Origin of the sequence: Methylobacterium sp. UNC300MFChir4.1 (genome assembly GCF_900110155.1) — a bacterium.
Taxonomy (GTDB): Bacteria; Pseudomonadota; Alphaproteobacteria; order Rhizobiales; family Beijerinckiaceae; genus Methylobacterium.
This window is the reverse complement of sequence record NZ_FOCS01000003.1, coordinates 111,195-223,580: the sequence shown is the minus strand read 5'-3', so window position 1 is coordinate 223,580 and position 112,386 is coordinate 111,195. Positions and strand designations below refer to the sequence as shown.

The window sequence follows — 112,386 nt, the reverse complement described above, 5'->3', positions numbered from 1 at the left end:
GTGAGCAGCGGACCGTTGTGCTTGACGAGGCCCTCCAGCGTCTCCCAGGCGAGGTTCAGCCCGTCGAAGCCGGCGTAGCGCCGCTCCAGCCGGGTGACGATCCGCAGCGCCTGGGCGTTGTGGTCGAAGCCGCCGTGGCGCGCCATGCAGGTGTCGAGGGCGTCCTCGCCGGTATGGCCGAAGCAGGTGTGGCCGAGGTCGTGGCTGAGGGCCAGAGCTTCCGCGAGGTCCTCGTCGAGCCCGAGGGCGCGCGCGAGCGCCCGGCCGATCTGGCTCACCTCCAGCGTGTGGGTCAGGCGGGTGCGGTAGTGGTCGCCCTCGTGATGCACGAAGACCTGCGTCTTGTGCTTCAGCCGCCGGAACGCCGTCGAGTGGATGATCCGGTCCCGGTCGCGCTGGAAGTCGCTGCGGGTCGGCGAGCCGGCCTCCGGGATCAGGCGGCCCCGGGTGCGGGCCGGGTCGGTGGCGTAGGGCGCGCGCCAGCGCTCACCGTTCGGTCGCACGGCATCCGCTCTGTAACTCACGCACCCTGCTCATGACGGCTCCCCGCCCGGCGCGTTGCGGCGCGGGCTTGCGGCTCATATCTTGTGGGTCGAGGCGCCCTCGGCAACGGGCCGGGCGCGCCGTCCACCGAACGAATGCGTGGCCAGAGACCGATGGCTGAGATCACCCTGACCGCCCGCGCGGCCAAGCGCATCAACGAGATCATGGTGTCGGAGCCGGCCGGCTCGTCGCTGCGGATCAGCGTCAACGGCGGCGGCTGCTCGGGCTTCTCCTACGCCTTCGACATCACCCGCGCCCGCGAGGCGCAGGATGTCGCGATCGAGCGCGACGGCGCCACCGTGATCGTCGATCCGGTCTCGCTCGAGTACATGAGCGGCTCGACCATCGATTTCGTGAACGACCTGATCGGGCAGTCCTTCAAGATCGAGAACCCGCTCGCCACCGCCTCCTGCGGCTGCGGCACCTCCTTCTCGTTGTAGCGCCCGGCCCGACGCCGCCGCGCCGTTGCGTCCGTACGACACCTTTCCCGGCTCGATCGCCCGGGCCGGCGCGCGCGATTGCCTCGCCCGGCAAAACACGGCACGGCTAGGGCATCCCCGCGAGAGCCCTGGTCCGGACGCTGCCATGAACCACCCGAAGGCCCGTCTCCGCCTCCGGTCGGCCTGGGCGGCGGCCGTCACGCTGGCCCTTCTCGGCCTCGCGCCCGCGCCGCTCGCCGCGCAGGAGGGCGCCGCCGCCGTCCAGGACGTGACGGTCAACGACGTGGTGATCCCGCTGGGCGGCACGCTGCTGAAGGCTCCGAAGCTGACGGCCAGCGGCACCCGCCTCTCCAAGGAGGATCTCGCGGCGATCCTGCGCCCGGACTCCAACGTGCCCTGGGAGCAGCGCCTCGCCCGGCTCGACGCCGGCAGCCTGACCGTCCCGGTCCTCGTCTCCGAGAACGCGGGTCCCGGCGAGAACCGGCAGACCGTCACCTACCGCGACGTGGTCGCCCGCGACATCCGGGCCGGCCGCGTCGGCGAGCTGACGGCGGCCGGCGCGACGGTCAGCTCCGTCGCGGGGCCGAACCGCGGGTCCGGGACCTACGGTCAGGTGCGCGCCACGGACCTGGATCTCGCCGCGCTCAGCCGGCTCTACACGGTGCCCGGCGACGGCAAGGGACCGGTCCAGCGCGTCTACGGCACCATCCAGGTCTCGGACGTCACCTACTCGGACGCGCGCGGCACCACCGTGAAGATCGCCCGCCTCGACGGCCGCGACCTCGGCGGCCGGCAGGTCCCGGACGGCTGGAGCGGCGCCTTCGCCATCGTGGCGAACGGCTTCGACGGCGCCAGCGACCGCCGACCGCTGGCGGCCGCCGCCGCCGATCTCATCGACGCCACTTCGGTCGGCAGCCTGGAGATGCAGGGCCTGAGCGTCAGCGACACCGATCCGAAGGGGCCGGTGCTGTTCGAGATCGGCCGGGCCGCCTACACCTCCTCGGGCTCCGAGGGCGGTACCACCCTCGACAACCTGTCGATGACCCGCGGCGCGCTGCGGATCCATGTCGGCCGCGTGGCCGCGCTGGGGACCTCCCTGGCGCCGACCGTCGCGACCCTCCAGGGCATTGCCGCCGAGCCGACGGGCGGCGCCGGCTTCTCCGACGTCGAGATGCGTCGCCTGACGCCGAAGCTCGGCACGCTCACCCTCACCGACCTGTCGATCGACCTGCCGCCCGAGGCCGAGGCCGAGCGGGCGCCCCCCCGCGACGTCCGGCCCCCGGCTCGCGGCACCCTGCCCGAGCCGGGCCGGTCGGCGCGGACACCCGAGCCCGGGCCGGCCGACAGGACCGCGGATCCCCTGGCGGTCACGGTGTCGCCGCGGCCGTCCCCCCGCGTCGCGCTGCGCGAGGCGGCCCTGGCCTTCGGCCCGCTGACCGATGGCGTGCCCAGCGCGACCCGCATCAGCCTCACCGGCCTGAGCCTGCCCGCCGACCTGCTCGCGGGCGCGCCGCTCCTCGGCCTGCTGCCGGCCTACGGCTACCGAGACCTCGATCTCGACCTCGTGGCCGACGCGAGCCTGGACGAGAAGGCCCGCGACCTCGCCCTGCGCGAGGTCACGATCTCCGGGCGGGACATCGGCACCGTCCGCCTGTCCGGCACGCTCGGAGGCATCGGGCCCGAACTGTTCTCCGGTACCCTGCCGGCGGCGACCATGGTGATGTTCTCGGGCAGCGCCAAGACCATGAACCTGACGGTCGAGAATGCCGGCCTGTTCGAGCGCTTCCTGGCCGCGCAGTCGAAGGATCTCAGCCTCAAGCCGGACGAGCTGCGCAAGGAATACGTCACCGCCAGCCTGCTCGGCGTGCCGATCATCCTGGGCAACAGCGCGGCCGCCAAGGGGATCGGCGCTGCCATGGGCCAGTTCGTGATGAAACCCGGCAAGCTCGTGGTGCACGCCAAGTCCAAGGAGCCGGCGGGGATCGGCTTCATCGACCTGGGCGCGGCGCGCTCACCGGCCGCCGTCCTCGACCGGCTCGAGGTCGAGGCGAAAGCGAACTGAGGGACGCCGCGATCGGCCGAGGCCGTGGCCCGGCTCCGAAGGCGACGCCCGCATATCTGGAAGGGCCGCCCATGCTCGCCGTCCGCCTCTCGAAGGCCGCCCTCGTCGGCGCCCTGGCCCTGACCTGCACGCTGGTCGTGTACGGCAACGTCACGGAGCCGGCTGTGAACCTCGCCTTCGTGCAGCACGTGCTGTCGATGGACACGATCCTGCCGGATTCGGGCATCGCCGACCGCGCGATCACCGATCCGACACTGCAGCGCGGCGCCTTCGCGATGATCGTCGCCGGGGAGGCTGTCACGGCGCTCCTGCTCTGGATCGGCGTCGCGCTGATGCTCGCGCGGCTGCGGGCCCCGCGCGGCGACTTCGACCGGGCCAAGACCTGGGCGATCGCCGGCCTGAGCGTCGGCTTCCTGGTCTGGCAGGCGGGCTTCCTGGGCATCGGCGCCGAGTGGTTCGGCATGTGGATGTCGAAGGTCTGGAACGGCCAGCAATCCGCCTTCCGCTTCGCCATGACGGTCCTCGGCGTGATGATCTACGTCGCCCTGCCCGAGGCCGAGGATCCGGAGGCGGGCCGCAGAGGCTGAGATCGCGCGGCCAGCGCTGCCCCGACGCGGGGGCTGTCGTGCCGACCGCGTTCTCGGAGTTCGCCGCACCGCCACCCGGAGCGATCGGGAATCGCGATCAGTTCGTTCCATAAATTCTGTTGGATTGAACGCTTGGCGAGAGGGATGGTGGCTCCCTGTTCCGGAGCCGAGCCGTGTCGCGCAGGACCAACCCTCTTTCGATCGCGTGCCGCATCCGCGGTTCCGTAGCCAGGCTTGGCTCCCGCCTCGCGGTCAGCCTCGGAGCCGTCGGCCCGAGGCGGTCGAGGTCGCGATCGTCGGCCGGGTCCTGGACCTGCACCCTCGCTCGCCGCGCCCACCGCCGTCAGCCTCCACCTGATCCGCCTTCTCGGCATCGCGTGATGCCCGGGCCCGGTTCGAGGAGCGTCAGGAGAGAGATCGGACCGCGGAACCGCGATCTGCAAACCGCAGAGCAACGGTCATCGAGTTACCCCACGCCGTTGAGGAGACATTGCCGTGAGCCAATCCGCCCTTCCCCGCCGTGCCGTGCTGGCCGGCCTCGGCCTCGGAGGCCTCGCTGCGGCCGCCCCGGCTTGGGCCGCCGGCACGGTCAGACTCCCCCTGCCCGGCGGTCCCGACCAGCGCGCGGTCACGACCGCCTTCCCCGGGAAGGGCGCGATGATCCTGCAGCGCACCCGGCCGCCACTGCTGGAGACACCCTTCGCGGTGTTCGACGAGGGCGTGTTCACCCCCAACGACCGCTTCTACGTGCGCTGGCACTGGGCCGAGATCCCGACCGCGATCGACGTGCCGTCCTTCCGTCTGACAGTGCGCGGCCACGTCGAGACGGCCCTGTCGCTGTCCCTCGACGCACTCGCCGGCATGCCGCGATTCGAGATCGCGGCGGTCAACCAGTGCTCGGGCAATTCGCGGGGCCTGTTCGTGCCGCGGGTCCCCGGCGCGCAGTGGGCCAACGGCGCGATGGGGAACGCCCTCTGGACCGGCGTGCGCCTGAAGGACGTGCTCGACCGCGCGGGCGTGAGGGCCGGGGCCGTACAGGTGCGCTTCGCCGGCCTCGACGAGCCGGTCGTGAGCGACGCGCCGCACTTCCGGAAATCCCTCGCCCTTGACCATGCCCGCGACGGCGAGGTGATGATCGCCTACGCGATGAATGGCGCGCAGTTGCCGCTGCTGAACGGCTTCCCGCTGCGCCTCGTCGTTCCGGGCCGGTACTCGACCTACTGGGTCAAGATGCTGTCGGACATCGAGGTTCTGGACAGGCCCGACGATCAGTACTGGATGGAGACGGCCTACCGCATCCCGGACGTGCCGGGAGCCAACGTCCGGCCCGGCCAGACCGGCTTCAAGACGGTGCCGATCGACCGCATGGTGCCGCGCGCCTTCGTGACGAACCTGCAGGACGGCGCCCGGGTCGCGGCCGGCGCGCCGGTGGCCGTGCGCGGCATCGCCTTCGGGGGCGATTGCGGGGTCAGGTCTGTGGAGATCTCGACCGACGGCGGCGCGTCTTGGGCGCCGACGCGGCTCGGGGCCGACGCGGGCGCCTACAGTTTCCGCCGCTTCGACGTCGGCTTGCCGGCCCTCGCGACCGGCACCCGCGCCGTCAAGGTCCGCTGCACCAACACGAACGGACTCGCGCAGCCGATGGACCCCGTCTGGAACGGCGCGGGCTTCATGCAGAACGGCGTCGAGACCGTGACGCTCCAGGTCGCCTGAGGAGGAGTTTCATGTCCCTGACGCCAATAGTGCGCTGCCTGGCCGCGCTCGCCCTGATCCCCGTCTCCGCGGCCGCCGCGCCGGAGCCGATGCGCTTCACGTCGCAGCAGGTCGAATGGCCCACGTCCGATCAGGTCTTCCCGGCGGGACCGGGCGCCGAGGCGATCAGCAACACCTGCCTCGCCTGTCACTCGGCCGGGATGATCCTCACGCAGCCCGCCCTGTCGAAGGCGCAGTGGAGCGGGATCGTCGACAAGATGATTCACAGCTACAAGGCCAGCGTGGATCCCGCCGACCGGCAGGCCATCATCGACTATCTCGCCGCGCTGAAGCCGCGGCCCTGACTGCGCCGCTCACGGCGCCCCGTCTCGGATCAGGCCGAGCAGGGCGTCCGCGGCGCGGCTCCTGTACCGCTCCCTATGGCGCAGCATCCGGAAGGTCCGTGCCGGCAAAGGGAACGGCGGCGCGACGAGCGCGCCGGCGGCCAGCTTGCTCGCCACGACCGCCTCCGACAGGACGCTCGCACCGGCCCCGGCCTCGATCGCGGCGAGCACGGCCTCGTTGGAGGGCAGCTCGAGCGACACCGCCACATCCGCGAGCGCCAGCCCCGCCACCGCGAGCGCCGCCTCGAAGGCGGAGCGCGTTCCGGAACCCGCCTCGCGCAGCACCCACGGGTGGCCCGCGAGATCGGCGGCCGTCAGGGTCTCCCGGGCCGAGAAGGGGTGGCCGGCCGGCACGACGAGCACGAGCCGATCCTGCGCGACCGCCGCGCTCGCCAGGACCGGATCCTCGACCTCGCCCTCGACGAAGCCGAGTTCGGCCGAACCATCGGCGACCGCCCGCGCCACCTCCGCGGTGTTGCCCACGGCGAGCCGGATCGTGATGTCCGGATGGGCGGCCCGGAACGCGACGAGATGGCGGGGCAGCCAGTGGCTGGCGATGGTCTGGCTCGCGTGAACGCGCAGGCTTCCCCGCCGCAGGCCGCTCAGGTCGGCCAAGACCCGCTCGGCCGCCTCGGCGCGGGCGAGGACCGCGCGGGCCTCTTCGAGGAAGACGCGACCGGCATCGGTCAGCTCGATCCCGCGGCCGACCCTGTGGAACAGCTTCACCGCGTGGCGCTCTTCCAGCCCGGACACCGCGGCGCTGACCGCGGACTGCACGATGTTCAAGGCCTCGGCCGCGCGGGTGACGTGCTGACGCTCTGCGACCGCCACGAAGATGCGCAACTGATCGAGGGTCATCGACGGGCTCTGCGACCGCGAGGGACGATCCAGGCTACCACGCCTTCGCGCTGCGCCCTGTCGTGAGCGCGAGCGCCGTCGCGGCCAGCGCCAAGGGTGCGAAGGACACCCAGAGAACCGTGTCCCAGCCGTAGCTCGTCAGCAGGCCCCCGGACGAGAACGAACCGAGCGCCACCATTCCGAACACGATGAAGTCGTTGATCGACTGCACCCGCGTCCGCTCCTCCGGGCGATGACAGTCCAGCACCATCGCGGAGGCGCCGACGAAGCCGAAGTTCCATCCGACGCCGAGGAGGATGAGGGACAGCCAGAAATGCCCGACGTCCGCGCCCGCGAGTCCGACGAGCGCGGCCGCCCCCGTCAAGGTGAGGCCGGTCGCCACCACGCGGGACGCGCCGAAGCGCGTGATCAACCGCCCGGTGAAGAAGCTCGGGCCGTACATGGCGATGACGTGCCACTGCAGGCCCAGATTAGCATCCTCCTGCGCGTGGCCGCACAGGCGCATGGCCAGCGGGGCGGCCGTCATGACGAAGTTCATCAGGAGGTAGGACACGGCCCCGCAGATCACCGCGATCACGAAGCGCGGCTGCGCGAGGATGACGGCCAGCGGTCGTCCGCCCGAGACGGACCCGGCGGCCGGCCGCGGCAGGCGAACGCCCGCCAGGATCAGGGCGGCCGCGGCGGCGACGGCGGCCTGGGCCAGGAAGGTGGCGGCGAACAGGTAGGGAGGCCACAGGTCCATGGTGTGGGTGACGAGCTGCGGCCCTATCACCCCGCCGAAGACGCCGCCGGCCATGACGGCCGACAGCGCCCGCGGGCGGCGATCGGCCGGAACGCAGTCCGCGGCGGCGAAGCGGAACGAGAAGACCACGGCCGCGTAGGCGCCCCCGAGGAACATCGCCCCGCAGAACAGCCAGAAACTGGCCGCGACGATCGCCCAGGCCGAGAGCAGGCCGACGAGCACGCCGCACCCGGTGCCGACCATGAAGGCGGTGCGGCGCCCGTGGCGCCTGGCGATGCTGCCGGTCGGAAGGGCGCAGGCGGCCATCCCGACCACGAAGATCGAGATCGGCAATGTGGCCAGGACCTTGCTGGGCGCGAGCATGTTGCCGACGACCGCGCCCGTCGCGAACACGACGGTCGAGTTCGCGCCGGCGAGGGCCTGCGCGACGGCTAGCCTGACCACATTGCCGGTGCCCGACCGGTCGGCGACGGGCGCGCGGTCGATGGCCGAGGGGGACGTGCGGGACATCGGGACGCTCTGGATTCGACAAGGCTCCGCGGCCGGCCGGTGCGACGAGGGCACCGGTATAGCGGCGGCGTTCCCGTCCGTATCGCGATGCGATGACAAACCGTGCCGCCCGGTCCTTCGCCGCGACTCGCGTATCCGGGCCGATCGGCGCCCGCTCGCCGCAGGATCGCCCGCCGTGCGGCAGCGATCCCGAGCGGTCGCGCCTGCCGCGGCTCTTCAGCCCTGTAGGCTTTCGCCCCACCGCCCGACACGGCCTCCGCCGCGTCGCTGAAGGTGCCGCGTTCCAGCACCTCCCGCGCCGCGTGCGCGAGACCGCCGAGGACCGCCCGCGCGAACCACCCGCCGATACTGATCCGCACCTCCCTCGGGCGCCCCTACGCCAATCGGGTCCCGCGGGGGGATGGCCTGCCTGGCCGGGGATCGTCCGAGGTTGAGATGGAGGGAGGTTCAACGATCCGTTCTGGAGGCGCGCTGAACGCAGTGGCCGATCTGGACCGATGGCATCGGCCGAACGGCCGGCGCGACACGCGTCACTGCGCGATGATCTCCGGATGCTGCGCGGCGAGGTTCGCCCGCGTCGCCTCGGCCCAGGCGCGGTCGCGTTCCCGGCGCGGCCGGTCGAGGCGGACGTCGGCGATGAGACTGGCCGGGCGCCGCGACACGAGGAGCAGCCGGTCTGCGATCCCGATCGCCTCGGCGACGTTGTGCGTCACCATCAGCACGCTCATGCCGGCCCGGTCCACCGTGTCCACCACGAGGCCGCGCAGCTCCGCGGCGGCGGCGTCGTCGAGGGACACGAACGGTTCGTCGAGGACGAGGACGCGCGGGCCGTCGGCCAGGGCGCGCGCCAGCGCCACGCGCCGCTGCATGCCCAGCGACAGGGCCTTCGGGTAGCGCGTCCGCCACGCCGTCAGGCCGAGCCGCGCGAACAGATCGTCGAGATCGCGCCCGCGTCGTGCCCGGGGCAGGCCGAGGCGGACGTTGTGCTCGACGCTGCGCCAGGGCAGCAGCCGCGGCTCCTGGAACACGATGCCCGCCCGGTCCGCGCCGGAGACGCGGCCCTCGAAGGCGGTGTCGAGGCCGAGCAGGATCCGCAGGGTGGTGGTCTTGCCGGCGCCCGACGGCCCGATCAGGCAGACGATCTCCCCGGCGCCGACGCCGAAGGTCAGGTTCCGGACGGCCTCGACCGCCTCGGCCCGGGCGGGCCGGTACCATTTCGACGCGATCGCGACCTTGAGGACGGGCTCAGCGCCAGCGACGGACATAGGCTTCGAGCCGCTGGAGGAGGAGGACGTCGATGCCGATCATCACGGCCATGAAGACGAGGCTGTAGCCGATGATGGCCGCCACGTCGGTGCTCTGGACGAAGTAGTAGTTGATCGCGAAGCCGACCCCGTCCGGGCGCCCGAGCAGCTCCACGACCAGCACGATCTTCCAGGCGAGCGAGAGGCCCGACCGCGCCGCCGTGACCATGTAGGGCTGGAGCTGCGGGATCAGGATGTCGCGGGCCCAGCTGCGCCGGTCGAGCCGGTAGGCGCGGGCCATCTCGTCGAGCCCGGGATCGAGATTCCGCGCGCCCTCGCGCACGATCACCGCGACGTTCGGCAGCTTGTTGAGCACCACCGCCAGGATCGCGGCGGTCTCGGTGAGGCCGACCCAGACATAGGCCAGGACCGTGATCACCAGGGCAGGCGTGTTCAGGAGGACTAGCAGCGGCGTGTCGAGGGTGAGGTCGGCGGCCTTGGACCGTCCGAGCGCGACGCCGAGGAGGACGCCGAGGACCATCGCCACGGTGAAGGAGATCGCCACGCGGAGCAGCGTCATGCCCACGTTGTGCGCGAGGTCGCCGCGCTCCGCCTCCTGAACGATGAAGCGCAGCACCGCGAGGGGCGCCGGCAGCAGGCGGGAGCCCGCCTCCATCGCGGCGAACTGCCAGGCGGCGAGGAGCACGGCCAGGGACGCGATACGGGTCAGCGCGCCCATGCGGTCCCGATGATCCTGATAGTCTTGACGGTCGACACGCGCGCCCGCCGGGCGGCCGCCTCAACCATTGCGGCCGGTGTAGTAGAGGTCCGGCGGGAGCGCGTTGCCCTTTCCGACGAGGCGGGCGCCGCCGAGCCGCGCCATCACCGCGTAGAGCTTCTCGGCGTCGGCGCGCTCCTCCGCGATGGAGCGGCGCGGTATGCCGGCCAGGAAATCGTGCTTCAGGGCCTCGAAGGTCGCCTCGTCCTCCGCCGCCATCAGCGGGCGTACGATCTCCCACGTGCTCGGGTCGGAGGCGAGCATGTCCTTGGCGGCGCGCGAGGCTCGGGCGAAGGCCGCCACGGCCGCGGGCTTCTCCTTCACGGTGGCGTCCTGGAACAGGTAGCCGATCAGCGCCACGTCGCCCGGGACCCCGAGGGCGTGCATGATGTCCTCGGCCCCGACCAGCTGCCGATAGCCCTTGGCCTTGAGGCGGGCGCAGTAGGTCCAGTAGGTCAGCGCCGCGTCGAGGGCGCCCTGCTCCAGCTTCAGCGTGATCAGCGGCGGGGCGCCGTAGGCGATCTCGGCGGCCTGCTCGAGGTCGATGCCGGCCGCGTCCTTGGCCTGTGCCCGGAGGAGGAGCCAGTTCTTGTCCAGGGGGCCGCCCGCCACCCCGAGGCGCTTGCCCGCGAGATCCTTGAGGCTCTTCACCGGGCTGCCGCCCGGTACCATCACGCCGCCCTCGGAGGTCGAGTACGGGATGAAGCGGACCGCTTGGCCGTCGTTGCCGAGGCGGGCAGCCCAGAGCAGGTCGCCGATGATCGTGTCGACCTGCCCGCCGATGAAGCTGATCCGGGCCGCGTCGTTGCCGGCGAGCTTGACCGCGTCGAGCTCGAAGCCGTTGGCCGTGTCGAGGCCGCGGGCCTTGATCACCGCCGCCTCCCAGGTGGACGTGCCGAAGGGCAGGCTGCCGAGGCGGATCGTCGGCACGTCGGCGCGCGCCGCCCGCAGGCCGAGGCCGCCGAGCAGGCCCCCGGCGAGCATCGCGCGCCGTGACAGCATCACGCCTTCTCCCATCGTATTGCGCAGTCTTCAGCGGCGGCAGACTGGAGTGCCGATCGAGCCGGACGCCATTGCCAAAAGGTCATAGGGCTCACACCGGTTTCCGTCCACCGTGGCAAACACGCTTGCGCGCAACCGGCCGCGGCGGCACCCTCGGCCGCGACGGTTTCATCGGAGATGGATCATGAGCGAGCGACGCGAGGGCGCACTGGACGACGCGACCGTGGAGGCGCGGCTGAAGGCCGAGCTGCCCGCATGGCGCCTGGAAGACGGGTGGATCCGGCGCACCTACAAGACATCCGGCTGGAAGAGCACACTGATGGTGATCAACACCGTCGGGCACCTGGCCGAGGCGGCCTGGCACCATCCCGACATCACGGCGTCCTACGCCTGGGTCGAGGTCCGGCTGATGAACCACGCGGCCAAGGGCATCACCGACAAGGATTTCGCCCTCGCCCGGAAGATCGAGGAGGTCGTCTCCTGGCAGCCGGGCCTGGAGGGACAGGGGCTCGAGGGCACCCCGACCGATCCGCGCTTCGCCTACATCAAGTACGAGAAGTAGCGGCCGCCGTGGGCGTCACCGCGGCTCCTTCACTCGGCGGCACTCCGTCTTCAGGTAGGCGGTCTTGCCGATCTCCTCGCGCAGCTCGGTGCGGGCGATGATCTCCTGCCAGCCGGTGGCGCAGCCGAGTTCGTTGGCGACCCGGACCTTGCGGACCTCGAGCGCCTGGGCGTCCGTGCAGGACTCCTGCGCGATCCCGTTGGCGCAGACCAGGACGACGGCGATGAAGGCGTTCATGGGCAAGACGGTCCTCGGTTCCGTCGCACCCTACGCGCGGGAGTACGGCCGGGTTTCCGGCGGTGCGGTCCAACCCGCGTGAAACTTGGTCACGGTCGGCCCGCCCTGAGGGGGCGGAGGGGCGGGCCGACCGTTCCTCGCGGCGCCCGCGGGCGCCGCGATCGCGTGATCCGGCCGATCAGCCGGCGTGGGGCGCCGGCGCGCCGCCCGTCTCCGGGCGGATGCGGTAGCAGCCGATGTAGAGGGCGGGCAGGAACAGGAGCGTCAGGAAGGTCGCCGCCAGGATCCCGCCGATCATCGCGAAGGCCATCGGCCCCCAGAACACCTCGCGGGCGATGGGGATCAGGCCCAGGCTCGCCGCGGCGGCGGTCAGGAGGATCGGCCGCATACGGTGGTGGGTCGCCTCGAAGACCGCCTGCCAGGGCGCCATCCCCTCGGCCCGGAACTCCTCGATCTGGCTCACCAGGATCACCGCGTTGCGGATGATGATCCCGATGAGCGCCAGGATGCCCAGGATGGCGACGAAGCCCATCGGCTTGTCGAACAGGAGCAGCGCCGGCACCACGCCGATCAGGCCGAGCGGTGCCACGGTGAAGACGAGGAGCATCCGGCCGAAGCTCTGGAGCTGCATCATCAGCAGGAACGCCATGGCCAGCAGCATGACCGGGACCACGGCCGCGATCGGGCCCTGGCCCTTGGCGGATTCCTCGACGGCGCCGCCGGTCTGGACCGTGTAGCCCTCCGGGAGCGCCTTGATGAAGGCGTCGAGACCGGGCTGCAGGGCGGCCACGATGGTGGCCGGCTGGGTCGCGTCGTGGATCGTGGCGCGCACCGTCACGGTCGGGAGGCGGTCCCGGCGCCAGACGATCGGCTGCTCGAGATCGTAGCCGATCCGCGCGAAGGCGAGCACCGGCACCACCGTGCCGTTTGCGAGACCGACCTGCAGCGACTGCAGGGTGTCCAGCGACGACCGCTCGGCGGCGCGGGCGCGGCCGACGACGTTGACGAGGTAGATCGAGTCCCGGACCTGCGTGATCGCCTGGCCGCCCTCGATCCCGTTCAGGATGCCGGCGACGTCCTGGCTGGTCACGCCGAGCTGGCGCGCCTTGTCCTGGAGGATCTCGACGCGCAGCACCTTGCCGGGCTCGTTCCAGTCGAAGGTCGGCACGTCGAGGCGCTTGTCGGCCGCCACCACGTTGGCGAGGTCGAGCGACAGGCGGCGCACCGTCTCCATGTTCGGGCCGCTGAGGCGGTACTGCACCGGCCGGCCCACGGGCGGCCCGAGGCTCAGGGGCTGCACCAGCACGTCGGTGCCGACGAAGTCGTGCAGGCCGATCGTCTGCAGGCGCGCCATCACGCGGTCGCGCACCTCCAGCGACTTCGTGACGATGACGATCTGGCCGAAGAACGCGTTGGCGAGCTGCTGATCGAGCGGGAGGTAGAAGCGGACCGCGCCCTCGCCGACGTAGGACGACCAGCTCGTCACGTCCGGATCGTCCTTCAGGTTCGCCTCGAACCGGTCCATCTGCGCCCGGGTCTCGGCGATGGTGGCGTTCTGCGGAAGGGTCAGGTCCACCAGCACCTCGGACCGGTCCGAGGACGGGAAGAACTGCTGCTGCACGTGCCCCATCCCGACGATGGCCGCCGCCATCAGCCCGAGACAGACCACCACCGTCGTCCAGTGCCAGCGCATGGCGAGCCGCAGCGCCCAGACGAACAGGCGCGTGAAGATCCCCTCCTTCTCCGTGTGGTGCTTCATGGTCTTCGGCAGGAGCGTGACGCCGACGAGCGGCGCGAACAGGACCGCCACGACCCAGGAGACCAGCAGCGAGGCCGCGATCACCACGAACAGCGAGTAGGTGTACTCGCCGGCGCCGGAGCCGTTGAAGCCGATCGGCAGGAAGCCCGCCACCGTCACGAGCGTCCCGGTCAGCATCGGGAACGCCGTCGACGTGTAGGCGAAGGTGGCGGCCTTCCGCAGCGTGTCGCCCCGCTCCAGGCGGGCCACCATCATCTCGACGGTGATCATGGCGTCGTCGACGAGGAGGCCGAGCGCGATGATCAGCGCGCCGAGGGAGATGCGCTGGAGGGTGACGTCCATGATCTGCATGACGACGAAGACGATCGCCAGCACCAGCGGGATCGACACGGAGACGACGAGGCCGGCCCGGACGCCGAGGCTCACGAAGCTCACCCCCAGCACGATGATGACGGCCTCGACCAGCGCCTGGGTGAAGCCGCCGACCGCGTGCTCGACCTGCTTGGGCTGGTCCGACACGAGATGGACGCCGACACCGAGCGGCAGGGTGGCCTCGATGGCGCGCATGCGCTCCTTCAGCGCCTCTCCGAAATGCAGCAGGTTGGCGCCCGGACGCATCGCGATGGCGAGGCCGATCGCGGGCTTGCCGTCCACCCGGAACAGCGGTGCGGGCGGATCCTCGTAGCCGCGGCTGATCTCGGCGATGTCGGCGAGGCGAAAGAAGCGGTCATTGACCCGCAGGTTGAAATCCTGGAGCGAGGCCTCGGAGGCGAAGGAGCCGCTGACCCGCAGCGAGATGCGCTCCGGCCCGGCCTGCACCACGCCGGAGGCCGAGACCGCGTTCTGCGCCTGCAGGGCCTTGATCAGGGCCTGGAAATCGATGCCGTAGCCGGCGAGCTTCCGGGTGGAGAAGTCGAGGTAGATCGTCTCGTCCTGCGTGCCGATCAGCTGGGTCTTGCCGATATTGGGCACCCGCAGGACCTCGGTGCGGATGCCCTCGACGTAGTCGCGCAGCTGCCGGTGCGTCAGGCCGTCGGCCGTGAACGCGTAGATATTGCCGTAGACGTCGCCGAACTCGTCGTTGAAGAACGGACCCTGCACGCCCTCCGGGAACTGACCCTTGATGTCCCCGAGCCGCTTGCGGACCTGGTAGAAGGCCGGCTGGATCTCGTTCTTCTTGAGCGTGTCGCGGAACTGGACGAAGACTGTCGACGATCCGGGCGTCGTGTAGCTGCGGACGAAGTCGAGGCCGTTGAGCTGCTGGAGCTCCTTCTCGACCCGGTCGGTGACCTGATCGAGGGTGTCCTTGATGGTCGCGCCCGGCCACGTGGTCTGCACCACCATGGTCTTGATGGTGAAGGGCGGATCCTCCTCACGGCCGAGGCGGGTGTAGGCCATCAGGCCCGCGATCAGCGAGACCAGCATGAGGAACCAGACGAACGAGCGGTGCCCGAGCGCCCAGTCGGAAAGGTTGAAGTCCTTCACGCGAAAACCCCGTGCGGCCGGATCAGACGGCGCCGTCGGTCAGGCGCACGGCCTGGCCTTCCTTGATGACGTGGACGCCCGCGACCACGACGCGCTCGCCGGCCTTCAGGCCGGCGACGACCGCGACGCGGCCGTCCTCGGCGTTGTCCCGCGCCGCCACGGTGACGTCGCGGCGCGCTACCGACTTCCCGTCGGGCGAGACGACCCAGACCGAGCGGCGGTCACCGTCCTCAAGCAGCGCCGAGGCGGGCAGAAGGACGGTGGGCGCGACCTTGCGCATGAGCGACACGTTGATGGTCGCGCCGAGCCGGAAGGCCGGGCCGGGATCGTCCAGGGTGATCCGGATGCGCTTGGACCGCGTCCCCGACTCGGCGAGGGGCGCGATCTCGCGGACGCGCCCGCGCGCCGTCAGCTCCGGCGCGCTCTGGAGCGCGACGGTGAACACGCCGTCCGACGGCAGAGCCCCGACATGGGCCTCGGGAATGTCGACCACCGCCTCGCGGACGTCGGGCCGCGCCACGGTCACGACGCCCTGGCCGGCGCTGAGCACTTGGCCGACCTCGGCGAGGCGCTGGGTCACGACACCGTCGAACTCGGCCTTCAGCTCAGTGTAGCCCATCTGGTCGCGGGCCTTCTGGAGGCTCGCCATCGCCTGATCCACCCGGGCCCGGGCGGTCTCGCGCTTGGCGACAGCCTGGTCGAGCGTCGCCTGGGAGACGGCGTTGCCGGTCATCAGGCGCCGGGTCCGCGACTCCGCGGCCTCTGCGTTCTCGGCCTGCGCCTTCGCGTCGGCCAGGTCGGCCTCGGCGCGGGTCAGGTCGAAACGGGTCACGATGGTGTCGAGGGCCGCGAGGCGCTGGCCGCGGGTGACGAGGTCGCCGATCGTCACGTCCCGCGCGACCATGCGCCCAGGGATCTGGAAGCCGAGCTGCGCCTGGTAGCGCGGCTCGATCGTGCCGGCGAACGGCCCGAACGTGACGGTGTCGCTCGGTACGACAACCTGCGTCAGCACCGGACGGACCGGGGCCGCCGCGGCCTCGCCCCCCTCCTCGCCGTGACCGTTGCACCCGGCCAGTGCCGTCGCGAGGAGGCCCAGGACGAGATGCGCGCGCGCCGTCATGGGCGGTCTCCGATCTCGGCGGCCGCGACCGTCTGGCCGGGACGCAGGAACTGGATGCCGGCGACGACCACGCGCTCGCCCGGCTCGACGCCGCGCTTCAGCGCGATGATATCGGGGCCGAAGCGATCGATCTCCACCGCGCGGACCGAGACGGTCTTCCGGTCCGGATCGTAGACCCACACCGAGGGCTTCCCGTCGTAGCGGTAGAGCGCCGACCAGGGCAGGATCACCGATTCGTGCGGCGCGAAGCGCCCGCGGCCGATCACGACGGCGCCGAGCCCCATGGCGGCGGGCGTCGACTTAAGGCCGATCTTGACCCGCACCGTGCCGCTGGCGGCATCCACGGTGGGAGAGATCTCCCGCACGGTCCCGACCGCGGTGACGGACGGGTCCGACTGCAGCGCCACCGCGACGGTGTCGCCGGCCGGCGGCTGGGCCAGCAGCGATTCGTAGACGTTGAAGACCGCGTCGCGGGGCCCGTCCTGCGCGACGACCAGCACGGTCTGGCCCGACTGGACCACTTGGCCGACCTCGAAGCTGCGGCTCGTCACCACGCCGGACACGCCCGCGCGCAGCTCGGTATAGGAGAACTGCTCCTGCGCGGTTCCCAGCGCCGCCTTGGCCGAGTCGACCGCCGCCTGCGTGGTGCGCAGTTCCTGCTCGGCGTTGTCGTAGGTCGAGCGGGTCGTGAAGCCGCCGGCCAGGAGCTGCTTCTGGCGCTCGTACGACATCTTCGCCTGCGTCAGCAGCGCCTCGGCCGAAGCCAGGGCGGCCTTGGCGTTGTCGAGATTCGCCTGCTGCGTCAGGGGTTCGAGGACGGCGAGGACCTGATTGGCCGTGACGTGGTCGCCGACCTCGACGCGCCGCTCGGCGACCTTCCCGTTCGTCCGGAACGAGACGTTGACCTGCGCCTGGGCCTGGACGTCGCCGGTCACCACCACGTCGAGCGCCATCGGTGTGCGACGCGCCTGCACGACCCGCACGCGCGCCACGGCGGAGTCGAGCGCCGTCTCGGGCGCGGCCTGGGCGCACCCGATCGACGCGAGCGCGGTTAACATCAGCAGCGCAGATGCGGATGGAAGGAAGGCGATGCGGTTCATGCGATCGACCGTGTCGGCGCGACTCGTGCGAATTGCGTGGCGCGTTCCTACGCCATCCGTTACATACCGTCCAGACGGTTTTTAGTGCAGGTCCGTGATGCAGGCGAAGCGACAGCGACTGGCGGCGCGCCCCGAGATCATCCTGGAGGCGGCCGCGGCCGTTCTCCTGAAGGGAGGCGTCCGCGGGCTGACCATCGACGCGGTCGCGGCCGAGGCCGGTCTGAGCAAAGGCGGCGTCCTGCACCATTACGCGTCGAAGGACGCCCTGGTGGGCGCGCTGGTCGCCCGCAAGCTCGCGGACGTGCGCGCCGAGATCGACGCCTGCGCGCGGGAGATACCGGCCGGCCCGTCGCAGCTTCCCAGGGCGATGGTGGCGCATATCCGCGGGCATTACTGCGACGACAACGAAGCGGCGCGCGCACTCCTGCTGGCATCGATGGAGTCACCGGAGGCGCAGAAAGACTTCCAGGCGTTCGTCGCGGATCAGCTGGACCAGCTCGGACGGATCGAGGGCGCTCCCCCGGGCGAGGGCTCGGTCCTGTACTTCGCCATCCTCGGTCTGTTCATGAGTCGGGCGCTGGGCTTCCAGCAACTCGACGAGGACGCCCTGGCGCCGATGCTCGAGGCCCTCGACCGCATCGCCGGGCGAGCCGGCGGCTAGATCCGGACGCTCAGGCCTGGAACGCGAGGACGGCGCGCGTCCCGGCGCTTCGGGGGGCATACGACAGGGCCGAGCGCAGGTTCGACGCCATGGCGCGCACGATGCGCGACCCGAGACCGGTGCCGCGGACCTCGCCCTCCCCGGTCCAGCCGATACCGTCATCCTCGACGGCGAGCAGCACGGTGTCGGCGGCGTCCCGCTCGACCGCGACGCGGATCTCGCCCGACGTGCCGACCGGGTAGGCGTACTTGTAGGCGTTGGTCACGAGTTCGGTCACGACCACGCCGACCGACACGGCCTTGTCGGTCGAGAGCCGCACCGGCGCGGCACGAAGGCGGATCGCGTGGTCGCGCCCGCTCGCCCGCATGGCGGCCTGCAACTCCTCGACCAAGCTCTGCAGGTAGGCGTCGAGCTCGACGGATTCGACGTCGTCGGACGTGTAGAGGCGGCGGTGGATGCCGGCGATCGCCGAGATCCGGGCCTGCATCTCGTCGAGCGCCGCCTTGGCGGCCGGGTCGGTGACGGCGTTGCGCTGCATGTGCGCCAGGGCGGCGACGAGGGCCAGGGAGTTGGCCACGCGGTGGTTGACCTCGCGCAGCAGCAGCTCGGCGCGGTCGCGCGCCTCGCGCATCTCGGCCTCGGCCCGCTCCTTGTCGCGCCGCAGGCTCTCCTGCCGGAGGGCGGTGGCGACGGCCTCGCCGAGCAGCTCGCGGAACTGACCCTGGACGTCCTTCCAGACGTAGTCCACCGCTCCGGCCTTCAGGGCCGCCACGGCGACGCGGCTGTCCTCGGAGCCGGTCACGTAGATGACCGGCGGCGCCTCGGGCAGCGCGCGGATCTCGGGCAGCAGGTGGAGGCCCGTCTGTCCCGGCATGTGGTGGTCGAGGGCGACGGCGTCGATCCCGCCCTGGGCGAGCCGCGCCAGCCCCGCCGCGCCGTCGGGACAGAGTTCGACCGCGTAGCCGCGCGCCTCGAGGGCGCGCCGGACCAGGCGGCCGAGGCCGGGATCGTCGTCGATGTAGAGGATGCGTGCCGCCGCGGCGGTGCCGTCCCCGCTGGCACGCCGAGCGGTCATGGGTTCTGCGGAACCTGCATGACCGAGAAGAACAGCCCGAGCTGGCGGATCGCGTTCGCGAAGCCGTCGTAGCTCACCGGCTTGGTGATGTAGACGTTGGCCCCGAGGTCGTAGCAGCGCTGGATCTCGCGGCTGTCGTCCGTCGTGGTCAGGACCACCACCGGGGACCGACGCGTGTGCGGGTTCGCCTTCACCTTCTCGAGGATGTCGAGGCCGGTCATGTCCGGCAGGTTGAGGTCGAGCAGGATCAGCAGGTGCCGTCGGGCGCTCGCCTCGCCGGAGCCGTCCGGCCCGAGCAGATAGTCCAGCGCCGAAGTGCCGTTGCGGAACGGCACGATGTCGTTGTTGACGCCGGCGCGTCGGATGTTGCGCTCGATCAGGCGCGCATGGCCCTCGTCATCCTCGATCATCACGATGCTGACGGGGTGCACGGGCCGCTCCACGCTCATTAGGCGGCGATGGGCGCCGGTTCGGGGTCAATCCGGACCGCTGTAGCTGTCCCGTGCGGCAAGGTCACGTCGAACGTTGTGCCCACACCGAGTTCTGAACGGATCTCGATCCGGCCCCCGAACGAGCGCACCAGCGCCTTCACGTGGGCGAGACCGATCCCCTCGCCCGGGCGGTCCTGGGCGCCTGATCGGCGGAAGAGTTCGAAGACGCGGGCATGGTCCCGCGCGGCGATCCCCCGGCCGTTGTCGGCGACGGAGAAGCAGACGCCGCGTTCGCCCACGGCCTTGGCCGTGACGGTGATCCGTCCGGGCCGGTTCGGGTCGAGGTACTTCACGGCGTTGTCCAGCAGGTTGCCGAAGACCTGCTCGATCGCGAGCCGGTCGGCGACGATCTCGGGCAGGTCGCGGGCGATCGTCACCGTGGCCCCGACCGCCTCCGCCTGATGCCGCTGGGCGTCGGCCACGCCGCGGAGCACGCTCGTCATGTCGAGGGCCTCTGGCGAGAATTGTCGCCGGCCCTCTCGCGAGAGCTTCAGGATGGCGGCGATCAGCCCCTCCATCCGGTTCACCGCCGCCTTGATGAAGCCGAGCGCCTCGCCGAAATCGGCGTCGAGCCGCTCTGCAGCCGGGTGATCCCGGAGGGCCGCGGCGACCTCGGTCCGGGTCGCCTCCAGCTCGCTCGTGAATCCCATCACGTTGACCAGCGGCGCGCGCAGGTCGTGGCTGACGATGTAGGCGTAGCGCTGGATCTCCTCGTTGGACTCGCGCAGGTCGGCTTCGGCCTGACGCTGCTCGGTGATGTCCGTGTGGACGCCGACCCACTCGCGGATCTCGCCCCGCGCGTCGAGGACCGGGATGGCGCGGATCGCGAAGTGTCGCCACGTCCCGTCGCGCACCCGGACCCGGTGCTCGTGGACGTAGGTGCGCCGCGCCCGGACGGTCGCGTTCCACGTCTCGACGGAGGCCTCCATGTCGTCGGGATGGACTGCGTCGGCCCAGCCGTAGCCCTGATACTCCGCCCGCGTCTGACCGGTGATCGCGCTCCAGCCCGGCTGCTCGCCGAGCATCCGGCCCGCCGCATCGTTGGTCCAGAGCACGCCGCGCACGGCTTGCACGGCGGCCCGGAACCGCGCCTCGCTCGCCTGGAGCTCGCGCTGCACGCGCTGCTGGTCCAGCGACGAGGCGAGCATCGCCAGGAACAGGATGAGGAACGTGGCACCGGCGACGTAGAGGGCGAGGTTCTGCTGGGCCGGGGCGCCGGTCACCGCGTGGGCGGCGTGGGCGCCGCCCGCCTCGGCGGTGATCGTCGCCGCCGCCATGCCGGTGTAGTGCATGCCCGCCACCGCGAGGCCCATCACGCAGGCCGCGACGAGCTTCTGCCAGACGCCGTGTTGCCGGAAGGAGAGCCACAGGGCGGCGGTCGCCGCGGTCACGGCGATCGCCACCGAGAGCGCGATGATCGCCGGGCTATAGGCGAGGTCGCCGGGGATCCGCAGCGCCGCCATGCCGGTGTAGTGCATGCCTGCGACGCCCAGGCCCATCAGCGGGCCGGCGACGAGAAGGCTGCCGGTCCCCTCGCCGACGCGCGCCACCCACAGGAAGGCGGCGCCGGTCGCCGCGACGGCGATCGCGAGGGACAGGAGCGTGAGCCCGGTATCGTAGGCGGCCGGCAGGCCCATCTCGAAGGCCAGCATGCCGATGAAGTGCATCGACCAGATGCCCCCGCCCATGGCGAGGGCGGCGCCGGCGATCCACGGCCAGCGCGGTCCCGCGACGGGCCCGCGGATCCGCGCGCCCAGGTCCAGGGCGGTGTAGGACGCGAAGATCGCGAGGCCGATCGACAGGGCGACCAGCGCCGGATTGTAGCCAGTATGGACCATCGACTGCGATCGACGCGTGAAGGAGCCTTCTCGCGATGTATCCCGGGTGATCCGTCGGCGCTATCGCGATTCCGAGACGCATGAAGCTCCCGAACATCGAGCCGCGTCGGCGAGCTCCGAGACCGGCGCCGGGACCAGAGCGGATCGGCCATCGCGATCGGCATCCCGGTGCGCGCCACACAGGCTCAGGCAAGCAGGGTCAGCAATGATCCACCGCGACTCCCGTCAGACGAGACCGGCAGACAGGATGCGCGCCAGAGGCTGGATGACGGCGACGCTGGCATCCCGGCCGGAATGCCTCGGTGGACAGGCGCGTATCGCCGCCGCCGCGCGGCCGAGCCGCGTCGAAAAAAAACGCGTTCGTCACACAGCGACGGTCTCTCCCAGCGGGCGCGCGCGTTCTAGGTTCTGTCGATCGCTCAACGCGAATGCAGGTTCATGAACGGACACGCCGCGGCACGATTTCCGGACGACCTGCGCGAAGCCCTGGCGCAGGCTCTGTACGATTGCGAGCGGACGGACGGGGAGGATCGCGCCGCCTGGACCGACACGGACCTTGAGGCCCGCCACCCGGGCCTGCGCGAGCGCTATCGCCGATCCGCCGACGCCCTGGCGGCCGGTCCGCTCGCGGACCTGATGGCCGCCCGCCATGCCGACGAGGAGGAGCTGCGGGTGCTGCGCCGGCAACGGATGTCGCCCGAGCGCGAGCGGGAGCTGCTGGAGGCGAACAACCGCCTCGTCGCCCGCGCCGAGGCCGCCGAGACGGCGCGGCACACCGCGGAGGAAGCGCTCGCGACGCTGCGCCGCGAGCGGGATGTCGCGCGGGAAGCCGAGGCGTTCTGGCAGCAATTCGCCTTCGACGCCGACGATCTCGCGACCCGGCGCCTCATTGAGCAGACCGACGCCCGCGCCGAGGCCGAGCGGCGGGCGATCGAGGAGCGTTGCCGACGGGAACGCGCGGAGGCGGCGCTGCGCCTGTTCGCCGACCGGGCCGACGTCATGCCCAAGGAGGGATGGGCGTCGGAACTGGCGAAGGCCAATCGCGACATCCCGCTCTGGTGGTTCCACGCGGCCCGCGTCGCCCTCGAGCCGCCGGACCTGTCCCGACCGACCGAGGGCGGCGAGGCCTGAACGCCTCAGGCCGCCGCGGGCTGCTTCGCGGGCGTGTCGCGGAACAGAGCCGTACAGCCGGAGCCGCGATGCATGCTCAGGATCGACGCGCGGTCGATCTCCGGGTGCGTCTTGAGCACCTTCTGAACGCAGGCGAGCACCCGCTCGTACTGCGCGGCGTCGTAATTCGGTTCGAGCGGGCTGACGGCGATGTAGGTCTCGACCACCAGGACGCGCTCGGCGCGGTCGTGGGCGACGTCGACGGCGATCCAGGACGACTTGATCAGGCTGGTGCTGGCGAGCATGGGCGTTCCTCGTGCAGCGTTGCATCGTTTCACCCACGGCCGCGGCGCGTTTTTCATCCCGCGGCTGGGGCAATTTTGGCGAAATCATGGACCGCCTGTCGGCGAATGCCAAGGGGTCGCCGCCCCGGACCCCATGCACGCTGTGCAGCGTGTTGAGCGCGAGCCCGCACCGGCTTACGGTCGGCCATCGGCCGCTGCTGGAGGTGTCCACAATAGGCACTCGCATCCGGCAAATGGCATGTGGTATACAAATTGGCGGACTCGTCACCCCGGGTCCGCGTGACGGTGTCGCGATACGACGGGACCGCGCTGTGGGAGGGAGAACAGACATGATCCGTTCGAGGATGGAAGGCCCCTGCCCCTCAGTCGCGGCACGCGCGTCACGGGCCCGTGCAGGCATCGAACCGATATCCCGCGCGGCCTGAGCCGCCCTCCGACATCCCCAAACCGACTCCAGCTCCGAGACCGATCATGACCAAGGCCCTCGAAGGCGTCCGCATCCTGGACTTCACCCACGTTCAATCCGGCCCGACCTGTACGCAGCTCCTGGCTTGGTTCGGCGCCGACGTCATCAAGGTCGAGCGGCCGGGCGCGGGGGACGCCACGCGTCAGCAGCTTCAGGACATCCCGGACGTGGACAGCCTCTATTTCACGATGCTGAACCACAACAAGCGGTCGATCACGCTCGACTCGAAGAACCCGAAGGGCAAGGAGGTTCTCTGGCGGCTGATCAAGGAATGCGACGTCCTGGTCGAGAATTTCGCGCCCGGCGCCCTCGCCCGCATGGGCCTGACCTGGGAGAAGATCCACGAGGTCAACCCGCGGATGATCCTGGCCTCCGTGAAGGGCTTCGGTCCGGGCCGCTACGAGGATTGCAAAGTCTACGAGAACGTCGCGCAGTGCGCCGGCGGCTCCGCGTCGACGACGGGCTTCCGCGACGGAATCCCGATGGTGACGGGCGCGCAGATCGGCGATTCCGGCACCGGCCTGCACCTCGCCCTCGGCATCGTCACGGCGCTCTATCACCGGACCCAGAGCGGCCTCGGCCAGAAGGTCGACTGTGCCATGCAGGACGGCGTGCTCAACCTCTGCCGGGTCAAGCTGCGCGACCAGCAGCGTCTCGCGCACGGGCCTCTCAGGGAGTACAGCCAGTTCGGCGAGGGCATCCCGTTCGGCGAGGCGACCCCGCGTGCGGGCAACGATTCCGGTGGCGGCCAGCCGGGCCGGATCCTGCGCTGCAAGGGCTGGGAGCAGGACCCGAACTCCTACATCTACGTCATCACCCAGGCCGCCGTCTGGGAGCCGATCTGCGACATCATCGGTGAGCCGGATTGGAAGACCGATCCGAACTACGCGACCCCGAAGGCCCGCCTGCCGCATCTCAACGAGATCTTCACGCGGATCGAGGCCTGGACGATGAAGGTGTCGAAGTTCGAGGTGATGGACACCCTGAACAAATACGACATCCCCTGCGGCCCGATCCTGTCGATGAAGGAGATCGCCGAGGACGAGTCCCTGCGGAAGACCGGCACCATCGTGGAGGTCGATCACCCGACCCGCGGCAAGTACCTGACGGTCGGCAACCCCATCAAGCTGTCGGCGAGCCCGAGCGAGGTCACCCGCTCGCCGCTCCTCGGTGAGCACACCGATGAGATCCTGCGCTCCGTGCTCGGCTACTCCGAGGCCGAGGTTGGCGAGATCGCCGAGTCCGGCGCGATCGGCGCGGTCCAGAAGATCGCGGCGGAGTGATCGGTCTCCGGCGATCCGGGGGCGAGATCCCGGATCGCCGATGTTACAATCCGGGGGCGTGCGTGAAGCGCGGCCCCGGATTCCGGGTGACGCCGTTCGACAGCCGGGGCACGGTCGCGCCGCCGAGCCCGCGTTCGGTTTGTTTCTCCCCGGCCCCGCTCAGGGTCCGGATGACACCCAGGAGCCTGCATGCGCATCGCCTTCATCGGTCAACAGGATTTCGGAAAAGCGGTCCTGGAGGCGTTCCTCAAACGAGGCGATGAGGTTGCGGCGGTGTTCTGCGCGCCTGAGAAGCCCGGCGCCAAGCCGGACGTCCTCAAGACGGCGGCCGTCGAGAAGGGGCTGACGGTTTTCCAGTTCCCCAGCCTGAAGAGCCCTGAGGCCGAGGACGCCATGCGCGGCCTGAACGCCGATATCGGCGTCATGGCCTACGTGCTCCAGTTCGCGCCGCAGAGCTTCGTCAACATCCCGAAGCACGGCACCATCCAGTATCATCCGAGCCTGCTGCCGCGTTACCGGGGCCCCTCCTCGATCAACTGGCCGATCGCCCGGGGCGAGTTGCAGACCGGCCTGACGATCTTCCGGCCGACCGACGGTCTCGACGAGGGGCCGGTGATCCTGCAGAAATCCTGCCCGATCGGCGCCGACGCGACCCTGGGCGACGTCTACTTCGACAACCTGTTCCCGATGGGCGTCGAGGCCATGCTCGAGGCGGCCGACCTCGTCGTGGCCGGCCAGCATGTCGAGATCGATCAGGACGAGGACGCCGCGAGCTACGAGGGTTGGTTCCGCGGCGCCGAGGCGGAGATCCACTGGTCGGCCCACGCCGAGCAGATCTACAACCTGATCCGCGCGGCGAACCCGGCACCCGGTGCCTGGACCACGCACGACGGCAAGAAGCTCCAGATCTTCGACAGCAGCCTGCATCGGATCCGCAAGCTCGCCGACGTCGTCGGCAAGCCCGGCGAGGTGATCGCCGTCGACGACGAGGGCTTCAGCGTCTGCGCGCAGGGCGGGCGCCTCGAGATCCGCAAGGTCAAGGCGGAGGGCGGCAAGAAGGTCGCGGCCGCCGAGTACGCCCGGGAGGCCGGGCTGGCGGTCGGTCAGTTTCTCGGGCGCTAGGTCACCCGCGCGTCAGGTCGTCTCCGGCGCGGTCGGCCGCGCCGCATTCAGACCGTAGCCGCGGAAGCGCTCGACCGTCGTGCCGATCTCGTCGTCGGACAGGATGATCGGCGTCCCGATCTGCCGCGCGACGGCGTATTGCTGGCAGAGCGTCTCCAGCTCGACGGCGAGCCACAGGGCCTTCTCCAGGCTCGCCCCGGCCGCGATCATGCCGTGATTGGCCAGGAGGCAGACGTTGCGGTCGACGAGCGCCGCGAGGGCGAGGTCCGAGAGTTCCGCGGTGCCGTAGGGCGCGTAGGGCGCGCAGCGTACCGTCGGGCCGCCGAAGGTCGCGATCATGTAGTGAACCGCCGGGATGGCCTCTCCGCACATCGCGAAGGCGGTGCAGTAGACCGGATGCGCGTGGACCACCGCGTGGAATTCCGGACGGGACGCGAGGATGTCCCGGTGGAAGCGCCATTCCGATGACGGCTTCCGATCCGGCGCGTGGGTGCCGTCGAGACCCATCCGGACCACGTCGTCCGGTCCGATCCGTTCGATGGGCACGCCCGACGGGGTGATCAGGAGCCCGTCGCGGAAGCGCACCGAGACATTGCCCGACGTGCCGCGGTTCAGCCCCTGTGCGTCGAGTGCCCGCGCCGCCGCCACGACGCCCTCGCGCGCGATCCGCTCGTCCCTGTCCATGCTCGATCTCCGGAAGGCCCGGTTCCCGGTATGCAGGAAGCCCGGCGCCGTAAAGACGGCGCCGGGCTTATTCGCTTCGGTTCGGCGCCGCGGCGGCGAGCGATCGGGGCCTGCTACTGCGCCAGCACCGGCGCGAGGCCCGCCTCGGGCTTCTTGGTGTAGGCGGCGCGCATCGGCTTGAGGACGAACAGCGCCAGCAGGGCCGCGAGGATGTTGAGGGCCGCGGCCGCGAGGAACACCGTGTGCCAGCTTCCGGTCATGGTCGTGAGCACGCTGGTGTAGGGAACGATCAGCGCCGCGGTGCCCTTGGCCGTGTAGAGCAGCCCGGCATTGGTCGCCGCGTACTTCGAGCCGAACGTGTCGCCGCAGGTCGCCGGGAACAGCGAGTAGATCTCGCCCCACGCGAAGAACACGAGACCGGTCAGCAGCACGAAGGCGATCGGATTCTGGCCGAACTGGCTCAGCGCGTAGATGCCCAGGCCCTCGATCGCGAAGGACAGGAACATCGTGTTCTCGCGGCCGATATGGTCGGAGACCCAGCCGAAGAACGGGCGCGTCACGCCGTTGAGAACCCGGTCGAGCGTGGCCGCGAAGGTCAGCGCCGGCAGCGTGATCCCCAGGAGCGAGACCGGGACGTCGGCGATCTTGAAGTCCTTGGCGATCGGGCCGAGCTGCGCGGTGGCCATCAGGCCGCCGGCGGCCATCATGACGAACATCGCGTACATGACCCAGAAGATCGGGGTGCGGACCATCTCGGAGGGCTTGTAGTCCCGCTTCGACTGGCTGACCCGGGCGACTTCCGGAACCTGGCCCTTGGCCGGCGCGCGCAGGAACAGGGCGATCAGCATGACGATCACGCCCTGCCCGATCCCGAAGTAGAAGAAGGCCGCCTCGTAGCCCTGGGACTTGATCATCGCCTGGATCGGCACGACCGTGAGTGCCGAACCCGCGCCGAAGCCCATGGCGGTGATGCCGGCGGCCAGGCCGCGGCGGTCGGGGAACCACTTCAGCGAGTTGCCCACGCAGGTACCGTAAACCGCGCCTGCACCGGTGCCGCCGATCGCGGCCGCGATGTAGAGCACGGTGAGCGAGTCCGCGTAGGAATTGATCACCCACGCGACGGCGCAGAGCAGGCCGCCGAACAGCGTGACGATGCGCGGACCGTACTTGTCCACGAACCAGCCCTCGATCGGGACCAGCCACGTCTCGGTGACGACGAACAGCGTGAACGCCACCTGGATCGCCGCGCGATCCCAGCCGTGCCGCTCCTGCATCGGGCTCACGAAGAAGGTCCAGCCGTACTGCATATTGGCAATCATGCACATGCAGACGACGCCGAAGGCCAGTTGCAGCCAGCGGCCGCGCCCAACCGGTTTGACGATCTCGGACATACCGTTCCCTCTTGGCAGTATTCTTGTCGGCGTTCGCGCTCGAACCGGGCTTATGCCCTGCCACGGCGCAGCTTGTCAGAACAACGTGATCTGAATTCTTCGAAAAATTCTTGGCCCGCAGACAAATAATTTCTGCAGTACAGCAGCATCCGACGCCGAGTCGGCCTTGATGTCCGATGGTCGACGGTATGCCAGCAAGATGGTGCTGATTTAATCCCGGGGTGTCAATCAAACCTGCAAAAAAACACAGGTTCGCGACCGGGGATTAAATCGCCTTCCCGAACGTGTCGCGCTAGGCGACGGGTGATGGTCGCGCCGCGGCCAATTTTTCAGGTGCCGAGCGCCGGCAATGGTCACAGGTCTGTGGGACCGCTCCGCGATCGACTAGGATCTCGCAAAGGTTTGGGTTAGGTCGTTTGAGAGCGCACGACAGAGAATGCGTGCGAGACATCATGCGTGTGAGCTGACTGGACGAGGGATGTCGAATTCCGAACCGCTGAGCGTGAAGCCCATCGTCGCCAGCTCCAGTCTCCGGACATTGGCCTACGAGGCGCTCAAGACGGCCATCACCAACATGGACATCTACGGGCGTCCGGACGAGGTGCGGCTCGACGAGCGCAAGCTGTCGCAGGATCTCGGTGTCAGCCGCACCCCGGTGCGGGAGGCCCTGACGGTTCTGGAGCAGGAAGGCTTCGTCCGCTCCGAGGCCCGGCGCGGCGTCTTCGTGATCAAGAAGAACAAGCGCGAGATCGTCAGCATGATCCACGCCTGGACGGCGCTGGAGAGCATGGCGGCACGCCTCGCCTGCGCGCGCGCCACCGACGGCCAGCTCCGCTCGCTGCGCGAATCCTTCCCCGAGTTCTTCGAGGGCCAGCCGTCCGAACACATGGACGAGTATTCGGACGCGAACATCCGATTCCATCAGCGGATCATCGCGCTGGGTCACTGCGAGGCGATCGCCGATCTGACCAGCAATTTGCTCATGCACGTGCGCGGCATCCGCAGCACCGCGCTCCGGCAGGGCGATCGGGCGGAGCGCTCCATCCGGGAGCACGTCGCCATCATCTCGGCGCTCGAAGCCCGTGATGCCGATCTGGCCGAGAGACTCGTTCGCGAGCACGGTCTGGGTCTCGCGCAGCACGTCGACACCTACGGCGATTATCTGGATTGAGCGACCGTTCAGTCCTCGCCTGACGGATCGCCCGGCCCGGACGACACCTCGTGCCTGTGCGGCATGATGATGGGCCAAGGGCGCGAGCGGCGCTCGGGGGGAACCCTCGTTTGCCGCGCCGGCTATCACACAAGCTCAGCACGCGCCTGAATATAAATCGCGCGCAAGCGTTGATGCACTGCAGAACATGTTCGGCGAGGCCACAACCTTTCAAAGCTGATCGGTTGTGCATTTTTATGCATGACTGGGCAACAATCCGAACTTTGTGGGCTCGATCTGCGCGCCCCATGCATGTTCGACATAATCGGTATTCGTAATCTGGCATACCAAGTTGCGCAGCAGCATGGCACGCATTGCGTCGCAACATGAGGCGGTTCCAGACCGCGCCGGAGAATCCGATGATCGCCAGCTTCCTCGCCATCTTTGTCGCCTTCGCCGCCTGCCAGGCGCTGCTCACCGTCAAGTTCGCGGACTTCCTCTCCGCCGACCGTGCCCGGAACACTGTCGAGCCGACCGCCGACGTCGCGAACGCCAAGCTCGCCTGAAGTCAGAGCTGGATCCGCGATACCAGAGAGTGCGTAGGGGTAACGCTTTCCTCAAATTTTACGCGTAGGGTGAACCGATCGTTGACCGTGCGGGCGAGGAGCTACCGCGTTGGCCCTCGGCGCAGCCTCGGTTTTCTCGGACGGCCCCTTCGTCCTCCTCGTATCGGACCGCCCGTCCGAACGATCGGCCCTCGAGCGTGCCATCGCGCTCGTGATGAACTGCTGGTCGATCCCGCCCGGCGCGCCGCTACCGTCAGGCCGCCCGCACCTCGTCATCCTCGACCTGCCGCCGGCCCAGACCGCCAGAGTGCAGTCGACCCTCCCCCACCACGGACCGCCGGTTCCGCGCCTCGTCCTCGTGCGCGGCGAACCCATGCCGGCTACCCGCTATCTGCGTCAGCTGCCGGCCGCCTCGCCCCGGCAACTCGTTCTGGCGAACGTCTTCGCCATGATCGAGGAGGCGACGCGGTCCGCAGAGCTGCGGCAGCGCCGGCTCCTGGAGCGCGTCTCGGGCGCGACCGCCGTCGTCGCCGAGATCTTCGACAGCGCCGCCCTCGGGGCCCGGCTGCAGCGCGCCGACGCGGATCGCGGGACCGAGCTCGTTCTGGCGGCCATCTCCGAGGTCGGGATCTCCGAGTGGCTTGCCGAGGTCTGGCGCCACGAGATCGGCGTCTATCAGCACACCCTCGGCGTCGCGGGCCATGCCGCCACGTTCGGCTCGCAGATCGGGCTCGGTCAGACCGATCTCGCACTGCTGGTGCGGTCGGCGCTCCTGCACGACATCGGCAAGGCGCGCATCCCCGTGGAGATCCTCAACAAGCCGGGGCCGCTCAACGCCGAGGAATTGCGGCTGATGCAGCGACATCCCGACATCGGCGCCGATCTGCTCCGGGCGCACGGCGATTTCGAGGACGCGGTGATCGACGTGGTCCGCCACCACCACGAGCGTCTGGACGGGAAAGGATATCCCGATCGGCTGTCCGGCCCCGCGATCTCCGACCTCGTGCGGATCGTGACGATCTGCGACGTGTTCTCCGCGCTGACCGAGCGGCGGACCTATCGGCAGCCCGCCTCGCCCGCCGAGGCGCTGTCGATCATGACGGACAGCGCCGGGCATCTGGATCCGGATCTCCTGCGGGCCTTCGCGCCCTCCATGCTCAAAGGCAGCGCCCTGGCGGCCTGAATCCGCAGCTTGAATTCGCGGCCTGACCCGCGGCCGGGCGTGGCTCTGGCGCCACGCCGGTCGGCGGGATCCTGCCGGCGCGCCGTGCGCCGCGCTTTCGCCGCAACCGCGCCGGAGGGAAGCGATCCCGTCTCACGCAACGCCGTCCGGACCGTGCCCAAACTCAGTCGCGCCATCGCCGCCGCCCTCCTGCTGGCCCTCACCGGGTGCGGCGGTCTCTCGGTCCTTCCCGAGTCCCCTGTCGAGAACGCGACGCACACCGCCGTGCTCGACGAGGTCGCGGCCGCCGCGGCGATCTCGGCCTACCGGGTCCAGCACGGCCTGAGCCCGGTCGTGGTCGATCCGGCTCTCGTGAAGGCGGCCGCCTTCCAGGCCGGCAACAACGCCCGCCGCGGCCAGCTCAGCCACGATGTTGGCGGCAGCTTCACCTCGCGCATGGCGTCGGCCGGTCTCGCGAGATCCTGGGCGGCCGAGAATCTCAGCGCCGGCTCCGAGACCCTGGAACAGGTGCTCGCCCGCTGGAAGGCGAGCCCCGAGCACAACAAGAACATGCTGCTCCCGCAGATCCGCAGGATCGGGATCGCCCGGGTCGATGCCCCCACGACGCGGTACAAGCGCTTCTGGGCGCTCGTGATGGCCGGGACCTGACGCCGGGGCGTCTCAGGGTTCGGACGGCGCGAGATCGACGATCCGGAGCTGGGCCCGCTCGGCGCCGCGCCAGCGGTCGCAGGACAGGGTCCCGGCCACGTGCATCTCCCGGCCGATCCCGTTCAGGAGGGCGAGGCCAAGCGGCCGTTCGGCCGCGCGGAAGCAGATCGCCCCGACCACCTGACCGTCGCGGCTGCGCAGTCGCGCCCTGACATGGTTCGAGCCGACCACGCCGGCATCGACGAGGCGATGCCGGCCCAGCGCGAAGAGCGGCTCGGGCGCGCCCTGGCCGAACGGGCCGGCCTGCTGCAGCAGCCGGACCGTCTCCGCGGTGGCGCCGCCGGCGCTGAGGCCGCCGTCGATCAGCAGGGCGTCGGCCGCGCGGGCCACCGCGACGCTCGCCCCGAGCAGCATCGCCAGGTGCGCCTCGAAGCGCGGGATGTCGTCGGCCCGCACGGTGACGCCGGCCGCCATGGCGTGGCCGCCGCCCTTGCTGGCGAGCCGGGCCTCGACGCAGGCGCGGACCGCGAGCCCGAGATCCGCGCCCGGGATCGAGCGCCCAGAGCCCGTGGCGGTGCCGTCCGGGCGGATCGCGAACGCGAAGGCCGGGCGGTTGAAGCGCTCCTTCAACCGCGAGGCGATGAGGCCGACGATGCCGGGGTGCCACTCGGCGCTGGCGGTCACCAGCACGGTGCGGGCCGGATCCAGCGTCAGCGCCCGGTCCATCTCGGCCTCGGCCTCCTGGACGGCCTGCGCCTCGATCGCCTGGCGCTCGCGGTTCAGCCGATCGAGGTCGGCGGCGATCCGGGCCGCCTCGCTCGGGTCCGCCGTGGTCAGCAGGCGGGCGCCCAGTGCCGATTCGCCGATGCGGCCCCCGGCATTGATGCGCGGCCCGAGGACGAAGCCGAGGTGCCAGGCTTCCGGCGGCTCGCCGAGCGAGGCGGCGTCCAGCAGCGCCGCGAGCCCGGTGCGGCCGCGATGGCGCATCACCGTGAGGCCCTGGGTCACGAAGGCCCGGTTGAGGCCCGTGAGGGGCACAACGTCGGCAACGGTCGCCAGGGCGACGAGATCGAGGGCGTCGGTGAGCTGCGGTTCGGGACGATGGCCGCCGAAGAAGCCGTCCTGCCGCAGGGCGCGGTTCAGCGCGACCAGGGTCAGGAACACGATGCCGGCGGCGCAGAGATGGCCGAGGCCCGAGAGGTCGTCGAGGCGATTCGGGTTGACCACAGCGCGAGCCGGCGGGAGCACCTCGGAGGCCGCGTGGTGGTCGAGGACGATGACGTCCAGGCCGGATTTCTCGGCCTCCTCCAGGGGCGCGTGGCCGCTCGTCCCGCAATCGACGCAGACGAGGAGCGTCGCGCCCTCGGCCGCGAGCGCGGTGATCGCCGCGATGTTGGGTCCGTAGCCCTCGGTGATCCGGTCGGGAATGTGGATCGGCGCGCGCAAACCCAGCTCGCGGAGGTATCCGGCGAGCAGGGCCGCGCTCGCGGCGCCGTCGACGTCGTAATCGCCGAAAACCGCCACGGTCTCCCCGCGCTTCACCGCCCGAACGAGTCGGCGGACGGCCGCCTCCATGTCGAGCAGCGTGTCCGGATCCGGCATCAGGTCCCGCAGGCGCGGGGCGAGGTGGCGGGGCGCCGCCTCCGGTACGATCCCGCGTCCCGCGAGCACCCGGGCCAGCAGTTCCGGCAGGCCGTGGGCCTGGACCATCTTGGCGATGTGATTCTGGACGGCCGCGCCGCCGCAGCGCTCCTGCCAGCGCCGGCCGGTCACGGAGGCGGCCACACCCAGGAAGGGCGGCAATTCGGCGAGGAGCGGAGCGGACGACACGGGCGCCACCCTACACCGGCCGGCGCGGGGAATCTTGCGCCCGGCCGCAACAGCGACGGGGAACCCGATCGCCATAACGAGAAAGGGCGGGCATCGCTGCCCGCCCCTCGACGCTGCCGGAGACCTGGGTCTCAGAGCGACTTCAGCACGCTGTCCACGACCTTCTTGGCGTCGCCGAACAGCATCATGGTGTTGTCGCGGAAGAACACCTCGTTCTCGACACCCGCGTAGCCGGAGCCCATGCCGCGCTTGATGAACAGCACGGTCTTGGCCTTCTCCACGTCGAGGATCGGCATGCCGTAGATCGGCGAGGCCTTGTCGGTCTTGGCGGCCGGGTTGGTGACGTCGTTGGCGCCGATCACGAAGGCGACGTCCGCCTGCGGGAACTCACCGTTGATGTCCTCCAGTTCGAAGACCTCGTCGTAGGGCACGTTGGCCTCGGCGAGCAGCACGTTCATGTGGCCCGGCATGCGGCCCGCCACCGGGTGGATGGCGTACTTCACGTCGACGCCCTCCTTCTTCAGCATGTCGGCCATCTCGCGCAGGGAGTGCTGCGCCTGGGCGACCGCCATGCCGTAGCCCGGGACGATGATGACCCGCTCGGCGTTCTTCATGATGTAGGCCGCGTCGTCGGCCGAACCCTGCTTCACGGGCCGGGTCTCGACCTGACCGGTGCCGGCCGCGGCGGTGTCGCCACCGAAGCCGCCGAGGATCACCGAGATGAACGACCGGTTCATCGCGTGGCACATGATGTAGGACAGGATCGCGCCCGAGGACCCGACCAGCGAGCCGGTGATGATCAGCGCGAGGTTGCCCAGGGTGAAGCCGATGCCGGCCGCCGCCCAGCCCGAGTACGAGTTGAGCATCGACACGACCACCGGCATGTCGGCGCCCCCGATCGGGATGATGATCAGGCCGCCGAGCACCAGCGAGGCGATGACGATCAGCCAGAAGATCGCCTTCGACTCGGTGCCGATGAACAGGGCGATCAGCAGCACGAGGCCGGCGGCCAGCAGCGCGTTGATGAGGTGGCGCTGAGGCAGCATGATCGGCTTGCCGGACATGCGCCCGTCGAGCTTGGCGAAGGCGATCACCGAGCCGGTGAAGGTGATGGCGCCGATGGCCACGCCGAGACCCATCTCGAACAGCGACTGCTTGTGGAAGTGCCCGTTCTCGATGATGCCGAATGCCTGCGGTGCGTAGAGGGCGCCCGCGGCCACGAAGACGGCCGCGAGGCCGACCAGCGAGTGGAAAGCTGCCACGAGCTGCGGCATCGCGGTCATCGGCACGCGCTTGGCGATCACCGCGCCGGCGCCGCCGCCGAGCCCTAAGCCCAGCAGGACGAGGATCCAGGCGCCGGCACCCGCCGGCGGGTGGCCGACCAGCGTGGTCAGGATGGCGAGCCCCATGCCGACCATGCCGTACAGGTTGCCCTGCCGGGAGGTCGTGGGGTGCGAGAGCCCCCGCAGCGCCATGATGAACAGGACGCCGGCGACGATATAGAGAAGGGAGGAGACGTTCTCTGACACCGGCTCAGCCCTTCTTCTTGTACATGCCGAGCATGCGCTGCGTGACGAGGAAGCCGCCGAAGATGTTCACGCTGGCGAGCACGATGCCGATGAAGCCGAAGAACCGGGCGAGGCCCGTGCCCTTCTCGATCAGCGGAACGCCGACCGCCAGGATCGCGCCGACGATGATCACCGACGAGATCGCGTTGGTCACCGACATGAGCGGGGTGTGCAGGGCCGGGGTCACCGACCAGACCACGTAGTAGCCGACGAAGATCGCCAGCACGAAGATCGCGAGCCGGAACACGGTCGGATCGACCGCGCCGCCGGTGGCGGCGCTGAGCCCGTGGCCCATGCCGTCGGCGATGACCTGCGCCTGGTCGGCGGCGTTGCGCGCCACCGCGGCCGCCGCGCGCGCGGCGTCGGCCAGCACGCGGGCCTGATCGGCCGCCTGATCGGGAGGGACGATGACGTTTGCCATTCTGCTACTCCTCTCGGCCAGGCTTCACTGCGCGCCCGCCGGCGGGGTGGCCGCACCGGACGCCTTGCTGGCCTCCGACTTGGCCAGCCCCACGGAGGCGGCTTCCGAGGCTGCGCCATCGGTCTTGGGCTGGAAGGATGCGTGGACGACCGAGCCGTCGCGGGTGAGGTTCGTGGCCTTCACCAGCTCGTCGTCCCAGTTGATGGCCAGCGCCTTCGATTCCTTGTCGATCAGGGTCTCGACGAAGGCGTAGAGGTTGCGCGCGTAGAGGCTCGACGAGGTGGCGGCGAGCCGCCCCGGCACGTTGACGTGGCCGACGATCTTCACGCCGCGATCGTTCGTGACGACCTCGCCGGCCTTGGCGCCGGCGACGTTGCCGCCGCGCTCCACCGCGAGATCGACGAGGACCGAACCCGGCTTCATCGACGCCACCATCTCCTCGGAGACGAGCTTCGGCGCCGGCCGGCCCGGGATCAGCGCGGTGGTGATGACGATGTCCTGCTTGGCGATGTGGCCCTTGACCAGCTCCGCCTGCTTCTTCTGGTACTCGGCCGACATCTCCTTGGCGTAACCGCCGGCCGTTTCCGCCTGCTTGAATTCGTCGTCCTCGACGGCGACGAATTTGGCGCCGAGCGATTCGACCTGCTCCTTGGTGGCGGGTCGGACGTCGGTGGCGGTGACGACCGCGCCGAGCCGGCGGGCTGTCGCGATGGCCTGGAGGCCGGCCACGCCGACGCCCATGACGAAGACGCGGGCGGCCGGCACGGTGCCGGCGGCGGTCATCATCATCGGCATGGCCCGCCCGTACTCGGCGGCGCCGTCGACGACCGCGCGGTAGCCGGCGAGATTGGCCTGCGAGGACAGGACGTCCATCACCTGCGCGCGGGTGATGCGGGGCATCAGCTCCATGGCGAAGCCGTCGATCCCGGCCTCGGCCATCGCCTTGAGGGCGTCCTCGTTGCCGTAGGGGTCCATGATCGCGATCACGGTGGCGCCGCGCTTCAGCTGCGGCAGCTCCTCGGCGCTCGGGCGCCGGACCTTGAGCACGAGGTCGGCATCCCCGGAAGCATCGGCGGCGCTCCCGGCGATGCTGGCGCCGGCGGCCTCGTACTCGGAGTCCAAGATTCCGGCCTTCTGACCGGCCCCGGACTGCACCACGACGTCGGCACCGAGAGTCTTGAACTTCTTGACGGTCTCAGGAACCGCGGCGACGCGCGGCTCCGCGGAGTCCGTCTCGGACAGCACAGCAATGCGCATGCGAGGGTTCCCCTGGAAAAGCTCGGCCTTTCGAATGCGCGAACCGGCGCAGCTTTTCGAGAGGCGGATCTACGATACCGCGATGGATGCGGCCGGAATGTAACTTGCGCCCAATTTAATTGCCAACAATGTGTCAGCGTCCCGCTCGGCGAACGCGAGCGGGTTCGTCATCCGCGGCGACGCTCGATGCCGCCGCCCACGGCCCTCTCAGGCGAAGAACAGGTAGAGGACCAGGAGAATGCCGACGACCAGCGGGGCCTTCCACCCCACGGCCGGCGCGAGGGCGCCCACCGCGCCCGCGGCTCCGGAGGCGATCACGCCGACGATGGCCAGCAGCCACGCCTCGCGGATCCCGCCGATGGCGAGGGCCAGCACCCAGCAGATGACGACGCCAGTGGCGATTTCGACGAACCGGACAAATCCGCGATAGGTCTGCTCGTGCGTCGTCGCGTCCATCGCCGGGCTGTAGGTGTGCCCGGCCACCGTGTCACTCTCGGCCATCGTGCGCTCGTTTCCCTAAGACGCGACTTCTTGCGGTCGCGGTCGGATGTAGCTCAAGCGTTTACCTGCCGCAATCGGACGCACGCAAGTTGATCGCTCTCCCGGTGGATCTTCGCGTCGAATCAGGCCGGTTTCGGCAGACCGGCTTCGGTGAGTGCCCGGCCCTGGCGTTTCGTGAGTTCGTCCAGCGAGAAATGCTCGATCTCGGCCTCGAACAACCGGTGGTAGTTGAGCTCAGATCTGAGGTGGAGGAACACGGCGCCCAGCCCTACGGCCGCGCGATCCATGAAGACGAATTCCTGCGGGACAGTCACGGGCCCGCGCTCCTTCAGGGCCTGATGGACCTGGAAGGCCTGCCGGCGACCGTACTCTCCCGGCTTCACGCCGTCGGCGACGGTGCGGGTACGGTCTTCGAGCAGCGGCCCGTAAATGAAGCGGGCCCAGATGTTCAGGATCTCGATCTTCTCCTTGTCGAGATCCTTGAATCCCCAGACCTCGTAGGCGTGGACGATGCGGGCATCGTCGTTCTCCAACAGGCCGCGGTAGAGATCCACGACGCCGCCGACGAAGCGCGGATGGAAGATCCGGACGCAGCCGTAGTCCAGCAGGTTGATTCCCGCGGCCTCGCCGGCGTCCGAGAACACGGTGTAGTTGCCCAGATGCGGGTCGCCGTGGATCACCGCCGCGCGGCTGAACGGATGCCACCACGCCTTGAACATCGCCTGGGCGATCCGGTTGCGCACCTCGACCGGCTCCTCGGCGAAGCCCAGGATCTTGTCCCCGTCGAGCCAGCCGAGCGTGAGCAGACGCTTCGTCGAGAGCTCCGGAAAGACGCGCGGCACGCGCACCGCCGCGATGTCCTTCAGCACGGCCCCGTAGAGCGCCGCGTGCTTGGCCTCGCGCTCGTAGTCGAGCTCCTCGCGCACCCGGGCGCCGATCTCCTTCGCGATCTCGCGCGTGTCGAGCCACGTGTTCATCCGGCGGTGCAGCGCGAACGCGACCTCCAGCTGCTTCAGGTCGGCCTCCACGGCCGACTGCATGTCCGGGTACTGGAGCTTGCAGGCGAGACGTTCGCCGTCCTTGGTGGTCGCGCGATGGACTTGGCCCAGCGAGGCCGCCGCCGCGGGTTTGAGGTCGAAGCTGCCGAAGCGCTCCTGCCAGCCGGCGCCCAGCTCCGACTGCATCCGGCGCCGTACGAAGGCCGCGCCCATCGGCGGGGCGTCCGCCTGAAGCTTCTGCAGCTCGGTCGCATATTCGGGCGGGAGCAGGTCCGGAACGGTGGCCAGCAGCTGGGCCACCTTCATGATCGGGCCCTTCAGGCCGCCCAGCGCCTGCGCCAGGGCGGCGGCGTTGGTGGTGCCCTCCTTTCCGAACAGCCGTGCCACGGCCATCCGGGCGGCGACGCCGCCGACGTTGGCGCCGACGCTGGCGTAGCGCCCGGCGCGGGCGGAGAAGCGGTTGGCTTCGCGGTCGGTCTCGGCCATCACTCGATCTGCTTGTCTGACGATGATGCGCAGATAAGCCGCCCCCGGCCGCGAACCAGGGGCGTGGGTCCCTGCGCCGCGGGGGCCGACGGGGTCCGCGGCGCTCGGCTCAGGCCTGTCCTTCCATGCTCTCGAGCTCGACGATCATGCTCTCGATCATGCCGAGCCCGATCTGCCAGAAGCCCGGGTCCTTGGCGTCGAGACCGAAGGGCGCGAGCAGCTCGCCGTATGGCTTCGAGCCGCCGGCCGCGAGCAACGCGAAGTAGCGGTCCACGAAGCCGTCCTCCGCCCGGGCGTAGACGCCGTAGAGCGAGTTCACCAGGCAGTCGCCGAACGCGTACGCGTAGACGTAGAACGGCGAGTGGATGAAGTGCGGGATGTAGGCCCAGAACGGCTCGTAGCCGGAATCCAGCGTGATCGCCGGACCGAGCGATTCTGCCTGGACGGACAGCCACAGCGCGTTGATCTGATCGGTGGTCAGCTCACCCTTGGCGCGGGCGAGATGGACCTTCCGCTCGAACGAGTAGAAGGCGATCTGGCGCACCACCGTGTTGATCATGTCCTCGACCTTGGCGGCGAGCATGGCCCGGCGCTGGGTCGTGTCCGTGGTCGCGGCGAGGAGCCGACGGAAGGTCAGCATCTCGCCGAAGACGCTCGCCGTCTCGGCCAGCGTCAGGGGCGTCGGCGCCATGAGGGCGCCGTTCGGCCCGGCGAGCACCTGGTGGACGCCGTGGCCCAGCTCGTGCGCCAGCGTCATCACGTCCCGCGGCTTGCCCTGGTAGTTGACCAGCACATAGGGGTGGACGGAGGGCACGGTCGGATGCGCGAAGGCGCCCGGCGCCTTGCCGGGACGGGTCGGCGCGTCGATCCAGCGCTCGTCGAAGAAGCGCCGCGCGATCCCCGCCATCTTCGGCGAGAAGGCGTCGTAGGCGGACAGCACCGTGTCGCGGGCCTCCGTCCACGGGATCGTGCGCTGCTCGACGCGGGGCAGCGGCGCGTTGCGGTCCCAGTAGGGCAGCGCCTCCTGCCCGAACCACTTCGCCTTGAGCGTGTAGTAGCGGTGGGACAGGCGGGGATAGGCCGCCCGCACGGCGTCGACGAGGGCTTCCACCACCTCGGGCTCGACCCGGTTCGACAGGTGGCGCGCGTCCGCGACGTCCTTGAACCCGCGCCAGCGGTCGCTGATCTCCTTGTCCTTCGCCAGCGTGTTGGTGATGAGCGTGAACACCCGCAACTGACCGCGCAGGACCGCGCTGATCGCGCCGGCCGCCTCTTTGCGGACCGCGCCGTCCGGATCCTGAAGCTTGTTGAGCGTCGGCTCTAGCGGCATCTCCTCGCCCTGCACGGTGAAGCGCAGCGCGGCGATCGTTTCGTTGAACAGCCGGTCCCAGGCGGCGTTCGACGTGACCGACTTCTCGAGGAACAGCTTCTCGGTGCGATCGTCGAGCTGGTGCGGCTTCTCCCGCCGCAGGTCCTCGATCCACGGGGCGTAGTGGGCGAGCGGCGCTTCGGCCATCGCGGCGTTCATGGCCGTATCGTCGACGCGGTTCAGCTCCAGGGCGAAGAAGAGGAGATCCGCCGAGGCGCTGGTCAGCCGCTCGCGGGTGTCGCCGTAGAACTTGGCGCGCGCCTCGTCGGTGGTGTCGCCGGAATAGACGAGACCCGCGAAGGACATGAGCTTGCCTAGCAAGTCCTCGATGCCCTCGTAGGCGCGCACCGCCTCGGCCAGCCGCGCGGACGCGTCCGGGCCCGCGGCAAGCTCCGCGATCCGGCCGGCGTAGGTCTCGGAGAAGCGGCGGCACTCCTCCTCGGCGCGGGTCATGTCGCCGGAGAAGTTCGGATCATCGAGGCCGGAATAGAGATCCGTGAGGTCCCATTCCGGAAGATGGCCGAGGTCGGCAGCCTTCGCAGCGGCGCGCGCAGCACTCACGCCCTCCGGCAGGCGGACAGTCACCGGCGAGGCGGTGTGGCTCGGCATCATGGTGTGCGATCCTCTCCAAGGGCTCCGGCCCCGTACCCTGATATCGAGCGTGCCGCCACGCGTTCAACGCGGAGGGACCGTCGGACCGGCGCGCGATCGGTGACGACGCGGCGCAAACGTCGTTAAGCGGCACTTTACGACTGTCGGTCACCCTACGGCTCGAAACGAAACAGTCGCCGAATCGGAAGGCCGCGATCGGGTCGAGCCCGCGTCGCGTGTCCGGCCTTCGCGCGCCGTTCAGGGAGCCGCCATGTCCGCCACCGTGCTCATCGTGGATGACGATCCGGTCCAGCGGCGCCTGGCCGAGGCGGCCGTGCGCCGCTTCGGCTTCGAGGCGCGGATCGCCGAGACCGGTGCGGACGCGCTGACCCTGCTGCGATCCGAGGGTGCGGATGTCGTGCTCCTCGACCTCGTGATGCCGGGGCTCGACGGGCTCGGTGTCCTGGCCGAGATGCGCAAGAGCGGCCTCGCCACGCCGGTCATCGTTCAGACCTCCAACGGCTCCATCGACACAGTGGTCAGCGCCATGCGGGCCGGCGCCGTGGATTTCGTGGTCAAACCGGCGGGCGCGGAGCGCCTCCAGGTCTCGATCAAGAATGCCCTGCGGGTCGACACGCTCGAGGAGGAGGTGCGCCGCATGCGCCGCCGCGCCTCCGGGGCGCTCACCTTCAAGGATCTCACCTCGAAGAGCCCCGACATGGAGCGGGTGATCCGCCTCGCCGAGCGGGCGGCAAAGTCGAACATCCCCGTTCTGATCGAGGGCGAGTCCGGCGTCGGCAAGGAGGTCCTGGCCCGGGCGATCCAGGGGTCCGGCGACCGGCGCGGCAAGCCGTTCGTGACCGTCAATTGCGGGGCGATCCCGGAGAACCTGGTGGAATCCACCCTGTTCGGCCACGAGAAGGGGGCGTTCACCGGCGCCACCGAGAAGCACGCCGGCAAGTTCGTCGAGGCCTCGGGCGGGACCCTGTTCCTGGACGAGATCGGTGAGTTGCCCCTCGACGCGCAGGTGAAGCTGCTCCGGGCCCTCCAGGAGGGCGAGGTCGATCCCGTCGGCGGCAAGCGCTCGGTGCGGGTGGACATCCGGCTCGTCTCGGCGACGAACCGGTCGCTGCTCGACCTCGTGAAGCAGGGCAAGTTCCGCGAGGATCTCTACTACCGCCTGAACGTCTTCCCGATGACGCTGCCGCCCCTGCGGGCGCGCCGCGAGGACATCCCGGACCTCGTCCGCTCGTTCTGCGCGCGGTTCTCGGCCGAGGAAGGCAAGCGCGTGCGGGCGATCAGCCCGGAGGCCATGGCCCTGCTCACGCGCTATCCCTGGCCGGGTAACGTCCGGCAGCTGGAGAACGCCCTGTTCCGCGCCGTCGTGCTGGCGGACGGCGACGAGCTGACGGTCTCCGAATTCCCCCAGATCGCCGCGCAGGTCGAGGGCTTCGACGTGCGGATCCCGGCAGCGCCGGTCCAGCCGCAGATGCCGGCCTACGCCCCCGAACCGGTGCGGGAGATCGTCCGCGTCGAGGTCCGCGACCCGCACGCCATGTCGCTCGTCGCCGAGGAGACCGGCGAGATGAAGCCGATGGACGTCCTGGAGGCGGAGATTATCCGCTTCGCGCTCCAATTCTACCGGCAGCGGATGTCCGAGGTCTCGCGCCGCCTCGGCATCGGACGCTCCACCCTCTACCGCAAGCTCAAGGATCTGGGGCTGGAGGAGGACGATAAAACCGAGGACGCGGCCTGATCGAGCGCGGCGTGCGCTAGCGCACCGCGCGCATTCGTTTCGGCCACGGTCGCTGAAATTCTCGGCCCTGCTGCATCGCGCCGGCAGATGATTGAGCGGATCGTAAGCTGAGCAGCATTAGAAATGACACATTCATCTGCAGGACCGAGCCTCTATTCGCGATAACTGCGGTTGCTCAAAGCCACGCTTGCGCGGATAATCACAATCTGAGCGTGCGGTCCTGCCGCCGCGCCCCGGGAGATCACGATGCGCGTCCCGCGCTCCAGCCTCATCGCGCTGGCCGCCCTTCTCGGCGGCACGCTGGCACCGGCCGGCTCCCTCCGCGCCGCGACGGCCGCGCTGGACCAGCCGGCCACCGATGTCCCCGCGACCCCGCCCGCTGCCGCGCCGGGGCCGGCGGCGCCCGCGCCGGCGGACCCGTCGGCGCCCGCCGCGACCGCCCTTCCCGACTACAAGCCTGAGGCGCCGGCGGCCGAGCCGTCCCCGGCTCCCGCCGCGGCGGCCCCGGTCGCCCCGACGGACCCGCTCGGCGCCGCAATCTTCGCCCGGTTCGCGGATGCCGCGCCCCTGCTGCTCCGCCTCGCCGGCAAGGACCGCGACGCGATCCGGAGCTTCTACGAGGCCCGCAGCTTCAAGCCGCTCTGGATCTCCGGCGGGGCCTGGACCGACGCCGCGAAGGCGGTGTCGGCGCGGCTGGCGGCCGCCGCCGAGGACGGGCTCGACCCCCGCGCCTACACGGTCCCGGCGCTCGCCGACAAACCGGACGAGAAGGCGGTCGCCGACGCCGATCTGCGCCTGTCCGCGGCGGCGGTTCTCTATGCCCGGGACGCCCGCGGCGGCCGGATCAACCTGGCCTCGATCTCGCGGCTGATCACCCCGCACCTCGATCTGCCGGCCGGCAACGACGTCCTGGCGAAGCTCGACGAGGCCGGCGCGAAAGCCGGCGAGGCACTGCAGGCCTACAACCCGGCGACTCCGGGCTATCTCGCGCTGAAGGCGCGGCTCGCCAGCCTGCGGGGGCCTGCGCCGACCGCGGTGAAGCCGCTGCGCCTCCCGGCCGGGCCGGCCCTGCGCGTCGGCATGCGCGATGCTCGCGTCCCGCTGCTGCGGGCACATTTCAACCTCGAGAGCCGTCCGGCCGCGACCCTGGACAAGGGGCCCGGCGAGCCGGAGGAGTACGATTCCGTGGTCGCCGACGCGGTGGCCAAGTTCCAGCGCGGCCGCGGCCTGCCGGGGAACGGCGTCCTGAACGTCCAGACGGTGCTCGCCCTCGCCGATGCGGGCCGCGCCGCGCGCCCGACGGGCGGAGAGGCCGAACTCATCGTCAACATGGAGCGGTGGCGCTGGCTCCCGGGCGATCTGGGGCCGGATTACATCCTCGTCAACGTGCCGGAATATCGCCTGCGCGCCTACCGGGGCGGTGTGATGCGCGACGAGGCGCGGGTCATCGTCGGCAAGCCGGAATCGCGCACGCCGCTGTTCTCCGGGATGATGGAGTACGCGGTCGTAAACCCGTCCTGGTACGTCCCGCCGTCGATCCTGAAGACGATGGCGCCGAAGCTCGCCGGCTACGGCGGCAAGACCTGGGGCGGCTACGAGGTCGTCCGTCGCGGCGGGCACATCTCGCTGCGCCAGCCCCCGGGGGAGCGCAACGCGCTCGGCTTCATCAAGTTCATGTTCCCGAACCAGCACGCGGTCTACCTGCACGACACGCCGAACCGCTCGCTGTTCTCAGCCGCGAAGCGCGATTTTAGCCACGGCTGCGTCCGCGTCGACGACCCGTTCCGCCTCGCCGACGCGGTGCTGCCGAACTGGTCCGCGGATCGGCTGAAGAAGCTGATCGGCAAGGGCGAGCGCACCATCCGGCTGCCGGAGAAGCTGCCGGTCCACCTCGCCTACTTCACCGCCTTCGTGGACGACGGCGGCGCCTACCGCACCCTGCCGGATCTCTACGGCTACGACGCGCCGATGCGCGCGGCCCTCGGGCTGCCCGGCGGCGGCGGGCCGGCGATCGCGCGGCTCCCGGACGAGCCGCCGCGGCGCAAGGCTGAGCGCGCCCCGAAGCCGCCCGCGCCCCGGACCGTCCATCGCCGCGCGCCCGAGCGGCCGGTCGCGGATGCCGACGCGTGGCCGGGCGGGCGCTACGAGGAGGCGGAGACGCCGCGCCGCGCCCAGCGTCGCGCCGCACGTGCCGACAGCGCGCCGGAATACGGCGAGCCCGGCCTCTGGACGCCCGCGCCGCAGCAGGCGGCGCCGCGCGGGTGGTGGTAGCCCACCCGCGCCACCAGCAACTTTCAGGTGCGCGGCCGCACAGCCGGGCACGATTTCGCCACGGTCGAGCCTTAGCCGTTTCGGTCGCGAACCCGGTTCAACAGGCGTCGGGTCAGGCTGTCGGGAGAGGATCAGGACCGTCGTGCCCAGTCTCCCGCGCGCCCTTCGCCACGTCACCCTTGCCCTGTCCGGCCTCGCGCTCGGACTGATCGCCGGGACGGCCGAGACCGAAGACGCGGTCGCCAACGGCGACACCCGCTCCCTGTCGATCTACCACACCCACACGCAGGAGAGCGCGACCATCACGTTCAAGCGCGATGGGCGCTACGACCGCGCGGCCCTCGAGCAGCTGAACTGGCTTCTGCGCGACTGGCGGGTCAACGAGCCGACCAAGATGGACCCGCGGCTGTTCGATACGGTCTGGGAGGCTTATCGCCAGGTCGGCGCGACGCAGCCGATCCACGTCGTGTCGGCCTACCGCTCCCCGGGCACCAACGCGATGCTGCGCCGCCGCTCCAGGATGGTGGCCGAGTACAGCCAGCACATGCTCGGCAAGGCGATGGACTTCTTCCTGCCGGACGTGTCGATCGACCGGATCCGGGAGGTCGGCCTCCGGATGCAGCGGGGCGGCGTCGGCTGGTACCCCCATGCCGGAACGCCCTTCGTGCACCTCGACGTGGGTTCGGTGCGGATGTGGCCGCGCATGACCCACGACCAGCTCGCCCGCCTGTTCCCGGACGGCAAGACCGTCCTGCTCCCGAGCGACAACCGCCCCTTCCCTCGCTACGAGGAGGCCAAGGCCGAGATCCTGGCCCGCGGCGGTACCGTGGCGGGCCTCACGACGCAGATGGCCAGCGGCGAGGAGGAGGACGGGCCCGGCCTGTTCGGCTTCCTGGCCAGCCTGTTCGGCGGCGGCCGGTCCGCACCGGAACCCGCGCCGGTGCCGGCCCCGGTGGAGACGGCGCGGAAGTCGCGCCGCGCGCCCGTCGTCGCCGTGGCGAGCGCCGATCCGCAGGATCCGGCGGGCGCGCGCGCGGCCCTCGCCTACGCGGCGCCCGCGGCCGACGACGCGCTGCGCGGCTCGCTGGCCGAGCGGGCGCAGGCGAAAGGCGCCGAGACCAAGCCCTCCGACACCAGGCCCGCCGACGCCAAGGCGCTCCTGACCGCCAGTCAGCCGGTCGCCGTCGACGATACCGTGACCGCCGTCACGGCACCGCTCCCGCCGCGGCGCCCCGCCGATATGGCCGCCGTCGCGGCGAGCCTGAACATGCCCCTGCCGCCGCCCCGCCCTGTGCAGTTCGCGGCGCTGGAGCGCGGGATGGCCAACCTCGCGCCGGCGGCCGAGATCCGCGCCCTCGACAAGCCGGCGGCGGTTCCGGCTCGCGCCCGCTCCCTCGTGGCTCCGGACGCGGATGCCAAGGCGCAACTGCGCGCCCTGTTCGACTCCGTATCGGCCGGCCCGGGCGCTGCCCCGGCGAGCCGCGCCACGCCCGTGCACGTGGCCGCCACGCGCCTGCGCCGTGCCGCGCCCGACGCGGTGGTCGGCGCCGCGCCCGATCGGGTCACCACGCGCTTCAGCCCCCGCAGCCCCGGCGACGACCTGCCGACCCGTTTCACCGGCTCGGCCGCACGGGCCGTGTCGGGGGCGCGGTGATTCGACCGTCGTCGTCAGGACGTCCGCATCGGAGCCGCGCAGTGGGCCGGGCCACCCGGGGCGGTCGACGCCGGATACGAGCTCAGCGCAGAGGCTTGGACAGGTTGACCGCCAGCGCGCCGACCAGCGTGGTCGCGTAGCTGTCTTCCTGCGTCGCCGAGATGCGCTCCGCCTCGCTGCCGCTGTTGGCCGCGACCGACATCATCAGCATCACGGCCGTGACGACACCGCCGAGACCGGCGACGAGAGCGAGATAGGCGCGGACGGCGACGCTCGGGACAGCCGCGACCGCTTCGGTCTCGGCGAGGCACAGCGGCGATGGGCTGTGGGACATGGTGGCGGCCGCTTCTGACGGGCGATGCTGAACCCGACGCGGGCCGATTAGGCGCACGTCGGACGTACCCGTTCAATCGAAGAACGCCTCAGAAAGAGGCGAGTTCGACCGAAAGGCGAATTTTTCCACTGATCCTCATACGGACGGTTGATAGCCGAAAGGGGGACGCGCTCGGCGTCCCCCGGACCGGTCTCAGCCTTCCTTGCCGGCGACCTTGCCGAGCGCCGCCTGGGCGGCCGCCAGTCGGGCAATCGGCACCCGGTAGGGCGAGCAGGACACGTAATCGAGCCCCACCTCCTGGCAGAAGCCGACCGAGGCGGGATCGCCCCCATGCTCGCCGCAGATGCCGAGCTTGATGTCCGGCCGGGTCTTGCGGCCGCGCTCGACGCCGATGCGCACCAACTCGCCCACGCCTTCCTGATCGATCGTGATGAACGGGTCGGCCGGCAGGATGCCCTTCTGGGTGTAGGGGCCCAGGAAGGTGGCGGCGTCGTCGCGGGAGATGCCCAGCGCCGTCTGGGTGAGGTCGTTGGTGCCGAAGGAGAAGAACTCCGCGGTCTCGGCGATCTCATTGGCCTTGAGGGCCGCGCGCGGCAGCTCGATCATCGTGCCGACCTGATAGTCGAGGGTCGCGCCCTTCTCCTCGGCCACGGCCTTCGCCATGGCGTCGATCCGGGCCTTCACGATGTCGAACTCGGCGCGGGTGAAGACCAGCGGCACCATCACCTCGGGCGTCACCGCCTTGCCGGTATCGGCGGCCGCCTGGACCGCGGCCTCGAAGATCGCGCGGGCCTGCATCTCGGCGATCTCCGGGAAGGCGATCGCGAGGCGGCAGCCGCGGAAGCCGAGCATCGGGTTGTGCTCGGACAGCTCGCGCGTCCGGTGCCGGATTTTCTCCTCGGAGACGCCCGTCGCCTTCACGACCTCGGCGACCTCGGCGTCGGTGTGCGGCAGGAACTCGTGGAGCGGCGGGTCGAGGAGGCGGATCGTGACCGGCAGGCCGGACATGATCGTGAACAGCTCGAGGAAGTCCTGCCGCTGGTAGGGCAGGATCTTCGCCAGCGCCGTCCGTCGGCCCTCGGCGTCGTCGGCGAGGATCATCTCGCGGACCGCGATGATGCGGTCACCCTCGAAGAACATGTGCTCGGTGCGGCAGAGGCCGATGCCCTCGGCGCCGAAATTGCGCGCGGTCCGGGCGTCGGTCGGCGTGTCGGCGTTGGCGCGGACCTTCATGCCGCGGATCGCGTCGGCCCACTCCATCAGCGTGGCGAAGTCGCCCGACAGCTCGGGCTCCAGCATCTTCACCTCGCCCTGGATCACCTGGCCGGTAGAGCCGTCGATGGTGATCCGGTCGCCGGCCTTCAGCGTCGTGCCGCCGACCGTCAGGGTCTGCGCCTTGTAGTCGATCCGGATCGAGCCGACGCCGGAGACGCAGGGCTTGCCCATGCCGCGGGCCACCACGGCGGCGTGGCTGGTCATGCCGCCGCGGGTGGTGAGGATGCCCTCGGCGGCGTGCATGCCGTGGATGTCCTCGGGCGAGGTCTCGATCCGGACGAGGATGCACTTGCGCTCGGCCTTGCGGTGCGCCTCCGCATCCTCGGAGTTGAACACGATCTCGCCGGTCGCCGCGCCGGGCGAGGCCGGCAGGCCGGAGGCGATGACCTTGCGGTCGGCCTTCGGGTCGATGGTCGGGTGCAGGAGTTGGTCGAGGGCGCCGGGCTCGACGCGGCCGATCGCCTCCTCGCGGGAGATCAGCCCCTCGCCCGCCAGATCAACGGCGATGCGCAGGGCGGCCTTGGCCGTGCGCTTGCCGTTGCGGGTCTGGAGCATCCAGAGCTTCCCCTTCTCGATAGTGAATTCCATGTCCTGCATGTCGCGGTAGTGCGACTCCAGGATCCCGTAGATCCGGGTCAGCTCCGCGAAGCTCTCGGGCATGGCCTTCTCCATGGAAGGCTTGTCGCTCTCAGCCTCTTCCCGCGCCTTCTCGGTGATGTTCTGCGGGGTGCGGATGCCCGCTACGACATCCTCGCCCTGCGCGTTGATCAGGAACTCGCCGTAGAGCGCCTTCTCACCGGTGGAGGGGTTGCGGGTGAAGGCGACGCCGGTGGCCGACGTGTCGCCCATGTTGCCGAACACCATGGCCTGCACGTTGACGGCCGTGCCCCAGCTCTCCGGGATGTTGTTCAGCTCCCGGTACTTCTTCGCGCGGGGGATCATCCACGAATTGAACACGGCGCCGATCGCGCCCCAGAGCTGGTCGTCCGCGCCCTGCGGGAAGTCCGAGCCGTGCTCGTCGCGCACGATCTTCTTGTAGGTCTGGATGAGGGTCTTCCAGTCGCCGGCGCCGAGCTCGGTGTCGAGGTCGAAGCCCTTGCCCTCCTTGTACTGCTCCAGCGCCTCCTCGAAGGCGTGGTGCTCAACGCCGAGCACCACGTTCGAGTACATCGTGATGAACCGGCGGTACGAATCGTAGGCGAAGCGCTCGTCGTCGGCCTCCTTGGCGAGGGCCAGGACGGTCTCGTCGTTGAGGCCGAGATTGAGGACCGTGTCCATCATGCCGGGCATCGAGGCGCGCGCACCCGAGCGGACCGACACGAGCAGCGGGTTCGTCGCGTCGCCGAACTTGCGGCCGGTGAGCTTGCCCACCTGGGCGAGCGCTTCCGCGACCTGATCCTTGAGCTCCGGCGGATAGGATTTGCCGTGATCGTAGAAGTAGGTGCAGACCTCGGTGGTGATCGTGAAGCCCGGCGGGACCGGCAGACCCAGGTTGGACATTTCGGCGAGGTTGGCGCCCTTGCCGCCGAGCAGGTCGCGCATCTGCGACTTGCCCTCCGCCTTGCCGTCGCCGAAGGCATAGACCCACTTCGCGCTGCCGGTCGCCATGTCGATCCCGTCCGTATCTGGTGCCCGGCGCCGGCCGAGCTGATGGGCGGGGTTGGACCATCCCGCAGCGCAACGCAAGATGAACGCCCGATGGCCCTGTGCGTGCGCGGATGACGGCTCGAGCGGTCTGTCAGGTCCGCGCCGTCGCGGCGCGGGCGCGGCCCGTCAATGCAGGATTCCGAGCCCGATCACGCCGACGACGATCAGGTAGATCGCGACGATGTAGTTGAGCAGCCGCGGCATCACCAGGATCAGGATTCCGGCGAGGATCGCGATCAGCGGCTGGAGGTTCGAGATGGTGATGGTCACGGACGCCTCCTGAGGGCCGAGCTTGGCCGCCGGTATCGACGCCTCTACCCCACGGAGGTTCCCTGTAGCTTGGGCGGGGCGGCCGGTGGTCCGGCCGCCCCGGGGCGGATCAGGGCTTCGGCGTCGGGGTCTCGGTCCCGGGGATCGGGTCCTTGGCCTCGCCGGTCGGCAGGCTCACGGCGATCGTTGGGTGCGACAGCTCCGGATAGGGCTCGATCACGTTGGCGCCGTTGAGCGGCTTGTTGGCGCCGTTGTGACAGGTGGCGCAGTTGATCTTCGGCACGTCGCCCAGGATCCCGAGCCGGTTCCGCGGGAATGTCGATTTCAGCGGCTCCATGTAATCCTGGTTCAGGTCACGCACCATGCGGATGCCGTACCAAGCATGGACGCGGTTGGGCGTGCTGGTGTCCCACTGCGCCACCGATCGGGTGTTGTGGCAGAAGGTGCAGTTGACCCCGAGCGATTGCGACATGCTGATCATGATCGCGAAGGTCTTCTCGGCGTCCTGGATCGGCTTGCCCTTGGTCTCCGGCAGCGCCGTGGTGGCGTTGACCCGGACCGCGTCCTCCGACGTCTCCTTGTGCTGATAGAAGGCCTGATAGACGTCGTAGGGCAGCGAGGTGTTGCCGACCTCCGCGGAGGCGAGGTTCTGGCTGTTGTTGCGCGGGATGAAGCGCCCCGCCCCCTGAACCGGATGATCGAACCAGATATTGGCCGGCACCGGATTGCCGCGGTGACAGGTGTAGCAGGTCACGCCCGCTTGATGGACGTGGTTCTCTTTCCAGGACGAGTTGATGTACTGGGTCATCTGGAGCATCCGCCGGGCGACGCGCTTCTGGTAGAGCTCGTCGGACGCCATGTTCTCGGTGCTGTGGCAGTAGGTGCAGCCCTGCTGCGGGGCCACCCACTCGGTGATCGACACCATCAGCCGGTTGAACTGCTCGGCCGAGAGATCGCCCAGAACCTGGACGTTCTGGTAGACGGCCGAGGCCTTGTCGCCGCCCGCATCGGCCGGATCGGCCGGGGTCGGGGCGACGTTCGCGGCGGCCAGCGCCTCGTTGCCGGCGCGGGTGCGGATCAGGTCCATGCCCGTCCCGCGGAAGCCGGTCTGCTTGTTAGCCATCGGCGGGTGGGTCCAGCCGGCGCCGCCGAACATCGCGATGGTGAGGAAGAGGGCCAGTGCGCCGCCGGCCACCGCCAGAATCGTCTTCATGACGGCCTCCTCACGGCTTCATGCCGGGTGCGAGATGGGCGGGATCCACGATCGGGCCGTAGACCTGCGGGTACGAGGGCGCGACGCCGTGCTTGACCGCCCAGAGGTACCAGTTGTCGACCACGGTCCCGGTGAGCAGGATGCCGATGCCACCGGTCAGCGTCGTCAGCACGGCGAACCACCACGCCCAGCGGTGGACCGACTCCATCGTGGCGTTGAAGCCCATGGTCCAGCGCCAGAACAGGGCGGCGCGCTCGGTGGCCGTGCCGCGGTCGACGATCTGGTCGATCTCGCGCTCCGCGCCGTAGCGCGAGCAGGCGAGGATCGTGCCCCCGTGCATCGCGAACAGCAGCGTCGACCCGTAGAGGAACGTGATCGAGAGCATGTGGAACGGGTTGTAGAAGAGGTTCCCGTAGCGGAGCGAGAAGGCCGCGGTCCAGTCGAGGTGCGGGAAGATGCCGAACGGCACGGCTTCCGACCACGAGCCCATCAGCACCGGCCGGATGAAGCCGAGGACGAGGTAGAGCCAGATCGCCGACGCGAAGGCCCACGGCACGTGCAGGCCGAGGCCGAGCGCCCGCGCCCGCTTGTAGAGATGGACCCACCACAGCAGGATCGAGGCCGTCAGGAAGAAGCCCGCGATGAGCCACCACCCGCCCTCGTTCAGGGGCGGGAGGACCTTCAGGCCGTACTTCGGGAGGGGGGGCTCGAGGGCGAGCCACGGCAATTGCCGCACGAACTGAACCGGATCCCAGTTCACCGAGGCCCACATATTGAGCCCGATGATCTCGAAGGCGATCACCCCGCAGGTGATCGACAGGGTCGCGATGTAGCCGATGTAGATCGGCCCGACCTGGCTGTTGCCGATCAGCCCGAACAGGTAGCTGTTGAACGGCTTGCCGACCCGCTCGTCGACCGCGACCGGGACGCCCTGATCCGGCACGAGCGGGCGCACCTGAACCTGCGTGAAGATGTTCTGGTAATAGGCCATGGCCTGCCCTCCCCCGGAGTACCGCGCGCTGAGCGGCGGCGACCCGCGTTAGTCCCCTCGTTCCGATCGCGTCCGATCCGTCACCGCCAGACAGGCAGGTTGAGCCACCAGCCCCACCATTGCGGCCAGCCCTGCGTCCAGAACGGCCCGCTGATGACGATGCAGACCGCGCTCCAGAACCCCGCAGAGAGGGCCAGGAACAGGCCGAGGCGGTGGATGCCGAGCGTGCCGATCGAGTAGCCGATCGTGTCGCGGAAGAAGGTGTCCTCGTGCTCGGGCGTCTTGACGGTCTCGCCCTTCTTCGGGTTGGTCGCCGACAGGATCAGGCCGCCGTGCATCGCCAGGGCCAGCGTCGTCGTGAAGAAGAACGTCACGGCCAGCATGTGGGCCGGATTATAGTGGAAGTGGAGATACTGGTATCCGGTGTTGGACACCCAATCGAGATGGCTGAGGATGCCGTACGGGAAGCCGTAGCCCCAGGCGCCCATCAGCAGCGGCCGGATCACCACGAGGGTGAAGTAGGCGAAGATCGCCATGCCGAAGGCCGCGGGGACGTGGTAGCCGATCCCGAGCTTGCGGCAGATCTCGACCTCGCGCAGCGCCCAGGAGACGAACGAGCCGAGTGCGCACATGGTGATGATCTGCCAGAGCCCGCCATCCTTCAGCGGCGCGAGTCTCAGGCCGTAGCTGACATCGGGCGGCGCGATGTTGATCTGCCAGATGTTCCAGGTTGGTCCGATCGCGGCGCCGTAGATGACGAGCGCGGTGCCCAGCACCGTGAAGAACATGCCGACGACGCCGAAGAAACCGACGAAGAACGGCCCGACCCAGAAGTCGAACAGGTCGCCTCCGAGCAAGGTGCCGCCGCGAACCCTGTATTTGCGCTCGAAGCTCAGCATCGCCATGGCGGCTGCTCCTCAGTCAGGCCGGAGAAGAGGAAATATGGGTGGACCGCGGCCCTCGCGCGCCGCGGTCCGAACCGGCGGTCAGGCCGGCATCTGCGGCAGCGCGAGCGTGATGGTGTTCTGGGCCGCCTTGTTGTTTCTCGGGCCGTCCAGCCAGTTGAACCGGTCGGTCGAGAGCAGGATGAAGTGGATCAGCAGCGCCAGGATAAAGAGGAAGGTGAACAGAGCCACCAGCGTGCGCCGCGGATCGAAGAGCAACCAAACCTTGTGCATCCGATCCTCCTCAGCCGATCATCGTGACGAGGGCGTGGGCCGCATCGCGAACGCCCTCGAGAGAGGCGTAGCCCTGCGGTCCGGGGAGCCACGGACGCCACAGCCAGACGAGGATGTGGGCGACCACGGCGATCGCCGTGAAGATGAGGAAGCTCGTCAGGAAGATCGCGTGGAACTCCTTGGCTTCCGGTTCCGTCAGCCCGGACAGGCTGCTCGGTCTTTCTGTTGTGACGGGTCCACTCGCCATCGTTCAGACCTCCGTGTGTTGGCCGCGCCTCTGGCGAGGCGCGACGGGTTCAGCCGCGATGCCTTTCGGCTGTCACGGCCCGACTTCCCCCGCGTGACCGGACGGAAGCGTCTTCATCAGGGGCGTTTCAGCCCATGAAGGCGAAGGGGATCGCCTGAACCGCCATGGCGCGGGCTTCGCCGAAGACCGAGCGGCGCGCCGGCGCCAGGCCCGGGCGGGCCGTCTCGCGGCTGGGCCGGAACCGGTTCAGCGCCGCGGCGGCGAGGAAGAACGGGTAGGTCGCCGCCAGGATCAGCCGGAACTGAAACGCTTCTTGGTGCTGGCGGCCGGTCGGGACCATCGTTCGCATCGTCAGGTCTCCTCTGGGTGAAACGGAAAGGCGGCTCATACGGGCATTCCTCCCGCGAGGGCGGCCCGGGCCCGCGCCACGTGGGCGGGCGCTACGGCGGCGGCCTCGGTGTCCCGGGCAGCCCGCTCGGCGGCGTCGCGCAGGCGCTTGGCCGCGGAGATCCGGGCGAGCACCGGCTGGGCCTCGACGAGGGCGTCGAGTGCCTGCCGGGCGGCCTCGTCCCACGGCAGCTCGGCGTGGCGCCGCGTGGGAGTGGCCTCGACCTTGTCCATGTCGCGGGCGAGCGGCAGGATGTGGAAGAGGGTGTCGAACAGGGCGTTGCAGACCTCCTGGACCAGGTAGGTCGCCCCGGCGTAGCCCATGAACGGCGTGCCGGTGTGCCGCCGGATGATCGCGCCGGGGAACGAGGCCGGCACGTAGGTTGCCCGGGCTCCGCACTCGGCGAGGTACATCCGCTCGTTGAACGAGCCGAACAGCACCAGCGGCGGCTTGGCCGCGACGGCGGCGCGGACGGCCGCGTTGTCGGGCTTCAGACCGGCCGAGCGCCCGAAGGCGAAGTGGCAGGGCAGGCCCATCTCTTCTTCGAGGAAGTGGCGCACCCCCCGCGCGTAGGTCTCGGTCGCGACGATGCCGAAGCTCGCGGTGCCGAAGAAGTCCTGCGTCACCGAGCGCCAGAGGTCCCAGACCGGCTTGATCGTGGTGTGCCGCTCCCGCTCGATGAACGGCTCGGGATCGAGGCCCAGGATCTCGCCGAGCGAGCGCAGGAACTTGGTCGTGGACAGGATGCCGATCGGCGCCTGCAAGTACGGGCGCTCCAGATCCTCGCAGAGCAGCCGCCCAAACTCCCGGTAGAGGCAGATATTGGCGTCGGCGTTGACCAGCTTCGGCACGTCGGCGAGGTGGGCGCCCAGCGGGAAGGTGAGGTTCACCTCGGCGCCGATCCCCTCGACCAGCCGCCGGATCTCCGCGAGGTCGGACGGCATGTTGAAGGTGCCGTAGGCCGGGCCGATGAGGTTCACCCGCGGCTTCTCGCCGGGCTTCTTCTCCGCCCGGGCCGGGATGCCTTTCTTGGCGAACTTCTTCGCCCCGTACTCCTGCCAGAGCCAGCGCATCGCCCGGTCGGCGGCCTGCCACTGGTCCTCGTCGATCGTGCGCGGCAGGAAGCGCTGGAGCCCCGTGCCCTCCGGGGTCACGCCACCGCCGATCATCTCGGCGATCGAGCCGGTGACCACGACGCTGGGCTGGCCCGGATCGAGGGTCGCGTGGGCGCGCTTCATGGCGCCCTCGGTACCGTGCCGGCCGAGTTCCTCCTCGGCGAGCCCGGTGACCACGATCGGCAGCTCGTGCGGCGGCAGCGCGTCGGTGTAGTGCAGCACCGAGGTGACCGGCAGGTTCTCGCAGCCCACGGGGCCGTCGATGACGACCTGCAGGCCCTTGATCGCCGTGAAGACGTAGACCGCGCCCCAGTAGCCGCCAGCCCTGTCGTGATCGAGGATGAGCATCAGGCCATCTCCCCGATCGGCTTCTTGGGGCCCTCGATCTTCGGGCCCTGGCGCTTCTGCGGCACCTCCTGCCAGACGCCCGCGGCGTGACCGGTGCCGACGCCCTCGAAGAAGTCGCGCATGGCGTCGAAGCGCGCCCTGTTGCCGAGGGCGGCGTTGATCACCGTGGCGAGCGACCCGGCGCCGGCCGCGCCCATCAGCGGGCGCGCCGAGATCAGGTTGGTGAAGTAGAGCGCCGGGGTGCCGCGCTCCTTGGCGCGCTGCACCACCGGCGTCGTGCCGATGGCGAGATCGGGCTTCAGCGCTTCGAAGGCGAACAGATCATCCTCGAGGGAGGCCCGGTAGCGGACCTTCGTTCCGCGAGACTCGAGCCAGTCGCGATCCGCCTCCGACCAGGGCGTGCGCGGGCAGGCGGTGCCGACATAGGGGACCTCGGCGCCGCTCTCGACGAGGAGGCGCGCCACGAGCAGCTCCGATCCCTCGTAGCCCGAGAGCGTGATCCGCCCCTTGATCGGCATCGCGCCGAGCGCGCCGCGGATGCCGGGCAGGATCCGGTTCTTGGCCGCTTCGACGGTGGCGCGGGGCACGCCGCAGGCCTCGCCGATCCGGTCGAGCCAGTCGGCGGTCCCGTCGACGCCCACGGGAGCGGAGCCTACGATCGGGCGGCCGGCCGCCTCGAACTCGCGGATCGAGGCCGTGTAGAACGGGTGAATCGCCGCCACCGCCGCGCAGTCGAGGGCCGCGTAGAGCTCGCGCCATTCCCGGGTCGGCACGACCGGGCCGGCCGCCAGCCCCAGCGGCTCCAGGAGCGCACCGATCACCACCGGGTCGGCCGGGAAGACCTCGCCCAGCAGCGCGACGCTGGGGCGCTCGGAACGGCCGCCGCGGGGGGCGGCGACGGGCCCCTGCTCGGCCTCCGCGCGGGCGACCTTGAGCATGGCGCCGGCGAGCACGTCCTTCGCTTCCGCGTGGGTCGGGACGCCGAAGCCCGGCACGTCGATGCCGATCACCCGGACGCCGTCGATCGCCTTCGGCAGCAGGCGCAGCGGCACGCCGGAGGCCGTCGGGACGCAGAGGTTGATGACGACGACGGCGTCGTAATCCTCCGGCTTCGCAGTCGCGTGGACCGCCTCGCGGATGTCCTCGAACAGCTTGCCGGTGACGAGCGTCTCGGAGTTGAACGGCACGTAGCCGACGCTGCGCCGCGCCCCGTAGAAATGCGACGTGAAGGTCAGGCCGTACACGCAGCAGGCCGAGCCCGACAGGATCGTCGCCGTGCGGCGCATCCGCAGACCGACCCGCAGCGAGCCGAAGGCCGGGCACATGCTCTGCGGCTGGTCGTGCGGGCCCTGGGGATAATCCTCGCGCAGCTGCGCCAGGGTCTCCGATAGGCCGGCGGCTTCCGCGGCCGCCACCATCGCGTCCTTGCCGGCGTGGCAACCCAGGCCGTCGCTCTGCGCCGCGGCGAGGTCGACGGTGGCCGGCGACTTGCGGGCCCGCAGATCGGCGATGTCGAGGGAGACGGCCATGCGCGTCAGACCTCGTCGTACACGACTTCGAGGGACGGCTTGGACACGTGGGCGACGCCGCACATGTCCTCGTGGGTCGCCGGAACCAGCACGACGTCGCGGCCGGTGGTCTCGCTGGAGAACAGGCCGAGCAGCCCGTCCTGCGAGAGCGGCGTCGGGCGGTGCGGCGCGGCCTCCGCGACATTGGCGGCGAGTTCCGCGAACAGGGTGCCCCAGCGCCCGTCCGGCTTGCCGATGATCTCGTAATTCGCGCTCTTGCGGCGGATGTCCTCGTCGGCCGGGATCGAGGCCAGGACCGGGATGCCGGCCGCCTCCGCGAAGGCCTGGGCCTCGCCGGTGCCGTCGTCCTTGTTGATCACGAGGCCGCCGACGCCGACATTGCCCCCGAGCTTGCGGAAATACTCCACCGCCGAGCAGACGTTGTTGGCGACGTAGAGCGACTGCAGGTCGTTCGAGCCGACGACGATGACCTTCTGGCACATGTCCCGGGCGATCGGCAGTCCGAAGCCGCCGCAGACCACGTCGCCGAGGAAGTCGAGGAGGACGAAGTCGAAGCCCCACTCGTGGAAGCCCAGCTTCTCCAGAAGCTCGAAGCCGTGGATGATGCCGCGGCCGCCGCAGCCGCGCCCGACTTCGGGACCGCCGAGCTCCATGGCGTAGACGCCGTCGCGCTTGAAGCAGACGTCGCCGATCGCGACCGACTCGCCCGCGAGCTTCTTCCTGGTCGACGTCTCGATGATGGTCGGGCAGGCCTTGCCGCCGAAGAGGAGCGAGGTCGTATCGCTCTTCGGGTCGCAGCCGATCAGCAGGACCTTCTTGCCCTGCTGGGCCATCATGTAGCTGAGATTGGCGAGGGTGAACGACTTGCCGATGCCGCCCTTGCCGTAGATCGCGATGATCTGCGTTTCTTTCTTCGCCGGTGCGGTGGACACGGCATCGGGCTCGATCGCGGCCTCGGCGCGGAGCTGAGTCGCCTGGGACAGGGCAGCCTTGTTGAGCTGAACGTTCACGCGGCGTCCCTCCAGTCGAGGATCATCTTCAGGCAGCCCGGATCCGCGAACGCGGTGCGGTAGGCGTCCTGGGCCTGTGCCGCCGGGGCACGGTGGGTAATCAGCCCCTCGAGGGAGAGCCGGCCGCTCTCGATCATCCGCGTCACCGCCACCGTGTCCTCGGGCCTGAACTCGGCCGAGATCCGGATCCGGGCCTCGCGCATGAAGGCGGGCGGGAAAGCGAAGCTGAGGGGCGCCTCGTAGAACCCGGCGAGGACGATCTCGCCCCCCGGTGCGAGCCGGGCGATCAGGTCGTCGAGGCCGGCGGCGTTGCCGCTGACATCCGTGATCGTCGCGTAGTCGCGCCGGGGATCCGCGTCGGGCGCGACGACGGTGTAGCCGTGCTCGCCGGCTGCGCGCACGGGGTCCGTCTCCCAGACGGTGGGCGCGGCGCCCGCAGCCAGGGTCAGCCGCGCGAGCAGCCGGCCGAGGACGCCGTGCCCGACGATGAGCGGCGCCGCCCCGGGGGCGAGGCGCCCGAGGGCGCGATGGGCGGTCGCCGCGAGGGCCAGGAGGCAGGCCTGCTCGCCGAGGGCCGCGTCCACCGGCACGAGGCGGGCGGCCGGTGCGACCAGATGGGACGCGGCGCCTCCGAACAGGCCGCGAACGGCGCCGAAGCAGCGGGCCCCCGGGACGTAGACGGTCTGGCCGACCCGGACCGAAGCGTCGGCATCCGCCTCCACGACCGTCCCGACGGATTCGTAGCCCGGCACCAGGGGGTAGCCCATGCCCGGGAAGGGCGGCATCCGCCCCGACCAGAGCAGGCGCTCGGTGCCGGTGCTGATCCCGCTCCAGGACACCGCCACGACCGCGTCCGCGTCAGTGGGCGGCGTCAGGGCCAGGCGCTGAACCGAGAGGTGCTCCGGGTTTTCCAGAATGACGGCCAGAGCGTCCATGGCTGGAAGTGTCCACCCTTTGCGTTGCGACTCTCTCTGGTGCGAAGCCGCTATGTGTCATCCTAGATAGACACAGGTCAGCGTCAAGTCACACTTACTTTGCGGGGCCTGTTTTTTGGGCTCTCAGCACCCGCGCGAGCAGGGGGCGACGTGTCGGATGCTCGGTCGTGGCGGTGAAACCTGCGGCCGCGAGCATCGCGCGCAGCTCCTCGGCCCGGCGCGGCCGGCCGGAGCCCATCGCCAGGAGGTAGAAGCCGAAATAGGCGTCGCCGACCGGCTCCGCGCCGGGCGTCCCGGCCATCGGCTCCGCGATGAGCAGCGTGCCGCCCGGCGGCAGCGCCGCGTAGGCCGCCCGCAGCAGTGCCTGGGCCGGCGCGTCGTCGTGATCGTGGACGATCCGCACCAGGGTGATCGTGTCGGCGCCCGCGGGCAGCCCGCCGTGGAAGTCGCCTCCGCGGCAGGCGATCCTGTCGCCGAGGCCGGATTGGTCGAGGCGCGCCCGGGCGCGGTCGGCGACGGCCGGCAGGTCGAACAGGGTCAGGCGGGGGCCGGCGTGCCGCGCCGCCACGGCCTGCAGGAAGGCGCCCTCGCCGCCGCCGACATCCATGAGGTGCCGGACGCGCGACAGGTCGCAGGCGTCCAGCACGTCCTCGGCGATCAGCGCCTGCGAGGCACCCATCAGGCCGCTGTAGGGCGCCACCGTGCGCGCGTCGCCCGTCGCCCCGGCCGCGTAGGGCCAGTAGCCCGCGAGGCGGGTCGGCTGGGCCTGTCCGCGCAGCAGGGCGACCGGATCCGCGAGATCCGCGTAGAGCAGCGCGTGATGCTCGATCATGGCGGCAATGCCGGGATTGCCGACGAGGGCCGCGCCCAGGTCGGCCAGCCCGAATCGGTCATTCGACAGGGCGCGCAGCAGACCGAGGGACTCGGCGGCGCGCAGCAGGCGTCGTGCCGCGTCGGGCGTGAGGTCGAGCCGCCGCGCCAGCGCGTCGACCGTCTGCGGGCCCTCCGCGAGGATCGCGAACAGGTCGAGGCGGATGCAGGCGGTCAGGATCTGCGCGTAGACGAAGCCGGCACAGAGGTCGAACAGCGCCCGCGTGTTGCGCTGCGCGATGCGGCGCGTCAGCGGAAAACCCGCTGCCCAGCGCTGGAACCGGGGGCTGGCGACGAGGCGGTTGCGCCACGCGAGCCACCTGTCCGCCCACGCGGGCGGAACGGGCGGCACCGTGCCGGTTCCGGGGAGCGATCCGGCGCTCAGACCACCACCGCGCGCAGGCTCGCGGGCAGGAATAGCCGCGCCTGCGCCTCGATCTCGGCGGTGAGCGCGGCCACGCCCGGACAGGGCGGGATCGCCGCGATCGCCTCGCGGGTCAGCCGGGACAGGCGCTCCATCGCGCCGCCGGTACCCAGCAGGGCGGCGGCGTTGGGGCGGCCCAGCGTCGCGTCGCGCCCGGCGGGCTTGCCGATCTCCTCCTGCCGGCAGGCGACGTCGCGCAGGTCGTCGGCGACCTGATAGGCCTCGCCGAGGCACTCGCCGAGGCGGCGCCAGGGCTCCGACTCCGCGCCCGCCGCCGCGGCGCCGGCCACGGTCGCGGCGGCGAACAGGGCGCCCGTCTTCGCCTGCTGATAGTCGCTGAGGCTGATATGCGCCTCCGATTCCCAGGCCTGCCCGGCCGCGATGCCGGACGGCGACCCCGCTGCGCGACCGAGGAGTCCGACGAGGCGCCCGAGGCGCGCCGGATGAGGCCCGACGGACCGCGCGAGGGTCTCGAAGGCGAGGACGATCAGGGCGTCGCCGGTCAGGACGGCGATCGGCTCGCCGAAGGCGACGTGGACGGATGGCTTCTGCCGCCGCATCGGCGCGTCGTCGAAGCACGGCAGGTCGTCGTGGACCAGCGAGGCGCAATGCAGGAGCTCGATAGCGGCGGCGGCCGCCACGGACCCCGCCGGGTCGTCGTCGCCGCAGGCGCGGGCTACCGAGAGGCAGAGGCGCGGCCGGATCCGATGGCCGCCGGGAAACACCGCGTAGCGGAGAGCCTCCGCCAGAAGGGGCGGGGCGCCGGGCGCCTCCGCGTGCGCAACGGCGCGATCCAGCGCCATCTCGATCCGCCGACCGGACTCCATATCGTTGCCTCCCGTGTTGTATGCGGTTGTCAGCAACAGGTGTCATTTCTTATTGACACTTTGCGGAGGGGAGATCAATCCCGTGGTGGGGGAGTTCGGAGCGGCCGTGGCGCAGGAGCGCGTCGTCGTGATCGGTGCCGGGATCGGTGGCCTCGCCGCCGCCCTGCGGCTCGCCCATGCCGGCTTCGAGACGACAATCCTCGAGCGCGCGCCGCAGCCCGGCGGGAAGATGCGCGCCGTCCCGGTCGGGGACCGCGCCGTCGAGGCCGGTCCGACCGTCTTCACGATGCGCTGGGTTCTCGAGGAGCTGTTCGCCGAGTGCGGGGCGGATCTCGGCGACCGGGTCGCCCTGTCACCGGCGAGGCTCCTCGCCCGTCATGCCTGGAGCCGGGACGAGCGTCTCGACCTCTTCGCCGATATCGACGCGTCGGCGGACGCGATCGCGGCCTTCGCGGGACCGCGCGAGGCGGACGGCTACCGGCGCTTCTGCGCCCGCTCCGCAGAGGTCTACCGCACCCTCGAAGGGCCCTTCATCCGCGAGGGCCGGACGGGTCCCGCCGGCCTCGCGCAGCGGGTCGGGCTCTCGGGCCTCGGCGATCTCTGGCGGATCCAGCCCTTCACGACGCTCTGGTCGGCGCTGGGGGCGTACTTTCGCGACCCGCGGCTGCTCCAGCTGTTCGGCCGCTACGCCACCTATTGCGGCGCCTCGCCCTTCACGGCACCGGCGACGCTGATGCTCGTCGCCCACGTGGAGCAGGCCGGCGTCTGGACCGTCGCGGGAGGGCTCAGCGGCCTCGCGCGGGCGGTGGCCGATCTGGCGGCGGAGCGCGGCGCGACCTTCCGGTACGGCGCGGAGGTCGCGCAAATCCTCGCGGACGGCGGCCGCGTCACCGGCGTGCGCCTGAGCGACGGCACGACTGTGGCCGCCGACTACGTCGTCTGCAACGCGGACTGCGCGGCCCTGGGGGCGGGGCTGCTCGGGCCCGATGCGGCCGCCGCCGGCGAGCGGCTCGCGCCCGGCGAGCGCTCGCTCTCCGCGGTCACGCTCTGCGCGGAGGCGGTGCCGGCGGGTTTCCCGCTGGCGCACCACACGGTGTTCTTCTCGCGCGACTACCGGGCCGAGTTCGACGCGCTCCTGCGCGCCCGCCGCCTGCCCGATGACCCGACCGTCTACGTCTGTGCCCAGGACCGGGACGCGGCGGGCGCCGCGCCGCGGGGGCCGGAACGCCTGCTCCTGCTCGTCAACGCTCCGGCGGATGGCCGGGAGCGCCCCCTTCAGCCGCCGGAGATCGAGAGATGCGAGAGGAACCTGATCCGCCGGCTGGAGGCCTGCGGGCTCACCCTGGACTTCACGTCGTCGGCGGTCACGACGACGCCGCGGGACTTCGACGCCCTCTTCCCCGGGACGGGCGGAGCCCTCTACGGTCGGGCGGCACAGGGATGGGCGACGACCTTCAAGCGCGCGGGCGCGCGGACGGCGGTGCCGGGCCTCTATCTCGCGGGGGGCTCGATCCATCCCGGCCCGGGCGTGCCGATGGCGGCGCAGTCGGGGCGGCTGGCAGCGGCAGCGATCCTGGACGACCGCGATTCGATGGCGCGGTCGCGCGGGGCGGCTACGCGTGGTGGTACGTCGATGCGGTGAGCGACGACGGCCGCCAGGGCCTCACGATCATCGCGTTCATCGGCAGCGTGTTCTCGCCCTACTACGCTTGGAGCGCCGAGAAGGACCCCTTCGCCCACTGCGCCATGAACGTGGTGCTCTACGGCGACCGCGGCCGCTTCGCCATGACCGAGCGCCGCGCCGCCAGCCTGTCGCGCAGCGCCGACCACATTGCCGTCGGACCCAGCGCCATGCACTGGGAGGGCACGGCGCTGACGGTGCGGATCGACGAGCGCGGCGCGCCCCTGCCCCGGAGGATCCGCGGCACCGTGCGTCTCGAACCGCGCGGGTTCACGGGCGGCCCGTTCCATCTCGACCGGGCCGGGCGCCACCGCTGGTGGCCGATGTCGCCCTCCTCGCGGGTCGAGGTGGATTTCGACGCGCCGAACCTTCGCTGGAGCGGAAGCGGCTACTTCGACACCAACGACGGCGACGAGCCGCTGGAGGCCGCCTTCTCGCGGTGGACATGGTGCCGAGCCGACCTGCCGGACGGCGCGGCGATCCTCTACGACGTCCATCACCGCGACGGCGGCGGCCAGAACCTGTCGCTCCGGTTCACCGCGGACGGCAGCCGCCGCGAGATCCGGCCGCCGCCCGGCGCGGCGCTCCCGGCGACGCGCTTCTGGCGGATGCCGCGCGAGACCCGCAGCGACGGCGGCCGCTCGCGGGTGCTCGCGACCTACGAGGACACGCCGTTCTACGCCCGCTCGCTGCTCGCCTCGACCCTGGGCGGCGAGCCGGTCCGGGCCATGCACGAGAGCCTGTCGCTCGACCGGTTCCGCAACCCGATGGTGCGACTCATGCTGCCCTTCCGGATCCCGCGGCCGCTGGCTCCGTGAGGGCCTCGGCGCCCCCCGTCCCGGATCGCCGTCGGCTCGGGGTGACGCTTTGCGGCATGACGCGCCCCGCGATGCAGGCGAAGGTCGCCATGCTCAGCACGAGGCCGAGGGGGAAGCCGGTCAGCGCGGCCGCCTCCCGGACGATCGCGAAGAGCGGCACCGCGCAGAGCAGGGCCCGCTCGCGCGGCAGCAGGCCGCCCGCGCGGTGCGCGGCGAGCGCCAGGAGGAGCACGGCCGGCACGAGGGGCGCCAGGTCGTAGACCGGGAGGTACGGTGACAGCAGCGGCGCGGAGACGAGGAGCGCGGCCGCGCGCAGCGTCGGGTCTGTGGGCCGGGACCAGGCGCGGAAGGCGAGGCCGAGCGCCAGTACGGCGACGAGACCCTGCGCCGTCCAGGCGGCGGCCATCGAGCCGCCGAGCAGGCGCACCGCGCCGAACGCGCTGGCGTTGAGGTTGAGGCTCGCCGCCGCGTTCTGCAGGATGATCCGGTTCGTGTCCCCGAGCGTGCCGAGGAAGCCGGTCCAGGGCGCCGTCCCGAACAGCGCCAGCGACGCGAGGCAGAGGGCCAGCACCGTCGACGCGCAGGCGGCCAGGCACGCGCGCCGTCCCGTCACCAGCAGGAGCAGGGGGGCGAGCGCCGCGAAGTGCGGCTTGTAGGCCAGCAGGCCGAAGCAGAGCCCGGCGAGCCACGGTCGGCGATCGACGAGCACCGCGCCGAGGGTGAGCAGCGACGCGGTGAACAGGCCGTTCTGGCCGTAGACGAGGTTGCAGAGCACGAGCGGGTGCGCGAGCGCGACGAGGGCCGCGTCCCGCCGGCCGGCCGCGACCCGCATCGCGAGCGCGAACAGGGCGAGGGAGAGCGCGGTCCAGAGCAGGTAGGCCGGCTGCAGATCCAGCAGTGCCATCGCGGCCGCCGGCAGGAGGAACACCGGGGGATAGTGCCACGCGAACCGGCACGCCTGCCCGCAGGCCGCCTTCAGGTTCGCCAGGTGCACCGGCAGGTCGTAGGGGTCCGCTCCCCGCCCCTCCAGCGCCGAGCGGCCCGCCACCCAGACCTGGACGAAGTCGTTGCCGAGGGGGTCGCCGTACCAGTTGCGCCGCGGGTCCGGGCCGGTCCCGTAGACGAGGAGGACCAGGGCGAGGCCGAGCGGGACCAGCACCCAGGCCGCCCGCCGGCCGAAGGCGAACAGCCGGTCATCGCTGCTCAGGAGATGCGCGAGATCTGACCGGAGCGCGGCGGCGCGTGCTGTCGGTGAGCCCGGCACGCGGGTCTCGATGGGCGCTGGCATGACGGGGGATTTCCGCGTCCGGATTCCGCGGCAGCCTATGCGCGCGCGGTTCCGGGCCCGTTAACAGCGGTGTTTGCGGCCCGGCCCGGCTTGTGCAAGAGGGCGGCGGCTGCGATCCTCGCGCCGTCAAACCGGGGCGATCACATCGATGCGACTGGACGAGGCGTCTCCGGCCCCGCGCGTCCTGATCTACAGCCACGACACCTTCGGGCTCGGCCATCTGCGCCGCTCGCGGGCGATCGCCAACGCGATCGTGGCGTGCAACCGCGGCGCCCGGGCGATGATCGTCTCGGGCTCCCCCGTGGTCGACCGCTTCGCCTTCGCGGCGGGCGTCCGGACGGTCAGGCTGCCGCCGGTGACCAAGTTCGCCGACGGCGGCTATGCCAGCCTCGACGGCGCGACCCCGCTGGCGCGCACCGTCGCGCAGCGTTCCGCGATCATCGCCCAGGCCTGCGACGCCTTCCGACCCGACCTGATCATCGTCGACAAGGAACCGGCCGGCTTCCACGGCGAGTTGCTGCCGGTGCTGGAGAAGGCCGCAGCCCGCGACATCCGCCTCGTCCTGGGCCTGCGCGACGTCCTCGACGACGCCGACCGCCTCGTCCCCGAATGGGAGCGCAAGGGCGCGGCCGAGACGATGGCGCGTTTCTACGACGAGATCTGGGTGTACGGGCTGAGCCGGATCCACGAGCCCCTGGCGGCGCTGCCGATGGAGCCCGAGATGGCCGCCCGCATCGACGGGCGCCTGATCTACACCGGCTATCTCCGCCGCGACCTCCCGGAGCGCCGCGCCGGCCGCGAGGAGCCCCCGATCGCGAACGTCCCCTTCATCCTGGTGACGCCGGGCGGCGGCGGCGACGGGGCGGCCCTGATCGACTGGGTGATCGCCGCCTACGAGGCCGATCCCGCGATCCCCCTGCCCGCGCTCATCGCCTTCGGTCCCTTCCTCGATGCCGGCATCCGCGACGGGTTCATGGCGCGCATCCGCCGCCTCGGTGACCGGATCGCGGCCATCACCTTCGATAGCGAGATCGAGTTCCTGATGCGCAAGGCCGCCGGCGTCGTCGCCATGGGGGGCTACAACACGTTCTGCGAGATCCTGTCCTTCGACCGCCGGGCGATCCTCGTGCCCCGGACCGAGCCGCGGCGGGAACAGGCGATCCGGGCGCTGGCGGCCGAGCGGCTCGGCCTCGCGCGGGTGCTGATGGAGGCGGAAGGCCGGGCGCCCGGGCGCATGGCGGCGGCGCTCCGCGACCTGCCGGGACAGGATCCGCCGTCGCGGGTTCTGGTGCCGGGTCTCTTGGACGGCCTCGACGCGGTCGCGCGCCGCGTCCGGGCGCTGACCGCCCGCGGCGGCGCGGACGTCGCGGCCCGGCCGTACCTGCAGGCCTATTCGTGAGCGCCAAACGGGTCGCCGTGGTGCTGAAGGGCTATCCGCGGCTCTCCGAGACCTTCATCGCGCAGGAGTTGCTGGCGCTGGAACGGTGCGGACTGGCTCTCGAGATCTGGTCCCTCCGGCGCCCGACCGATCGGGCGCGGCATCCGATGCACGCGCAGATCCGCGCGGAGGCCGCCTACCTGCCCGAGTACCTGCGCGACGCGCCGCTGCGGGTGCTCCGAGGCCTCGGCGCCGCGCTCCGGCGGCCGAACCTGCCCGCGCTCCTGGCGCTGTTCGCCCGCGATCTCCGGCGCGATCCGACGGCGTCGCGGCTGCGGCGCCTCGGGCAGGCCCTGGTCCTCGCCCGGGAATTGCCGGCCGAGGTCGCCCATATCCACGTGCACTTCCTGCACACGCCGGCCAGCGTCGCCCGCTACGCCGCGCTAATGACCGGGCGCCGGTGGAGCTTCTCGGCGCACGCCAAGGACATCTGGACCACGCCCGACTGGGAACTGGCCGAGAAGCTGCGCGACGCCGAATGGGGCGTGACCTGCACCCGTGACGGCCTCGCCCGGCTCGACAGCCTCGCCCCGGGCCGGACGCTGCTCGCCTATCACGGGCTCGATCTCGCCCGGTTCCCCGACGCGCCGCCGCCGCGCGAGCCGCGCGACGGGACGGACCCGGACCGCCCCCTCCGGCTCCTCTGTGTCGGCCGGCTCGTCGCCAAGAAGGGGCACGACGACCTCATCAACGCCCTCGCTGCCCTGCCCGCGCACCTGCACTGGCGGCTCGACCTGATCGGCAGCGGCGAGCGGCGCGAAGCCCTGGAGGCCCGGGTCGCTGCCTGCGGCCTGGCGGAGCGGGTCCGCTTCCGCGGCGCCCTGGCGCAGCCCGCGGTGATCGAGGCCATGCGCGCGGCGGACCTCTTCGTCCTGCCGACGAAGCCCGCCCCCGGCGGCGATCGCGACGGCCTGCCGAACGTGCTGATGGAGGCCGCGAGCCAGGCGCTTCCGATCCTGGCGACCGCCTTCGCCGGCACGCCGGAATTCATCACCGACGGTGTCCACGGCGTCCTGACGCCGCCCGGCGAGCCGGCGGCGCTGGCCGAGGCCCTGTCGCGTCTCGCGGGCGATCCGGGCCTCCGTCAGCGGCTCGGCGCGGCGGCCCTGGCCCGGCTCGTGCAGGACTTCTCCGAGGAAGCGGCGATCGCGCTGATCGCCGGCCGGCTGCGCGCGTCCGCGGGTCTGCCGCAGGGCGCGGTCGCCCGCGAATCGGAGTTGTCCGCGTGCGCGTCCTGATCGCGGTCACGCATCTGCTCGGCGCGGGGCACCTCACCCGCGCGGCCGCCATCGCCCGCGCCTTCGCGGCGGCCGGCCACGAGACGATGCTGGTCTCGGGCGGCGTCCCGGCACCGATGGTCCGACAGGACGGGCTGCGCCGCGTGCAGCTGCCGCCGCTCCGGATCGCCGGCACGGACTTCTCGACGCTGCTGGACCCCGACGGAAGCCCGGCCGGGCCGGCGCTCCTCGAACGCCGCCGGGCCCTGATGGTCGATACCCTGGCGGCCTTCGAGCCTGAGGCGGTGATCACCGAGCTGTTCCCGTTCGGCCGGCGCGCCCTGGCGGCCGAGTTCCTCGCCCTGGTGGACGCGGCCCGCGCCCGGCGGCCGCGCCCGCTCGTCCTCGCCTCCGTGCGCGACGTCCTCGTGGCCTCGACCAAGCCGGAGCGGATCGCCCAGGCGCACGCGCGTGTGGCGGACCTCTACGACGCCGTGCTGGTGCACGGCGACCCGGCCCTGATCCCCCTCGAGGCCTCGTGGCCCCTCGACGCGGCCACCGCCGCGAAGGTGCGTTACACCGGCTACGTGGACGAGGGGACCGTGCCCGCGCCGGCCTCGCGCCGCTCCGGCGTGGTGGTCGCCGCCGGATCCGGACCGGCCGGGCTGGTCCTGCTGCGCGCGGCCGCAGGCGCCGCCCGGCTTCGGCCGGATCTCGGCTGGCGGATCCTGGCCGGCCACGGCGTCCCCGAGGCCGAGCTGTCCGAGATCGGTCACGGTCTCGCGCCCGGCATCCTCGGTCGCGCGCAGCCGGACTATCGCGCGCTCCTGGCCGGCGCCGCCCTGTCGGTCAGCCAGTGCGGCTACAACACGGCCGTCGATCTTCTCGCCACCGGCACACCCGCTGTCCTCGTGCCCTTCGAGGCCGGCGGCGAGACCGAGCAGCGCCTGCGCGCCGAGCGCCTCGCCGCCCGGGGCCTCGCCCGGGTGCTGCCGGAATCGGAGCTGACGCCCGGGACCCTGGTGCAGGCCATCGCGGCGCGGGGCGTCCTCCCCGCGCCCGGCGATCCCGGGCTCGATCGGGACGGCGCAGCGCGCACGGTCGCGCTGGTCGAATCCCTCCGCGGGGGCGAGCGATCGCGCCCCGTTCGCGCTAAGCCGGCCGAGCCGGCCCTCGACGCTCTCCGCCGTGCTCTCGACGCCGTCGCGGCGCGGGGCCTGCGCGTGCCGCTGTTCTGGCGCGACGACGACGCGGTCGCGGGCAGTCCGGACCTCGACCGCCTCATCGGTCTCGCCGAGCACCACGGCGTCCCGCTGCTCCTCGCCGCGATCCCGGCCGGCATCGACGCCTCGCTGCCGCGGCGGCTCGAAGCGGCTGCCGGTGTATCCGCCGCCGTCCACGGCCTCGCCCACCACAACCACGCCCCGCCGGGCGAGAAGCGGGCCGAGTTCGGCGCGCACCGCCCTCTCGACACCCTGGTCGCCGACGCCGCTTCCGGCCTCCGGATCGCCCAGCAGCGTCTGCCGGAAGGCTCGCTGCTGCCTGTCTTCGTGCCGCCGTGGAACCGCGTCGCGCCGGAACTCGCCGCCGCCCTGCCGGATCTCGGCTATCGCGGCCTCTCGGCCGTGCCCGGCCCGTCGATCCCGGGTCTGCGCCGGCTCGATGCCACCCTCGATCCGATCGATTGGCGGGGCAGCCGGTCCCTGCGCGATCCGGAAGCCCTGCTGCGCGGCCTCGCCGCCGACATCGCGGGCGCGCCGGAGCGGCCGCTCGGCCTGCTGACGCACCACCGCGTCCACGACGAGGCCGTCTGGGACTTCGTCGGCGCGCTGGTGGCCAACCTCCTGCGGCACCCGGCGATACAGGTCGTGGATGTTCGGGCGCACTTCGGCGCGTCCGCGATGGACAAGGGGCCGGCGGCATCTAAGTCTCAGGTCTCACAGATCGCGAGGACGGGTTGAGCCCGCTATTGTCCATCCGCGACCTCGCGGTCGCGTTCCGCACGGAGAGCGGTCCGTTCGAGGCGCTGCACGGCCTGTCCCTCGACGTTCACCGCGGCCGCACCCTCGCCCTGGTCGGCGAGTCCGGTTCGGGCAAGTCGGTGACTGCCCAGGCGATTCTGCGGATCCTGCCGCCCTCCGCCGCCATCACCCGCGGTCAGATCCTGTTCCGGGACGGCGAGGTCGAGGCCGACATCGCGCGGCTCCCCTCCGAAGGCGAGGCGATGCGGGCGATCCGTGGCCAGCGCATCGCCATGATCTTCCAGGAGCCCATGACCTGCCTGTCACCGCTCCACACGGTGGGCGACCAGATCGGCGAGGCGCTGCGCATCCACACCGGGGCCGACCGCAAGGAGGCCGATGCCCGGACCGAGGGGGCGCTGGCCCGGGTCGGCTTCCCGGACCCGCACCGCGCCCTGCGGACCTACCCGTTCGAGCTGTCCGGCGGCCTGCGCCAGCGCGCCATGATCGCCATGGCGCTGATCCTGAAACCCGCCCTCCTCGTCGCCGACGAGCCGACCACCGCGCTCGACGTCACCACCCAGGCCCAGATCCTCGCCCTGCTGGCTCGGCTCCAGGAGGAGACCGGGATGGCGATCCTGCTGATCACCCACGACCTCGGCGTGGTCGCCAACATCGCCCACGACGTCGCCGTCCTCTACCGCGGACGCCTCGTCGAGGCGGGCCCGCGCGACACGCTGATGCGCGCGCCGGGCCACGCCTATCTCCGCGCGCTCCTCCACGCGGTGCCGCGCTTCGACATGGCGCCCGGCGAGCGGCTGACGCCGATCCGCCCGGCCAAGGCCGAGATCCCGCCCGGCCAGGCGCCCGCCCCCCTGGCCGGACCGATCCTCCAGGTGGAGGGGGTGAGCAAGAGCTTCACGCTGCGCGCCGGTCGGCTGTGGCAGAAGCCGCGGATCGTCCACGCCGTGTCCGACGTCTCCTTGAGTTTGGCGGCGGGCCAGACGCTGGGGCTCGTGGGTGAGTCCGGGTCGGGCAAGACCACGGTCTCGAAGATGATCATGCGGGCGCTCCGGCCGGATTCCGGGCGGATCCTGTTCGACGACGGCAGCGGCCCGCGGGACGTCCACGGCCTGAGCGGCGACGCCCTCTTCGCCTATCGCCGCACGGTCCAGTTCGTGTTCCAGGACCCCTACGCGTCCCTCGATCCGCGCATGACCGTCCGGCAGATCCTGTCGGAGCCGATGGAGATCCACGGCGTCCCGGCGGCGGAGCGGCGGGAGCGCTGCCGCGCCCTGATGGCCATGGTCGGCCTGGAGCCCAGCGGTCTCGGCCGGTACCCGCACGCCTTCTCGGGCGGGCAGCGGCAGCGCATCGGGATCGCCCGGGCGCTCGCCCCGAAGCCGCGGCTGCTGGTGCTCGACGAGCCGGTCTCGGCCCTCGACGTCTCGGTCCAGGCGCAGATCCTGAACCTGCTCAAGGATCTCCAGGCCGCCCTGGGCCTCTCCTACCTCATCGTTTCCCACAATCTGGCAGTGATCGACTACATGGCGGACACCATCAGCGTGATGTGCCGGGGCCGCATCGTCGAGGAGGCGCCCCGCGCGGCCCTGTTCCGCCGGCCTGTCCATCCCTACACGCGGGCGCTGCTCGCCGCCGTGCCCGATCCGAGCCTGGACCATCCCCTCGACTTCGCGGCCGTCGCCTCCGACCGCAATGACCCAACCCGCTGGGAGGAGCCGTTCCGCCTGGCCCCCGACGAGGCCGGGGCGATGCGCCCGGTCGAGACCGGACACCGGGTGCGCTTCAGCACCGCCCACAGTGCGGAGGCCGCGTGATGCAGGCCCGGCCGCCCGTGATGCTGGAGCGCCTGCGCCGCAAGGTGCTGTCGCCGTTCTTCGACCGCCTGGGCTACGACCTCGTCCCGGCCGCCCCCGACTGGACCCACCGGCCGACCTCGCCGCGCGAAGTCGCCACCCTGCTCGAATCGGCCGCCGCCATCCTGGAACGCGATCTCGCCGCCGCCGGCCTCATCCCCGACGGCGACGTGCTGGAGCAGGTCCGGGCATTCTGGGCGCTGATACCCACCGCCCCCGTCCGGCAGCGGCGCGGCGGCAGCGGCTTCAACGGCGCGCTGCAGCTCTACGTCGCCATGCGGGCGCTGAAGCCCGACTTCGTGATCGAATCGGGCGTGTTCCGCGGGCTCACGACCTGGGTGATCCGGCAGGCCCGCCCGCAAGCGCAGATCTTCTGCCACGATCCGGACCTGTCGGGCCTGCAGTACCGCGACCGGCAGGCCCGCTACAGCACGGCGGATTGGTCGACCGCCGACTGGTCCATGCTCGACCCGGCGCGGACGGTGGCGTTCTTCGACGACCACGTCGCCCAGGGCCGGCGGGTCGTGGAGGCGCGGGCGCGCGGTCTGACCCGGCTGCTGTTCGACGACGACGCGGCCGGGCACCGGATCCACGCCCATGGCGGCCCCGCGCACCCGACCATCGCGATGATCACCGGGCCCGAGCGCAGCCCGGAGCCGATCCGGTGGACGCGGAACGGCCGCCATTTCGAGCAGCCGGCCGACGACGCCCTGGTGCGGCAGGCCGCCGGGCTGATCGCCCGGTCCCACGCCTTCGACGACCTGCACTGGGCGACCGGCTACTCGCCCGCCCGGCTCACCTCCGTGACGTTGCGGGGCAGCTCATGAAGGCTTGGGACATCCGGGACGGCACCCCGTCCGCTCTCCCGCTGCGGGGCGGGAACGACAGCACCGTGTCCCGCCGCGCCCTGCTCGCCGGGCTCGGCGCCAGCCTGATCTGGTCGCGCGCGCCGTCGCGGGCCTTCGCCGACACCCCGCCGGCCGACGCGCCTGGCCCGCCGACCACCCCCTACGTGGCCGACCTCGCCGCCCACGGACGCCGCCTCGGCAGCGCGGGCGGCACGATCCGCACCCTGATCGCCAAGGCGCGGGACGTCCGCTACCTGTCGGTCTACGGCTACACCCGCCTCGTCGGCTACGATGCCGACCTCAACCTGCGGCCCGACGTGCTGGAGCGCGTCGACGTCGAGGGCGGCCGCTTCACGTTCACGCTCCGCCAGGGCCACCGCTGGTCGGACGGTCACCCGTTCACCGCGGAGGATTTCCGCTACTACTGGGAGGATGTCGCCAACGAGAAGGCCCTGAGCCCCGACGGGCCCGCGGCCTTCTTCCGGGTCGACGGCAAGCTCCCGGAGGTGGAATTCCTCGATCCGGTCACCGTCCGCTACAGCTGGGACCGGCCGAACCCGATGTTCCTGCCGGCCCTGGCGGCGCCGCGCGACCCGCTGATCTACCGGCCGTCGCACTATCTCAAGCCGTACCACGCCCGCTACGTCGGCAAGGAGGTGGCCGACGCGAAGGCCAAGGCGCTGAAGCTCCGCAGCTGGGCGGCCCTGCACAATCGCCTCGACGACAATTACGAGCTCAACAACCCGGACTGCCCGACCCTGCAGGGCTGGGTCCCGCGGACCCGCTCGCCGGCCACCCGGTTCCGGTTCGAGCGCAACCGCAGCTACCACCGGGTCGACACGGCCGGCACGCAGCTCCCCTACGTCGATTCCATCGTGATGGACGTGGCCTCGCAGGGCCTCCTGGTCGCCAAGACCAATGCCGGCGAGGCCGACCTGATGTTCCGCGGCCTGATGATGCCCGACATCCCGAGCCTCAAGGAGGGTGAGGCGGCGCATCGCTACCGCACCAACCTGTGGCCCGTGGCCCGCGGCTCGGAGATCGCGCTCTACCCGAACCTGACCACGACGGATCCGGCGTGGCGGCAGCTCAACCGCGACGTGCGTTACCGGCACGCCCTGTCGCTCGCCATCGATCGGCGCACCCTGAACAACACGCTCCTGTTCGGCCTGGGCACCGAGGGCAACGACACGATCGTGCCCGAGAGCGCGCTGTTCGAGCCCGAGATGCGGACCCTCAACGCCGCCTACGACCCGGCCCGGGCTGCCAAGCTTCTGGACGAGATCGGGCTGACGGCCCGCGACGGTTCTGGCACGCGGCTGCTCCCGGGCGGTCGCGCCCTGGAACTGGTGGTGGAGAGCGACGGCGAGGCCGAGATGGTCCTCGACGCGCTGCTGCTCATCACGGAGTTCTGGCGCGAGGTCGGGATCCGCCTGATCACCAAGCCGCAGGAGCGCACGAACCTGCACCGGCGCTCGATCGCGGGCGTGACCGTCATGGTCGCCGCCCAGGGCCTCGACCTCGCCGTCCCGACCGCGATCATGCCCCCGACCGAGCTGAGTCCGGCCCAGCCGGAGCATTATTCCTGGCCGCTGTGGAGCATGAACGTCGAGAGCCGCGGCAAGAGCGGCGAGCCCTGCGACGTACCGGAGGTCCAGCGCCTCATCGAGCTCGACCGGGAGTGGCGCCACACCGACGATGCCGGCCGGCAGGCCGCGATCTGGCGCGAGATGCTGATGAACCACGCGCACAACACCTGGGTGATCGGCACGGTGGCGGGCGCGCTCCAGCCGGTGGTCGGCGCCGATCGCCTGATCAACCTCCCGAAGCGCGCCCTCTATTCCTGGGAGCCCACCGCGATGATCGGCGTGCAGCGTCTCGACGAGCTGTTCTGGGACAAGGGCACCGAAACCGGCGCCGACAAGCGCGCGGAGGCCCGGTGATCGTCCAGATCCTCCGCCGCGTCGTCACGATGGCGGTGACGCTGCTGGTCATCTCGGCGCTCGTCTTCGTGATCATCAAGCTGCCGCCGGGCGACTACCTGACCAACCGGATCATGGAGCTGCGGGCCACCGGCGACGCGAGCTCCGTGGCGAAGGCCGAGCTGCTCATCAAGCAGTACGGGCTCGATCGGCCGGTCTGGCAGCAGTACCTGATGTGGATCGGCGTGCTGCCCGGATCGGTCGGGTTCTCCGGGCTGCTCCAGGGCGACTGGGGCTGGTCGTTCGAGTATGACAAGCCGGTGGCGGACGTCGTCGGTGACGCCCTGTGGCTGACCCTGCTGATCAACCTGACGGCGGTGGTGTTCGTCCACCTCGTGGCGATCCCGGCGGCAATCTACTCCGCGACGCACCGGAACACGCTCGGCGACGCCGTCGTCACTCTGCTCGGCTATGTCGGCCTCGCGGTGCCGGGCTTCCTGCTCGCCCTGATCCTGCTGTTCTACGCCAACCGGTGGTTCGGGCTGTCGATCGGCGGCCTCTACGATTCGGCCCTCACCAACCAGCCCTGGACCTGGGAGAAGGTCCGCTCGCTCATGGCGCACCTGATCGTGCCGACGCTGGTGATCGGCCTCGGCGGCACCGCGGCCATGATCCGGCGCATGCGCGCCAACCTGCTCGACGAGCTGGCCAAGCCCTACACGGTGACCGCCCGCGCCAAGGGCCTGCCGCCCCTGCAGGCGCTGCTGAAATACCCGTTCCGGATGTCGCTCAACCCGTTCGTCGCGGATATCGGCAACCTGCTCCCGCACCTCGTCTCGGGGTCGGTGCTGGTCTCCCTGGTGCTCAGCCTGCCGACCGTCGGGCCGCTGCTCCTCGAGGCCCTGCGCAGCCAGGACCAGTTCATGGCCGGGTTCATCCTGATGTTCGTCGCGGCCCTCACCCTCGTCGGCATGCTGATCTCGGACCTGATCCTGGTCTGGCTCGATCCGCGCATCCGCATGGGCCTGCGATGACTCGCCCCGCGATGACCGACGCGCTGCCCGCATCCGGACACTTCGTCGATCCGGCGCCCTTCGAGCCGGAGGCCCGGACCGAGAGCCCGGTCGCCACGGCCTCCGCGTGGCGGCTCATCTTCCGCAAGTTCCTGCGCCACCGCCTCGCCGTGGCCTCGGCCCTGATCCTGCTCGCGCTCTACGCGACCGTGCCGTTCGTCGAGCAGCTCGCGCCCTACGGGCAAGCCCGCCGCAACGGCGACTTCCTCTACGCGCCGCCACAGGGCGTGCACCTGTTCCACGAGGGCCGCTTCGTCGGGCCGTTCGTCTATCCCTACCGGGCCCATCTCGACCTCGACACGTTCCGCCGGGACTACAAGGTGGACGCCGCCGCCCCGCAGCCGCTGCGCTTCCTCTGCCGGGGCGACGGCTACGACTGGCTGGGGCTCGTCCGCACCGACCTGCACCTCGTCTGCCCGCCGGAGAACGGCACGCTGTTCCTCCTCGGCACCGACAAGCTCGGGCGTGACCTGTTCTCGCGCATGATCTACGGGGCCCGGATCTCCCTCACCATCGGCCTCGTGGGCGTCGCCATCTCGTTCGCGCTCGGGCTCTTCTTCGGCGGGATCGCGGGCTATTTCGGCGGCGTCGTCGATGCCGGGGTGCAGCGGCTGATCGAGGTGGTGCGCTCCCTGCCGGAGCTGCCGCTCTGGCTCGCCCTGTCGGCGGCGCTGCCGCCGAACTGGAGCCCGCTGCTGATCTTCTTCGGCATCACGGTGATCCTCGGCCTGCTCGACTGGCCGGGGCTCGCGCGGGCGGTGCGCGGGAAGCTCCTGGCGCTGCGGGAGGAGGATTTCGTCCAGGCCGCCGAGCTGATGGGCGCCTCGCCGACCCGGGTGATCGGCCGCCACCTGATCCCGAACTTCATGAGCCACCTGATCGCGTCGGCGACGCTGTCGATCCCGACCATGATCCTCGGCGAGACCGCCCTGTCGTTCCTGGGCCTCGGACTCAGACCGCCGGTGACCAGCTGGGGCGTGCTGCTCAACGAGGCGCAGAATCTCGCGGCGGTGCAGCTCTACCCCTGGCTGCTCCTGCCGGTCCTGCCCGTGCTGGTGACGGTGCTCGCCTTCAACTTCATGGGCGACGGCCTGCGCGACGCTGCCGATCCGTACCACTGACGGGCGCGCGCCGCGCCGTGTGCTTACCCGGCGAGCGGCAGCGGCGCGATCCGCGTCGGGGCGGCGACGCCCTTGCGCTCGAGGAGGCCCGGCGGCGGCACCGGGGCGTCGATGGTGCAGACCACGCCGGTCGGCTCGTAGCTCAGCACCACCTCGCCGGCGAGCTCGCGCGCCAGACTGCGCTCGATCAGGCGTGATCCGAATCCGGTCCGCGTCGGCTTCTTCACCGGCGGGCCGCCGCGCTCGGACCAGCGGAGCGAGAGCTGCATCTCGTCCAGGCGCCGCACCGTCCAGGCGATCTCGACCGTGCCGCCCTCGGTCGAGAGCGCGCCGTACTTCACGGCGTTCGTGCCGAGCTCGTGCAGGGCCATGGCGATGGACAGCGCGAGCCGCGGCGGCAGCCGCAGGGCCGGTCCCTGAACCTGGAACCGCGAGGCCCGGCCGTCGCCGGCCTCCAGCGGCCGGATCGCGTCCGCCACGACGGCGGAGAGTTCCGCTCCCTCCCAGCTCTCCCGGGTCAGCACGTCGTGGACCCGCGCCAGGGCGAGGAGCCGTGCCTCGAAGGCGGCGCGCGCCGCGTCGGCCTCGGCGCCTTCCAGCCCGCGCAGCGACTGGGCCGCGATCGACTGCACCGTCGCCAAGGTGTTCTTCACCCGGTGGTTCAACTCGTGGATCAGGAGCAGGAGGTGCTCCTCGGCGTTCTTCGTGTCGGTGATGTCGATGTTGCAGCCGGTGTAGCCCAGGAAGTTCTGGGCGTCGTCGAGCCGCGGCACGCCCTCGCATTGGAGCCAGCGCACCGCGCCCGTCCGGTCGATCACCTGCGCCTCCGTGCGGAACGGGATCCGGGCCTCGAACGCCTCCGTGAAGGCGCTGCGGAAATTCTCCAGGTCGTCGGGATGCACGATCTGGTGCCAGCCGTCGTCGTTGAACCGTGCGGCCGGCAGCCCGAACAGGTGCTCGAAATGGAGGTTGGCGAAGCTGACCGCGCCGGTCTCGTCGGTCATCCAGATCAAGGCCGGCGCCGAATCGGCCATGTGCCGGAAGCGCGCCTCGGACTCGCTCAGGGCGCTCAGGCCGCGCTTTGTCTCGGCGAGCGCCCGGTCGCGCTCCTCCTCCCGGGTGCGCAGCCGGAGAGACGCCTCCGACAGCACGACGCCGAGCCGCTGGATCTCGTGGACCGGCGACGACACGCGCGGGATCGCCTCGCCCCGGGCCAGGGCAGGCCCCGAAGCGGCCAGCAGCCGGAGGGGGCGCGAGACCCGCGACCAGAGGTTCACCGCCAGGAGCGACGAGGTGGCCAGCACCAGCAGGCCGAAGCCCGCGAAGGCCCAGATCCAGCGCCGCACCCGCGCGTCGACGAGGGCCTGCGGGATGCTGGTCGCGACCATCCAGCCGGTGAGCCGCGAGCGCGCCTCGATCACCACCACCGGCTTGTGCTGGCGATCCTGGCCTTCCCAGACCCCGGGCGTCGACGACTGCACCTGGCGAAGGCTGGCGAGGCGCTGCTTGCCGACCACCGCCTCGGGATCGGGCAGGCGCGCCAGGACGATGCCCGACCTGTCGCTGATCCCCGTCGTCCAGCCCGGGACGACCTCCCGGGACAGGATGCCCTGCAGGCGTGACAGGGGAACGGTGAAGCTCAGGATATAGCCGACCTCGCCGTCGACCATCACGGGCACGCCGACCGCGTAGGTGGCCTCGCTCGGCGTCGGGCCCGGCACGTAGCCGCTCACCATGGCGCGCTGCGTCCCGCGGGCCAGATCCTGGTCGAAGGGTAGCGTCACGACCGGCATCGGCGCGCCGCGCGGCACGCCGGTATTCACCATCTCCTGCCCGTTGGGCCGGCGCAGGAGCACGTCCAGGTCGATCGATTCGCGAACGAGGCGCGCCTGGGCGTCGAACGCCTCGAAGTCGCCCTGCCTGATCCGCGGTGAGGTCGCCAGAGTCTGCAGCACCGACACGAGACCGGCGGTGTCGCGGTCCAGGGACAGGCCGATGCCGCGCACGTTCTCGCGGGCGTCCTGCTCGAACCGTGCCCGCTCGGCGGAGGCGTAGCGCATCAGCAGGATGCTGGTGAACAGCAGGCCGGGGCCGATCAGCGCGATCACCAGCGCGATCAGGTAGACCTGGGTCGAGAAGCCGTTTCGCCCGAAGCGGTGCAGCCGCCGCGACAGCCAGGAACGGCGCGCGGGAATCACCGCGGGGACGCCCGCGCCCTCGGCGTGATGGTCCGGACTCAAGCGGGGTCCGTCCCCGGCCCGCGGTGCCACGCGGGCTCGTCGCCGTTCCCTCGCCTCATGACCGGTCGATATGACCGAGATCGCGTGTCGGGTCGAGGTGGTCGCGCACGCGCTGCTTCAGCGCCTTCACGTCCGGGAAACCGCCGTCGCGCACCCGTTCCCACAGGAGCACCCCGTCCAGTTGGATGTTGAAAGCGCCCCCCGTGGCCGGGACGAGGGCGACCTCGCCCAGATCATCGCGAAACGTCGAGAGGAGTTCCTGCGCCATCCAGGCGGAGCGCAGCAGCCAGTTGCATTGGGTGCAGTACGTGATCGCGACGCGCGGCCGTCCTGGCCTCGCCGCGCCCTCCACCGTCACGTCGCTGCCGGGCTTCGCGCCCGCTGGCCCATCGTGCATGCCCGCACAGCGCACCGGGCCGGCGCCCTTGTCAACCTCACGCGCGCGCACGTCGGCGTGCCCCGGGCCGGCGACGGCGGCGCTCAGCCGAGTGCGGTGCGTATTTGGACGCCTGCTCGAACGCTCGTCCGGCTGTCGGCCAACATCGCCGGCCGCGCTTGACGTCGCGGCCCGCCGCGCTCTAGAAGGCCCGCCACCGGGTCGCGGCGCCCCCACGGGCGAGCGGCGATGGCGTGCGCTCAGGCGGCACGCCGGTACGGACGGTTAGCACAGCGGTAGTGCGTTCCCTTCACACGGGAAAGGTCGCAGGTTCGATCCCTGCACCGTCCACCATCATCCCCTATCCCCCGAAGGTCTGATCCCGCGGCTCCCCGCGTCGGTTTGCCACCCGAAAAGCGCGTGCTAAGGGCGCTCGATCGGTGAACGCATAAGCTTGGACCCGGCCCGATCCGGGTCGCAGGTCACAGGCAGGGGAAGGGCGGGAACAGCCATGAAGGACATCCTCGACAAGCTCGAAGAGCGGCGGGCGCAGGCCCGGCTCGGCGGCGGTGAGAAGCGCGTCGAGGCCCAGCACAAGCGCGGCAAGCTGACGGCGCGCGAGCGCATCGAACTCCTCCTCGACCACGGGTCGTTCGAGGAGTTCGACATGTTCGTGCAGCACCGCTCCACCGATTTCGGCATGGAGAAGCAGAAGATCCCCGGCGACGGCGTCGTGACCGGCTGGGGCACGATCAACGGCCGCACAGTCTTCCTCTTCTCGAAGGACTTCACGGTGTTCGGCGGCTCGCTGTCCGAGGCGCATGCCCAGAAGATCGTGAAGGTTCAGGACATGGCGCTGAAGATGCGCGCCCCGATCATCGGTATCTTCGACGCCGGCGGCGCGCGCATCCAGGAGGGCGTCGCGGCGCTCGGCGGCTACGGCGAGGTGTTCCGCCGCAACGTCATGGCCTCGGGCGTCATCCCGCAGATCTCGGTGATCATGGGTCCCTGCGCGGGCGGCGACGTCTACTCGCCGGCCATGACCGACTTCATCTTCATGGTTCGCGACACGAGCTACATGTTCGTGACCGGCCCCGACGTGGTGAAGACCGTCACCAACGAGGTCGTGACCGCCGAGGAACTCGGCGGCGCCAAGGTCCACACCACCAAGTCGTCGATCGCCGACGGGTCCTTCGAGAACGACGTCGAGGCGATCCTCCAGATCCGCCGCCTCCTCGACTTCCTTCCGGCGAACAACATCGACGGCGTGCCGGAGCTCGAGAGCTTCGACGACGTCAACCGGATCGACGCGTCCCTCGACACGCTGATCCCCGACAACCCGAACAAGCCCTACGACATGGGCGAGCTGATCCGCCGCGTGGTGGACGAGGGCGACTTCTTCGAGATCCAGTCCGCCTACGCGCGCAACATCATCACCGGGTTCGGCCGGATCGAGGGCCGGACCGTCGGTTTCGTGGCCAACCAGCCACTGGTGCTCGCGGGCGTGCTCGATTCGGACGCCTCGCGGAAAGCCGCGCGCTTCGTGCGCTACTGCGACGCCTTCGGCATCCCGATCGTCACCTTCGTGGACGTGCCGGGCTTCCTGCCGGGCACGGCGCAGGAATACGGCGGCCTGATCAAGCACGGCGCCAAGCTGCTCTTCGCCTACTCGCAGGCGACGGTGCCGCTGGTCACGATCATCACCCGCAAGGCCTTCGGCGGCGCCTACGACGTCATGGCGTCGAAGCACGTCGGCGCGGACGTGAACTACGCGTGGCCGACGGCGCAGATCGCCGTGATGGGCGCGAAGGGCGCGGTCGAGATCATCTTCCGCAGCGAGATCGGCGACCCGGAGAAGATCGCGGCGCGCACCGGCGAGTACGAGGACCGGTTCCTCTCGCCCTTCGTGGCGGCCGAGCGCGGCTACATCGACGAGGTGATCATGCCGCACTCGACCCGCCGCCGGATCGCCAAGGCCCTCGGGATGCTCCGCACCAAGAAGATGGAGCAGCCCTGGAAGAAGCACGACAACATCCCGCTCTGAGGCGGGCGCACGGGCCGGCGGCCGCGCCGCCGCCGGTCTCAGCTGCGGTTGCTGTTCTCGATCACCGCGCACAGCGTCAGCGGACCCTTGTCGGGCGACACCATCGCTGAGCAGGTGACCCGGGCCCCGCCGAGATCGACGTTGCTGTGCCTGAGCTTCATGGCCGTCGCCTGGGCCCGGTGCGCGGCCTCGGTGATCACGGCGGCGTCGATGCCGGTCACCGCGTGCCCGGCCTGCCCGAACAGGTCGTAGTAGCGGTCGGGCGGGTTCGCGCCGCGAAACTGCGCGCCCACAGAGGACAGGTTTGGCCCGCCGCAGGCCAGCGTCAGGGTCATGTCCGGACCGGCCGTGAAGCTCGCGTAGTCGCTCCGGCGCTCGGCCGTCTTGGCCGCCGTCTCGGCCGTGACCTTGTCGACGAGCGCGTCGCAGGACTGTGCCCGGACGGGGCCGGCGCCGGCCGAGAGGGCGGTGAAGACGAGGAGAGGCAGGAGCGCGCGCATGCCCGCGAGGTAGCGCGGCGGTCCGGAAAGGCGAGCGGCGCGGCGTTCCGGCGCGCCTCGCCCCACCCCGATGCGGATCAGGCGGATTCGCCCCGTCCCCTGACCAGGACGGGTCCCTCGCCGACGAGGAGGCGCCGCTTGAGGCGGGCGATGCCCTCGCGCTGCAACTCGCTGGGCGGGGAATGCGCGCTGGCCACCTCGGTCAGCATCGCGATCAACTCGCCCCGCTCGGACACCGTCAGCGCGTCGCGCAGCAGCGGCGCCAGGGCGTCGGCGACCTGCGAGAACGGGAGACGCGCCTGCGTGTAGCCCCAGGCCCTCTCGAAGGTGGCCGAGATCCGATCCACCTCGAGCGGACGCTCCATGTATTCGAGGATCCGCGTCTTCTCGCTGGCGGTGAGGGGGCTGCCGGTCCGGACCAGCTGGATCATCAGGATCACCGCCGCCAGGCGCGGGTCGCGGACGCGCTGCAACGGCGTTCCCACGAGGTTCTGGAAGGTCGAGACGGCGCGGCGCTGAAGCCCCTTCGTGTCCCGGTTGACCTCCTGCAGGCCCTTGACGGTCCCGTGCGTCCGCAAGATCCAGAACAGTCCCGCGACGATGATCCCGATGAGGCCGAGCAGGATCGGCATGAGCGTCCCCAGATCGAATCGACGCGGGACGCTCTCACGCACATCTCGGTGTGTCAAACCCGCGTCAATGCCTGCGAATGACCGCTGTGACTTGCGGGATCGCGCACGCAGGCGACACATCCATTGTGCGCGACCTGGATCTACTTCACCGATGCGGCGACCGTCGGCATCCGCGTGACGCTCTCGCGCGCTCAGCTGGCGGTCGCGGACGCGTCCGACGTGCCGAGTTCGAGGAGGACGATCTCCGGCGGGACGCCCATCCGCACCGGGATCCGGCTCATCCCGAAACCGCCCGAGACGATCATGTGGCGGCCGTCCTGGACGATGTGGCCGTAGGAGTAATCGTGGCCGCGCACCTTCCGGATGGCGGGGGCGTGGCCGAACAGCCGGACCTGGCCGCCATGGGTATGGCCGGCGAGGGTCAGCGAGACGCGGTCGGGCACGGAGACGAAGATGTCGGGTTCGTGGGCCATCAGGATCACGGGCGCCGAGTCCGTGACCGCTCGCAGCGTTCGCGGCAGGTCGGCCAGGCTGAACGTGTTCCACGCGTTGAGGAACGGCAGCTGGTCGCCGAGCCCGGCCAGCCAGAACGGCCGCCCGTCTTTCACCAGGCGCACGGCCTGATTCTCCAGAACCGGGATGCCCTGCGCCTCCAGCAGGCGCCGCACCGCCGGAACGCCGCGGCCGGCCCGCTGGACGGCGTGGTCGTCCCACCAATCGTGGTTGCCGAGGATCGCGTGCGTGCCGAGGGGCGCCTTCAGCTCGGTCATCATCCGGGCGAACTGGTCGAGCGGCAGCTTGCGCCACGCGATGCGCCCGGCCGGGTAGTCGCCGAGCAGCAGGACCAGATCGGGCGCGAGGGCGTTGGTGGCCGCGACGATCTCCGCCACCCGGTCGAACGGCATGTACGGCTCGCAGATGTGGAAATCCGCCAGCACCGCCACCCGCAGGCGCAGCGCCGGATCCCAGCGCGGCAGGGACGGCGCGTAGGACGTGACCACCAGCCGGTGCAGCGGCTCGACGTCGAAGGCGTAGACGCCCGTCGCGGCGGTGAGGCCGGCGCCCACGCCGAGCCCGGTCAGGAACTGCCGGCGGCTCGGCATGATCAGCATCGCGATAAGACCTGTAGGCTCCAGAACCCGCCGGGGTCCCGCTAGGCGCGCAGTCCGGCGAAAGCGGGGCGGGCCGCCTTCACGGCCGCGAGACCCTGGCCCGAAACCGGTTGACGGAATGTGGCCTGCCGCCGCGCTCGGTCTATAAGGCAGTGTCTCGTCCAGCGAAGCGATCCGGAACAGATGTTGAACCGCCCCCTGCGCATCGGCACCCGCGGCTCTCCGATGGCGCTCGCGCAGACCGGGATGGTGCGCGACCGGATCGTGGCGGCCAATCCGGGCCTCGAGACCGAGCTGGTGGTCGTGACCACCGTGGCCGACAAGATCCTGGACCGGCCCCTGTCCGAGATCGGCGGCAAGGGCCTGTTCACCAAGGAGCTCGAGCAGGCCCTGTTCGCCGGCGAGGTCGACGTCGCCGTGCATTCGATGAAGGATGTGGAGACCTGGCTCCCCGACGGTCTCACCATCGCCTGCATCCTCGCGCGCGACGATCCGCGGGACGCGTTCCTGTCGCCGCACGCCGACGGCCTGTCCGGGCTGACGGCCGGCGCCCGGGTCGGGACCTCGTCGCTCCGCCGCGGCGCGCAGGTGCTGATGCGGCGGCCCGATCTCCGAGTGGTCCCGCTGCGGGGCAACGCCAACACCCGGATGCGCAAGCTCGAGGCCGGCGAGTGCGACGCGACGCTCCTCGCCATCGCGGGCCTGGAGCGCCTCGGCCTGGAGAGCATGGCGCGCAGCGTCCTGTCGGTCGAGGAGATGCTGCCGGCCGTGGCGCAGGGCGCCCTGGGCATCGAGTGCCGCTCGGACGACGCGGCGATCCGCGACCTCCTGGCGCCCATCGCCTGCGCGCGGACCACCATCGCGGTCTCGGCCGAGCGGGCGCTGCTCGCGGAACTCGACGGTTCCTGCCGGACGCCCATCGCCGCCCTGGCGCAGATCGACGGGGACACTCTGCGGATCGACGGGCTGCTCTTCCTGCCCGACGGCAGCCGCCACTGGGCGGCGTCCCGGCAGGGGCCCGTCGCGGAGGCGGAGCGGATCGGTCGTGAGGCGGGCGCGGCCCTCAAGGCGGCGGCCGGCGACACCTATACCCGCCACCTCCAGTGAGGGCCGGCCGATGCCGCCCGTGACTGTGGTCGACGTCTTCACGCACGCCGGCACGGGCGGCAATCCCTGTCCCGTCGTCTCCGACGCGCGGGCCCTCGACGCGGAGGCCATGCGGGGCGTCGCCCGGCGGTACGGCCACGAATCGGGCTTCGCGCTGCCGGCCGATGACCCGGCCCACGATCTGCACCTGCGCTTCTTCGTGCCGAACCACGAGATGGAGATGTGCGCCCACGCCACGATCGGCGTCCTGTGGGTGCTCGCCCGCGAGGGGCGCATCCCGGAGGGGTCGGTCCGCATCGCCACCGGCAGCGGTTCCGTAACGGGGTTCGTCAGCCCGCGCGGCGCGGATGCTTGGAGCGTCGCGATCACGCAGTCGGTCGGCCGCGTGCGGCCCCTGACGGACGAGCAGAGCGCCGCAGCCCAAGCGGCGCTCGGAATCGGGCGCGACGCCCTCGCTGCGCGGCCGGTCCACAACGCTGTGACGTCCCGGATCAAGACGCTCGTGCCGATGCGCGACGCGGCGGCGCTGAACGCCCTCGCGCCCGCCAGCGATGCCGTCGAGGCTGCCTGCACGCGGATCGGGTCGACCGGGCTCTACCCCTACGCCGTGCTCGACGGCCCGGCCCGGCTGTTCGAGGCGCGGCAGTTTCCCCGCGCCTCCGGCTATCCCGAGGACGCCGCCACGGGCATCGCGGCCGCAGCCCTGGCCTTCGGGCTGTTGCAGGACGGCCTCATCGAGCCGGACGATCGTCCGATCCGGATCCTGCAGGGTCGGGCTATGGGCCGCCTGTCCGAGATCCGGGTGCGGCTCGGCTTCGTGGACGGCCGCCCGGTCGGGTGCCTGCTGGAGGGCGACGTCGCGCTCGCCGAATCCGCCGACCGCGTGACCGCGACGGATGAGGGCGGCCGGATCGCGGGGTAGTGGCTCACCGCGCCGTCACGGCCCGGAGGCCGCCGTCGGTAATCGTGGCCTCAATCCACCTTGCCGTCCCGGTCGCGGCGGATGCTGCGGCGGACCGCGATGAGCTGCCAGACCCCGACACCCAGCGCCAGGGCGAAGACGAGTCCGATATCGAGGGCGGCGAACAGCCCGTCGCGCACCGATGAGCCTCCGCCGCGTCGATCAGGACGGTGCGGAGCGGCCGAACGCCTCGCGCTCGCGCATCCGCTCGATCAGGTCGAGGACGTGCACGACCCGGCCGCCGACGTCCCACCAGGGCCGCAGCGCCGGGCGCGCGCGCATCGGCAGGACCGGCTCGGCCGCCACGGCCTCGATCAGGAACGCCGTCTCGGGAAGCGGGGCCGCGCCGAGGCCGGCGGCGTCCGCGGGCGTTCGGATCGCGCGGACGATCAGGGCGAGCTTCCGCGCCGTCGTGACCCGGGCGCGGTGGCGGACCGAATCGTAGCCCTGCGCCGCAACGACCCGGCCGATCTCGGCGTAGATCAGCCCCGCCGCCCGGATCGAGGGCCGGCAGCCGCGTGGCAGCACCGCGATGCCCGCCTCGGCGCGCGCGTAGAGGCTGTCCGCCTCGGCGAGGAGGCGGGCCACCACGCCGGCCAGGGCCGGGCTCGGCCGCGGATCGGCGAGGAACGCGTCCGGATCGAGCCCCGCCTCCCGCATCCAGTCCAGCGGCAGGTAGAGGCGGCCCATCCGCGCGTCCTCGCCGACGTCGCGCGCGATGTTGGTGAGCTGCATCGCGGCGCCGAGATCGCAGGCGCGGGCCAGCGCGTCGGGACAGCGGGTCCCCATGATCAGGGACATCATCGCCCCGACCGAGCCCGCGACCCGGGCAGCGTAGGCGTGGAGCGCCCCGAGATCGGCGTAGCGCCGGCCCTCGGCGTCCCAGGCGAAGCCCTCGATCAGCGCGCGCGGCAGCGCTTCCGGGATCGCGTGGACCGCGACGATCTCCGCGAAGGCGCGGTCCGCCGGGGCGTCGGCGGGACGGCCCGCATAGGCCTGGCCGATCCGGGCCTCGAGACGCGCCACGGCGCCGCGCCGGTCGGCCGGGCTCGCCGCATCGTCGACGAGATCGTCGGACAGCCGGCAGAAGGCGTAGAGGCCGTAAGCCGCCTCGCGCATGTCGGCCGGCAGCAGCTGGCCGGCCGCGAAGAAGCTCTTCGAGCCGGCCCGGATCGCCATCCGGCAGGCGGTCCGGTCGGCCGCGGCGGCGAATTCAGGCGGTAACGCGGGCATCGGGGACCACGCTGTCGAGGATGCGGGCGGAGGACAGCACCCCGGGGAGGCCGGCCCCCGGATGCGTGCCGGCCCCCACGAGGTAGAGGTTGCGGACTGCGCTCGACCGGTTGTGCGGACGGAACCAGGCCGATTGCGTCAGCACCGGCTCCAGGCCGAATCCGGAGCCCCGGTAGCTCAGGAAATCGTCCTGGAAATCCAGCGGCGTCGTCACCTTCGAGGTCACGATGGCCTCCGACAGGCCGGGCATCACGCTCGCTTCGAGCAGGGCGGCGATCCGGCGCCGATACGGTTCGGCGAGGGTCTGCCAATCCTGGCCGCCGGCGAGGTTCGGCACCGGGGCCAGCACGTAGAAGGCGTCGCATCCCGGCGGGGCGAGGCTCGGATCGGTGGCGGTCGGACGGTGCAGGTAGAGGCTCGCGTCCTCGGCCAGCACCTTGCGGTCAAAGATGTCGGCGAGCAGGCCGCGGTATCGGGGCCCGAGCAGGATCGTGTGGTGATCCACCGCCGGGTAGCGCCGCTTGGTGCCGAAATACCAGACGAACAGTCCCATCGACGAGCGGGCCCGCTGGAACCGCCCCGGGCTCCAGCGCTGCGCCTCCGGAAGCAGGCGCGCGTGCGTCACGGCCGAATCGGCGTTGGACACCACGACGTCGGCCGCGATCGTCTCGCCGCTGGTCAGGTCGACGCCGGTGGCCGCCCCCGCCTCGACCCGGATGCGCGCGACCTCGACGCCGAGGCGCAGGCGGCCGCCCTGCGACCGGATCAGCCGCACCAGCCCGTCGACCAGCTGCCCCGTACCGCCCATCGCGAAGTGAACGCCCCAGCGCCGCTCGAGGTCGGCGATCAGGCAGTAGATGGCGCTGGCCCGGAACGGGTTGCCGCCGATCAGGAGCGGATGGAAGCTGAAGACCGTGCGCAGCCGCTCGTCGCGGATGAAGCGCGCCACCACGTCGTGCACCGAGCGGTGTCCCGAGAGGCGCAGCAGGTCGGGCGCGATCTTGAGCATCGCGCCGACGCTGCCGAACGGCACGTGTCCGAGCTGCTCGAACCCGATCCGGCAGACGGCGCGGCTGTGCGCCATGAAGCGCTCGTACCCCGCGACGTCGTCCGGCGCGAAGCGGGCCACCTCGGCGCGCATCCGGTCCACGTCGCCGCTGTAGGCGAAGGACGTGCCGTCGGCGAAGCGGATCCGGTAGAACGGATCCATCGGCACCAGCGTCACGTCGTCGGCGAGCCTGCGGCCGGCGAGTTGCCACAACTCCTCGAAGAGCTGGGGCGCGGTGACGATGGTCGGACCGGCGTCGAAGGTGAAGCCGTCCTGCCGGTGGACGCGGGCGCGCCCCCCGGGCTGCGCGAGGCGCTCCAAGACGGTGACGCGATAGCCGCGCGCGCCCAGCCGGACCGCCGCGGCGAGGCCGCCGAAGCCCGAGCCGACCACGACGGCGTGCGGGCGCCGATCGATCTCTTGCGCAACCCGATGGTCGACCGCGAGTGTCAGCATTGCTTGACACTATCGCGGTCCTTTCCCGCCGCGCAAGGACGAAATCATGCGCGTCCCTGGCGGCGATGGTCGCGTCAGAACTCGCCCGCGAGGCCGGCGCGGACACCGACAGCGTTGTCGCCGCCGTAGGCCACGCCGGCGGTCACCGCGATCGGGACGCAGCAGGTCGGCAACCGGTGCGCCACAGCGAGACCGCCGGCCCACTCGCCCCGGTAGGTCGCCCCGTTGGTGGCCCAGGTCGTCTTGCCCGGCGCCGACGGCATCGGCGCGGTCGCCATCGCGATGGCCATGGCGACGCCCTGCCGGGCCTCCTTCCGCGTCTGGATCGCGTAGCGCTGGACCGAGTCGGTCTTGGCTTCCAGGTTGTTGACCTGCGCCTGCACCGAATCGATCCGGTTGCCGAGGCCGGCGATCGTCGACGGTCCGTAGGCCGAGGCCGCGAGGTTACCGTTCGCGTCCGTGGTCACGAAGGCCGTGGCTCCGCTCTGGGCGGCGGCGCTCGCCTGCGAGGCGATGCCGGCCAGCGTGTAGGTGTTCGCGGAATTGCCGATCGCGACTTGGTTGGCCTGGGTCGTCTTCACGTTCGCGCCGATCGCGATCGTGTTGGCCTGATTGGCGGCCGCCCCGTTGCCGAGCGCGACGCTGTTGTTGCCGGCCGCCGAGGCGGCCGCACCGACGGCGGTCGAGCCGGTTCCGGTCGCGCCGGCGACGAAGCCCAGGGCGGTGCTGCCGGCTCCGGACGCCGCGGAGGCCGTGCCGATGGCCGTTCCGCCGAGGCCCTGCGCGCTGGCCGCGTAGCCGAGGGCGACGCTGCCGGTGTTGGCGGCGCTGGCGCCCGTGCCGACCGCGGTCGAGGCCGTCCCGGCCGCGCTCGAACCGTAGCCCACCGCCAGCGCGTCGCTGCCGACGGCGATCGGCGCGGCCTGGTTGCTGGTGTTGTTGGCGGCGACGCCCGTGACGCTCGTGAGCTGCGAGAGCCTCAGCTCGTTGATGACGGTCTGCCCCTGGGACTGCGTCACGTTGCCGGTGATGATGTAGATGCCCTGATTGGACCCGCCACCGGTACCACCACCACCGGTTCCGCCTCCGCCGGTCCCACCCCCGCCGGTGCCGCCGCATGTGCCGCAGCCGCCCGTTCCGGTCCCTCCCGCGGTTCCCAGGGTGAGACCGGTGCCGAGCAGCCCGTCTCCCGGACCGGTCGTGCCGACCAGCACGCCGGTTCCGAGCACACCCCCGCCGGTGGTCCCGACGTTGAGCCCCGTTCCGAGGACGCCGGTCCCGGGAGCGGTGGTTCCGACCGTCACGCCGGTGCCGAGCACGCTGCCGCCGGTCGTGGTCCCGACATTGACGCCGGTCCCGAGGACGCCGGTCCCGGGATTGGTGGTGCCGACCGTGACGCCGGTGCCGAGAAGCCCGCCGCTCGTCGTGCCGACATTGAGGCCGGTTCCGAGCACGCCGCTGCCGGGGCTGCTCGTGCCGATCGTGAGCCCGGTGCCGAGGATGCCATTCGTGGTTGTATCCAGCGCGCCGCGCAGGAGCTGCGCCTGGGCGGGCGTCGCCAGGGCCGTGCAGAGCAGGAGCCCGGCCGCGATCGGGATCGCGCGGGCGGCGCCCGGACGGAGGACAGCGATCGTCGCAGTCCGCGGCGTAACCGGGACGACGGTCAAGGGACGCATCTGGAACTCCATTGCTGCGCGGCCGGGGAGCGATTCCGAGCCGGCCCTGCAACCCGTTGGTCGGCAAGCAGGAACGAGATGCAGCTTCTGGTAGAATGATTAACGCTAACTTTCAGTTGTATTTGGTTTCGTCGTTTCCCGTACAATGACGCGGTTCGCGGAGGCCGGCGCGCGCCCCGTGGCCCGCCTCAGAAAACGCGTGTTTGCGCGGCGATATCGCGCCGCAAAGGGGCTATAGGGGCTTGGAAATCCGAGCTTTCGGCAGGGAACGGACGCGTGATGGACGGTCGAGGTCAGACCATTTTCGTGGCGGGCCATCGCGGCATGGTGGGCTCGGCGATCGTGCGTCGCCTGCGTGAGCTCGGTCACGAGCGGATCCTCATGGCCGACCGCCGGACCCTCGACCTCCTCGATCAGGCCGCGGTCCGGCGCTTCTTCGCCGAGAACCGCATCAACCAGGTCTACCTCGCCGCCGCGCGCGTCGGCGGCATCCACGCCAACAACACCTACCCGGCCGAGTTCATCCACGAGAACCTGCTGATCCAGTCGAACCTGATCGACGCCGCGCACACGCACGGCGTCGACCGGCTGCTGTTCCTGGGCTCGTCCTGCATCTACCCGAAGCTCGCGCCGCAGCCGATGCGCGAGGACGCCCTGCTGACCGGGCTGCTCGAGCCGACCAACGAGCCCTACGCGATCGCCAAGATCGCGGGGATCAAGATGTGCGAGAGCTACAACCGCCAGTATGGGCGCCGCTATCGCAGCGTGATGCCGACGAACCTCTACGGCCCGAACGACAACTTCCATCCCGAGAACGCCCACGTGCTGCCGGCGCTGATGCGCCGCTTCCACGAGGCGAAGCGGGAGGGTCTGGCGAAGGTCACGGTCTGGGGCACCGGCCGGGCGATGCGCGAGTTCCTGCACGTCGACGACATGGCACGGGCCAGCGTCTACGTGATGGAGATGGACGACGCGGTCTACGCCGCGAACACGCGCCCCGACCTCTCGCACATCAACGTCGGGACGGGTGAGGATTGCACCATCCGGCAGCTCGCCGAGGCGCTCGCGCGGGTGATCGGCTACGCGGGCGAGCTGGCGTTCGACGCGACCAAGCCGGACGGCACGCCGCGCAAGCTGATGGACGTGTCGCGGCTGCGGGCGATGGGCTGGCGACCGGAGATCGCCCTCGAGGACGGCCTGCGCCAGACCTACGGCTGGTTCCTGGAGAACCACGCGACGCTGCGGAGCTGAGCGGGCCCGCCGTCCCGCCGCCCGGCTCACCGACCATCGCACAGCCACCGGGCATCCGCCCGGCGAGGAGACGGACCATGGCCCACCGGCCGCCCGACGACAGCGCAGACGCGCGACGGCGGAAGTTCCTGCAGAGCTTCCAGAATTTCGACGCGAACAGCCGGTTTCCCGCGCCCTACGCGCAGTTCGCCGGGAAGCCGCTGACCGAGGCGTCCGGTCAGGGCTGGCGCTACGACGCCCTCGGGTATCGCAACGACGCGCACGCGGACGCGCGGCCGCCCTCCGAGACGCTGCGGGTCTTCGTCGTCGGCGACAGCACGCTAATCGACGGCCAGGTCTTCGCCGACACCGTGCCCGGACGCCTGGAGACCGGGCTGAAGCAGGCGCACGGGCCCGGCGCGCGGGTCTACAATTTCGGCGCGGTCTCGGCCTGTCTCAACCAGATGATCGCCCTGATCACGACGCGGCTGATGGACCTGCAGCCCGACGTCATCCTGGTCGTCGGCGGCGCGACCGACATCTTCCAGCCGTGGAGCTTCGATCCGCGGGCCGGCGTTCCCTACAATCACTTCGCGAACGAGAGCCTCTACGACTACTTCTTCGACCCGAGGAAATCCGCCGAGGACGCGGAGGACCTGTCGTATGACGGCTTGCAGGCGATGATCTTCAATCGCCTCGAGAACCTGCGCGCGCTCACGAACTGGCAGTCCGACATCTGGGAATGGGAGGTGGTGCGGCAGTTCGAGCTGGCGCTCAGGCGCCTCGCGCGGCTCGCGCCCGGGATCGGCGCGCCGGTCCGGTTTCTCCTGCAGCCGACGGTCGTCCGCAAGGGGACGCTCGCGGGTGCGGAGGCCGGCGCCGCGTCCGGCGCGTTCCTCGCCTATCTCGACCGCCAGTACGAGCGCTTCGAGAATGTCCTCGGGCGGCTGGACACGGCCGACCGGGCCTTCGCGGCGCGGAACCTGAGCCGGCTGTTCGAGGCCGACACCCGTGCCCTGTTCACCGACATCGTCCACGTGACTTCGGAGGGGCGCCAAGTGATGGCCGACCGTCTCCAGGCGGAGGTGGTCGAGATGGTCGGGGCGGCGACGGCCGCCTGAGCCATGGCCGAACCGATCGTCTTCGTGGGCGACTCGATCACGGAGCTCTGGGGCTTCCACCGGGCCGGCACTTTCGAGGCCTACGGCCTCATCCCCCGTGGCGGCTCCGGCCAGACGGCGCGCTGGATCACCATGCGGTTCGCCCGCGACCTCGCGGAGACCGGCGCCCGGGGCGTGCATCTCCTGTGCGGCGTCAACGATATCGGCCGCAACGAGGGTGTCTTCGTCCCGGTCGAGGAGATCTGCCGCACGCTCGCCGGCATGCTCGACGAGGCCCGCGCCCTGGGCGTGAAGGCCTGGATCGGCTCGCTCACGCCGGTGGACGGCATCCCGTGGAACCCGGAGGTGCGGGACGCCCCCGCCATGATCGCGGCGGTCAACGCGTGGCTCCGGGACCACGCCCACGAGCACGGCGCGACGTTCATCGATTACCACGCCGTGCTGGTGTCCGAGTCCGGCGGGCTCCGGCCGGATTACGGGACGGACGGGCTCCACCTGAGCCCGGCCGGATACGCGGCGATCGAGCCGTTGATGCTCCGGGCGCTGGGGCGCATCCCGGATGCCCCATCCGCCCCTGCGCTGTCTGTGAAGGGCGCGCCCGCGAAGGCGACGCGGTCCGTCCGCGCGCGCCTCATCGGCGTCGCGGTGGCGGCGGCGGCCCTGCTGGCCGCCATCGCCGCCCTGGTCCTCGAGCTCCGCTGATCAGACCCGGCGCACCGCGCCGTGCGCCGCGCTCGTCGTGAGCATGGCGTAGGCGCGCAGGGCCGCGCTCACCTTCCGCTTGCGCGGCTTCGCCGGCTGCCAGCCCGCCGCCTCCTGAGCGGCCCGCCGCTGGTCGAGTTCCGCCGTCTCGACATCGAGGTGGATGCGCCGGTTCGGGATGTCGATGGCGATCCGGTCGCCGTCCCGCACGAGGCCGATGAGGCCGCCCTCGGCCGCCTCGGGCGAGACGTGCCCGATGGACAGGCCCGACGACCCGCCGGAGAACCGCCCGTCGGTGACGAGAGCGCAGGCCTTACCCAGACCCTTCGATTTCAGGTAGCTCGTCGGGTAGAGCATCTCCTGCATGCCGGGGCCGCCGCGGGGGCCCTCGTAGCGGATCAGCACCACCTCGCCGGCCGTGACCTTGCCGTTGAGGATGCCGTCGACGGCCGCGTCCTGGCTCTCGAACACGCGGGCGGTGCCCGTGAAGGTCAGGATCGAGGCGTCGACGCCCGCGGTCTTCACGATGCAGCCCTGCTCGGCGAGATTGCCGTAGAGCACGGCGAGGCCGCCATCCTGCGAGTAGGCGTGCGCCGCGTCGCGGATGACGCCGCCCTCCCGGTCGAGGTCGAGCGCGTCGAAGCGCGATTCCTGGCTGAACGCCACCTGGGTCGGCACGCCGCCCGGGGCCGCGCGGTAGAAGGTCTGGACCGAGGCGGCCGGTTCGCCGCGCACGTCCCAGCGGGCGAGCGCCCCGCCGAGCGTCCCAGCCGAGACGTTGCCGACGCCGGTGTCGATCAGGCCGGCCCGGTCGAGCTCGCCCAGGATCCCCATGATGCCGCCCGCCCGGTGGACGTCCTCCATGTGGACGTTGGCCACCGCCGGGGCGACCTTGCACAGCACCGGCACCCGCCGGGACAGCCGGTCGATATCGGCCATGGTGAAGGGCACCTCGCCCTCGTGGGCGGCGGCCAGCAGGTGCAGCACCGTATTGGTCGAGCCGCCCATGGCGATGTCGAGGGTCATGGCGTTCTCGAACGCCTGGAAGCTCGCGACCGCGCGCGGCAGCACGCTGGCGTCGTCCTGCTCGTAGTGGCGGCGGGCCAGATCGACGATCAGGTGGCCGGCCTCGACGAAGAGGCGCCTGCGGTCGGCGTGGGTGGCGAGCACCGAGCCGTTGCCCGGCAGCGCCAGACCCAGCGCCTCGGTGAGGCAGTTCATCGAGTTCGCCGTGAACATGCCCGAGCAGGAGCCGCAGGTCGGGCAGGCGGAGCGCTCGATGACGGCGACGTCCTCGTCGGAGATCCGGTCGTCGGCCGCCGCGATCATCGCGTCGACGAGGTCGACCTTCCTGGCGATGCCCGGCAGCTGGACCTTACCGGCCTCCATCGGGCCGCCCGAGACGAAGACGGTCGGGATGTTGAGGCGCAGCGTCGCCATCAGCATGCCGGGGGTGATCTTGTCGCAGTTCGAGATGCACACCATCGCGTCGGCGCAGTGCGCGTTGACCATGTACTCGACGGAATCGGCGATCAGCTCGCGGGACGGCAGCGAGTACAGCATCCCATCGTGGCCCATCGCGATCCCGTCATCGACCGCGATGGTGTTGAACTCCTTGGCGACGCCGCCGGCCGCCTCGATCTCCCGGGCGACGAGCTGGCCGAGGTCCTTGAGGTGAACGTGGCCCGGCACGAACTGCGTGAAGGAGTTCACCACCGCGATAATCGGCTTGCCGAAATCCGAATCCTTCATGCCGGTGGCGCGCCAGAGGCCGCGGGCACCGGCCATGTTGCGGCCGTGGGTGGTGGTGCGTGAGCGATAGGCAGGCATCGAGAGCTTCGACTGGTTCAAAGGTGAAGGGCTTCTGCGCCCGCGCCCGCGCATCCGCAAGCGTCGCCGGGAGACCGGCACCCGTGGCATGCTTCTGGCGGATGGCAGGCGGGAGGGGCGGATCGCGATGACACAGGTGGATTTCCTCCGGCGCGCGATCGCGCAGGGTCAGGGCCGGGTCGAGGCCGATCTGGTCCTGAAGGGCGGCCGCTTCCTCGACCTCGTCACCGGCGATCTGGTGGCCTCCGACATCGCGATCTGCGGCGACCGGATCGTCGGGACCTTCGGAGCGTATAGCGGCACCCGGGAGATCGACGTGTCCGGCAAGGTCGTGGTGCCGGGCTTCATCGACACGCATTTCCACGTCGAGTCGTCGCTGATGCCGCCGCAGGAGTACGAGCGGTGCGTCCTGCCGCACGGCGTCACCACCGGGATCTGCGACCCGCACGAGATGGCCAACGTGCTCGGCACCGACGCCTTCACGTGGTTCCTCAGATCCTCCGAGACGCTGGCGATGGACCTGCGGGTGCAGCTCTCGTCCTGCGTGCCGGCCACCGACCACCTGGAGACCTCGGGCGCGCGGATCGAGGCGCAGGATCTCCTGCCCTTCGCGGCGCACCCGAAGGTGATCGGCCTCGCCGAGTTCATGAACTTCCCGGGTGTTCTGGCGGGCGACCCGGGCGTGCTGGACAAGCTCGCGGCCTTCCAGGGGCGGCACATCGACGGGCACGCGCCGCTCCTGCGCGGCCTCGCGCTCAACGGCTACATCGCGGCAGGCATCCGCACCGAGCACGAGGCGACATCGCCCGAGGAGGCCCGCGAGAAGCTGTCGAAGGGCATGACCGTGCTGATCCGCGAGGGCTCGGTGTGCAAGGACCTGCACGCCCTCGCGCCGATCCTGACCGAGCGGACGGCGCCGTTCCTGGCCTTCTGCACCGACGACCGGAATCCCCTCGACATCGCCGAAGAGGGGCACCTCGACTTCGTCATCCGCACGGCCATCGCCCTCGGCGTGCCGCCGCTGGCCGCCTACCGGGCGGCCTCCTGGTCGGCGGCCCGGGCCTTCGGGCTGCACGACCGGGGCCTCGTCGCGCCCGGCCAGCGCGCCGATCTCGTCGTGCTCGACGATCTCGCCGCCTGTGCCGTGTCGCAAGTCCTCAGCGCGGGCCGGTCGGTGGACGCGGCGCTCTTCGACGCGCGCGCGTCGATCGAGCCGATCGGCCGCCGGAGCGTTCGGGCGCGGCACGTGACGGCCGCCGACTTCGCCGCTCCGGGCTCCGGGCCGTCGACGCCGGTGATCGGCGTCGTGCCCGGCAAGATCATCACCCTGCGGCACGACCTGACCCTGCCCTATTCCGGCGGCGAGCGCCGGATCGACCTCGACCAGGACGTCATCAAGGTCGCGGTGGTCGAGCGCCACGGCCGGACACAGCCGGGCGCGCGCGGCGTCGGGGTCGCGTTCGTGAAGGGGTTCGGCCTCAAGCGCGGCGCCATCGCCTCGTCGGTCGGGCACGACAGCCACAACATCACGGTGGTCGGGGCGGACGACGCCGACATGGCCGTGGCGGTGAACCGGCTCGGCGCGATCGAGGGCGGCTTCGTGGTGGTCGAGGGCGGCCGTGTGCTGGCCGAGATCGCGCTGCCGGTCGCCGGGCTCATGAGTCTCATGCCGTTCGACGCCATCCGCCGCTCGCTCGTAACCTTGCGCGACGCGGCGCGAAGCCTGGAGGTCGTCCTCCCGGAACCCTTCCTGCAGGTGGCCTTCCTGCCCCTGCCGGTGATCCCCCACCTGAAGATCACCGATCGAGGGCTCGTCGATGTCGACCGCTTCGCGCTGATCGATCCTTGAAATTAGATTGCGCGCAATCTAAATGGGCTGTGCGGAGGCGAGTCGGCGCCTACATGCCGGCGGCATCCCCAAACCGGAGAGTCCCATGCCTGTAGACGTGAAGTACCGTACCACCGCCACGGCCACCGGCGGCCGCGACGGCGCCGCCCGGACTGCCGACGGCAGCTTCGAGGTCAAGCTCTCGACCCCGAAGGAGCTCGGCGGCGCGGGCGGTCCGGGCGCGAACCCGGAGCAGCTCTTCGCGTCCGGCTACTCGGCCTGCTTCCTCGGCGCCATGAAGGCCGTAGCGCCGTCGCTGCAGCTGAAGGTCCCGGCCGAGACCACCGTGACCGCCGATGTCGGCATCGGTCCGCGCTCCGAGGGCGGCTTCGGCATCACCGCCGACCTGACCATCAGCCTCCCGGGCCTGGATCGCGCCGACGCGCAGAAGCTCGTCGACGCCGCCCATCAGGTCTGCCCGTACTCCAACGCGACCCGCGGCAACGTCAACGTCGGCCTGAAGCTGGCCTGAACCCGCTCGGGGCCGGCCCGCGGACGCGTCCGCGGGCCGCTGCGCCGTTTTTGCCCGCGCGCGGCGCGACGGCGGTGCCGATCCCGTCCCAATCTTGGATGCGGACCGAGCGTCCGGGGCCGCTCACCCGTCGGCCCGGGCCCGCATGCAGACATGGCCCCCCGCGTCGAGGGTCACGCCCTCGAACGCCGTCCCGGCGACCCGCCCGCAGACCTGAAACACCTGGTTCGCCGTCATCGGCGCGACGCCGCGATACGTGAACGTCCGCGGCACGCGTCCGAGGAGCGTCGCGGCGAGGTTCATCAGCAGCGTCGCCTGCATCGGGCCGTGCACGACGAGGTCGGCGTAGCCTTCCACCCGCGTCGCGTAGGGCTGGTCGTAGTGGAAGCGGTGGCCGTTGAAGGTCATCGCCGAGTAGCGGAACAGCAGCGTCGGCGTCGCCGGCACCTCCCAGATCACCGCGTAGGATTCGGAACCGTCGCGCTCGGGCGCGGCGCCGGTTCCCGTCTGTGCGCCTGCCGCCTCGCGGTAGACGATATCCTGCCGCTCGCGGATCGTGACGCCCCGTTCTGTCGAGACCGTGTGGTCGACGGTGACGAAGCACAGGCTCCCGCTCCGCCCGCTCTTGAAGGCGACGTCCCGCACGGTCTCGGTGCGCGTGACCGTGTCCCCCGCGCGCAGGTCCGAGAGCGTCTCGATCTCGCCCCCCGCCCACATCCGCCGGGGCAGCGGCACCGGGGGCAGGAAGCCGCCCTTGGCGGCGTGGCCGTCGGGCCCGAGGGAGTCGGCCGGTGGCGTCTCGGGCGCGAGGCACCAGTGCAGGGCCGGCGGCGCGATCCCGTCGGCGACCGGCGCTAGGTGCGGCGCGAAGGTCGCGCGGAACTCGGCGAGGAGGCGCGGGGTGACGAGGTCGGACGCCGCCCGCGTCCGGCCGATCCAGGCGCTGAGATCGGTCATGTCAGTACGAGCGCGGCAGGCCGAGCACGTGCTCGGACAGGTAGGCGAGGATCAGGTTCGTGGAGATCGGCGCGACCTGATAGAGGCGCGTCTCGCGGAACTTGCGCTCCACGTCGTACTCCTCGGCGAATCCGAAGCCGCCATGGGTCTGGATGCAGGCGTTGGCGGCCTCGAAGGAGGCGTCGGCGGCGAGCATCTTGGCCATGTTGGCCTCGGCCCCGGGATTGGCCCCGCCCTCGTAGAGGGTCAGCGCCTCGCGGACCATCAGCTCGGCCGCGCGCATGTTCGCGTAGGCCTTCGCGATGGGGAACTGCACGCCCTGGTTGGCACCGATCGGCCGGCCGAAGACGGTCCGCTCGCCGGCATAGGCCCGGGCCCTGTCGATGAACCACTTGGCGTCGCCGACACACTCGGCGGCGATCAGGATCCGCTCCGCGTTCATGCCGGACAGGATGTAGCGGAAGCCCCTGCCCTCCTCGCCGATGAGGTTCTGCGCCGGAACGCGGAGATTGTCGAAGAACACCTCCGTGGTGGCGTGGTTCATCATCGTGCGGATCGGCCGGATCGTCAGGCCGTTGCCCTTGGCCGCGCGCATGTCGACGAGCAGCACCGACAGCCCGTCCGTGCGCTTCATGCCCTCGGCCCTCGGCGTGGTGCGGGCGAGGAGCAGCATCAGGTCCGAATGCTCGGCGCGGCTGGTCCAGATCTTCTGGCCGTTGACGACGTAGTGATCGCCCTCCAGGCGGGCCGTCGTCTTCAGGCTGCCGGTATCGGTGCCGGAGGTCGGCTCGGTCACGCCGAAGGCCTGGAGCCGCAGGCGACCCTCCGCGATGCCCGGCAGGTACTCGGCCTTCTGCGCGTCCGAGCCGTGCCGCAGCAGCGTGCCCATCGTGTACATCTGGGCGTGGCAGGCGCCGCCGTTGCAGCCCGCCCGCTGCACCTCCTCGAGGATCGCGGCGGCCGCCGAGAGCGGCAGGCCGGAGCCGCCGTACGCCTCGGGGATCAGCACCGACAGGTAGCCGCTCTCGGTGAGCGCGTTCACGAACTCGGTCGGGTAGGCCATCTCCCGGTCGAGGGCCCGCCAGTACGGTCCCGGGAAGCCGGCGCAGAGCTTGGCGACCGCCTCGCGGATCTCGGTATAGGCTTCCATCGGGGGCTCCTCAGGCCGTGCGGCCGCCGTCGACGGGGAGATCGACGCCGGTGATGAACGCCGCCTCGTCGGAGGCGAGGAACAGGGCGGCGGCGGCGATGTCGCTCGCCTCCGACAGGCGCCCGAGCGGGATCGTGGCGATGAAGCGGTCGCGGTTCTCGGGCGTGTCGAGGACGCCCATGAAGTGCTCGAGGAGCCCCGTGGCGCCCATGACCGGGCAGAGGGCGTTCACACGGATCTTCCAGGGCGCCAGCTCCAGGGCCAGCGACTTCGAGGCGAGGCTCGCCGCACCCTTGGAGGCGTTGTACCACGTCAGACCCGGGCGCGGCCGCAGCGCCGCCGTCGAGCTGACGTTGAGGATCGCGCCGCCGCCCGCGTCGCGCATCAGCGGGGCGACTTCCCGGACGTAGTGGAAGATCGACTTCACGTTGACCCGGAAGACCCGGTCGAAATCCTCCTCCGTCACCTCCATCAGCGGCTTGTTGCGGTGGGTGGTGCCGGCGTTGTTGACGAGAATGCTCGGCACGCCGAAGCGCTGCCGCGTCTCGGCGACGCTGGCGGCCACGTCGGCGGCCAGACCGACATCGGCGGCGATCGCGATGGCGTTCTCGCCGAGCGCCGCCGCGACGCGCCCGGCCGCCGCGCCGTCGATGTCGACGCAGGCCACCCTGGCGCCCTCCGCGGCGAAGCGCTGGGCGATCCCGGCCCCGAAGCCGCTGCCGGCCCCCGTCACGAGCGCGATCTTGCCGTCCAGTCTCATCGTCTCCTCCCGCCCATTCCGATGCGCTGTCAGATCACTGTCCTCGAGCCCGGGGCGCGAATTCCGCGCGGATCCGCGCCCCGTGCTCGTCGATGGCCGGGACCGGCCCGAGGGCGCGGACCGCGCCGTCGATCAGCACCGGTGGCGCCACGATCCGGGCCGGCCCCGAAGGCGTCCGGACCTCCGCGCGGATCAGCGCGGGGTGCGTGGCGAGGTCCGCCAGCGTGTTGACGAAACCGTAGGCGGTGCCCGCCGCCTTCAGCCGGGCCGCGGCCGCGTCGCGGGTCAGCCGCACCAGCGCGGTGCCGATGCGCAGGTCGACCGCGGCGCGGTTGGCCACACGGGCGTTGTTCGACGCGAAGCCCTCGGCCCGGGCGAGCTCCGGCTCGCCGAGCACGCCGGCGCAGAAATTCGCCCACTCGCGCTCGTTCTGGATCGAGATCAGCACGAGGCTGCCGTCGGCCGTGGGGAAGGCGCCGTAGGGACAGATCGACGGGTGCGCGAGGCCGACCCGCTGGGGCGCCTTGCCGGTCCCCTCGAAGTAGAGCAGCGGGACGTTCATCCAGTCGGCGGCGCCGCTGAACAGGCTGACCTCCAGGGCGCAGCCCTGCCCGGTGATCCCGCGGGCGATCAGCGCCTCGAGGACCGCGGCGTGGGCGTCCATCCCGCAGGCGACGTCGCAGACGGAGACGCCGACGCGGCCGGGCCCCGCCGGGTGGCCGGTGATCCCGGCGAGCCCGCTCTCGGCCTGGACCAGCAGGTCGTAGGCCTTCATGTCGCTGTAGGCGTTGCCGGCGCCGTAGCCGGAGATGTCGACGGTGATCAGCCGGGGGTAGCGCGCGCGCAGCTCCGCCGAGCCGAAGCCCGCCCGGGCCGCCGCGCCGGGGGCGAGGTTCTGCACGAACACGTCGGCCTGGGCGAGGATCGCGTGCAGCAGGCGGCCGTCGGCCGGATCCTTGATGTCGGCGACGAGGCTCTCCTTGCCGCGGTTGAGCCAGACGAAGTAGCTCGCCAGCCCGTTGACCGCCGCGTCGTAGCCGCGGGCGAAATCCCCCTCCGGCCGCTCGATCTTGATGACCCGGGCCCCGGCATCGGCGAGCCGCGAGGTGCAGTAGGGCGCGGCGACGGCCTGCTCCAGGGCGAGCACGGTCAGCCCTCGCAGCGGCAGGTTCTGGCTCATCCGCATCCTTCGGCTTCCCGCGGTCTCAGAGGGCCGGTGCCGCATGAACTGGAACGGCGAGAAGCCTCGCCAAGCGGGCCGCGGTGACAGGGCTGCCCGGCCATTGGCTTCGGGACGTCGCTTTCGCCGCGCTCAGCGTCTTTGCGAGCGGAGCGAAGCAATCCAGGGAAGCGCGACGTCGGCGAGCGCGGCGTATCTGGATCGCTCCGCTCGCAGAGACGGCGGTCGGCCTCACTCCGCCGCGCGCAACGCCGGCGGGCCGCGGACCTCCTCCACCGGCTCGGGGTCATCGAGCGCCGCGTCCACCGCCCGCGGCTTGTCGCGGAACGAGAAGCGGTGCGCCAGCCGGTCGAGGTAGATGTAGATCACCGGCGTGGTGAACAGCGTCAGCACCTGGCTGACCGCGAGGCCGCCCACCATGGCGTAGCCCAGCGGCTGCCGGATCTCCGAGCCGGTCCCGGTGGCGACCATCAGCGGGATGCCGCCGAGCAGGGCCGCCATCGTGGTCATGAGGATCGGCCGGAAGCGCAGCAGCGCGGCCTTCCGGATCGCGACCTCGGGCGAGAGGCCCTCCTCCCGCTCGGCGACGATGGCGAAGTCGACCAGCATGATGCCGTTCTTCTTCACGATGCCGATGAGGAGGATGATGCCGATCAGCGCGATCAGGCTGAAGTCGAACCCCGCCCACATCAGCACCGCCAGGGCGCCGACGCCGGCCGAGGGCAGCGTCGACAGGATGGTGATCGGGTGGATGAAGCTCTCGTAGAGGATGCCGAGGATCAGGTAGACCACGAACAGGGCCGCCAGGATCAGCAGCGGCACCGTCGAGAGCGATTGCTGGAAGGCCTGGGCGGTGCCCTGGAAGCCGCTCACCACGGTCGGCGGGACCTGCAGCTCCCGCATCGCCCGGCCGATCGCCTCCGTGGCCTGCCCGAGGGCGACGTCGGGGGCGAGGTTGAAGCTGATCGTCACCGCCGGGAACTGCCCCTGGTGGTTCACGGCCAGCGGCGCCACCGGAACCGTCGTCCAGCGGGCGAAGGCCGCGAGCGGCACCTGCCCGCCGCCGATCGGCGCCTTGATGTAGATCTTGTCGAGGCTCTCGACGCTGCCCTGCAGCGCCGGCAGAACCTCCAGGACGACGTGGTAGCTGTTGAGCTGCGTGAAGTACTGCGCGATCTGGCGCTGGCCGAACGCGTCGTAGAGCGTGTCGTCGATGAGCTGGGGCGTGATGCCGTAGCGCGAGGCGGCGTCCCGGTCGATCGACAGCGTCAGCGTCGTGCCGCGGGTCTGCTGGTCGGTGGCGACGTCGCGCAGCTCCGGCAGCGTCTTCATCTTGTCGAGGATGCGCGGCGCCCAGGTGTTCAGCTCGGCGAGGTCCGGGTCCTGGAGGGTGTACTCGAACTGCGTCCGCGAGGTGCGGCCGCCGGTGCGCACGTCCTGGGTCGCCTGGATGAAGGTCCGGATGCCCTCGACGCGTTCCAGTTTGGGGCGCAGCCGGCCGATCACCTGGAAGGCGTTGACGTCGCGCTCGTCGCGGGGCTTCAGCGTGATGTACATGCGCCCGGAATTGAGCGCTTGGCCGTTGCCGCCGAGCGACATGCCGACGGTGGCGACCGCGGGATCGGCCTGGACGATCGCGCCGACCTTCTCCTGCAGCGCCTTCATCGCCGAGAAGGAGATGTCCTGCGACGCCTCGGTGACGCCGATCATGAAACCGGTGTCCTGCTGCGGGAAGAAGCCCTTCGGGATGGCGACGAACAGGTAGCCGGTCAGCGCCAGCGTGGCGAAGAAGACCAGCAGCGTGACGCGGCGGAAGCGCAGCGCGACGTCGAGGGCGTCGGCGTAGACCGCGAGCAGCCAGTCGAAGGCGGCCTCGCTCATGCGGTAGAGGCGGCCGTGGCGCTCGGCGTCGTGGGACTTCAGCAGCCGCGAGGCCATCATCGGGGTCAGCGTCAGAGACACGAAGGCCGAGACCGCGATGGTCATCGACAGCACCACGGCGAACTCGCGGAACAGCCTTCCGATGATGCCGCCCATCAGCAGGAGCGGGATCAGCACGGCGATCAGCGACACCGAGATCGACACGATGGTAAAGCCGATCTCGCCCGCGCCCTTGAAAGCGGCCTCCATGGGCCGCATCCCCTCCTCGACGTAGCGGCTGATGTTCTCCAGCACGACGATGGCGTCGTCGACCACGAAGCCGACCGAAATCGTCAGGGCCATCAGCGAGAGGTTGTCGAGGGTGTAGCCCGCCATCCACATCAGCGCGCAGGCGCCGAGCAGCGCGAGCGGCACGGTCACGCTCGGGATCACGGTCGCCCAGAAGCTGCGCAGGAAGACGAAGATCACCCCGACGACCAGCACGATCGTCAGCAGCAGGGTGAACTGCACGTCCTCGACCGAGGCGCGGATGGTCTGCGTGCGGTCGCTCAGGATGCCGACCTTGATGGCGGCCGGCAGTGTGGCGGTCAGGCGGGGCAGCTGGGCCTTGATGCTGTCGACCGTGTCGATGACGTTGGCGCCGGGCTGCTTGAACACGACCAGGAAGATGCCGCGCTTGCCGTTGGTCCAGCCGGCCTGCTTGGTGTCCTCGGGGCCGGCGACCGCCTGTCCGATGTCGCGGACGCGCAGCGGCGCGCCGTCGCGATAGGCGACGATGACGTCGTTCCAGTTGTGGGCTGCGGTGAGCTGGTCGTTGGCGTAGATGGTGTAGCTGTGGCTGCCGCCGTCGATGCTGCCCTTCGGGTTGTTGACCGTGGTGAGGGTGAGCTGCGCGCGCACGTCCTCCAGCGACAGGCCCTTGGCCACGAGCTTGGCCGGGTCGATCTGGATCCGCACGGCGGGCTTCTGCTGGCCGCCGATGAAGACCTGCGCGACGCCCGAGATCTGGCTGATCCGCTGGGCGAGCTGGACGTCGACCGCGTCGTCGACGTCGATCAGCGGCATGCTGTCGGAGGTGGCCGAGAGCAGCAGGATCGGCGAATCGGCCGGATTGACCTTGCGGTAGGTCGGCGGGGTCGGGAGGTTCTTCGGGAGCTGGCCGCTGGCGGCATTGATCGCCGCCTGGATGTCGCTCGCGGCGCCGTCGATGTTGCGGTTGAGGTCGAACTGGACCGTGACCGTCGAGATCCCGAGGGAGCTCGTCGAGGTCATCTGCGACACGCCGGGAATCTGCGAGAACTGCCGCTCGAGGGGCTGCGCCACCGACGAGGCCATCGTCTCCGGGCTGGCCCCGGGGAGCTGCGCGGTCACCTGGATGGTCGGGAAATCCACCTGCGGCAGCGGCGCGACGCCGAGCAGCGGGTAGGCCACGATCCCGAGGAACAGGATGCCGACCATGATCAGCGTGGTCGCCACCGGGAACCGGATGAACGGTGCCGAGATGCCGCCCTTCATGGCCGGGCCCCGCGCGGGGACGCGCCCGCCGTGAGGCGTCCCGCGCGCGTCACTGGACCGCCTCCGCCTGCGCGGTGTGGGCCGCGTGCGGATCGGCCACGAGGCTGCCGTCCTGCACCTTGTACTGGCCGGCGACGATCACCCGCTCGCCGGGCCGGAGGTCGCCGCTGAGAACGCGCGTCCGCCCCGAATCCGAGCGGCCCGCCTTCAGCGCGCGCTGATGCGCCCGGCTGGCATCGTCCACCACGAAGGCGAACAGCCCGTCGGGCCCGTGCTGGATCGCGTCGTCCGGCACGGTCGTGGCGACCGCGACCGTGCCGACCCGCATCTTGGTCGAGACCGACAGGCCCGGCCACAGCGCGTGATTCCTGTTCTCGTAGACGGCCTTGAGGCGGATCGTGCCCGTCGCGGTGTCGACCTGGTTGTTGAACAGGGCGAGCTTGCCGTCGGCGAGCTTGGTCAGCCCGTCCGACGTCCAGGCCTCCACCGGCACGTCACCGGCCTTGAGGGCCGCAGTGATGGCGGGCAGCTGATCCTCCGGGGCCGTGAACACCACGAAGATCGGCTCGACCTGGGTGATCGTCACGATCGGGGTCTGGCCGGCCGCGTTGACGATGTTGCCGATATCGACCTGCCGGAAGCCCGTGACGCCGTCGATGGGCGCGCGGATCGTGGCGTAGCCGAGCTGCGTCGTGGCGTTGTCGATCGCCGCCTGGTCGGACGCCACCTGCGCCGTGAGCTGGGCGACCAGGGCCGTCTGCGTCTCGGTCTGCTGCCGGGAGGCGAAGGCGCCCAGCCCGGTGTAGCGGACGAGGTCCGCCTTCGCGTTGCCGAGGTTGGCCGTGTCCTGCTCCTTCTTGGCCTTCGCCTGATCCAGCGCCGCCTGGTAGGGCCGCGGGTCGATCTGCACGAGCACGTCGCCCTTGCGGACGGTCTGCCCCTCGCGGAACGCGACCTGCTGGATCTCGCCGTCGACGCGCGTGCGCACCTGGACGGTGTTGTACGCCTGGACAGTGCCGAGGCCGTTCGACACGAGGGCGAACGGCCCCTGCTCGACCGTGCCGAGGGTGACGGGCACCGGCAGCGGGGCCGCCGCCCGGGACTTCACCGCTGGCTGATTCAGGCGCGTGTAGCCGTAGGCGCCGCCGCCCGCGACGGCGAGCAGCAGGAGGATCAGGCCGGCCGCGCCCGAGCGCTTCTTCGCCGGTTTGATCGCGGCGCGACGCGCGTCGCCGTGGCTCCGGTCCGTGACCGTCTCGTCCGCGCGAGACCCGTCGCGGTCGTGCACGTCCTCACTCAGCATGCGCCGCTATCCGCCCGTTGATCCGACCGCTTCGCGGACCGGGATAATTTTGCATTCAATAGCATACAATGGCCGCGCCGGACATCGCGGCGCTCCCGGATCGCGGCAATGTTCCGTGAGCGGAAAGCGTGCTACCGCCGCCGAGAGTGGGCCGCGCCGCGGCGCCGGACGCCCCGCGCGGACGACAGGCGCCCGGCGTGCTCGCGCGGGAAGGCCGCCGACGCCGCGCCGAGGATGTGAGACCGAGACGCCGCATGGCCTCGACCCTGGAACTGGACGGCCTGAACGAACTGCGCGACGCGCTGATCGAGGAGCGGCAGATCATCGTCGCGTCGGTGCGCAAGCTGCGCGACGCGCGGCGGCAGAAGGGCACCTTCGTGCTGGGCGACGGCGCGGATGCCGGGCCGCGGCTGGTCGCCGTGCAGGAGCAGATCGTGGTGGTCGAATCCATCATCGCCGCGCTGACGCGATCCCGGGCCTGAGGTGATCGCGGTCCGATCGGACGCACCCGTGCGGCGCCCGGGCCCTGGCCGATACCGGTCGGGATTGTCACAGTTCGGTGTCCGAGATGTTTCTGAGGGCTCGCGGCGTGTGCGGCCCCGTGCGGACACTGTTCGAGGCGGCGGGCTGCGTGGCCGGTCGCGTATTTATCGATTATCGTCAATAGATTATTGAATTCATGTCCCGGCAGGCGCCGAAACAGCGGCTCCGGATGCAATTCGGTCGAACCGGATCATCGTCCCGGTCGATCGACCGCCGTCAGCCTCCCCATCCTCGCCGATCTACGATCCGGTGTTCGGTTTGCCGGCGATGGATTGCGCCGCGCGTGACGATCCCGTCGGCTTGTACAGGATCTGCTCAACTTTCGGGCTGGACGATCGCGATCCTGTCCTGTTAGCGGACCGCACCTCAAGGCGCGGAACCTCGAACATGGACGCCTTCGATCACGCCAATATCGCGCGCGATGCCGACGAAACCGTCGATTCGCCTGTCGCGGATGAGCTCGTCGTGCTCTGGCGGGCGCTCGCCGCGGACCGGCGCGCCCAGGACGAGCGGACCGCGCGCCTGCGAGCCATGCGCCTCATCGGCGAGGACGGCGCCGACTGATCACGCGGTCTCCGGCGCGCCGCCCGGCAGCCGGCTCGCCAGCACGAAGCCGACCGCCATCGCCATGGCCTCGGCCTGCGCGATCAGCGTCGGCTCGCCGGCCTCGCGCGCCGCCTGCAGCAGCTCGATCGCGTGCCGGCCGAGGCGCAGGTCCACATCGTCGCCGGCCGGGACCCCCTCCGGAATCCCGTGATTCTGGCTTCGGTCAGTCATTGGCGTGCGTGGGTCTCGAAGCTGTGGGCAGAGGCCTGAAAGGCGCCGAGGCCGCGATCCAGGATTGCGTGTCGGTGACGTCGCCGAACACCCGCATCACCGCGCTCACCGACCGGTGGATCTCGTCGGCGGAGATCCCGTCGAGGTCGTGGCTCGCGGAGGCGTCGGACAGGAAGGTCACGTCCTGGCCGCGGTGGAAGCCGTCGACCGCCGTCGCGAGGCAGGACGACTCGCCGGCGAAGCCCGCGATGACGAGCGGCGGCGATCCCCGCTCCATCGCGTCCGCGAAGGCGGGGCTGGCGTAGCAGGACGGGCGGTCCCGGTCGAAGATCATGTCGCAGCCGTGCGGCTCGAACCCCTCGATCCAGCGGACGAAGCGGCTGCCCGCCTGGAACAGCGGCGCGCCGATCCAGCGGACGTAGACCACCTGCATGCCGTTCGCGCGGGCATGCGCGAGGGCGCGCCGGCAGTTGGAGAGCGCGGGCTCGATCCCCGTCAGGGCGAGCGGGCGGCCCGCGATCTCGTATTCCTGCTGCATGTCCACCAGCACCAGGGCGGGGACGCTGCGCGGCCGGCGATACAGCGCCGGGTTGATCGGTCGGTTCATCGCGCGGCCACCGCCCGGTCGACGGACGGGCGGGTCACGGCGCGGCTCCGCGAGCGGTCGAGGGCGCCCGCCCGGTGCCAGCGCCCCTCCGGCCGGATGATGACGTAGGGGTCAGCGCCGAGGCCGATCGCCTGCGGGTGCGGCTCCGCCTCCATCAGCATCTCGACGTAGTCGAAATCCGAGAAGACCAGCTCCTGCGCGCCCTCGAAGACGCGGAAGCCGAAGCGGCTCCAGAAGCCGACGAGGCGCTTCTGGGCGTGGCCGTAGAGCCGCCGGTAGCCCTTGACCCGGGCCAATTCGATCCCGGCGCGGACCAGCGCGAAGGACAGGCGCGTGTTGCGGAACTCGGCCCGGACCGCGAGGCGCTCGATCTTGGCGAAATCCGCGAAGAACCGGATGCGCAGGCAGCCCGCCGGCTCGTCGCCGACGTAGCCGATCAGGTGCGTCGCCGAGAGGTCGTTGCCGTCGAACTCCTCCTCGTACGGGCAGGCCTGCTCCGCCATGTAGACGGCGGCGCGCAGGGCGATCACGCGGGACAGGTCCTCCATGTTCCGCGCGACCGCGACGCTGATGCCGGTCCCGCCGGACCGGTGGGTGTCGTACGGGGGCGCCGGCTCCGCCTTCGGTGCGCGGGCGAAATGGTACAGGGCACCGCGAGCGGAGGTCTGCGCCGTGAAGCCGAGGGCGGTCAGGAGGTCGGCCCCCTCGGGGGTGGCCGCGCGGGCGTAGAAGTCGACGCCCCTGTAGGTCGGGCTCGACAGACGATCGAAGACGAGACCGACGCCGCCGGAGAGGCGCCGCCGCGCGTAGACGGCCCAGACGTAGATCCCGGCCGGGCGTTCGTGCTGGCCGGCCACCAGCGCGGCGGGCGGGTCGGACGCGTCGAGCGTCCCGGCCTTGAGCGCCGCCAGGCCGTCGGCGTTCAGCATCAGGCAGGCCACGAACCCCTCGCCCCGCGGATCCGCGGCGTCGAACCGGTGGCGCTGGGCGATCGCCAGGACGCTGTCGGGATTCATCGACATCACCCGCTGGACGGTGCGCAGGGGCGCGAGATCGGGCAGATCCGCGCGCGCCGACGCGATCAGCCGCGCCAGATCGTCCGGGGTCGGCGTGAAGATGACGAGGTGCCGGGCAATTCGGCCGACCTCGAGCGCATTCAGCGCGTGCCGCGGCTCGGGAGAGACTAGCGCTGTACCGAGTTGATCGGCGTCCTTGGCCACGAACTGCGCGCGAGCAATGTGCACCGTCATCGGATGACCTGTCATTCGGGTACGGATTGACGGTTAAGCACTTCGCATCTAGCGCTCTGGCTGTATGTGCAAAATTTGAAACAGGGGTGTTCCGTCGATGGAACAGGCGGAGGCGATCCGGGACCCGATGCCCGACTGGCAGAGCATCCGGGTCTTCCTGGCGCTCCAGCGGTCCGGCAGCTTCCGCTCGGCGGCCACGAAGCTCGGCCTGTCGGTGAACTCGGTGCGGCGCCGGATCGACGATCTCGAGGCGCTGATCGGCGCGCCGCTGCTGACCCGCCACGTCGACGGCATCCGCCTCACCGCCGAGGGCCACGCGATCCTCGAGGCCGCCGGCCGCATGGAGGCGGCGGCGTTCAGCCTGGTGCGCACCGGCGAGGGCGCGCCCTTCGCCGAGACCGGCGAGGTGCGGATCGCCGTGACGGAGGGGCTGGGGGCGTTCTGGCTCGCGCCGCGCCTCGTCGAGTTCCAGCGCGCCAACCCGCGCCTGACCGTCGACCTCCGCTGCGCGATGGAATCCGCCGACGTCCTGCGACTGGAGGCCGACGTCGCGATCCAGCTGACGCGGCCGACCAGCCCGGACCTGCGCATCGTCAAGCTCGGCCGGATCCACATGGTGCCCTACGCCGCGCGGAGCTACGAGGAGACCTACGGGCTACCTAATCGCCCCGAGGACCTGGAGCGCCACCGGATCGTGGTGCAGGACGGCGGCCAGACCGTCGCCCTCGAGGATTACGTGCGCACGGTGCCGGGCTTCCCCGCGAAGGTCCCGATCACCCTGAAGATCAACGTCAGCAGCGCCTATTACTGGGCGATCGCCAAGGGGGCCGGGATCGGCCTGCTGCCGACCTATGCCAGCGCGATCGGCGCCCAGGTCGTCCCGGTGGACAATCTCGGCCGCTTCAGCGTCGACATCTGGCTGACCTATCACCCGGACGCCGAGCGGATCACCCGCGTGCGGCGGACGATCGACTGGCTGCGGGCCTCCTTCGATCCGAAGCGCTATCCCTGGTTCCGCGACGAGTTCATCCATCCCCGCGACCTGCCGGGTGCCGTGAAGGGCGCGGCCCTCCCCGACCTGTTCGCCGGCTTCATCGCCATGACGCCGTGACGGCTCCCTGATTCCGGCGGGCCGCGACGGCCGCTGGTCCGGGTCCTGCAACGGCCGACGCCCGCCCTTGACCGCGCCGCGCGCATGATCCTTGCTCCGGCCGCCGCGACGACGAGGTTGCCCGTGCTGCTGACGCCCCGTGAGAAGGACAAGTTGCTCATCGCCATGGCGGCGCAGGTGGCGCGCAACCGCCTCGCCCGCGGCGTGAAGCTCAACCATCCGGAATCGGTGGCGTTGATCACCGACTTCGTGGTCGAGGGCGCGCGGGACGGCCGCACCGTGGCCGACCTGATGCAGGCCGGCGCCACCGTGCTGAACGCCGATCAGGTCATGGAGGGCGTGCCCGAGATGATCCACGACATCCAGGTGGAGGCGACCTTCCCGGACGGCACCAAGCTCGTCACCGTGCATCACCCGATCCGCGGTGCGGCCTCGTCCGACATCCCCGGCGCGGTGACGACTCTGCCCGGCGAGATCGTGTTCAACTCCGGCGCCGAGCGGACCGTGATCGAGGTCGCCAATGTCGGCGACCGGCCGATCCAGGTCGGCTCGCACTATCACTTCTTTGAGGTCAATCCGGGCCTCGTGTTCCCGCGGGAGCAGGCCCGCGGCAAGCGCCTCGACATCGCGCCGGGCACCGCCGTGCGGTTCGAGCCGGGATCGACGCGGGAAGTGGCGCTGGTGCCGCTCTCCGGCGGGCGCACCGTCTACGGGTTCCGCGGCGACGTGATGGGCAAGCTCTGACCATGGCCAACACGCCCAAGCCCGCCAGCCTGCCGCGCTCGGCCTACGCCGACATGTTCGGCCCGACCGTCGGCGACCGCATCAGGCTCGCGGACACGAGCCTGGAGATCACGGTCGAGCGCGACTTCACCACCTACGGCGAGGAGGTGAAGTTCGGCGGCGGCAAGGTCATCCGCGACGGCATGGGCCAGAGCCAGGCCACGAACGCCGACGGCGCCGTCGACACGGTGATCACCAACGCGGTGGTCCTCGACCACTGGGGCGTCGTGAAGTGCGATGTCGGCATCGTGCGCGGCCGGATCTTCCGGCTCGGCAAGGCCGGCAATCCGGACGTGCAGCCCGGGGTCGACATCGTGGTCGGGCCGGGCACCGAGGTCATCGCCGGCGAGGGCAAGATCCTGACGGCGGGCGGCTTCGACAGCCACATCCACTTCATCTGCCCGCAGCAGATCGAGGAGGCGCTCTGCTCGGGCGTCACCACGATGCTCGGCGGCGGCACCGGCCCGGCGCACGGCACCTTCGCCACCACCTGCACGCCGGGCCCCTGGCACATCGCCCGGATGATCGAGGCGGCGGATTCCTTCCCGATGAACCTCGCCTTCGCCGGGAAGGGCAACGCGTCCCGTCCGGAGAGCCTCGTCGAGATGGTGCGGGCGGGTGCCTGCGCGCTGAAGCTGCACGAGGACTGGGGCACCACGCCCGCGGCGATCGATACCTGCCTGTCGGTGGCGGACGCCCACGACATCCAGGTCATGATCCACACCGACACGCTCAACGAATCGGGCTTCGTCGAGGACACGATCGCGGCCTTCAAGGGCCGGACCATCCACGCCTTCCACACCGAGGGCGCGGGCGGCGGCCACGCGCCGGACATCATCAAGGTGGCCGGGCTGCCGAACGTGCTGCCGTCGTCCACCAACCCGACGCGGCCCTACACGTGGAACACGATCGACGAGCATCTCGACATGCTCATGGTGTGCCACCACCTCGACCCGTCGATCCCCGAGGATCTCGCCTTCGCGGAGAGCCGGATCCGGCGCGAGACCATCGCGGCCGAGGACATCCTGCACGACATCGGCGCGCTCTCGATGATGTCCTCCGACAGCCAGGCGATGGGCCGGGTCGGCGAGGTCATCATCCGCACGTGGCAGACCGCCGACAAGATGAAGCGCCAGCGGGGCGCTCTGCCGGGCGACGCGTCCGGCACCGACAACCTGCGCGCGCGCCGCTACGTCGCCAAGTACACGATCAACCCGGCCATCGCGCACGGCATCTCCCGGCACATCGGCTCGGTGGAGCCCGGCAAGCTCGCCGACCTCGTGCTGTGGACGCCGGCCTTCTTCGGCGTGAAGCCGGACCTCGTGCTGAAGGGCGGCAGCATCGCGGCCGCGCCCATGGGCGACCCGAACGCCTCGATCCCGACGCCGCAGCCGGTGCATTACCGGCCGATGTTCGGCGCCTACGGACGGGTCCCCTTCGCCACCGCCCTCACCTTCGTCTCAAGGGCGGCGGTGGAGGACGGCCTGCGGGAGCGGCTGGGCGTGCAGAAGGAGCTGGTCGCCGTTGAGAACGTCCGCGGCGGCATCTCGAAGAAGAGCATGGTGCTGAACGACGCGACGCCGGTCATCGAGGTCGATCCGGAGACCTACGACGTGCGCGCCGACGGCGAGCTGCTGGTCTGCGAGCCGGCCGAGGTGCTGCCGATGGCGCAGCGCTACTTCCTGTTCTGAGCGCGGCCATCCATGATCCGCGCCACCCGCATCCTCCGCCGCGACTTCCTGTCAGGTGGCGAGATCGTCGACCGCGTCGTCCTCGATCACGGCGACCGCCACCGCCGCCGCGTCGCCATGCGCGGCGCCGGGGGGCTGAGCTTCCTGCTGGACCTTCCGGAGCCGACCGTGCTGGAGGACGGCGACGCCCTGGTCCTGCAGGACGGACGCCTCGTCTGGGTCGAGGCCGCGCCGGAGCGCCTGCTCGAGATCCGGGCTGCCGGCGATCACGCCCTCAAGCGCCTGATCTGGCACATCGGCAACCGGCACATCGCCGCCGAGATCGGCCCGGACGCGGTCTGGATCGCGCACGACCACGTCCTCGCCGAGATGGTCCGGGGCCTCGGTGGCACCGCCGAGCCGGTGGTGCGCCCGTTCCGGCCCGAGGGCGGCGCCTATTCCGGGGATCATGGCAACGGTCACGGGCACGACCACCCGCATGGCGGCCACCAGCACCACCATGCCGCGGGCTGACGCCCTGGAGGCGCTGCGCCTGATGGCATGGCTGTCGCCCGGCTACCCGGTCGGGGCCTACGCCTACTCGCACGGGCTCGAATGGGCGGTCG

The 112,386-nt window shown here is 71.0% G+C and carries 100 protein-coding genes, 1 tRNA gene and 1 pseudogene (2 of these 102 running past the window's edge); 43 read left to right on the top strand and 59 right to left on the bottom strand.

The window, feature by feature from the left end; translation table 11 throughout:
- A protein-coding gene (locus BMY19_RS06630; RefSeq protein WP_100251237.1) for a deoxyguanosinetriphosphate triphosphohydrolase crosses the window boundary here: on the bottom strand, window positions 1-503 show its 5' portion. 745 nt of this gene lie to the left of the window's left edge; 503 of the gene's 1,248 nt are visible here — the first part of the coding sequence; it begins with the start codon at window positions 501-503; its stop codon lies off the left edge, out of view.
- Between the two features lie 153 nt (window positions 504-656).
- Between BMY19_RS06630 and BMY19_RS06625 the strand changes: the two genes are divergently transcribed.
- From BMY19_RS06625 to BMY19_RS06605, 5 genes are all read left to right on the top strand, one after another.
- The gene (locus BMY19_RS06625) at window positions 657-983 is read left to right on the top strand and encodes a HesB/IscA family protein (RefSeq protein ID WP_012319723.1); all 327 of its coding nucleotides are present in this window, start codon (window positions 657-659) and stop codon (window positions 981-983) included.
- Between the two features lie 145 nt (window positions 984-1,128).
- Window positions 1,129-3,045: a hypothetical protein gene (locus BMY19_RS06620; protein WP_100251236.1), complete on the top strand. Its 1,917-nt coding sequence runs from the start codon at window positions 1,129-1,131 to the stop codon at window positions 3,043-3,045.
- 71 nt (window positions 3,046-3,116) lie between these two features.
- Window positions 3,117-3,632, top strand: a complete 516-nt coding sequence (locus BMY19_RS06615; RefSeq protein WP_091676862.1) for a DUF2165 family protein — start codon at window positions 3,117-3,119, stop codon at window positions 3,630-3,632.
- Between the two features lie 495 nt (window positions 3,633-4,127).
- Window positions 4,128-5,345, top strand: coding sequence for a molybdopterin-dependent oxidoreductase (locus tag BMY19_RS06610; protein WP_100251235.1), 1,218 nt, complete (start codon window positions 4,128-4,130; stop codon window positions 5,343-5,345).
- Window positions 5,346-5,356: 11 nt separating this feature from the next.
- Window positions 5,357-5,689 (top strand): sulfite:cytochrome C oxidoreductase subunit b precursor, encoded by a 333-nt coding sequence (locus BMY19_RS06605; RefSeq protein ID WP_100251234.1) that lies wholly within the window; start codon window positions 5,357-5,359, stop codon window positions 5,687-5,689.
- A 9-nt stretch (window positions 5,690-5,698) separates the two neighbouring features.
- On the opposite strand, the gene BMY19_RS06600 is transcribed toward BMY19_RS06605, so the two are convergent.
- From BMY19_RS06600 to BMY19_RS06575, 6 genes and pseudogenes are all read right to left on the bottom strand, one after another.
- The gene (locus BMY19_RS06600; RefSeq protein WP_100251233.1) at window positions 5,699-6,586 is read right to left on the bottom strand and encodes a LysR family transcriptional regulator; all 888 of its coding nucleotides are present in this window, start codon (window positions 6,584-6,586) and stop codon (window positions 5,699-5,701) included.
- 34 nt (window positions 6,587-6,620) lie between these two features.
- Entirely contained in the window at window positions 6,621-7,838 is a 1,218-nt protein-coding gene (locus BMY19_RS06595; RefSeq protein WP_100251232.1) for an MFS transporter, read from the bottom strand.
- Between the two features lie 248 nt (window positions 7,839-8,086).
- Window positions 8,087-8,194, bottom strand: a pseudogene (locus tag BMY19_RS31760) (isocitrate lyase/phosphoenolpyruvate mutase family protein); the annotation flags it as partial.
- Window positions 8,195-8,368: 174 nt separating this feature from the next.
- Window positions 8,369-9,103 carry an ABC transporter ATP-binding protein gene (locus BMY19_RS06585; protein ID WP_100251231.1) on the bottom strand — a complete coding sequence of 245 codons (735 nt, stop codon included), beginning with the start codon at window positions 9,101-9,103 and terminating at the stop codon, window positions 8,369-8,371.
- The gene (locus BMY19_RS06580) at window positions 9,084-9,821 is read right to left on the bottom strand and encodes an ABC transporter permease (RefSeq protein ID WP_056528723.1); all 738 of its coding nucleotides are present in this window, start codon (window positions 9,819-9,821) and stop codon (window positions 9,084-9,086) included. Before BMY19_RS06580 ends, BMY19_RS06585 begins: the two co-directional genes overlap by 20 nt.
- A gap of 60 nt (window positions 9,822-9,881) precedes the next feature.
- Window positions 9,882-10,862: an ABC transporter substrate-binding protein gene (locus BMY19_RS06575; protein ID WP_100251230.1), complete on the bottom strand. Its 981-nt coding sequence runs from the start codon at window positions 10,860-10,862 to the stop codon at window positions 9,882-9,884.
- A gap of 184 nt (window positions 10,863-11,046) precedes the next feature.
- Between BMY19_RS06575 and BMY19_RS06570 the strand changes: the two genes are divergently transcribed.
- Window positions 11,047-11,424 carry a 4a-hydroxytetrahydrobiopterin dehydratase gene (locus tag BMY19_RS06570; RefSeq protein ID WP_020092026.1) on the top strand — a complete coding sequence of 126 codons (378 nt, stop codon included), beginning with the start codon at window positions 11,047-11,049 and terminating at the stop codon, window positions 11,422-11,424.
- Between the two features lie 15 nt (window positions 11,425-11,439).
- On the opposite strand, the gene BMY19_RS06565 is transcribed toward BMY19_RS06570, so the two are convergent.
- The 4 genes from BMY19_RS06565 to BMY19_RS06550 form a co-directional block, all read right to left on the bottom strand.
- Window positions 11,440-11,661 carry a hypothetical protein gene (locus tag BMY19_RS06565; protein ID WP_020092025.1) on the bottom strand — a complete coding sequence of 74 codons (222 nt, stop codon included), beginning with the start codon at window positions 11,659-11,661 and terminating at the stop codon, window positions 11,440-11,442.
- 178 nt (window positions 11,662-11,839) lie between these two features.
- Window positions 11,840-14,905, bottom strand: a complete 3,066-nt coding sequence (locus tag BMY19_RS06560) for an efflux RND transporter permease subunit (RefSeq protein ID WP_100251229.1) — start codon at window positions 14,903-14,905, stop codon at window positions 11,840-11,842.
- Window positions 14,906-14,927: 22 nt separating this feature from the next.
- Window positions 14,928-16,025, bottom strand: coding sequence for an efflux RND transporter periplasmic adaptor subunit (locus BMY19_RS06555; RefSeq protein ID WP_100251228.1), 1,098 nt, complete (start codon window positions 16,023-16,025; stop codon window positions 14,928-14,930).
- Window positions 16,022-17,083 carry an efflux RND transporter periplasmic adaptor subunit gene (locus BMY19_RS06550; RefSeq protein ID WP_244526765.1) on the bottom strand — a complete coding sequence of 354 codons (1,062 nt, stop codon included), beginning with the start codon at window positions 17,081-17,083 and terminating at the stop codon, window positions 16,022-16,024. The genes BMY19_RS06555 and BMY19_RS06550 overlap by 4 nt, the downstream gene beginning before the upstream one ends.
- 139 nt (window positions 17,084-17,222) lie before the next feature.
- Here BMY19_RS06550 and BMY19_RS06545 point away from each other — a divergent pair, with 139 nt between their 5' ends.
- Window positions 17,223-17,786 (top strand): TetR/AcrR family transcriptional regulator, encoded by a 564-nt coding sequence (locus BMY19_RS06545; RefSeq protein ID WP_020092021.1) that lies wholly within the window; start codon window positions 17,223-17,225, stop codon window positions 17,784-17,786.
- A 10-nt stretch (window positions 17,787-17,796) separates the two neighbouring features.
- Here the strand turns inward: BMY19_RS06545 and BMY19_RS06540 are convergent, their stop codons facing one another.
- Genes BMY19_RS06540 through BMY19_RS06530 form a run of 3 tightly spaced genes read right to left on the bottom strand, consistent with a single transcriptional unit; the run spans window position 17,797 to window position 21,190 of the window.
- Window positions 17,797-18,861 carry a sensor histidine kinase gene (locus BMY19_RS06540; protein ID WP_100251227.1) on the bottom strand — a complete coding sequence of 355 codons (1,065 nt, stop codon included), beginning with the start codon at window positions 18,859-18,861 and terminating at the stop codon, window positions 17,797-17,799.
- The gene (locus tag BMY19_RS06535) at window positions 18,858-19,310 is read right to left on the bottom strand and encodes a response regulator (protein WP_020092019.1); all 453 of its coding nucleotides are present in this window, start codon (window positions 19,308-19,310) and stop codon (window positions 18,858-18,860) included. The genes BMY19_RS06540 and BMY19_RS06535 overlap by 4 nt, the downstream gene beginning before the upstream one ends.
- Window positions 19,310-21,190 carry an MHYT domain-containing protein gene (locus BMY19_RS06530; protein ID WP_100251226.1) on the bottom strand — a complete coding sequence of 627 codons (1,881 nt, stop codon included), beginning with the start codon at window positions 21,188-21,190 and terminating at the stop codon, window positions 19,310-19,312. Before BMY19_RS06530 ends, BMY19_RS06535 begins: the two co-directional genes overlap by 1 nt.
- A gap of 438 nt (window positions 21,191-21,628) precedes the next feature.
- Between BMY19_RS06530 and BMY19_RS06525 the strand changes: the two genes are divergently transcribed.
- On the top strand, window positions 21,629-22,321 hold the full coding sequence (locus BMY19_RS06525) for a hypothetical protein (RefSeq protein WP_020092017.1): 693 nt from the start codon (window positions 21,629-21,631) through the stop codon (window positions 22,319-22,321).
- A 5-nt stretch (window positions 22,322-22,326) separates the two neighbouring features.
- Here the strand turns inward: BMY19_RS06525 and BMY19_RS06520 are convergent, their stop codons facing one another.
- Complete coding sequence (locus BMY19_RS06520) at window positions 22,327-22,605, bottom strand: hypothetical protein (RefSeq protein WP_012319741.1); 279 nt, start codon at window positions 22,603-22,605, stop codon at window positions 22,327-22,329.
- Between the two features lie 471 nt (window positions 22,606-23,076).
- Here BMY19_RS06520 and frc point away from each other — a divergent pair, with 471 nt between their 5' ends.
- Window positions 23,077-24,354 (top strand): formyl-CoA transferase, encoded by a 1,278-nt coding sequence (gene frc / locus BMY19_RS06515; RefSeq protein WP_020092016.1) that lies wholly within the window; start codon window positions 23,077-23,079, stop codon window positions 24,352-24,354.
- A gap of 189 nt (window positions 24,355-24,543) precedes the next feature.
- The gene (locus BMY19_RS06510) at window positions 24,544-25,476 is read left to right on the top strand and encodes a methionyl-tRNA formyltransferase (RefSeq protein WP_020092015.1); all 933 of its coding nucleotides are present in this window, start codon (window positions 24,544-24,546) and stop codon (window positions 25,474-25,476) included.
- 12 nt (window positions 25,477-25,488) lie between these two features.
- On the opposite strand, the gene BMY19_RS06505 is transcribed toward BMY19_RS06510, so the two are convergent.
- Window positions 25,489-26,160, bottom strand: a complete 672-nt coding sequence (locus BMY19_RS06505; RefSeq protein WP_100251225.1) for a class II aldolase/adducin family protein — start codon at window positions 26,158-26,160, stop codon at window positions 25,489-25,491.
- 113 nt (window positions 26,161-26,273) lie between these two features.
- Window positions 26,274-27,551 carry an oxalate/formate MFS antiporter gene (gene oxlT, locus BMY19_RS06500; protein WP_020092013.1) on the bottom strand — a complete coding sequence of 426 codons (1,278 nt, stop codon included), beginning with the start codon at window positions 27,549-27,551 and terminating at the stop codon, window positions 26,274-26,276.
- A gap of 478 nt (window positions 27,552-28,029) precedes the next feature.
- Here oxlT and BMY19_RS06495 point away from each other — a divergent pair, with 478 nt between their 5' ends.
- The 4 genes from BMY19_RS06495 (at window position 28,030) to BMY19_RS06485 (ending at window position 31,098) form a co-directional block, all read left to right on the top strand.
- Window positions 28,030-28,722 (top strand): GntR family transcriptional regulator, encoded by a 693-nt coding sequence (locus tag BMY19_RS06495; RefSeq protein ID WP_020092012.1) that lies wholly within the window; start codon window positions 28,030-28,032, stop codon window positions 28,720-28,722.
- Between the two features lie 398 nt (window positions 28,723-29,120).
- Entirely contained in the window at window positions 29,121-29,267 is a 147-nt protein-coding gene (locus BMY19_RS30800) for a hypothetical protein (protein WP_020092011.1), read from the top strand.
- A gap of 109 nt (window positions 29,268-29,376) precedes the next feature.
- Window positions 29,377-30,450, top strand: coding sequence for an HD-GYP domain-containing protein (locus BMY19_RS06490; protein WP_100251224.1), 1,074 nt, complete (start codon window positions 29,377-29,379; stop codon window positions 30,448-30,450).
- A gap of 153 nt (window positions 30,451-30,603) precedes the next feature.
- Window positions 30,604-31,098, top strand: coding sequence for a CAP domain-containing protein (locus BMY19_RS06485; RefSeq protein WP_100251331.1), 495 nt, complete (start codon window positions 30,604-30,606; stop codon window positions 31,096-31,098).
- Between the two features lie 12 nt (window positions 31,099-31,110).
- Here BMY19_RS06485 and recJ read toward each other — a convergent pair whose 3' ends face one another.
- The 7 genes from recJ to BMY19_RS06450 all read right to left on the bottom strand — a co-directional run bounded on the left by recJ (window position 31,111) and on the right by BMY19_RS06450 (window position 40,140).
- Window positions 31,111-32,928 carry a single-stranded-DNA-specific exonuclease RecJ gene (gene recJ / locus BMY19_RS06480; RefSeq protein ID WP_100251223.1) on the bottom strand — a complete coding sequence of 606 codons (1,818 nt, stop codon included), beginning with the start codon at window positions 32,926-32,928 and terminating at the stop codon, window positions 31,111-31,113.
- A gap of 131 nt (window positions 32,929-33,059) precedes the next feature.
- Complete coding sequence (locus tag BMY19_RS06475; protein ID WP_020092007.1) at window positions 33,060-34,457, bottom strand: NAD(P)(+) transhydrogenase (Re/Si-specific) subunit beta; 1,398 nt, start codon at window positions 34,455-34,457, stop codon at window positions 33,060-33,062.
- 4 nt (window positions 34,458-34,461) lie between these two features.
- The gene (locus BMY19_RS06470; RefSeq protein ID WP_020092006.1) at window positions 34,462-34,917 is read right to left on the bottom strand and encodes a proton-translocating transhydrogenase family protein; all 456 of its coding nucleotides are present in this window, start codon (window positions 34,915-34,917) and stop codon (window positions 34,462-34,464) included.
- 24 nt (window positions 34,918-34,941) lie between these two features.
- Entirely contained in the window at window positions 34,942-36,174 is a 1,233-nt protein-coding gene (locus BMY19_RS06465; RefSeq protein WP_100251222.1) for a Re/Si-specific NAD(P)(+) transhydrogenase subunit alpha, read from the bottom strand.
- 207 nt (window positions 36,175-36,381) lie between these two features.
- The gene (locus BMY19_RS06460; RefSeq protein WP_020092004.1) at window positions 36,382-36,675 is read right to left on the bottom strand and encodes an aa3-type cytochrome c oxidase subunit IV; all 294 of its coding nucleotides are present in this window, start codon (window positions 36,673-36,675) and stop codon (window positions 36,382-36,384) included.
- Between the two features lie 122 nt (window positions 36,676-36,797).
- Window positions 36,798-38,159, bottom strand: a complete 1,362-nt coding sequence (locus BMY19_RS06455; RefSeq protein ID WP_091926654.1) for an ABC1 kinase family protein — start codon at window positions 38,157-38,159, stop codon at window positions 36,798-36,800.
- Window positions 38,160-38,268: 109 nt separating this feature from the next.
- Complete coding sequence (locus BMY19_RS06450; protein ID WP_100251221.1) at window positions 38,269-40,140, bottom strand: M3 family oligoendopeptidase; 1,872 nt, start codon at window positions 40,138-40,140, stop codon at window positions 38,269-38,271.
- A 250-nt stretch (window positions 40,141-40,390) separates the two neighbouring features.
- Between BMY19_RS06450 and BMY19_RS06445 the strand changes: the two genes are divergently transcribed.
- The 3 genes from BMY19_RS06445 (at window position 40,391) to BMY19_RS06435 (ending at window position 45,800) form a co-directional block, all read left to right on the top strand.
- On the top strand, window positions 40,391-41,875 hold the full coding sequence (locus BMY19_RS06445) for a sigma-54-dependent transcriptional regulator (protein WP_020092001.1): 1,485 nt from the start codon (window positions 40,391-40,393) through the stop codon (window positions 41,873-41,875).
- Between the two features lie 246 nt (window positions 41,876-42,121).
- A complete protein-coding gene (locus tag BMY19_RS06440; RefSeq protein ID WP_100251220.1) occupies window positions 42,122-44,146 on the top strand; it encodes a L,D-transpeptidase family protein in 2,025 nt (674 codons plus the stop codon).
- Window positions 44,147-44,288: 142 nt separating this feature from the next.
- Window positions 44,289-45,800 (top strand): peptidoglycan L,D-endopeptidase MepK, encoded by a 1,512-nt coding sequence (locus tag BMY19_RS06435; protein WP_100251219.1) that lies wholly within the window; start codon window positions 44,289-44,291, stop codon window positions 45,798-45,800.
- 82 nt (window positions 45,801-45,882) lie between these two features.
- On the opposite strand, the gene BMY19_RS06430 is transcribed toward BMY19_RS06435, so the two are convergent.
- The 15 genes from BMY19_RS06430 to BMY19_RS06360 all read right to left on the bottom strand — a co-directional run bounded on the left by BMY19_RS06430 (window position 45,883) and on the right by BMY19_RS06360 (window position 60,401).
- Complete coding sequence (locus BMY19_RS06430; protein WP_020091998.1) at window positions 45,883-46,134, bottom strand: hypothetical protein; 252 nt, start codon at window positions 46,132-46,134, stop codon at window positions 45,883-45,885.
- 192 nt (window positions 46,135-46,326) lie between these two features.
- Window positions 46,327-49,017 (bottom strand): pyruvate, phosphate dikinase, encoded by a 2,691-nt coding sequence (gene ppdK, locus BMY19_RS06425; RefSeq protein ID WP_091676917.1) that lies wholly within the window; start codon window positions 49,015-49,017, stop codon window positions 46,327-46,329.
- Window positions 49,018-49,182: 165 nt separating this feature from the next.
- Complete coding sequence (locus BMY19_RS06420) at window positions 49,183-49,326, bottom strand: DUF3096 domain-containing protein (protein ID WP_012319762.1); 144 nt, start codon at window positions 49,324-49,326, stop codon at window positions 49,183-49,185.
- A gap of 109 nt (window positions 49,327-49,435) precedes the next feature.
- A complete protein-coding gene (pufC, locus tag BMY19_RS06415; RefSeq protein ID WP_056528659.1) occupies window positions 49,436-50,539 on the bottom strand; it encodes a photosynthetic reaction center cytochrome PufC in 1,104 nt (367 codons plus the stop codon).
- A 10-nt stretch (window positions 50,540-50,549) separates the two neighbouring features.
- The gene (gene pufM, locus BMY19_RS06410) at window positions 50,550-51,530 is read right to left on the bottom strand and encodes a photosynthetic reaction center subunit M (RefSeq protein ID WP_100251218.1); all 981 of its coding nucleotides are present in this window, start codon (window positions 51,528-51,530) and stop codon (window positions 50,550-50,552) included.
- An 80-nt stretch (window positions 51,531-51,610) separates the two neighbouring features.
- The gene (gene pufL / locus BMY19_RS06405) at window positions 51,611-52,435 is read right to left on the bottom strand and encodes a photosynthetic reaction center subunit L (protein WP_020091994.1); all 825 of its coding nucleotides are present in this window, start codon (window positions 52,433-52,435) and stop codon (window positions 51,611-51,613) included.
- A gap of 81 nt (window positions 52,436-52,516) precedes the next feature.
- Window positions 52,517-52,708 (bottom strand): light-harvesting antenna LH1, alpha subunit, encoded by a 192-nt coding sequence (gene pufA / locus BMY19_RS06400; RefSeq protein ID WP_020091993.1) that lies wholly within the window; start codon window positions 52,706-52,708, stop codon window positions 52,517-52,519.
- A gap of 10 nt (window positions 52,709-52,718) precedes the next feature.
- Entirely contained in the window at window positions 52,719-52,955 is a 237-nt protein-coding gene (pufB, locus tag BMY19_RS06395; protein WP_012319767.1) for a light-harvesting antenna LH1, beta subunit, read from the bottom strand.
- A gap of 127 nt (window positions 52,956-53,082) precedes the next feature.
- The gene (locus BMY19_RS06390; RefSeq protein WP_026604760.1) at window positions 53,083-53,304 is read right to left on the bottom strand and encodes a hypothetical protein; all 222 of its coding nucleotides are present in this window, start codon (window positions 53,302-53,304) and stop codon (window positions 53,083-53,085) included.
- A 35-nt stretch (window positions 53,305-53,339) separates the two neighbouring features.
- A complete protein-coding gene (bchZ, locus tag BMY19_RS06385) occupies window positions 53,340-54,806 on the bottom strand; it encodes a chlorophyllide a reductase subunit Z (RefSeq protein WP_100251217.1) in 1,467 nt (488 codons plus the stop codon).
- Window positions 54,806-56,335, bottom strand: a complete 1,530-nt coding sequence (bchY, locus tag BMY19_RS06380) for a chlorophyllide a reductase subunit Y (protein WP_100251216.1) — start codon at window positions 56,333-56,335, stop codon at window positions 54,806-54,808. Before bchY ends, bchZ begins: the two co-directional genes overlap by 1 nt.
- 5 nt (window positions 56,336-56,340) lie before the next feature.
- Window positions 56,341-57,345, bottom strand: a complete 1,005-nt coding sequence (locus BMY19_RS06375; RefSeq protein ID WP_042669531.1) for a chlorophyllide a reductase iron protein subunit X — start codon at window positions 57,343-57,345, stop codon at window positions 56,341-56,343.
- The gene (gene bchC, locus BMY19_RS06370) at window positions 57,342-58,280 is read right to left on the bottom strand and encodes a chlorophyll synthesis pathway protein BchC (protein ID WP_091676925.1); all 939 of its coding nucleotides are present in this window, start codon (window positions 58,278-58,280) and stop codon (window positions 57,342-57,344) included. The genes BMY19_RS06375 and bchC overlap by 4 nt, the downstream gene beginning before the upstream one ends.
- A 94-nt stretch (window positions 58,281-58,374) precedes the next feature.
- Window positions 58,375-59,502, bottom strand: coding sequence for a methyltransferase (locus BMY19_RS06365; RefSeq protein ID WP_091676929.1), 1,128 nt, complete (start codon window positions 59,500-59,502; stop codon window positions 58,375-58,377).
- Window positions 59,503-59,531: 29 nt separating this feature from the next.
- Window positions 59,532-60,401: a polyprenyl synthetase family protein gene (locus BMY19_RS06360; RefSeq protein ID WP_100251215.1), complete on the bottom strand. Its 870-nt coding sequence runs from the start codon at window positions 60,399-60,401 to the stop codon at window positions 59,532-59,534.
- Window positions 60,402-60,507: 106 nt separating this feature from the next.
- On the opposite strand from BMY19_RS06360, the gene crtD reads away from it, so the two are divergent.
- Together crtD and BMY19_RS06350 are read left to right on the top strand one after the other, a co-directional pair.
- Window positions 60,508-62,043, top strand: a complete 1,536-nt coding sequence (gene crtD / locus BMY19_RS06355; RefSeq protein ID WP_091677208.1) for a 1-hydroxycarotenoid 3,4-desaturase CrtD — start codon at window positions 60,508-60,510, stop codon at window positions 62,041-62,043.
- The gene (locus BMY19_RS06350; RefSeq protein WP_100251214.1) at window positions 62,040-62,900 is read left to right on the top strand and encodes a carotenoid 1,2-hydratase; all 861 of its coding nucleotides are present in this window, start codon (window positions 62,040-62,042) and stop codon (window positions 62,898-62,900) included. Before crtD ends, BMY19_RS06350 begins: the two co-directional genes overlap by 4 nt.
- On the opposite strand, the gene BMY19_RS06345 is transcribed toward BMY19_RS06350, so the two are convergent.
- Entirely contained in the window at window positions 62,860-64,188 is a 1,329-nt protein-coding gene (locus BMY19_RS06345) for a glycosyltransferase family 87 protein (RefSeq protein ID WP_100251213.1), read from the bottom strand. The genes BMY19_RS06350 and BMY19_RS06345 overlap by 41 nt on opposite strands.
- 148 nt (window positions 64,189-64,336) lie before the next feature.
- Here BMY19_RS06345 and BMY19_RS06340 point away from each other — a divergent pair, with 148 nt between their 5' ends.
- The 8 genes from BMY19_RS06340 to BMY19_RS06305 are packed head-to-tail and all read left to right on the top strand — an operon-like array spanning window position 64,337 to window position 75,645.
- Complete coding sequence (locus BMY19_RS06340) at window positions 64,337-65,587, top strand: glycosyltransferase family protein (RefSeq protein ID WP_100251212.1); 1,251 nt, start codon at window positions 64,337-64,339, stop codon at window positions 65,585-65,587.
- Window positions 65,584-66,864, top strand: coding sequence for a glycosyltransferase family 4 protein (locus tag BMY19_RS06335; protein WP_100251211.1), 1,281 nt, complete (start codon window positions 65,584-65,586; stop codon window positions 66,862-66,864). The genes BMY19_RS06340 and BMY19_RS06335 overlap by 4 nt, the downstream gene beginning before the upstream one ends.
- The gene (locus tag BMY19_RS06330; protein ID WP_100251210.1) at window positions 66,852-68,804 is read left to right on the top strand and encodes a glycosyltransferase; all 1,953 of its coding nucleotides are present in this window, start codon (window positions 66,852-66,854) and stop codon (window positions 68,802-68,804) included. Before BMY19_RS06335 ends, BMY19_RS06330 begins: the two co-directional genes overlap by 13 nt.
- The gene (locus BMY19_RS06325) at window positions 68,801-70,642 is read left to right on the top strand and encodes an ABC transporter ATP-binding protein (RefSeq protein WP_100251209.1); all 1,842 of its coding nucleotides are present in this window, start codon (window positions 68,801-68,803) and stop codon (window positions 70,640-70,642) included. Before BMY19_RS06330 ends, BMY19_RS06325 begins: the two co-directional genes overlap by 4 nt.
- Window positions 70,642-71,508 (top strand): hypothetical protein, encoded by an 867-nt coding sequence (locus BMY19_RS06320; RefSeq protein WP_100251208.1) that lies wholly within the window; start codon window positions 70,642-70,644, stop codon window positions 71,506-71,508. The genes BMY19_RS06325 and BMY19_RS06320 overlap by 1 nt, the downstream gene beginning before the upstream one ends.
- A complete protein-coding gene (locus BMY19_RS06315; RefSeq protein WP_100251207.1) occupies window positions 71,505-73,472 on the top strand; it encodes an ABC transporter substrate-binding protein in 1,968 nt (655 codons plus the stop codon). Before BMY19_RS06320 ends, BMY19_RS06315 begins: the two co-directional genes overlap by 4 nt.
- The gene (locus BMY19_RS06310) at window positions 73,469-74,485 is read left to right on the top strand and encodes an ABC transporter permease (RefSeq protein ID WP_020091976.1); all 1,017 of its coding nucleotides are present in this window, start codon (window positions 73,469-73,471) and stop codon (window positions 74,483-74,485) included. The genes BMY19_RS06315 and BMY19_RS06310 overlap by 4 nt, the downstream gene beginning before the upstream one ends.
- 11 nt (window positions 74,486-74,496) lie before the next feature.
- A complete protein-coding gene (locus tag BMY19_RS06305) occupies window positions 74,497-75,645 on the top strand; it encodes an ABC transporter permease (protein WP_100251206.1) in 1,149 nt (382 codons plus the stop codon).
- Window positions 75,646-75,668: 23 nt separating this feature from the next.
- Here the strand turns inward: BMY19_RS06305 and BMY19_RS06300 are convergent, their stop codons facing one another.
- Entirely contained in the window at window positions 75,669-77,885 is a 2,217-nt protein-coding gene (locus BMY19_RS06300) for a sensor histidine kinase (RefSeq protein WP_100251205.1), read from the bottom strand.
- Between the two features lie 55 nt (window positions 77,886-77,940).
- Window positions 77,941-78,282, bottom strand: coding sequence for an Rdx family protein (locus BMY19_RS06295; protein WP_234082982.1), 342 nt, complete (start codon window positions 78,280-78,282; stop codon window positions 77,941-77,943).
- Between the two features lie 258 nt (window positions 78,283-78,540).
- Between BMY19_RS06295 and BMY19_RS06290 the strand changes: the two genes are divergently transcribed.
- Window positions 78,541-78,615 (top strand) — tRNA-Val (locus BMY19_RS06290).
- Window positions 78,616-78,772: 157 nt separating this feature from the next.
- The gene (locus BMY19_RS06285) at window positions 78,773-80,305 is read left to right on the top strand and encodes an acyl-CoA carboxylase subunit beta (RefSeq protein WP_020091972.1); all 1,533 of its coding nucleotides are present in this window, start codon (window positions 78,773-78,775) and stop codon (window positions 80,303-80,305) included.
- A gap of 38 nt (window positions 80,306-80,343) precedes the next feature.
- On the opposite strand, the gene BMY19_RS06280 is transcribed toward BMY19_RS06285, so the two are convergent.
- The 3 genes from BMY19_RS06280 to BMY19_RS06270 all read right to left on the bottom strand — a co-directional run bounded on the left by BMY19_RS06280 (window position 80,344) and on the right by BMY19_RS06270 (window position 82,549).
- Window positions 80,344-80,805 carry an ABC transporter ATPase gene (locus BMY19_RS06280; RefSeq protein WP_100251204.1) on the bottom strand — a complete coding sequence of 154 codons (462 nt, stop codon included), beginning with the start codon at window positions 80,803-80,805 and terminating at the stop codon, window positions 80,344-80,346.
- Window positions 80,806-80,882: 77 nt separating this feature from the next.
- Window positions 80,883-81,437: a tellurite resistance TerB family protein gene (locus BMY19_RS06275; RefSeq protein ID WP_100251203.1), complete on the bottom strand. Its 555-nt coding sequence runs from the start codon at window positions 81,435-81,437 to the stop codon at window positions 80,883-80,885.
- Between the two features lie 191 nt (window positions 81,438-81,628).
- Window positions 81,629-82,549 (bottom strand): metallophosphoesterase, encoded by a 921-nt coding sequence (locus BMY19_RS06270; RefSeq protein WP_091676964.1) that lies wholly within the window; start codon window positions 82,547-82,549, stop codon window positions 81,629-81,631.
- Between the two features lie 183 nt (window positions 82,550-82,732).
- On the opposite strand from BMY19_RS06270, the gene hemC reads away from it, so the two are divergent.
- On the top strand, window positions 82,733-83,656 hold the full coding sequence (hemC, locus tag BMY19_RS06265) for a hydroxymethylbilane synthase (RefSeq protein WP_100251202.1): 924 nt from the start codon (window positions 82,733-82,735) through the stop codon (window positions 83,654-83,656).
- Between the two features lie 10 nt (window positions 83,657-83,666).
- Window positions 83,667-84,578 carry a PhzF family phenazine biosynthesis protein gene (locus tag BMY19_RS06260; protein ID WP_100251201.1) on the top strand — a complete coding sequence of 304 codons (912 nt, stop codon included), beginning with the start codon at window positions 83,667-83,669 and terminating at the stop codon, window positions 84,576-84,578.
- Window positions 84,579-84,628: 50 nt separating this feature from the next.
- Here the strand turns inward: BMY19_RS06260 and BMY19_RS31590 are convergent, their stop codons facing one another.
- The 4 genes from BMY19_RS31590 to BMY19_RS06245 form a co-directional block, all read right to left on the bottom strand.
- On the bottom strand, window positions 84,629-84,757 hold the full coding sequence (locus BMY19_RS31590; protein WP_280141588.1) for a hypothetical protein: 129 nt from the start codon (window positions 84,755-84,757) through the stop codon (window positions 84,629-84,631).
- A 22-nt stretch (window positions 84,758-84,779) separates the two neighbouring features.
- Complete coding sequence (locus BMY19_RS06255; protein ID WP_091676973.1) at window positions 84,780-85,850, bottom strand: phytoene/squalene synthase family protein; 1,071 nt, start codon at window positions 85,848-85,850, stop codon at window positions 84,780-84,782.
- Window positions 85,831-87,354 (bottom strand): phytoene desaturase, encoded by a 1,524-nt coding sequence (locus BMY19_RS06250; protein WP_020091964.1) that lies wholly within the window; start codon window positions 87,352-87,354, stop codon window positions 85,831-85,833. The genes BMY19_RS06255 and BMY19_RS06250 overlap by 20 nt, the downstream gene beginning before the upstream one ends.
- A gap of 74 nt (window positions 87,355-87,428) precedes the next feature.
- Window positions 87,429-89,030 carry a hypothetical protein gene (locus BMY19_RS06245; RefSeq protein WP_244534851.1) on the bottom strand — a complete coding sequence of 534 codons (1,602 nt, stop codon included), beginning with the start codon at window positions 89,028-89,030 and terminating at the stop codon, window positions 87,429-87,431.
- A gap of 279 nt (window positions 89,031-89,309) precedes the next feature.
- Between BMY19_RS06245 and BMY19_RS06240 the strand changes: the two genes are divergently transcribed.
- The 3 genes from BMY19_RS06240 (at window position 89,310) to BMY19_RS06230 (ending at window position 92,083) form a co-directional block, all read left to right on the top strand.
- A complete protein-coding gene (locus BMY19_RS06240; RefSeq protein ID WP_100251199.1) occupies window positions 89,310-90,281 on the top strand; it encodes a GDP-L-fucose synthase in 972 nt (323 codons plus the stop codon).
- Between the two features lie 77 nt (window positions 90,282-90,358).
- Window positions 90,359-91,381, top strand: coding sequence for a lipase (locus tag BMY19_RS06235; RefSeq protein ID WP_100251198.1), 1,023 nt, complete (start codon window positions 90,359-90,361; stop codon window positions 91,379-91,381).
- A 3-nt stretch (window positions 91,382-91,384) separates the two neighbouring features.
- Window positions 91,385-92,083 (top strand): GDSL-type esterase/lipase family protein, encoded by a 699-nt coding sequence (locus BMY19_RS06230; protein WP_100251197.1) that lies wholly within the window; start codon window positions 91,385-91,387, stop codon window positions 92,081-92,083.
- On the opposite strand, the gene ilvD is transcribed toward BMY19_RS06230, so the two are convergent.
- Entirely contained in the window at window positions 92,084-93,913 is a 1,830-nt protein-coding gene (ilvD, locus tag BMY19_RS06225; protein ID WP_100251330.1) for a dihydroxy-acid dehydratase, read from the bottom strand.
- 127 nt (window positions 93,914-94,040) lie between these two features.
- Between ilvD and ade the strand changes: the two genes are divergently transcribed.
- Window positions 94,041-95,762, top strand: coding sequence for an adenine deaminase (gene ade / locus BMY19_RS06220; protein WP_100251196.1), 1,722 nt, complete (start codon window positions 94,041-94,043; stop codon window positions 95,760-95,762).
- 85 nt (window positions 95,763-95,847) lie between these two features.
- On the top strand, window positions 95,848-96,273 hold the full coding sequence (locus tag BMY19_RS06215) for an organic hydroperoxide resistance protein (RefSeq protein ID WP_020091957.1): 426 nt from the start codon (window positions 95,848-95,850) through the stop codon (window positions 96,271-96,273).
- Window positions 96,274-96,396: 123 nt separating this feature from the next.
- Here BMY19_RS06215 and BMY19_RS06210 read toward each other — a convergent pair whose 3' ends face one another.
- The 6 genes from BMY19_RS06210 to BMY19_RS06185 form a co-directional block, all read right to left on the bottom strand.
- Window positions 96,397-97,230, bottom strand: coding sequence for an HTD2 family dehydratase (locus BMY19_RS06210; RefSeq protein WP_100251195.1), 834 nt, complete (start codon window positions 97,228-97,230; stop codon window positions 96,397-96,399).
- A gap of 1 nt (window position 97,231) precedes the next feature.
- Window positions 97,232-98,380: an acyl-CoA dehydrogenase family protein gene (locus tag BMY19_RS06205; protein WP_100251194.1), complete on the bottom strand. Its 1,149-nt coding sequence runs from the start codon at window positions 98,378-98,380 to the stop codon at window positions 97,232-97,234.
- A gap of 10 nt (window positions 98,381-98,390) precedes the next feature.
- Window positions 98,391-99,140 carry an SDR family oxidoreductase gene (locus tag BMY19_RS06200; protein WP_042669500.1) on the bottom strand — a complete coding sequence of 250 codons (750 nt, stop codon included), beginning with the start codon at window positions 99,138-99,140 and terminating at the stop codon, window positions 98,391-98,393.
- Window positions 99,141-99,174: 34 nt separating this feature from the next.
- Entirely contained in the window at window positions 99,175-100,320 is a 1,146-nt protein-coding gene (locus BMY19_RS06195; RefSeq protein WP_100251193.1) for a CaiB/BaiF CoA transferase family protein, read from the bottom strand.
- Window positions 100,321-100,551: 231 nt separating this feature from the next.
- Window positions 100,552-103,716: an efflux RND transporter permease subunit gene (locus BMY19_RS06190; protein WP_100251192.1), complete on the bottom strand. Its 3,165-nt coding sequence runs from the start codon at window positions 103,714-103,716 to the stop codon at window positions 100,552-100,554.
- Between the two features lie 49 nt (window positions 103,717-103,765).
- On the bottom strand, window positions 103,766-105,019 hold the full coding sequence (locus tag BMY19_RS06185; RefSeq protein WP_100251191.1) for an efflux RND transporter periplasmic adaptor subunit: 1,254 nt from the start codon (window positions 105,017-105,019) through the stop codon (window positions 103,766-103,768).
- Window positions 105,020-105,273: 254 nt separating this feature from the next.
- Between BMY19_RS06185 and BMY19_RS06180 the strand changes: the two genes are divergently transcribed.
- On the top strand, window positions 105,274-105,501 hold the full coding sequence (locus BMY19_RS06180) for a hypothetical protein (protein WP_056528555.1): 228 nt from the start codon (window positions 105,274-105,276) through the stop codon (window positions 105,499-105,501).
- A gap of 448 nt (window positions 105,502-105,949) precedes the next feature.
- The gene (locus tag BMY19_RS30795; RefSeq protein ID WP_170862918.1) at window positions 105,950-106,126 is read left to right on the top strand and encodes a hypothetical protein; all 177 of its coding nucleotides are present in this window, start codon (window positions 105,950-105,952) and stop codon (window positions 106,124-106,126) included.
- On the opposite strand, the gene BMY19_RS06175 is transcribed toward BMY19_RS30795, so the two are convergent.
- Genes BMY19_RS06175 through BMY19_RS31755 form a run of 3 tightly spaced genes read right to left on the bottom strand, consistent with a single transcriptional unit; the run spans window position 106,127 to window position 108,196 of the window.
- Window positions 106,127-106,339 (bottom strand): hypothetical protein, encoded by a 213-nt coding sequence (locus BMY19_RS06175; RefSeq protein WP_026604754.1) that lies wholly within the window; start codon window positions 106,337-106,339, stop codon window positions 106,127-106,129.
- Entirely contained in the window at window positions 106,332-106,946 is a 615-nt protein-coding gene (locus BMY19_RS06170; protein WP_100251190.1) for a cysteine hydrolase family protein, read from the bottom strand. Before BMY19_RS06170 ends, BMY19_RS06175 begins: the two co-directional genes overlap by 8 nt.
- On the bottom strand, window positions 106,943-108,196 hold the full coding sequence (locus BMY19_RS31755) for a GNAT family N-acetyltransferase (protein ID WP_100251189.1): 1,254 nt from the start codon (window positions 108,194-108,196) through the stop codon (window positions 106,943-106,945). Before BMY19_RS31755 ends, BMY19_RS06170 begins: the two co-directional genes overlap by 4 nt.
- Window positions 108,197-108,293: 97 nt before the next feature.
- Here BMY19_RS31755 and BMY19_RS06160 point away from each other — a divergent pair, with 97 nt between their 5' ends.
- The 5 genes from BMY19_RS06160 to BMY19_RS06140 form a co-directional block, all read left to right on the top strand.
- On the top strand, window positions 108,294-109,307 hold the full coding sequence (locus tag BMY19_RS06160; RefSeq protein WP_100251188.1) for a LysR family transcriptional regulator: 1,014 nt from the start codon (window positions 108,294-108,296) through the stop codon (window positions 109,305-109,307).
- Between the two features lie 123 nt (window positions 109,308-109,430).
- The gene (locus BMY19_RS06155) at window positions 109,431-110,051 is read left to right on the top strand and encodes an urease subunit gamma (protein ID WP_100251187.1); all 621 of its coding nucleotides are present in this window, start codon (window positions 109,431-109,433) and stop codon (window positions 110,049-110,051) included.
- A 2-nt stretch (window positions 110,052-110,053) separates the two neighbouring features.
- Window positions 110,054-111,781 (top strand): urease subunit alpha, encoded by a 1,728-nt coding sequence (gene ureC / locus BMY19_RS06150; protein ID WP_100251186.1) that lies wholly within the window; start codon window positions 110,054-110,056, stop codon window positions 111,779-111,781.
- A 12-nt stretch (window positions 111,782-111,793) separates the two neighbouring features.
- A complete protein-coding gene (locus tag BMY19_RS06145; protein WP_100251185.1) occupies window positions 111,794-112,294 on the top strand; it encodes an urease accessory protein UreE in 501 nt (166 codons plus the stop codon).
- A protein-coding gene (locus BMY19_RS06140; protein ID WP_244534850.1) for an urease accessory protein UreF crosses the window boundary here: on the top strand, window positions 112,260-112,386 show its beginning. The gene runs 584 nt beyond the window's last position; only the first 127 of its 711 coding nucleotides appear in the window; the start codon lies at window positions 112,260-112,262; its stop codon lies off the right edge, out of view. The genes BMY19_RS06145 and BMY19_RS06140 overlap by 35 nt, the downstream gene beginning before the upstream one ends.

Excerpts from the sequence above, each read along its gene's own strand:
- BMY19_RS06200 (WP_042669500.1), bottom strand. The coding sequence starts at position 99,140 with ATGAGACTGGACGGCAAGATCGCGCTCGTGACGGGGGCCGGCAGCGGC.
- BMY19_RS06595 (WP_100251232.1), bottom strand. The coding sequence starts at position 7,838 with ATGTCCCGCACGTCCCCCTCGGCCATCGACCGCGCGCCCGTCGCCGAC.
- bchY (WP_100251216.1), bottom strand. The coding sequence starts at position 56,335 with ATGGCCGTCTCCCTCGACATCGCCGATCTGCGGGCCCGCAAGTCGCCG.
- pufL (WP_020091994.1), bottom strand. The coding sequence starts at position 52,435 with ATGGCGATGCTGAGCTTCGAGCGCAAATACAGGGTTCGCGGCGGCACC.
- BMY19_RS06465 (WP_100251222.1), bottom strand. The coding sequence starts at position 36,174 with ATGCGCATTGCTGTGCTGTCCGAGACGGACTCCGCGGAGCCGCGCGTC.
- BMY19_RS06255 (WP_091676973.1), bottom strand. The coding sequence starts at position 85,850 with ATGCCCGCGTTACCGCCTGAATTCGCCGCCGCGGCCGACCGGACCGCC.
- BMY19_RS06175 (WP_026604754.1), bottom strand. The coding sequence starts at position 106,339 with ATGACTGACCGAAGCCAGAATCACGGGATTCCGGAGGGGGTCCCGGCC.
- BMY19_RS06625 (WP_012319723.1), top strand. The coding sequence starts at position 657 with ATGGCTGAGATCACCCTGACCGCCCGCGCGGCCAAGCGCATCAACGAG.
- BMY19_RS06295 (WP_234082982.1), bottom strand. The coding sequence starts at position 78,282 with ATGCACGATGGGCCAGCGGGCGCGAAGCCCGGCAGCGACGTGACGGTG.
- ade (WP_100251196.1), top strand. The coding sequence starts at position 94,041 with ATGACACAGGTGGATTTCCTCCGGCGCGCGATCGCGCAGGGTCAGGGC.
- BMY19_RS30800 (WP_020092011.1), top strand. The coding sequence starts at position 29,121 with ATGATCGCCAGCTTCCTCGCCATCTTTGTCGCCTTCGCCGCCTGCCAG.
- BMY19_RS06305 (WP_100251206.1), top strand. The coding sequence starts at position 74,497 with ATGACCGACGCGCTGCCCGCATCCGGACACTTCGTCGATCCGGCGCCC.
- pufC (WP_056528659.1), bottom strand. The coding sequence starts at position 50,539 with ATGAAGACGATTCTGGCGGTGGCCGGCGGCGCACTGGCCCTCTTCCTC.
- BMY19_RS06585 (WP_100251231.1), bottom strand. The coding sequence starts at position 9,103 with ATGTCCGTCGCTGGCGCTGAGCCCGTCCTCAAGGTCGCGATCGCGTCG.
- BMY19_RS06580 (WP_056528723.1), bottom strand. The coding sequence starts at position 9,821 with ATGGGCGCGCTGACCCGTATCGCGTCCCTGGCCGTGCTCCTCGCCGCC.
- BMY19_RS06360 (WP_100251215.1), bottom strand. The coding sequence starts at position 60,401 with ATGGAGTCCGGTCGGCGGATCGAGATGGCGCTGGATCGCGCCGTTGCG.
- BMY19_RS31755 (WP_100251189.1), bottom strand. The coding sequence starts at position 108,196 with ATGACGGTGCACATTGCTCGCGCGCAGTTCGTGGCCAAGGACGCCGAT.
- BMY19_RS06390 (WP_026604760.1), bottom strand. The coding sequence starts at position 53,304 with ATGCGAACGATGGTCCCGACCGGCCGCCAGCACCAAGAAGCGTTTCAG.
- BMY19_RS06185 (WP_100251191.1), bottom strand. The coding sequence starts at position 105,019 with ATGCTGAGTGAGGACGTGCACGACCGCGACGGGTCTCGCGCGGACGAG.
- BMY19_RS06460 (WP_020092004.1), bottom strand. The coding sequence starts at position 36,675 with ATGGCCGAGAGTGACACGGTGGCCGGGCACACCTACAGCCCGGCGATG.
- BMY19_RS06450 (WP_100251221.1), bottom strand. The coding sequence starts at position 40,140 with ATGATGCCGAGCCACACCGCCTCGCCGGTGACTGTCCGCCTGCCGGAG.
- ppdK (WP_091676917.1), bottom strand. The coding sequence starts at position 49,017 with ATGGCGACCGGCAGCGCGAAGTGGGTCTATGCCTTCGGCGACGGCAAG.
- BMY19_RS06315 (WP_100251207.1), top strand. The coding sequence starts at position 71,505 with ATGAAGGCTTGGGACATCCGGGACGGCACCCCGTCCGCTCTCCCGCTG.
- BMY19_RS06240 (WP_100251199.1), top strand. The coding sequence starts at position 89,310 with ATGGACGGTCGAGGTCAGACCATTTTCGTGGCGGGCCATCGCGGCATG.
- BMY19_RS06320 (WP_100251208.1), top strand. The coding sequence starts at position 70,642 with ATGCAGGCCCGGCCGCCCGTGATGCTGGAGCGCCTGCGCCGCAAGGTG.
- BMY19_RS06520 (WP_012319741.1), bottom strand. The coding sequence starts at position 22,605 with ATGCTCGCCAGCACCAGCCTGATCAAGTCGTCCTGGATCGCCGTCGAC.
- BMY19_RS06540 (WP_100251227.1), bottom strand. The coding sequence starts at position 18,861 with ATGACCGCTCGGCGTGCCAGCGGGGACGGCACCGCCGCGGCGGCACGC.
- BMY19_RS06235 (WP_100251198.1), top strand. The coding sequence starts at position 90,359 with ATGGCCCACCGGCCGCCCGACGACAGCGCAGACGCGCGACGGCGGAAG.
- BMY19_RS06145 (WP_100251185.1), top strand. The coding sequence starts at position 111,794 with ATGATCCGCGCCACCCGCATCCTCCGCCGCGACTTCCTGTCAGGTGGC.
- BMY19_RS06555 (WP_100251228.1), bottom strand. The coding sequence starts at position 16,025 with ATGACGGCGCGCGCGCATCTCGTCCTGGGCCTCCTCGCGACGGCACTG.
- BMY19_RS06190 (WP_100251192.1), bottom strand. The coding sequence starts at position 103,716 with ATGAAGGGCGGCATCTCGGCACCGTTCATCCGGTTCCCGGTGGCGACC.
- BMY19_RS30795 (WP_170862918.1), top strand. The coding sequence starts at position 105,950 with ATGGACGCCTTCGATCACGCCAATATCGCGCGCGATGCCGACGAAACC.
- BMY19_RS06195 (WP_100251193.1), bottom strand. The coding sequence starts at position 100,320 with ATGAGCCAGAACCTGCCGCTGCGAGGGCTGACCGTGCTCGCCCTGGAG.
- BMY19_RS06535 (WP_020092019.1), bottom strand. The coding sequence starts at position 19,310 with ATGAGCGTGGAGCGGCCCGTGCACCCCGTCAGCATCGTGATGATCGAG.
- pufA (WP_020091993.1), bottom strand. The coding sequence starts at position 52,708 with ATGCACAAGGTTTGGTTGCTCTTCGATCCGCGGCGCACGCTGGTGGCT.
- BMY19_RS06495 (WP_020092012.1), top strand. The coding sequence starts at position 28,030 with ATGTCGAATTCCGAACCGCTGAGCGTGAAGCCCATCGTCGCCAGCTCC.
- BMY19_RS06455 (WP_091926654.1), bottom strand. The coding sequence starts at position 38,159 with ATGGCCGAGACCGACCGCGAAGCCAACCGCTTCTCCGCCCGCGCCGGG.
- BMY19_RS06575 (WP_100251230.1), bottom strand. The coding sequence starts at position 10,862 with ATGCTGTCACGGCGCGCGATGCTCGCCGGGGGCCTGCTCGGCGGCCTC.
- bchC (WP_091676925.1), bottom strand. The coding sequence starts at position 58,280 with ATGGACGCTCTGGCCGTCATTCTGGAAAACCCGGAGCACCTCTCGGTT.
- BMY19_RS06430 (WP_020091998.1), bottom strand. The coding sequence starts at position 46,134 with ATGTCCCACAGCCCATCGCCGCTGTGCCTCGCCGAGACCGAAGCGGTC.
- BMY19_RS06285 (WP_020091972.1), top strand. The coding sequence starts at position 78,773 with ATGAAGGACATCCTCGACAAGCTCGAAGAGCGGCGGGCGCAGGCCCGG.
- BMY19_RS06345 (WP_100251213.1), bottom strand. The coding sequence starts at position 64,188 with ATGCCAGCGCCCATCGAGACCCGCGTGCCGGGCTCACCGACAGCACGC.
- BMY19_RS06270 (WP_091676964.1), bottom strand. The coding sequence starts at position 82,549 with ATGCTGATCATGCCGAGCCGCCGGCAGTTCCTGACCGGGCTCGGCGTG.
- BMY19_RS06445 (WP_020092001.1), top strand. The coding sequence starts at position 40,391 with ATGTCCGCCACCGTGCTCATCGTGGATGACGATCCGGTCCAGCGGCGC.
- BMY19_RS06205 (WP_100251194.1), bottom strand. The coding sequence starts at position 98,380 with ATGGAAGCCTATACCGAGATCCGCGAGGCGGTCGCCAAGCTCTGCGCC.
- BMY19_RS06230 (WP_100251197.1), top strand. The coding sequence starts at position 91,385 with ATGGCCGAACCGATCGTCTTCGTGGGCGACTCGATCACGGAGCTCTGG.
- pufM (WP_100251218.1), bottom strand. The coding sequence starts at position 51,530 with ATGGCCTATTACCAGAACATCTTCACGCAGGTTCAGGTGCGCCCGCTC.
- BMY19_RS06605 (WP_100251234.1), top strand. The coding sequence starts at position 5,357 with ATGTCCCTGACGCCAATAGTGCGCTGCCTGGCCGCGCTCGCCCTGATC.
- BMY19_RS06545 (WP_020092021.1), top strand. The coding sequence starts at position 17,223 with ATGCAGGCGAAGCGACAGCGACTGGCGGCGCGCCCCGAGATCATCCTG.
- BMY19_RS06600 (WP_100251233.1), bottom strand. The coding sequence starts at position 6,586 with ATGACCCTCGATCAGTTGCGCATCTTCGTGGCGGTCGCAGAGCGTCAG.
- ureC (WP_100251186.1), top strand. The coding sequence starts at position 110,054 with ATGGCCAACACGCCCAAGCCCGCCAGCCTGCCGCGCTCGGCCTACGCC.
- BMY19_RS06275 (WP_100251203.1), bottom strand. The coding sequence starts at position 81,437 with ATGCCGATCCTGCTCGGCCTCATCGGGATCATCGTCGCGGGACTGTTC.
- BMY19_RS06510 (WP_020092015.1), top strand. The coding sequence starts at position 24,544 with ATGCGCATCGCCTTCATCGGTCAACAGGATTTCGGAAAAGCGGTCCTG.
- ilvD (WP_100251330.1), bottom strand. The coding sequence starts at position 93,913 with ATGCCTGCCTATCGCTCACGCACCACCACCCACGGCCGCAACATGGCC.
- BMY19_RS06565 (WP_020092025.1), bottom strand. The coding sequence starts at position 11,661 with ATGAACGCCTTCATCGCCGTCGTCCTGGTCTGCGCCAACGGGATCGCG.
- hemC (WP_100251202.1), top strand. The coding sequence starts at position 82,733 with ATGTTGAACCGCCCCCTGCGCATCGGCACCCGCGGCTCTCCGATGGCG.
- BMY19_RS06210 (WP_100251195.1), bottom strand. The coding sequence starts at position 97,230 with ATGACCGATCTCAGCGCCTGGATCGGCCGGACGCGGGCGGCGTCCGAC.
- oxlT (WP_020092013.1), bottom strand. The coding sequence starts at position 27,551 with ATGTCCGAGATCGTCAAACCGGTTGGGCGCGGCCGCTGGCTGCAACTG.
- BMY19_RS06170 (WP_100251190.1), bottom strand. The coding sequence starts at position 106,946 with ATGAACCGACCGATCAACCCGGCGCTGTATCGCCGGCCGCGCAGCGTC.
- frc (WP_020092016.1), top strand. The coding sequence starts at position 23,077 with ATGACCAAGGCCCTCGAAGGCGTCCGCATCCTGGACTTCACCCACGTT.
- BMY19_RS06440 (WP_100251220.1), top strand. The coding sequence starts at position 42,122 with ATGCGCGTCCCGCGCTCCAGCCTCATCGCGCTGGCCGCCCTTCTCGGC.
- BMY19_RS06470 (WP_020092006.1), bottom strand. The coding sequence starts at position 34,917 with ATGGCAAACGTCATCGTCCCTCCCGATCAGGCGGCCGATCAGGCCCGC.
- BMY19_RS06245 (WP_244534851.1), bottom strand. The coding sequence starts at position 89,030 with ATGCGTCCCTTGACCGTCGTCCCGGTTACGCCGCGGACTGCGACGATC.
- pufB (WP_012319767.1), bottom strand. The coding sequence starts at position 52,955 with ATGGCGAGTGGACCCGTCACAACAGAAAGACCGAGCAGCCTGTCCGGG.
- BMY19_RS06530 (WP_100251226.1), bottom strand. The coding sequence starts at position 21,190 with ATGGTCCATACTGGCTACAATCCGGCGCTGGTCGCCCTGTCGATCGGC.
- BMY19_RS06160 (WP_100251188.1), top strand. The coding sequence starts at position 108,294 with ATGGAACAGGCGGAGGCGATCCGGGACCCGATGCCCGACTGGCAGAGC.
- bchZ (WP_100251217.1), bottom strand. The coding sequence starts at position 54,806 with ATGCTCATCCTCGATCACGACAGGGCTGGCGGCTACTGGGGCGCGGTC.
- BMY19_RS06280 (WP_100251204.1), bottom strand. The coding sequence starts at position 80,805 with ATGCGCGCGCTCCTGCCTCTCCTCGTCTTCACCGCCCTCTCGGCCGGC.
- BMY19_RS06260 (WP_100251201.1), top strand. The coding sequence starts at position 83,667 with ATGCCGCCCGTGACTGTGGTCGACGTCTTCACGCACGCCGGCACGGGC.
- BMY19_RS06250 (WP_020091964.1), bottom strand. The coding sequence starts at position 87,354 with ATGCTGACACTCGCGGTCGACCATCGGGTTGCGCAAGAGATCGATCGG.
- BMY19_RS06505 (WP_100251225.1), bottom strand. The coding sequence starts at position 26,160 with ATGGACAGGGACGAGCGGATCGCGCGCGAGGGCGTCGTGGCGGCGGCG.
- BMY19_RS06180 (WP_056528555.1), top strand. The coding sequence starts at position 105,274 with ATGGCCTCGACCCTGGAACTGGACGGCCTGAACGAACTGCGCGACGCG.
- BMY19_RS06620 (WP_100251236.1), top strand. The coding sequence starts at position 1,129 with ATGAACCACCCGAAGGCCCGTCTCCGCCTCCGGTCGGCCTGGGCGGCG.
- BMY19_RS06525 (WP_020092017.1), top strand. The coding sequence starts at position 21,629 with ATGAACGGACACGCCGCGGCACGATTTCCGGACGACCTGCGCGAAGCC.
- BMY19_RS06550 (WP_244526765.1), bottom strand. The coding sequence starts at position 17,083 with ATGTTAACCGCGCTCGCGTCGATCGGGTGCGCCCAGGCCGCGCCCGAG.
- BMY19_RS06340 (WP_100251212.1), top strand. The coding sequence starts at position 64,337 with ATGCGACTGGACGAGGCGTCTCCGGCCCCGCGCGTCCTGATCTACAGC.
- BMY19_RS06215 (WP_020091957.1), top strand. The coding sequence starts at position 95,848 with ATGCCTGTAGACGTGAAGTACCGTACCACCGCCACGGCCACCGGCGGC.
- BMY19_RS06570 (WP_020092026.1), top strand. The coding sequence starts at position 11,047 with ATGAGCGAGCGACGCGAGGGCGCACTGGACGACGCGACCGTGGAGGCG.
- BMY19_RS06615 (WP_091676862.1), top strand. The coding sequence starts at position 3,117 with ATGCTCGCCGTCCGCCTCTCGAAGGCCGCCCTCGTCGGCGCCCTGGCC.